Source organism: Arthrobacter sp. SAFR-044, from assembly GCF_059414985.1.
Window position 1 is genome coordinate 1 of sequence record NZ_JBPFDN010000007.1, and the last position, 115,343, is coordinate 115,343.

The following is a 115,343-nucleotide window of genomic DNA, read 5'->3' on the forward strand; positions in this document are numbered from 1 at the left end:
CGGCAAGGACCACGCCGGCGGCGGGGACCAGGTCTTCTTCCAGGGCCACGCCTCCCCCGGCATGTACGCCCGGGCGTTCATGGAAGGCCGCCTCTCCGAGGAGGACCTGGACGGGTTCCGGCAGGAAAAGTCCCGCGAAGGCCACGCCCTGTCCTCCTACCCGCACCCGCGCCTGATGCCGAAGTTCTGGGAATTCCCCACCGTGTCCATGGGCATCGGACCGATGAACGCGATCTACCAGGCCCAGAACAACCGCTACCTGCACAACCGGGGCCTGAAAGACACCTCCGACCAGCAGGTCTGGGCGTTCCTGGGCGACGGCGAAATGGACGAGCCCGAATCCCGCGGCCTGCTGCAGCTGGCAGCGAACGAGAACCTGGACAACCTGAACTTCGTGATCAACTGCAACCTCCAGCGCCTGGACGGGCCGGTGCGCGGCAACGGCAAGATCATGCAGGAACTCGAAGCGTTCTTCCGCGGCGCGGGCTGGAACGTGATCAAGGTCGTCTGGGGCCGGGAATGGGATGACCTGCTCACCCGCGACACCGACGGGTCCCTGGTGAAGATCATGAACGAAACCGTTGACGGGGACTACCAGACCTACAAGGCCGAGTCCGGCGGGTTCGTCCGCGAACACTTCTTCGGCAAGACCCCGCAGACCAAGGACCTCGTCGCGGACCTCACCGATGACCAGATCTGGAACCTCAAGCGCGGCGGCCACGACTACCGCAAGGTCTACGCCGCCTACAAGGCCGCCACCGAATTCAAGGGCAAACCCACCGTCATCCTCGCCCACACCGTCAAAGGCTACGGCCTGGGCCCGCACTTCGAGGGCCGCAACGCGACCCACCAGATGAAGAAGCTCACCCTCGATGACCTGAAGAAGTTCCGCGACCACCTGCGGATCCCGGTCACCGACGAGCAGCTGGAGAAGGACTCCTACCGGCCGCCGTACTACCACCCCGGTAACGACGCCCCGGAAATCAAATACATGATGGAGCGCCGGGCGGCCCTGGGCGGATCCGTCCCGGAGCGCCGCGACACCCACGCGGAGATCGTGCTGCCGGAGGCCAAGTCCTACGAGGTGGCCAAGCGCGGTTCGGGCAAGCAGCAGGCGGCAACCACCATGGCGTTCGTCAGGCTCCTGAAGGACCTGATGCGGGACAAGAGCTTCGGCAAGCACATTGCCCCGATCATTCCGGACGAAGCCCGCACCTTTGGTATGGATGCGTTCTTCCCGACGGCGAAGATCTACAACCCCAAGGGCCAGAACTACCTGTCGGTGGACCGGGACCTGGTCCTGGCCTACAAGGAATCCCCCGCCGGGCAGCTGATCCACCCGGGCATCAACGAAGCCGGCGCCGTGGCAGCATTCACCGCCGCCGGAACCTCCTACGCCACCCACGGCGTCCCCCTGGTCCCGGTCTACGTGTTCTACTCCATGTTCGGCTTCCAGCGCACCGGCGACGCGTTCTGGGCCGCCGGGGACCAGATGACCCGCGGGTTCATCATCGGCGCCACCGCAGGACGGACCACCCTCACCGGCGAGGGCCTCCAGCACGCCGACGGACACTCACCCCTGCTGGCCTCCACCAACCCGGCCGTCCTCACCTACGACCCCGCCTACGGCTACGAAATCGGACACATCGTCCGCTCAGGCCTGGAACGGATGTACGGTGCAGATTCGACGGATAAGAACGTCATGTACTACCTCACCGTGTACAACGAACCGATCATCCAGCCCGCAGAACCCGAGAACCTCGACGTCGAAGGCGTCATCAAGGGCATCTACCTGGTCGCCCCGGCAAAGATCGACGGTCCCCGCACCCAGATCCTCGCCTCCGGCGTCTCCGTGCCTTGGGCCATCGAAGCCCAGCGCGTGCTGGCCGATGACTGGAACGTCTCCGCTGACGTCTGGTCCGTGACCTCCTGGAACGAACTGCGCCGCGACGGCCTGGCCGCCGAAGAGGAAGCCTTCCTCAACCCCGGCCAGCCCGCCCGCGTCCCGTTCGTGACCCAGCAACTCGAAGGAGCCACCGGCCCCATCGTCGCCGTCTCCGACTACATGAAGGCCGTCCCGGACCAGATCCGGCAATTCGTCCCCAACGAATTCGCCACCCTCGGCGCCGACGGCTTCGGCTTCTCCGACACCCGCGCAGCAGCCCGCCGCTTCTTCAAGAACGACACCCACTCCATCGTGGTCCGTACCCTTGAAATGCTGGCGCGCCGCGGTGAGGTGGATGTTGACGCCCCGGTGAAGGCGATTGAGAAGTACAAGCTGCTCAACGTCAACGCCGGCACCACCGGCAACGCCGGAGGCGAAGCCTAGCCTTCCGGTTGGACAGTGGAACCAGCAGCGCTGGACGACGGCGGCCCTCACCCCACAAGGTGAGGGCCGCCGTCGTGCTGTCCCCGGTGAAGCTCGCCGGGACGCACCGGCCGCTGTGACGCAGGGCAATGCGGGTTGTAGCCTTCGCACAAATGGAGCTTGCGCGGCGGTGGCCGTATGCTCAAAGAATGCCAGCACCAGCCAGCCAGTCCCCGAAGCGGAAACCATCCCCGCCGAAGGTCACGCCGGAGAAGTCCGAGACCCTCAAGCAGCTCCGCGCCAACGTAGGCCAGCTCTCCACCACCACCATGCGCAAGCTCGAGCAGTCGCTGCCCTGGTACAGCCGGCTCAGCGCTGACGAGCGCTCGGCGCTGGGGATGGTGGCGCAAAACGGCATCGCGGCGTTCGTCACCTGGTACGAGCGGCCCAGTTCGCCTTCCTGGATCCTCACCGACGTTTTTGGGACGGCCCCTACGGAGCTGACGCGTTCCATCAGCCTCCAGAAGGCGTTGCAGCTGATCAGGATCGTGGTGGAGGTGGTGGAGGACCAGGTTCCGGTCATAGCACCCGAGGCGGACCAGCCCTCCCTGCGGGAGGCTGTGCTGCGGTATTCACGGGAAGTCGCTTTCGCCGCCGCCGACGTCTACGCCCGCGCCGCGGAGTCCCGCGGCTCCTGGGACACCCGCCTCGAGGCGCTGATTGTGGATGCGATCCTTCGCGGCGAAAACACGGACGCCCTGCGGTCCAGGATTGCGGCGCTGGGCTGGAAGGCGCAGGAGCGCTTCACGGTGATGGTCGGCAATTCGCCGTCTGAGCCGAGCGCCAGCTATGTCAGCGAACTGCGGCGGATGGCCGGGCGTTACGCCGAGGATGCGCTGGTGGGCATCCAGGGCGACCGGCTGATCCTCATCCTTGGCGGGGTTCAAGACCGTGAAACGGCCTACGTGAAGTTGAGTGACATGTTCGCCCCCGGGCCTGTGGTCTATGGACCCGAGGCCAGTTCGCTGCTGGAAGCCAGTAGCTCTGCCCAGTCCGCGTTCGCGGGATTGACGGCAGCCAGGGCGTGGCCATCGGCACCGCGCCCTGTGGCCGCGGACGACCTGCTGCCGGAGCGGGTGATTTCCGGAGATGACGCAGCGCGGCGCTCACTCGTGAAGAACATCTACCGGCCGCTCCTGGCTGCCTCCAACGGCCTGGTGGAAACCCTGGGAACGTACCTGGAGCTGGGCCACTCGCTGGAGGCCACGGCCCGGGAACTCTTCGTCCACGCCAACACGGTGCGTTACCGGTTGAAGCGGGTCTGTGACGTCACAGGGTGGGACCCGCTGCTGCCGCGTGAGGCATTCGTGCTGCAGGCTGCGCTGGTGGTGGGCCGTCTTTCAGCCCCGCCTAAGGCCGCCACGGAGCGCCAGGCGTCCCGGAACCAGGCGTGAGGCATTGTAGACTTCCTACAACCTGACCCCGTGAGCTTGGTGCGGAGAAACACCGCTGGATCACACAGTAATTTGGAAAGCTGGTTACGTGCTTGCAATAGTCTGCCCTGGACAGGGCTCACAGACCCCGGGTTTTCTTGCCCCCTGGCTGGAACTTCCCTCGGTGGCAGGCCAGCTGGCCTCCCTGAGTGACATCGCAGGCATCGACCTGATAGCCCATGGCACCACCTCTGATGAGGAAACCATCAAGGACACTGCCGTGGCGCAGCCCCTGATCGTTGCTGCCGGGCTTGTCACCGCGGCCTCCCTCTTCGATGTCGAGCTTAACTCCCTCCCGGTGCTCCTTGCCGGCCATTCGGTGGGTGAGATCACTGCTGCAGCCCTGGCCGGGGTGCTGACCGAAGAGGAAGCTATGACGTTCGTCCGCGAGCGGGCCAACAGCATGGCTGCCGCGGCGGCTGTCACCCCCACCGGCATGAGCGCCGTCGTCGGCGGTGACCCCGCCGAGGTGCTGGCCGCCATTGAAGCCGCCGGCGCTGCCCCCGCCAACGTCAACGGGGCCGGCCAGACGGTCGCCGCAGGAACCTTCGAGCAGCTGAAGGCCCTTGCGGACAATCCGCCCGCCAAGGCCCGGGTCATCCCGCTCAAGGTGGCCGGCGCGTTCCACACCAGCCACATGTCGCCCGCCGTCGACGCACTGAAGGCGCTGGAGCCGCAGTTGAACCCGGTCGCCCCCAAGGTCCCGCTTCTGTCGAATTTCGACGGCGGCGAAGTCACCGACGGCGGTGCCGCCGTCGCAAGCCTGATCGCCCAGGTGTCCCGCCCGGTCCGCTGGGACCTGTGCATGGAAACGATGGTGAAGCGGGGCGTTACCGGCGTGATCGAACTCGCACCTGCCGGCACGCTGGCCGGCCTGGCCAAGCGCGGCATGCCTGGTGTCAAAACCGTTGCTGTCAAAACCCCCGATGACCTGTCCGCCGCACTGGCGCTCTTCGCAGAACTGGAGGGCAACGCATGAGCGTTCCCACGCTGAAACAGGCTCCCATCCAGGAGCACACCCGCATCCTCGGCCTCGGTGCATACCGTCCGGACGTCATTGTCACCAACGAAGACGTCTGCCAGTGGATCGATTCCTCCGACGAATGGATCCGCCAGCGCACGGGCATCGTGACCCGCCACCGGGCTGCAGCAGACGTCAGCGTGATCGATATGGCCGAGGGCGCTGCCCGGGAAGCCATGGCGAAGGCGGGCATTGAAGCCTCGGAACTCGGTGCCGTCATAGTTTCCACCGTGACCCACCCCTATGCCACTCCTTCCGCCGCGGCCAGCCTGGCCGACCGCATCGGCGCCACGCCGGCACCTGCCTTCGATATCTCCGCCGCGTGCGCCGGCTACTGCTACGGCATTGCCCAGGCCGACGCCCTGGTCCGGTCCGGCACGGCAAAGTATGTCCTCGTGGTCGGTGCGGAGAAGCTCTCCGACGTCATCGACAACCGGGAGCGCACCATTTCCTTCCTCCTTGGTGACGGCGCCGGCGCCGTCATCGTTGGCCCTTCCGACACGCCGGGCATCGCCCCGTCCGTCTGGGGCTCGGATGGCAGCAGGTGGGATGCCATCGGCATGACCCGCTCCATGCTTGACGTCCGTGACCTGGGCCTCGCCGCCCGGCAGTCGGACTCCACTGGCGACCTTGCGCTGCTCGAAGAAGCACAGGAGCTGTACCCCACCCTCCGCCAGGACGGCCAGACGGTGTTCCGCTGGGCAGTGTGGGAAATGGCGAAGGTGGCCCAGCAGGCACTCGATGCCGCCGGTATCCAGGCTGAAGACCTGGTTGCCTTCATCCCGCACCAGGCCAACATGCGCATCATCGACGAGATGGTGAAGAAGCTGAAGCTGCCCGAGACGGTTACAGTGGCACGGGACATTGCCGAGGCCGGCAACACGTCCGCTGCTTCCATCCCGCTCGCAACCCACCGGCTCCTGCAGGAGAACCCCGGACTGAGCGGCGGGCTGGCCCTGCAGATCGGTTTCGGTGCCGGACTGGTCTTCGGCGCACAGGTAGTTGTCCTTCCCTAGATACGCCCAAGGGTCGCAACCGCGGCCCGGACCGTTTCCGGCAGCCCCTGCCGGCAATACAAGAAAAGGAGCCACCAATGGCTAGCAACGAAGAGATCCTGGCCGGCTTGGCTGAAATCGTCAACGAAGAAACCGGCCTGGCCCCAGAGGCCGTCGAGCTGGACAAGTCCTTCACCGAGGACCTGGACATCGACTCCATCTCCATGATGACCATCGTGGTCAATGCCGAGGAGAAGTTCGGTGTGCGCATCCCGGACGAAGAGGTCAAGAACCTCAAGACCGTTGGCGACGCTGTCAGCTTCATCGCCGGAGCACAGGCCTAGTAAGAGGCTTCCCCCCGCCTCACGGCTTGGCAGGGCTGCCGGTCCGGACTGACCGGACCGGCAGCCCGCCGCTTTTATCCGGCACAGGACCCCGACCGGGACTGGCCGATCATCAATATGTGCGGGACCCTGCGACTGGCGCAGGCGGACTCCCCACCGACGAAAGAGTGATCCCATGACACGCAAAGTAGTCATTACCGGTCTGGGTGCCACCACGCCCATCGGCGGCGATGTACCCACGATGTGGAACAACGCCCTCAAAGGGGTCTCCGGTGCCCGCACCCTGGAGGACGACTGGGTAGCCAAGTACGAGCTCCCGGTCCACTTCGCCGCCCGCTGCAGCACGCCCGCCCTGGACGTCCTCAGCCGTGTTGAAGCCAAGCGGATGGACCCATCCACCCAGTTCGGCGTCATCGCTGCCCGCGAGGCCTGGGCCGATTCCGGCATCACCGAAGTTGACCAGGACCGCCTGGCCGTGGCCTTCGCCACCGGCATCGGTGGTGTGTGGACGCTGCTGGATGCCTGGGACACCCTGAAGGAAAAGGGCCCCCGCCGGGTCCTGCCCATGACTGTTCCCATGCTCATGCCCAACGGTGTGGCCGCGGCCGTCAGCCTGGACCTCGGTGCCCGCGCCGGCGCCCACACCCCCGTTTCGGCCTGCGCCTCCGGCACGGAAGCCATGCACCTGGGCTTGGAACTCATCCGGTCCGGCAAGGCTGACGTGGTGATGTGCGGTGGGGCCGAAGCGGCCATCCACCCCATGCCGCTGGCAGCCTTCGCCTCCATGCAGGCACTGTCCCGCCGGAACGACGACCCCCAAGGGGCCTCCCGCCCGTACGACACCGGACGTGATGGCTTTGTCATGGGTGAAGGCGCCGGTGCCCTGGTCCTCGAAGCCGAGGAGCACGCCCTGGCCCGCGGCGCCCGCATCTACGCCGAGCTCGCCGGCACGTCCGTCACGGCCGATGCCTATCACATCACCGCTCCCGACCCCGAAGGCCTCGGCGCCACCCGTGCACTGAAGGCTGCCATGTTCGATGGGCGCATCCAGGCTGAAGACGTGGTGCATGTCAATGCGCACGCCACCTCCACTCCTGTGGGCGACAAGCCGGAGTACACGGCCCTGCGTGCTGCCCTGGGCAGTCATGTGGACAACGTGGCCGTCTCCGCAACCAAGTCGCAGATGGGCCACCTCCTGGGTGCGTCCGGCGCAGTGGAAGCTGTCCTCACCGTGCTGGCCGTCCACGAGCGCAAGGCGCCGGTCACCATCAACCTTGAGAATCAGGACCCGGAAATCCCGCTCGACGTTGTCACCTCCGCCCGTGACCTGCCGGCCGGCAACATCGTAGCGCTGAGCAACTCGTTCGGTTTCGGCGGCCACAACGCCGTCGTGGCCATCCGCAGCGTCTAAGGCCTTGCCGGGGAAAGCGCCCCGGAAGCCAAAGGGAGGCCCCGCCAACTGGCGGGGCCTCCCTTTGTGCTATGGAAGTGTTGCAGTAGTCAGGTCACCGCGGGGACGGACGACGGCGGTCAGCCCACCTGGTGGAGCCAGCGCACCGGGGCGCCTTCGGCAGCATGGCGGAAGGGCTCAAGTTCCTCGTCCCAGGCTTCTCCGAGGGCGAGCGACAGTTCGTGGTACACGGCAGCGGGGTCACCCGCGCCGGACTCGTAGGCGTAACGGATCCGGTCCTCGGAGACCATGATGTTGCCGTGGACGTCCGTCACGGCATGGAAAATTCCCAGTTCGGGGGTGTGCGACCAGCGGCCGCCGTCCACGCCCTGGCTGGGTTCCTCCGTTACCTCATAGCGGAGATGCGCCCAGCCGCGGAGGCAGGACGCGAGTTTGGCTCCTGTGCCGGGGGCCCCGGCCCAGGACAGCTCGGCCCGGAACATGCCGGGCGCGGCAGGCTGCGGGGTCCACTCAAGATCCGTCCGCTTGTCCACCACAGCGCCGACCGCCCACTCAACGTGGGGGCACAGCGCCGTAGGGGCCGAGTGAACGAACAGCACACCGCGGGTCATTGCAACAGACATTCCATCCTCCATAGCTCTAGGTACGTCTTCCCCAACGACCTCTGCCTGGATGGAACTGCCGTGCCCTGCTGTGCGGCGGTGGTTCCCTGCGTGTATTCAGATGTATCACATGTAGCTGCGTCCGGACTTGCCGCGCCGCGCAAAGCTCAGCGAGCTTCAAGCGACACTTGAAAGTTGCCGGACGTGACTCTTATTGTGCCGTACCCCGTGGAATTACGCCAGTGCGATTTGCCACACCGGTCAGGCTCTTGGATGTGCCTGCTGATAGCTCTTCCGAAGGCGGTCGACCGAGACGTGGGTGTAGATCTGGGTGGTTGCCAGGCTGCTGTGGCCCAGTATCTCCTGCACTGCTCGCAGGTCCGCGCCCCCATCGAGCAGATGGGTGGCGGCCGAGTGCCGCAGGGCGTGGGGCCCGGACGCGGAGGTGTCACCCAGTGCCTCGAACAGCGTGTTGACCAGGGCACGGACCTGGCGCTGGTCAATGCGCCGGCCGCGGACTCCGAGAAAGAGAGCGGGTCCGCTGTGGTCCTTGGCCAGGGCCGGGCGCCCGCGCCGGAGCCAGTCGTCGACGGCGACGGCGGCGGGTACTCCGAACGGGACTGTGCGTTCCTTGTTGCCCTTGCCGATTACCTGCAGCGTGCGGCGGTCGGGGTCCAGGTCGTCGACGTCGAGCCCGGCCAGTTCGCCTACCCGGACGCCTGTGGCGTACAGAAGTTCCACGATGGCGCGGTTCCGCACGGCCAGCGGCTCGCCTTCGGTGGCCGACGTTTCCAGGCCGTCCAGTAGGCGCGTGAGCTGCGCCGCCTGAAGCACCCCGGGCAGGGATCCTTCGCGTTTGGGTGCCCTCAGGCGAAGGGCGGGATCAGTGTCGATGAGCTCTTCACGGAGGGCCCAGGCCGTGAACACCCTCGCTGTGGCGGACCGGCGGGCAAGGGTTGCCCGCGAGGCGCCTTCGGAGCTTTGGCGTCCCAGCCACCGGCGGAAGGTTCCCAGTTCCAGGTCCTTCAGTCCTGCCACGCCTTCCGATGCCGCGTGGCCCAGGAGGCTGAGCAGGTCGCCCAGATAGGCCCTCCTGGTGTGGGCCGAGACGGCGCGCTCCCCCGACAGGTAGCCGGCGAACGCGTCCAATGCCTTGCCAAGTTCCGCGGGCAGTTCTTCATGTTCCACTCCTCTACTTTCCCAGTTGCCTGGCCTGTACCGCTCGCGGACACGGTCAACCTTTGCCGCGTTTCCACCCTCCCCGCTCGGACACGGCCAGCCCCAGCAACCCGAGCCTGCCAAGTCCCGCCCGCACTGATTCCTGTCCCAGGCCAGCCACGGCGGAGAGCTTTTCCACGGAGGTGGTGGAGCGAAGCGGCAGTGCGTCCAGCAGGATCAAGTCCTCCAGGGTCAGGCCGTCCTGGACCGCCGCTTCAGTGGCCCGTTGGTCAGGCAGTGCCGTTCCGCTGGGCGAGGCCAGTTCAGCCACCTCCGCCGCATCGGTAACGCAGACCGCTCCTCCGTCCCGGAGAAGACGATGGCAGCCGGCAGAGTTGGCGCTGTGGACCGATCCGGGAACGGCACCCACCGCTCGGCCCAGCGTCTCAGCGTGGTGGGCCGTATTGAGTGCCCCCGAACGCCAGCGCGCCTCCACCACCACTGTCACCGCGGAGAGGGCAGCAATCAGGCGGTTCCGCTGCAGGAAGCGGTAGCGGGTTGGGGCTGAGCCCGGTGGCACCTCTGCCAGGACGGCTCCCTGGTTGGCCACGGCGCGCAGCAGGTCCTCATTGCCTGAAGGATAGAACCTGTCCACTCCCCCGGCCATGACGGCGATGGTGGGGACAGCCGTGGATGCGCCCGCCAGGGCTGCCCGGTGAGCATGGGCGTCGATACCGTAGGCCCCGCCGGAGACAACCGTGAAGCCCCGCTGTGCCAGCGAGTAGGCGAAGTCTCCCGTTACCGCGGCTCCGTAGCTGGTGCTGTCCCGGGACCCCACCAGGGCGATGCACTTCTCCACCGCGGGCAGCGGCTGCTCCTGTCCCCGCCACCAAAGGCAAATAGGCTCTTGGATGCCCAGGTCCGCGAGCTGTGCCGGCCACAGGTCGTCGCCGGGAATGATCAGGCGGCCGCCGAGCCGGGCCATGGTGGCAAGGTCGCGTTCGGGCGCGAGGTCCGGGATCCGGGGCTGCCAGCGCTTCAGGGCGGCGGACAGTCCCGCCCAGCCTCCCGCAGCCCCACTGTCGGCCAGCAGCGCGGCGATGCCCCGCTCCAGGTCCGGCCCGGCCGCCACCTGGCCGGTGGCGATGCGCAGGGCGTCGGTCGCCCCTGCAATCTGGACGAGGGCAAGGCCGGCCGCGTCCTGTGGTTCCATCAGCCGTGAGAGGGCAGCCCGCGCCAGCCGTTCCGGATTCATGCCCCGCGCCTTGTCCACGACCCGCTCCTTCTCCACCAGCAGTTCCTTTGGTTCGTTGCGTTCCTGGAGGTTTGTCATGCCGCTGCCGCCGCAGCCTGCCGCAGGCCCAATGCCTGTCCAATGTCGTTGGTGTCCGGCGTGTCCCGGCACCCCAGGTCCGCCAGGGTCCAAGCCAGCCGAAGGACGCGGTCGTACCCGCGGGCGGTCAGGATGCCGCGTTCCAGGGACTGGTCCAGGATCCGGGTGGCGGCCGGCGCGAGCCTCAACTCACCGCGCAGGATGCGTCCCGGCACCTGCGAGTTCGTCTCAAGGCCGAAGCACTGAAGGCGATCCTCCTGCCGGGCGCGCGCGTCCCGCACCCGGTCCGCCACGGAAGCAGTGTCCTCTTCGGCCCCGGCCTGGCCGAAGTCAGCCAGGGAAACCCGCTCCACCTGCAACTGGATGTCCACCCGGTCCAGCAGGGGGCCTGACATCCTGGCGAGGTACCGGCGGCGCATCATCGGAGTGCAGGTGCAGTCAAGTCCTTTGCCGGAGGCTTTGCCGCACGGGCAGGGGTTGGCTGCAAGCACCAGCTGAAAGCGGGCCGGGTAGGCTGCAGTCCCGGCCGAGCGGTGTATCACGAGTTCCCCGCTCTCCAGTGGCTGGCGCAGCGCGTCCAGGACGCGGCGTTCGTATTCCGGCGCCTCGTCAAGGAAGAGCACGCCCCGGTGGGCGCGGGAGGCCGCTCCCGGCCTGGGCAGGCCGGAACCGCCGCCGATGATGGCGGCGGCTGTGGCTGAGTGGTGCGGGTTTTCAAAGGGCGGCCGGCGCAGGAGCTGCACAGTGGACGACGGCAGCCCACACAGCGAATGGATCGCCGTGACCTCCATGGACTCGTGGTCGCCAAGGTCGGGCAAGAGACCGGGCAGGCGTTCGGCCAGCATGGTCTTGCCGGCTCCCGGCGGCCCGGTGAGCAGCAGATGGTGGGCGCCCGCGGCGGCCACCTCGAGGGCCCTGCGGGCGTCGCCCTGGCCGGAGACATCTGCCATGTCAGGACACGGGCCGGGAAGGGCGGAACACTCGCCGGATTCATCCGCGCCGTCAGGTTCGAAGTCCAGGGCGAGTTCCTGCGGATCCGCCCCGAAGTCGAGGGCCAGCCTGGCAAGCGTGCGGTATCCACGCACGGTGGCGCCGGGGACGAGGGAGGCCTCGGCGAGATTGGCCTGGGCCACCACCACCTCAGGGTAGCCGGCCTGCACGGACGCCATGACGGCAGGCAGGATTCCCCGCACGGGCCGAAGCCTGCCGTCAAGCCCCAGCTCCGCGATGAAGACGGTGCGCCCCGTGGGTTTGATGTCGTTCGCGGCCCGGAGTGCGGCCATGGTGACGGCGAGATCGAAGCCGGAGCCGCGCTTGGGCAGCGAGGCGGGAATGAGGTTGGCAGTGATCTTCCGGCGGCTGAGCGGGATCCCGGAGTTCTTTGCCGCTGAGCGGATCCGCTCCTTTGCTTCATTGAGGGAAGCATCCGGCAGCCCGAGGATGATGAAAGCCGGGAGCGTCTGGCCGATGTCGGCCTCGACCTCAACCATGTAGCCGTTCAGCCCGACGAGGGCGACAGAGTACGTCCGGCCCAGTGCCATCACCCCACCCCCTTGAGGTGTTCCACCAGGGGTTCCCCGCCGCCGTCGTCCACGACGGCGACCACATCCACGCGGCGCAGCGGCATCCGCAGCTCGCGGTCGCGGCACCACGCGGCGCCCAACCGGTGCAGCCGCGCCAGTTTTTCCGGGCCCACCGCCTCAAACGGGTGGCCGTAATCCAGGGAGCGGCGGGTTTTGACTTCAGCGATGACCAGCGCATCACCGTCCAGGGCAACGATGTCGATCTCGCCTTCCGCGCACCTCCAGTTGCGCTCCACCACCAGCATGCCCAGCGCTTCAAGATAGCCCGCGGCGAGGTCTTCGCCGCGCCTGCCCAACACGTCTTTCGATTTCATTTCTACCTCCGCAACCAGCCTGGCGGCGGAGGCAGGCGGAGCAACAGAAGGCCCCTGTCCTATGTGGACAGGGGCCGGTGTGGAGGGGAAGTGGGGCTTTCCGGGGTTCCTAGTTCCCCAGGTCCACGTCCTTGGGCAATGCCAGCTCCTCGTTGCGCGGCAGCTCCTCGACGTTGACGTCCTTGAAAGTCAGGACCCGGACGCTCTTGACGAAGCGGGCGGAACGGTAAACATCCCAGACCCAGGCGTCCTGGAGGGTCAGGTCGAAGTAGACCTCGCCGTCGGCGCTGCGGGCCTGGAGGTCCACGTGGTTGGCCAGGTAGAAGCGCCGCTCGGTCTCGACAACGTAGCTGAACAGGCCGACGACGTCGCGGTATTCACGGTAGAGCTGAAGCTCCATGTCGGTTTCATAGTTCTCAAGATCCTCAGCACTCATGCTTCCATCTTGCACCATGTCCGGCACGGCTGGCGCCGGGCGGCCGGAGTCAGTCTTCGACCAGCCCGTCCCGATCGGGAACCGCTGTGCCCTGCAGTTCCCCGCCGAGCAGGCGCCAGCTGACCCGGTGGTAGGGGGTGGGCCCGGCAGCGCGGAGCACGTCACGATGGGCCGCGGTGGCGTACCCCTTGTTGATGTCCCAGCCGTAGTCCGGATACTCGGTGTGCAGTTCGCGCATCATCCGGTCCCGCTCCACTTTGGCGATGACGCTTGCGGCGGCGACGCTGAGGCACTGCATGTCGGCCTTGACCTTGGTGTGGACCGGGGCCTCGCACGCAGCCTCCAGTACGGGCTGGTCGAACAGGGACAGCTGCTCCGCCGGGGAAAGCCAGTTGTGGCTTCCATCCAGCAGGACGGCTTCCGGAAGAACGCCTGCCGCGAGGATGCTGCCCCAGGCCCGTGTTCCGGCCAGCCGCAGGGCAGCAATGATGCCGACCGAATCGATTTCGCCTGCAGTGGCGTGTCCTACCGCGGATGCCACGCTCCAGCGCCGCACCAGTGGATCCAGCCGTTCCCGCTCGGCAGGGCTCAGGAGTTTGCTGTCCCGTACGCCTGCCAGCGGCTTCTGCCGCTCCAGGTCCACGACGGCGATTCCTACGCTTACGGGTCCGGCCAGCGCGCCGCGGCCCACCTCATCGACGCCGGCCAGGAACCGTATCCCCTGGGCCTTGAAGGTACGCTCATGCCGCAGCGTCGGTGCCTTGGCTCCGCGCGCAGCAGGCTTGACGGCGGGACGGGCTGTGGCGGCCGGGGAAGCCTGCAGTGCGGAGGACATGGTCAGCGGGCCGCCGGAACGTTCTTGAAGACGTCCGGGTAGTTGTCCAGTGTCTTGACCCGGTTCAGCGGCCAGGCAATGACGGCGGCCTTGCCTTCGAGGTCCTTGAGGTCGACGAATCCGCCGTCGGTCTCCATGTGCGCGCGGGAATCGGCAGAGTGGTTCCGGTTATCACCCATCACCCACACCTTGCCCTCCGGGACGGTGACGTCAAAGTTGCGGACCTGCGGCACTTCGGCGGGGTTGATGTACGTCTCGTCGACGGCGGTCCCATTAATGGTCAGTTTACCGCCCGCGTCACAGCAGACCACGTGGTCGCCCGGCAGTCCGATGACCCGCTTGACCAGGTGCTGCTCTGAATTGTCCGGCAGGAGGCCAACGAACGTCAGGCCGTCCTGGACCCAGGTGAATGGACCCTCTACCTTGGCCGGGGCCGGCGGCAGCCAGCCCTTGGTGTCGCGGAACACCACGACGTCGCCGCGGCTCAGCGCGAAGGGCTCGGGCACCAGGAGGTTGACGAAGATCCGGTCATCCACGTCCAGGGTGTTCACCATGGATTCGGACGGAATGAAGAAGGCCCGGAACAGGAAGGTCTTGATGAGGAACGACAGCACCACGGCGATGACCACCACGGTGGCAATCTCCTTCAGCCATCCCAGCAAGGGATTGCCGGCGGGCTTGCCGGCGCCCTTGGAGGCCTGCCGGCTCCGCCTGCGGGCCGGCGCTTCCACTTCATCGGGCGCGGTGGACGCTGGAACGGCCGGTGTCTCTGGAGCGCCGTCGTGGCGCGGTTCAGGTTTCCGCGCGTGGTTCTCGGGCATTTACCGTCCGTTCTGTGTTATTGGCGCCGGTGCGGGCCGTGCTACTGGGGCAAATCTATCAAGCGGCCAGAGGATCTGGACCGGCCTGCCGATGACCCGGTCCAGCGGTACGAGTCCACCGCCCGGGGCGCCGAGAAGGCTCCGTGAATCGGCCGAGACGGACCGGTGGTCCCCCATCAGCCACAGCCTGCCCTCGGGAACCACCGTGTTGAACTTCTGCGTACTCGGCGCATCCCCAGGGAAGACGTAGGGCTCATCCAGGGCACTCCCGTTGACGGTGACGGTCCCGCCGGCATCGCAGCAGACCACTGTGTCCCCGGGGAGGCCGATTACCCGCTTCACGTAGGTTGTGTCGCTGCCGGCCAGCCCAAGCCATTGCATCGCGGACGCGGCGCCGTCCACCAGGGGGCCCTTGCCGCTGCCCAGGGGAGCAAAGCTGCCGCGCCCGTCGAAGACTACTACGTCGCCGTGCCGGATGGGGTCGGCCCGGAAGTCGGTCCGCGAGACCAGGATGCGGTCGCCGCCTTCGAGGAGCGGCTCCATCGACTCCGAGGGAATGAAGTAGACATCAAGCCACAGGGAACGCACCAGCCCGCTGATGGCGACGGCAAGGAGCAGGGCGAGAAAGACAAAACGCCAGCCCATTTTGCGGGGCTGGCGTTTTGTCTGGTGCATGGTCCGTATCCTGGCGCTGGTGCATTGCTCCGGCGCTTGCCGGCTACGGCCGCGCTCCAACCTGGCGGTAACTCCGGTAAGGACTTACTTGGCGGAGCTGAAGTCGCGCTTTTCCTTGATCTTGGCAGCCTTGCCGCGCAGTGCACGCATGTAGTACAGCTTGGCGCGGCGGACGTCACCCTTGGTGACAACCTCGATCTTTTCGATGATCGGGGAGTGCACCGGGAAGGTACGCTCCACGCCGACGCCGAAGGAGACCTTGCGGACGGTGAAGGTTTCGCGCACGCCGTCGCCCTGGCGGCCAAGGACGAAGCCCTGGAAGACCTGGACACGGGTGTTCTTGCCTTCGATGATGTTCACGTGCACCTTGAGGGTGTCACCCGCGCGGAATTCGGGAACATCGCTGCGCAGCGAGGCTGCGTCGAGGGAATCGAGAATATGCATGATTGCACTCCTGGTGAACGCCACAGGTCATTCACTTTGGGTCACGGCAGGCAAGTCCGCCCGCTCAAAAGCAGGCAGGGCATCGCCACCGAAGTAAAGTGTCCGGCCGTTTCAAGGGTTGATGGGGCCGGTTGTCCGGCTGTTGGCCGCGCTACCCCCTGTGGCAGGTGCGGACCCAGCAGACACAAAGCTTAATTTTGCCACAGCGGCAGGGTTACGCCAATTCCGCCGGCGCTAGTCCTGCGGTTCGGCTTCCGCCCCAGGCCGGCGGGCAAGCCTGCCATCCACGACGTCGTAGCCCAGGTTGTGCAGTTCGGTGCGGTCGGCACGCGGGAGGCTGCCGGCGTCGAAACCTTGCAGCAGGTCCGGACGGCGCTCCGCGGTCCGCCGGTACTGTTCGTGGCGGCGCCACTGCGCGATCTTCCCGTGGTTGCCGCTGAGGAGCACCGGGGGCACTTCGCGGTCCCGCCACACGGAGGGTTTGGTGTAGACCGGGTACTCCAGGAGTCCATCGGAGTGGGATTCCTCCACCAGCGACTCGGGGTTGCCCACCACCCCGGGCAGCAGGCGGCCGATGGCCTCCACCATGGCCAGGACGGCCACTTCCCCGCCGTTGAGGACGTAGTCCCCAAGGCTGACGGGCAGGACCGTGAAGTGCTCCTGCGCCCATTCGATGACCCTCTCATCGATGCCTTCGTACCGTCCGCACGCAAACGCGAGGTGCTGCTCCTCGGCCAGTTCATAGGCGAGGGCCTGGGTGAACCGCTCGCCTGCCGGTGAGGGGACGATCAGCACGGGCCTGCGGTCCGGGTCCGGGCGCCCTTCAGCAACCGCCGACAGGGCCTGGGCCCAGGGTTCGGGCTTCATGACCATGCCCGCGCCGCCGCCGTAAGGCGTGTCATCGACGGAGCGGTGCTTGTCCGTGGTGAAGCTGCGCAGGTCGTGGACGTGCAGGTCCAGGATGCCGTCCTGGCGGGCCTTGCCGATCAGTGAGAGTTCAAGCGGGGCGAGGTATTCGGGGAAGATGCTGACGACGTCGATCCGCACCTAGTCCCTGCCTTCGGCTTCCGGGGCGGCGGCTTCGTCGGAGTTGATGTCGAAGAGGCCGTCAGGCGGGGTGAGGAGGATGAAGCCTTCCTCGATATTCACTTCGGGGACGATCTGCTCCACGAACGGGATGAGGATCTCGTCGCCGCCCGGGGTGGTGACCACCAGCAGGTCCTGGACCGGCATCGTGTTCAGCGCACTCACCTTGCCCACCACCTGCGACCCGACCCGGGCTTCCAGGCCGACCAATTCGTGCTCGTACCAGCCCTCGTCGTCGTCCTCGTCCAGCTCTTCGGTTTCAACGAAGAGCCTGGCTCCGCGGAGGGTCTCGGCCTGGTTCCGGTCCACCACTTCCTCGAACCCGAGCAGCAGGATGTCCTTGTTCCAGCGCGCGCTGCTCACGGTCAGTGGACCGGACGCGGCAGGTTCCACCACGAACTCCGTTCCGGGGACAAACCTGTCCTCCGGGGCGTCGGTCAGCACCTGGACGGTGACTTCCCCGCGAATGCCGTGCGGCTTGCCAATCCGTGCCACCTGAAGCTGCATCTGTTCCTCTGTTCCGGGTTGTGGTGTTTCTTACTGAAGCACTCTGCTGTGAAAGAACTCCGGCCCCTCCACCTGGTGGTGGAGGGGCCGGAGCAAAAACTGAATGTTGCCGAGCGCTCAGCGGCGGCGGTCGGTATCGACGACGTCGACCCGTACCGGTTCGCCGCCGGCCAGTGCTGCCACCACGGTGCGCAGTGCGCGTGCCGTGCGGCCCTGGCGGCCGATCACCCGTCCGAGGTCGTCTTGGTGAACGCGCACCTCGAGGGTGTCCCCGCGGCGGTTGCTCTTGGAACTGACCTTGACGTCATCCGGGGAATCAACGATTCCCCGGACCAGGTGCTCCAGCGCTTCTGCCAGCAATCTACTCAGCCTCGGTGGTCTCAGCTTCGGCGTCGGCCGGGGCCTCGGCAGCGTCAGACTTGGAAGCCTTCTTGGTGATGGCTTCCGGGATGATGACCGAGCCCTTCTCCGGAGCAACGAAAGCTTCCTTCGCGACCTTGGTCTTGAGGGTGCCTTCCTGGCCCGGCAGGCCCTTGAACTTCTGCCAGTCACCGGTGATCTTCAGGATCGCGGCAACCTGCTCGGACGGCTGGGCGCCGACGGAGAGCCAGTACTGGGCACGCTCGGAGTTGACCTCGATGAACGAGGGCTCTTCGGTGGGGTGGTACTTGCCGATTTCCTCGATGGCGCGGCCATCACGCTTGGTGCGTGAGTCCGCAACGACGATGCGGTAGTACGGGGCGCGCATCTTGCCGAAGCGCTTAAGGCGAATCTTTACGGCCACTTTTGTGGTCACTCCTGTTTCAGAAAAGGGGTGAACCCGGCGTTCTGCACCCGTGGGGCGGGCCATACTTGCGGGCTCGAAGGACAGGATCCGGACGCGGAGAGAGGGGCCACGCAGATCGAGTACCTGTTCATTGTGCCAGATCAGCGCTGTTATTTCGACTTGGCGGGTCAGGCTGACCAGACGTACAGTCCGGTCCGCTCCGAATCGTCGACTCCGGCGGCAAGCTCCGCCAGCTGCTGCACGTAGGTCCGCGCCTGGGCGGCGCCAAACGGCATGTCCTCCTGGCCCGCCCACTGTTCCGAAACGTCGTCAAGGACGTTGCCCTCACCTTCGGTTTCGTAGGTGAGCAGGTCCGCGAGGGCACGGACCATGGCCGGCGGAACGGCAAGGAGGGAATCGCTGGCGACGTCCACCAGGGTCAGCTCATAGTCGGCTCCGCCGGCGTGAACGGCCGTCCCCGCCAGGTCGCCGAGCTGCTCCACTTCAAAGTCGCTGATTCCCTCGATCCGCACTGCCTGGCCGGCAGGTGCGCCTTCCGCGGAGGAGCTGCTTCCTTCATCAAGGATGCCGGCGCGTTTCAGCGCGGCGTCATGGGTGGCGACAAAGATCTCGGTGAAGCCCATTGCTGGTGCCCTTCTTCCGTTGGCGGAGCTGCGCGCCGGGCGCCGCCCGGCCGTACGGAATCAGCCTAGTAGTTGCACGCCTCCCGGCGCACGCCTGAACGGCTTGCCGCGGAGCGCCGCAGGACGCGGCACCAATCAGCGGACGGCCACGCGGATCCGGTTGCGCCACGGATCCTCGAACCGAAGCTCCGAACCGGTGTGGTGGGCAGGCACCCCGGCAACCCTGAGGCGGTCCGTCAGCGCCCCGACGTCGTCCCCGGAAGGAACCTCGATGAGCACCTCGCCCAGCCCAAGGGTGTCCTTGCGCGGGCCCGCGCCGCGGCTGTTCCAGACGTTCATGGCCATGTGGTGGTGGTAGCGGCCTGCGGAGACGAACAGCGCCTGCCCGTGCCAACCCGCGGTCTTTTCGAACCCGAGTGTCCCCACGTAGAAGTCGCGGGCGGTCTGCACGTCGCCAACCTGGAGGTGGACGTGGCCCACGCCGGCCGCCGTCTGCCGCTGGCCTTCCAGGGACTCCTCGGTGAGGTACTGCTCAAGGTAGCGCTGCGGCGGGAGCGCCAGGCTGTCCATGACCACGTCGGTCCCATTCCAGGACCAGTTGCTGCGGGGGCGGTCCCAGTACAGCTCGATGCCGTTGCCCTCGGGGTCGGTGAAGTAGAAGGCTTCGCTCACCAGGTGGTCGGCGCTGCCCGTGAAGGCCCGGGGCTCGTACTGGGCAGCAGTGGCGACGGTGGCGGCCAGGGAGGCCTGGTCCTCAAAGAGCAGCGCGGTGTGGAACAGGCCCGCTTCTCCCCTGCCGGGAAGGTGCAGCCCGGGGGCCGGGGCAAGGTGGACCAACGGCCTGCCGAGCCTGCCGAGGTAGAGCCCGCCGTCCTGCTCGGCCACCACCTCGAGGCCCAGCGCACGCTGGTAGTAGTCGGTCATGACCTTCATGTCGCCCACCTTGAGCATCACGGTGCCCATGGCGAGTTCGGCAGGAAGAAGATCCTGGCTGCTGGCTGATGCGGTCATTGAAGGCTCCTTGCATTGGCGGCCGTCCCATTGGCGGCCTGTCACCTATTAAAATTACTTGAAGGTTCAATTTATTCCAAGTCCCCGCGAACCGTTCGTCAGCGAATGATCCGCCCGCCCAGCACCACGTGCTCCAGCGCCGCAATGGTCTTCGGCACTGCCCGCGGGTCTTCCCGGCATACCACGACGTCGGCGCGCGCCCCCTCCTCCAGTCCGTCCGCTCCCAGCCACGCGCGGGCTGCCCAGCAGGCGGCATCCAGGGCCGACTCCATGGGCAGGCCCGCGCTGTGCAGGGCGAGGATTTCGTCTGCGATCCTGCCATGCGGGATCACGCTGCCGGCGTCGGTGCCGGCGAAGATGCGCACACCCGCGGCGTGTGCTTCCGCCACCCGTTCCAGCCTGCGTTCCCACAGGGCCCGCATGTGGGCGGCATAGCGCGGGAACTTGGGGTCGGCCTGCGCTGCAATGTCGGGGAAGGTGGCGATGTTGACGAGGGTGGGCACGATCGGAACCCCTTGTTCGGCGAACCGGGGCAGGTGGCGGGGCAGGAGCCCCGTGGCATGCTCGACGCAGTCAATGCCGGCGTCCAGCACCTGGTCCAGGGTGTCTTCGGCGAAGCAGTGCGCCGTCACCCGGGCACCTTCGTCATGGGCCGCCTGGACAGCGTCACGTACGACGGCGGCAGGAAACGACGGCGCCAGGTCACCGGCGCTTCGGTCAATCCAGTCCCCCACCAGCTTGACCCAGCCGTCGCCGGCGCGCGCCTGCTTGCGGACGGCCTCCACGAGGCCCTCCGGCTCCACCTCCTCTGCGAAGCCCCGCAGGTAACGCCGCGTCCGGGCGATATGGCGCCCGGCCCGGATCAACACCGGAAAGTCCCTGCCGCCCTGCATCCAGCGGGTATCTGCCGGCGAACCGGCATCGCGGACCAGCAGGGTTCCGGCGTTGAGGTCCGCCAGTGCCTGGTCCCTGGCGGCTGGAGGTTCGACAGGGCCTGCGGGGCCCAGCCCGATGTGGCAATGGGCGTCCGCGAAGCCCGGCAGCACCCAGCCGTCGAGCACCCGGTTGGGGGGAGCGGCCGGCTTGTTGAACGTGAGCCTGCCGTCAACGGACCAGAGCCCGCGCCGTACCCGGTCCGGTGCGGCCAGGACGGGGCCGCGGAAGTGGATGATGCCTGTCATAGGGCTCCTTTCGATGCCCGGTCAGGCTAGCACCGCGTTTATGACAAGGCCGCTCCAGGAGCCTGTGGTAGCTTCGTTCCTGACCACACGGGTGCCCTTGCAGGGGCTGAGATCGGGCTGACGCGGCCTGCGACCGTTGAACCTGTCCGGGTAATGCCGGCGAAGGAAGTGAGTATTCCCTTGAGTACGCAAAACACCCAGTTGAACCCTGCCCTCCTGCCGTCCGCCGGGGAGCCGGGCGGCCCGTCCGAACCGCAGGTGACCCAATCCCTGAAGTCCCATTCGCTCGCCTACCTCGCGGACGAAACATCCGGAATCCGGGTACCTGTGACGGAAATTGCCCTTGAATCGTCCCCCAACGGCCAGCCAAACGCCCCCTTCCGGACCTACCGGACCGCGGGCCCCGGCAGCGACCCCGTCCGCGGCCTGCAGCCTTTCCGGGCGCGGTGGATCGCGGAGCGGGAAGACACCGAGGCCTACGGCGGCAGGGAGCGCAACCTGCTCGACGACGGCCGCTCAGCCGTGCGCCGCGGCGCCGCCTCCGCGGAGTGGAAGGGCGGGCAGCCGGTGCCCCGCCGCGCCGTCGACGGCCGGACGGTGACGCAGATGCACTATGCCCGCCAGGGAATCATTACGCAGGAAATGCGCTTCGTGGCGCTGCGCGAAAACTGCGACGTAGAACTGGTCCGCAGCGAGGTGGCGGCCGGCAGGGCCATCATCCCGAACAACATCAACCACCCCGAATCCGAGCCGATGATCATCGGCAAGGCCTTCCTGGTAAAAATCAACGCGAACATCGGCAACTCTGCCGTGACGAGCTCCATCGCGGAGGAGGTGGACAAGCTGCAGTGGGCCACGCAGTGGGGCGCCGACACCGTCATGGACCTGTCCACCGGCGACGACATCCACACCACACGGGAGTGGATCATCCGCAACTCCCCCGTCCCCATCGGGACCGTGCCCATTTACCAGGCCCTGGAAAAGGTCAACGGCGAGGCCAACGCCCTTACCTGGGAAATCTTCCGGGACACCGTTATTGAACAGTGCGAGCAGGGCGTGGACTATATGACCATCCACGCGGGCGTGCTGCTCCGATATGTCCCGCTCACCGCCAACCGGGTGACCGGCATTGTCTCGCGCGGCGGCTCCATCATGGCGGGCTGGTGCCTGGCCCACCACCAGGAGAACTTCCTGTACACGCACTTCGATGAGCTGTGTGAAATCTTCGCCAATTACGACGTCGCCTTCTCCCTGGGTGACGGCCTCCGCCCCGGCTCCACCGCGGACGCCAACGACGCCGCCCAGTTCGCGGAGCTGGACACGCTCGCCGAGCTGACGCAGCGTGCCTGGGAGTACGACGTGCAGGTGATGGTGGAGGGCCCCGGCCACGTTCCGTTCCACCTGGTCCGCGAGAACGTTGAACGGCAGCAGGAGCTGTGCAAGGGTGCGCCGTTCTACACCCTGGGCCCGTTGGTGACCGATATCGCCCCCGGCTATGACCACATCACCTCGGCAATCGGGGCAACGGAAATCGCCCGCTACGGCACCGCCATGCTCTGCTACGTCACCCCCAAGGAACACCTGGGCCTGCCCAACAAGGACGACGTGAAGACCGGCGTGATCACCTACAAGATCGCCGCGCACGCCGCCGACCTCGCCAAGGGCCACCCGGGGGCGCACGAACGCGATGACGCCCTGTCCAAGGCGCGGTTCGAATTCCGCTGGCGGGACCAGTTCGCGCTGTCCCTGGACCCGGTGACGGCTGAGGCGTTCCACGACGAAACCCTTCCCGCAGAACCGGCCAAGACGGCGCACTTCTGCTCCATGTGCGGGCCGAAGTTCTGCTCCATGCGGATCAGCCAGGACATCCGGGATGAGTACGGGTCCGCGGAGGCGCAGGCAGCGCTGGCCGGGGTGGCATCGGGGATGCGGGAAAAGAGCGAGGAGTTCCTGGCGGCCGGCGGCAGGGTATACCTGCCGGAGCTGCGGGTTCCCGCGGAAGGCTAGGACGCCCGGGCGGACTGGCTCCGGCTGACCCCGCTGATGAACTGCCGGATGGCACGGTCCCCGTCCGGCGAGTCATGGGGCCGGTGCCCGCCCGCGGCAACGCGGTGCAGGGCGCCGGTCTCCCGGAGGTATCCGGCAATTTCCTCGTACAGCGGTTCCCACCCGCCGGTGAGGACCAGCGTGGGAACCCCCGGGACGATGTGCAGGGGAGCTTCCCAGGACGGTGCCTGGAGGCGCAGCCTGCGGGCAGACCGCTTCTCCTCCGTGGTGGCCGGCTGCTGGAGGTCGGTTGCATAGACACGCCGGACGAACTCGCGCTGGAAGTCGTCGTCGCTGAGCTGGTGGCGGACATCGAAGAGGGGCTGCATCAGGCTGATGTGCGCCGCCGTGGCTGGCAGCTCCGCCGTCAGGGAGAGGCAGGCAGGTTCCACGAGCGTCAACGAAAAGACCAGGTCCGGACGTTCGACGGCGGCCATCATGGCCGCGACGGCCCCTTGGGAGTGTGCCACCACGTGTCCCCCGGCAGCGCCTCGTCCGTCGTCGGCCAGCGACCGCAGGATGATCGCGGTGTCTTCCGCGAACGATGACTCCAGCGGCTCCGCGGCGGCGTCGTAACCGTGGCGGCGGAGGAACAGTGCGTCATAGGACAGTGCCATGCCGTGCTGGCGGGGCCATGCGGCGGCGCCGAAAGTTCCGGCGCCGTGCACGAACACTACCCTTTGCTTGAACATGTCCCAACCCTATTCCACGGCGCCGACATCCCAACGAAGAAGCGCCAGGTGTCGCCTTGGGCAATCGAGACGGACACCCGGCGCTGCCTGTTGTCGGAAGCGTTACTTACCCAGGAACTTGTCGAAGCCCTTGGGCAGGTTCAGCTGGGACGGATCGAAGTCGCCGTCCTGCTGGCCGAAGGCTGCGCCGGTGGGCAGCGCTTTGGCAGCGTTGGCGCGGCGGGCCTCCGCCTCCTTGCGCTCCTGGGCTGCCTTGGCCGGGTTGCCGGATTTTGGCTTTTTCTTGGGCGCGTTCTTGGCGTTCTTCCGCGCACCGCCGCCGGCTCCGGGGAGGCCGGGCATCCCGGGCATTCCCGGCATGCCGCCCTGGGCCATTTTCTTCATCATCTTCTGGGCCTGGGCGAAACGCTCCAGCAGGCCGTTGACCTCGGACACGTGGACGCCGGAGCCACGGGCGATGCGGGCACGCCGCGAGCCGTTGATGATCTTGGGCGCCAGGCGCTCGTGCGGGGTCATGGACCGGACGATCGCCTCGACGCGGTCGATCTCCCGCTCGTCGAACTGTTCCAGCTGCTGCCGGATGTTCTGCGCGCCCGGCATCATCATGAGCATCTTTTTCATGGAGCCCATGTTGCGGATCTGCTGCATCTGGGCCAGGAAGTCTTCGAGGGTGAAGTCTTCCTGGTCGGCGAACTTCTTCGCCATCCGGGCAGCTTCATCCTTGTCCCAGGCCTTTTCGGCCTGTTCGATGAGCGTGAGGATGTCGCCCATGTCCAGGATGCGCGAGGCCATCCGGTCAGGGTGGAAGAGTTCGAAGTCGTCCAGGCCTTCGCCCGTGGACGCGAACATGACCGGCTTGCCGGTGACCGACGCGACCGACAGCGCGGCACCGCCGCGGGCGTCGCCGTCGAGCTTGGACAGCACGATGCCGGTGAAGTTCACGCCTTCATCGAACGCGAGCGCCGTGTTGACGGCGTCCTGGCCGATCATCGAGTCGATCACGAACAGCACTTCGTTCGGGACAATGGCGCGGCGGATCTGGCGGGCCTGCTCCATCATGCCGGCGTCCACGCCAAGGCGGCCGGCGGTGTCGACGATCACGACGTCGTGCAGCTTCTGGCGTGCTTCCTCCACACCGGCGCGCGCGACGGCGACCGGGTCACCGGCGGGCTGGTCCAGCTCCGTGGACGTGGCTCCCGGATGCGGGGCGAAGACCGGCACGTTGGCGCGCTGGCCCACCACCTGGAGCTGCGTGACCGCGTTGGGGCGCTGGAGGTCGCAGGCCACCAGCATGGGGCTGTGGCCCTGGGCCTTCAGCCACTTGGACAGCTTGCCGGCCAGGGTGGTCTTGCCCGCGCCCTGGAGGCCCGCAAGCATGATGACGGTGGGGCCGTTCTTAGCCAGCCGGATGCGCCGGGTTTCACCGCCGAGGATCTCCACGAGTTCCTCGTTGACGATCTTGACGATCTGCTGGCTGGGGTTCAGCGCGCCTGAGACTTCGGCGCCCAGTGCGCGTTCGCGGACGCGCCCAGTGAATTCGCGGACCACCGGAACGGCGACGTCAGCGTCCAAAAGGGCACGGCGGATCTCGCGGACGGTGGCATCAACATCGGCCTCCGTAAGGCGGCCCTTGCCGCGGAGATTCTTGAAGGTTGCTGTCAACCGGTCAGAGAGTGAATTGAACACGCGCCGTGAACTTCTTTCAGGAGATGATCGGGACTCGACTATCTAGGGTATCAAGTCGGGTGCGGTAGATGGCATGCTGGCAAAATGACGAGCCAAACAACTGTCAAGACACTGCTCATCCTCGGCGCCTCGGGCGACCTCACCGGCCGGCTCCTCCTGCCGGGCCTTGCCCGCCTTGTTGCGGCAGGGCGTGCCGAAGGCCTCAGCCTTGTCGGGGCCGGCTCGGATCCGTGGACACCGGAACAGTGGCGGGAGCGTGTGGAGTCGTCGTTCGCCGCGGCAGCAGGCGGAGCCGATGAGCCGGGGAAGGACGCCTTGGAGTCCCTGCAGAAAGAGACGGCCTACCACCAGGTGGACGTCACCGCCAAGGGAGCCCTTGCCGGCCTGCTCGGCGGGCTGCAAGGCCCGGTGGCTGTCTACTTTGCCCTTCCGCCCCGGATCAGCCAGCAGGCATGCGAGACGCTCCAGCCTGCCGAGGTTCCGGAAGGCACCCGCCTGGTGATGGAGAAGCCCTTCGGCTTCAGCGAGGAGTCCGCCCGTTCCCTCAACCGGACGCTCAGCCGCCTGGTCCCGGAGGACCACATCCACCGGGTGGACCACTTCCTGGGCAAGGCCACCGTTTTGAACATCCTGGGCCTGCGGTTCGCCAACAACTTCCTGGAGCCCGTCTGGAACCGGCAGCACGTGGAAAAGGTGGAGATCTTCTTCGACGAGGACCTGGCGCTGGAAGGCCGTGCCCGCTACTACGACGGTGCCGGCGCGCTCCGCGACATGATCCAGAGCCACCTCCTGCAGGTCATGGCAATCATGGCGATCGAACCTCCGGCCACCATCGGCGAGCGCGACCTGCGCGATGCCGTCTCCGCCGTCCTTCGTGCCAGCAGCGTCAAGGCCCCCTTCACCGGCTCAACCCGCCGGGCGCGTTACACGGCGGGTTCCGTGGGGGGCAAGGAGGTGCCCGACTACGCCAAGGAGGACGGGGTGGATGCCGCGAGGGGCACGGAAACCCTCGCTGAGATCCAGGTGGCGATCGACAACTGGCGCTGGCGGGCCGTGCCGTTCATCCTGCGCTCGGGCAAGGCCCTGGGCGACAAGCGCAAGGAAGCGGTGGTCACCTTCCTCCCGGTGCCCCACCTCCCCCAGGGCTTCACCGGGGTGGACTCCCCCAACCAGCTGCGGATCGGTTTCGGTCCGGACACGCTGGAGTTCGACGTCGACGTCAACGGGCCCGGGAACATCTTCAGCCTGGGCCGGGTCACCCTTGAGGCGGAGCTGAGCGCCTCGGACCTCCTGCCCTACGGCGAAGTACTGGAGGGTGTCCTGGCCGGCGACCCGCTGCTGTCCGTCCGGAGCGACACGGCCGAGGACTGCTGGCGGATCGTGGAGCCTGTGCTGAAGGCCTGGGAGCGGGGGGACGTCCCGTTGGAGGAGTACGACGCCGGGTCGGCCGGCCCTGCGTCATGGCCCACCAACCGGCACCAGGACTGAGCCTTAGCGACAGACAGGACGGGCGGGACCTTTCGGTTCCCGCCCGTCCTGCGTCAATCTTCAGTTGTTGCCCCGCAGGGACCGTGGCGTCCCGCCCTTAGATGGCGGCCACTCCCCGTTCCCCGGTCCGGACCCGCACTGCTTCATGGACGTCCATGGTCCAGACCTTGCCGTCCCCGGCCCTGCCGGTGTTGGAGCTGGCGATAATGACGTCCAGGATGTCGTCGGCCTGTTCGTCCGTGGCCAGGACTTCCACCCGGATCTTGGGCAGGAGGTCCACGTTGTATTCCGCTCCGCGGTAGACCTCGGTGTAGCCGCGCTGCCGGCCGTACCCGCTGGCGGCGCTGACGGTAAGCCCCTGGACGCCGTAGGCTTCCAGCCCTTCCCTGATGGCTTCGAGCTTTTCCGGCCTGACGATTGCAGTGATCAGTTTCATGCCCCCACGCTTTCCTTACCTGTTGCTGACTGTGCCTTCTGCGCCCCGGATGAAGGCTGGGCCGGCTCGCCGTGGCCCTTGCCGGTGATCAGGTCATGCAGCGGCTGGAAGCTTCCGCCGTGGCCGCTGACGCCGAATTCGTAGGCAGTCTCGGCGTGCAGGCTAAGGTCCACACCCACCGTTTCCTGTTCCTGCGAGACGCGGAAGCCCATGGTCTTGTGGATGGCCAGGGCGATGATGGTGGTCAGGATGGCCGAGTAGGCGATCGCAATGCCGGCCGCCGCGAGCTGCGCCCACAGCTGGGTGAGCCCGCCGCCGTAGAAGAGGCCGCCGCCAACACCGTCGGCGGGCAGTGCGATGAAGCCCAGCGAAACGGTGCCGATGATGCCGGAGACGAGGTGGACGCCGACGACGTCCAGCGAGTCATCGAAGCCCCAGCGGAACTTCAGGCCGACGGCGAGGGCGGAGGCCACACCGGCCACGACGCCGAGGCCAAGGGCACCTACCGGGCTGACGTTGGCGCAGGCGGGGGTGATAGCTACAAGGCCTGCCACCACGCCGGAGGCGGCACCGAGCGATGTGGGGTGTCCGTCGCGGATGCGCTCCGTGACGAGCCAGCCGAGCATGGCTGCTGCCGGGGCCGCGAGGGTGTTGATCCAGATCAGGCCGCCCTGTTCGGCGGTGGTTGCTGCACCGCCGTTGAAGCCGAACCAGCCGAACCAGAGGATGGCTGCACCGAGCATGACGAACGGGATGTTGTGCGGGCGGTGGTTGGGGTCCTTGCCGAAGCCCCTGCGGTTGCCGATGATCAGGACCAGGATCAGTGCCGCCACACCCGCGTTGATGTGGACTACGGTGCCGCCGGCGAAGTCGATGGCCGGGCCCAGGGCCTTGCCAATGGCGCCTTCGGGGCCGAAGAGGCCGCCGCCCCACACCATGTACGCCAGCGGGCAGTACACCAGCGTGACCCAGACGGGCACGAAGACGGACCAGGCGCCGAACTTGGCGCGGTCGGCGATGGCACCGCTGATCAGTGCCACGGTGATGATGGCGAAGGTGGCGGCATAGCCCACCTTGATCAGGCCGTCGGGAGTGGTGATCCCCTCAAGGCCGAAGGTGGCGAACGGGTTGCCCACGATCTCCATGAACCCTTCCCCCGAGCTCATGGAGGCGCCCCACAGGACCCAGACGACGCCGACCATGCCGATGGAGATGAAGCTCATCATCATCATGTTCAGGGCTGCCTTGGCGCGGGTCATGCCGCCGTAGAAAAATGCCAGACCGGGTGTCATGAACAGCACGAGAGCTGCCGCTACCATGACCCAAACGTGACCTGCGGTAAGTTCCATGGTGCACGTCCTCTCTCATCGAATCTTGCGGAGTACTCCGCCTGCCAACGCCTTTTTGCGTCCTGTAATGAGTTTGTGGGTGGCGTGTTTCACCTGCGGAGGATTTAGATTGCCGGCCTGTTACAACAACCTCTAGGAAGTAAATGGTGCATATCCGCCTTGTTACGGTTATGTTTCCGCACCCGCGCAGCCACCCGGCTCCCTTTCCAGCAAGGACTCCTGCACCATGACGGCACCACCCCGCGCACGCGGCGCCACTTCAAGGTTTTTCGCCCGGCTGAGGCCGCACCGGGAGAAACTCCCCCGCGACATCAAGGTGATGCTGGCCGCGGCGTTCCTCATCGCGCTCGGCTTCGGGCTTGTTGCGCCGGTATTGCCGCAGTTCGCTACAACCTTCGGGGTGGGGAACACCGAGGCCGCCGTCATCGTGGCGATCTTTGCCTTCATGCGCCTGGCTTTCGCCCCTGCCGGCGGCGCCCTGATCGGCAGGCGCGGTGAACGTCCCATCTATGTGGCCGGGCTGCTGATTGTGGCGCTGTCCACTGCGGCGTGCGCCTTTGCCCAGGACTACTGGCAGCTGCTGCTGTTCCGCGGACTCGGCGGGGCCGGGTCTGTGATGTTCACGGTGGCTTCGATGGCCCTGGTGGTCCGGCTGGCGCCGCCCAAGAGCAGGGGCAGGGTTTCGGGGGCCTATGCGTCGGCATTCCTGATCGGCAATGTGTGCGGTCCGATCGTGGGTGGCCTGCTGGCGGGGCTGGGCCTGCGGGTCCCGTTCCTTGCCTACGCCGCTGCGCTGCTTGTGGCCGCGTTCGTGGTCCAGACCCAGCTGAGCCACCAGCGCCGGGGAGGCGGCGAGGTACAGAACCGGGCGCCGGACATGCGGTTTGGCGAGGCGCTGGCTGCCGGAACCTACCGGTCCGCCCTCATCTCCAGCTTTGCCAACGGGTGGGCCACCTTTGGCGTCCGGATGGCAACGGTGCCGCTGTTCGCCGCGGCGGCGTTCGGGGCCGGTCCGCAGGCAGCGGGCCTTGCACTGGCAGTGTTCGCTGCCGGCAACGCCGCCGCCCTGACATTCTCGGGGCGCCTGGCGGACTCGGTGGGACGCAAGCCGATGATGATCTCCGGCCTCCTGGTGGCGGCCCTGTCCACGGCAGCCATCGGCATCACCTCGGACCTGCCTTGGTTCCTGGCGGCGTCGACGCTCGCCGGCGTCGGGTCAGGGCTTTTCGGTCCCGCCCAGCAGGCCGCCGTCGCCGATGTCATTGGCAACGCGCGCTCAGGGGGCAAGGTGCTGGCCGTGTACCAGATGACGTCCGACGTCGGGGCGATCGTTGGGCCGCTCGTGGCGGGGATGCTTGCCGACGGGCTGGGCTTCGGCTGGGCTTTCGGCGTTACCGGCGGAATCATGCTCCTGGCTGCAGCAGGCTGGCTGCCCACCCGCGAGACGCTGCGCGCGGCCGGCTCCTAAGCGCCCCTGTCAGTTCAGCAGGGCGTCAACGAAGCCTTCGGTATCGAAGGGGGCGAGGTCGTCCGCGCCTTCACCCAGTCCAATGAGCTTGACCGGCACGCCCAGGGATTTCTGGATGGCCACGACGATGCCGCCCTTGGCGGTTCCATCCAGCTTGGTCAGGACGATGCCGGTGATGTTGACCACCTCCGAGAACACCCGCGCCTGGTTCAGGCCGTTCTGGCCGGTGGTGGCATCGAGCACCAGCAGGACCTCGTCCACCTCGGCCAGCTTCTCCACAACGCGCTTGACCTTGCCCAGCTCGTCCATCAGGCCCACCTTGTTCTGCAGGCGCCCGGCGGTATCGATCATGACCACATCGACTTCCTGCTCGATGCCGGCCTTCACGGCCTCGTAGGCAACGGAGGCGGGGTCTGCGCCGTCGATATCGGACTTCACGGTGGGGACGCCCACGCGCTGGCCCCACGTGGCCAACTGCTCCGCGGCAGCGGCCCGGAAGGTGTCCGCGGCACCCAGCAGGACGTCCTTGTCCTCGGCCACCAGCACCCGTGCCAGCTTGCCCACTGTGGTGGTCTTGCCCACGCCGTTGACGCCCACCACCATCATCACGGCGGGCTTGTCGGCGTGCCGCTGTACGTTGAGGGTCCGGTCCATGGTGGGGTCCACCAGCTTGATAAGTTCCTCGCGGAGCATCGTCTTGACGTGTTCGGGTGTCCGCGTTCCCAGTACCTTGACGCGCTCCCGAAGGGCGTCAACCAGCTGCATGGTGGGTTCGGTTCCCAGGTCCGCGAGCAGGAGGGTTTCCTCCACCTCATCCCAGACGCTCTCGTCGATCCGGTCGCTGGACAGCAGCGCCAGCAGGCCCTTGCCCATGACGTTGTTGGAGCGGGCCAGCCGCTCCCGCAGGCGGGCCAGGCGGCCGGCGACGGGCAGCGGGGTTTCGACGGGAATGGTTTCCAGCCCGGCCGCATTGTCCGGAACGGTGGTGGTGTCCAGCCCTTCAAGGTCCGCACCCTCCGGCGCCGTGCCCCCGATTGTTCCGTCGCGGTCCGCCACCGCCGTGCTTCCACCGGAGCGGATTTCGGGGTCGTTGGCATCCCTGGTTCCGGGGTACCGGGTGATGTTCCTCCGCGTCTTGAGCAGGACCGGAATCAGGCCGCCGATGACCACCAGCGCAGCAAGGATGGACAGGACAATGGGAAGGATGTCATTCACTCCCCTAGCTTCTCACAAACGGCTTGCCCGGTTCGGGCGTCGATCAGGCAGCTGACCTGCCCCTTTGGGCTGCCGCTGTGCGTGGATGCCGCTGCTAAACCTCGGCCCCCAACCGCTGGCTGATGACAGTGGAGACGCCGTCGCCCCTCATAGTGACGCCATACAGTGCGTCTGCCACTTCCATGGTCCGCTTCTGGTGCGTGATGACGATGAGCTGGCTGGACTCCCTGAGCTCCTCGAAGATGGTGATGAGCCGGCCGAGGTTGGTGTCATCCAGTGCCGCTTCCACCTCGTCCATGACGTAGAAGGGCGACGGCCGGGCCTTGAAGATGGCCACCAGCAGCGCCACCGCGGTCAGGGAGCGTTCGCCGCCGGAGAGAAGTGACAGCCGCTTGATCTTCTTGCCGGCGGGACGGGCTTCCACTTCGATGCCGGTGGTGAGCATGTCTGCAGGGTCGGTCAGGACCAGGCGGCCCTCGCCGCCGGGAAAGAGCCGCCCGAAGACCCGGACGAACTGGGCCTGGGTGTCCTCGAACGCCTCGGCGAAGACCCGCTGGACCCTGTCGTCCACTTCCTTGATGATGTCCAGCAGGTCCCGCCGGCTGGCCTTCAGGTCCTCGAGCTGGGTGCTGAGGAACTGGTGCCGCTCCTCCAGCGCCGCGAATTCCTCCAGGGCCAGGGGGTTGACCTTGCCCAGGCTGGCGAGGTCCCGCTCGGCCTTCCGCAGCCGCTTCTCCTGTTCCTGCCGGACGTAGGGCTTGCCTTCCCTGATTTCTTCGCCGTCCGCGTCAACGGGGGCCCGCAAGGCTGCCCATTTGTCGGCGGATTCCTCCGCCGGAACGGGCACCGGGACCTGCGGCCCGAACTCGGTGACCAGCGCTTCGGGGGTGATGCCCAGCTCGTCCACGGCGCGGGTTTCCACCGCCTCGATCCTGGCGCGCTGCTGGGCCCGGGCGAGTTCGTCCCGGTGCACGTTGTCGGTGAGTTGGGCCAGTTCCCGGGCCAGGGCATCATTTGCTTCCCGGATCTCCCGCAGCCCGCGGTCACGCAGCTCGCGGTTTTCCTCGGCCAGGTCCCGTTCGTGACGGGCAAGGTCCACGGAGACGTCCACATAGCCAAGGGCCAGCTCCACCCCTGCGGAAACGGCCGCAGCACGCCTGGCCTGGATGCGGCGGCGGCGGGCCCGCTCTGCCGCCTCCTCACGGGCGCGGCGCTCGGTGGCGGCGGCGCGTTCCAGGGACGCCGCCCTGTTTCGGGTTGCCGCGTGCTGCTCTTCGGCACTGCGCAGGGACAACCGGGCCTCCACCTCGGCTGCGCGGGCGGTGGACGCAGCAAGGGCCAGGGCGTCGCGCTGTTCGGTGGAGGGTTCATCTTCCACGGGGGCTTCCTGCGCCGCGGCCAACCGGGCGGTGACAGCGGCGAGCGCTTCCTCCTCCGCCGCGACGTTGCTTTCGGCCCTTGCCAGGGATGCCGCCAGCCGTTCACTCTCGCCAACGGCGCTGCGCAGGACAGAGTTCAGGTGGCCCAGGCGTTCGGCTACCGCGGCGAGTCGGGCGTCGGATTCGTGCAGCTTGTCCAGCGCGGCGTCCGCTTCCTCCTGTGCCCCCTTGCGCCGGGCCTCGGCGGCGGCCAGGGCGAACCTGTTCCGCTCCAGGTCTGCCTTGACCTCGGAAAGCCCGCGGCCGGCGTCGTCCACTGCTGCCTGCACCTCGAGGAGGGACGGTGCCTTGGCAGAGCCACCCGTGGCAGAGACGGCGGTGAAGACGTCCCCCTCGCGGGTGACGGCTGTCAGGTCCGGCAATGCGGCAACCAGGGCGGCCGCGGCGTCGATGCCGGTGACGACGGCGGTCCGGGACAGCAGGTGCCGGACCAGGGAGACGTGCGCCGCAGGTCCATCGACCAGGCCGGCAGCCCACTGCGCTCCGTCAGGCAGCGGCACGTCCCCACCGTCTCCCCGGTGGAGTGCCGCGGCCGATGCAAGGAGCAGCGACGCCCGCCCGCCGTCGTCGTCCTTGAGCCGTCCCAGCACAGCAGCCGCTGCATCCCCGTCCTGGACGAGCACTGCCTCGGACGTTTCCCCCAGGGCAGCGGCGATAGCGGGCTCGAACCCGACCTGGACCGTAATTCCGGCGGCGAGGCTTTCCTGCACACCGGGGAGCCCGGACTCCAGCACGTGCCTTGCGCCGTCCTTTCGGTCAAGGCCAAGTTTCAGGGCATCGAGGCGCGCGGCGAGGGCGTCCCGCTTGCGGACCCCCTCGTTGACGGCGGCTTTGAGGTCCGCGATCTCCTGCAGGACCGCGTCCAGCACGTCGCTGGCGGCCTCATAATCGGCGTCGAGGGATTCCTCGCCCTCCTCCACCCCGGCCACCTGGTTTTCCAGCGCCGTGAACTCGGCCTGGGCACGGGCCCGGCGTTCGGTTCCAGCGGCAAGGGAATCGCGCAGCCGTCCCAGTTCCGCCTGCGCTGACTCTACCCGGGACCTGGCCGCCGCTACCTGGCCGGCCAGCCGCGCCAGGCCCTCCCGCCGGTCGGCTGCGGCACGGAGCTGCGCGGTGAGCCGCTGGTCCTCGACCTGGGCGGCACGCTCCGCTTCCGCCTTGGCCGCGCCGGCCCGATCCAGGGTGCCCTGCCTTGCCTGGATGTCCTGTTCGAGTTCCATCAGTTCCTGCCGCACCCTGGCTGCCTGGCGCTCCAGCTGTTCAGGGTCCCGGTTGGAGGACGGCGCCGCATCGTCGGAACCCAGCAGGCGGCTCCGTTCGGTGGCAAGCGTCCCGAGCGACCGCAGCCGCTCACGTGACGTGGACAGCCGGTACCAGGTGTCCCGGGCGGCATTGAGCCGCGGCGTGGCCTCGGCGGCGAGCTGCTCCAGCGCTGCCTGCTGCCTGCGCCCGGCTTCGAGTTCCTGTTCGACGGCGGTCCGGCGCGTCTTGAGCGCGGCTTCGTCTGCCACGTCCTGCTCCAGTGCCTGCTGCAGCTGGACGAGGTCATCGGCGAGCAGGCGGGCGCGGGCGTCCCGGACGTCGAACTGGACCCGCTGGGCGCGGCGGGCCACCTCAGCCTGCTTCCCAAGGGGGGTGAGCTGCCGGCGGATCTCCCCCGTGAGGTCGGTGAGGCGCTGGAGGTTGGCCTGCATGGCCTCGAGCTTCCGTACCGTCCGTTCCTTGCGGCGCCGGTGCTTGAGGATCCCGGCCGCCTCCTCGATGAAGCCGCGGCGGTCCTCGGGGGTGGCGTGCAGGACGCGGTCCAGCTGGCCCTGGCCCACGATAACGTGCATTTCCCGGCCCAGCCCGGAATCGGAGAGCAGTTCCTGGATGTCCAGCAGGCGGCAGCCTGCGCCGTTGATGGCATATTCGGAGCCGCCCGTACGGAACAGCGTCCGGGAAATCGTCACTTCGCTGTACTCGATGGGAAGTGCGCCATCGGTGTTGTCGATGGTGAGCGAAACGTGCGCGCGGCCCAGCGGCGGACGCCCGGACGTCCCGGCGAAAATGACGTCCTCCATCTTGCCGCCGCGGAGGGTTTTGGCGCCCTGCTCGCCCATGACCCATGCCAGGGCGTCCACGACGTTGGACTTGCCGGACCCGTTGGGACCCACGACGGCGGTGACGCCGGGTTCGAAGTCGAAGGTGGTGGCGGACGCAAAGGACTTGAACCCCCGGACGGTGAGGCTTTTGAGGTGCAAGGCTTTTCTGGTCTCCTGGAGCGGGTAGGTCTTTTTGCTGGAACCGGGTCACTACAATCTACTGCGCAGGACGGACATTTCCCGGCAGCAGCACCCGGGAACGGGCGCCGACGCCGCCGCCGGATATGCATGTTCCGGCACTGCAAAGGCATAGTTAAGCTCTTGAGCCTGCGCATATGTGGGTACAGTCACCGCAGGAATGCGGGACGAAAACGAAGAGGGGCTTGAATTGGCAGGTAATGCAACCTTCCGCCACAGCAACACCGCGCTGCTCTCGGTGAGCAGCGTCGAGGCTCCCAGGATTGTGAGCTCAACGGACTTTGACCGGCGGCTGGCGTCAACCCTGCAGCGACTCAGGTTTCCGCCGCGGCTGCTTGAGCGCGTGGCAGGCATCACGCACCGCCGGTGGTGGGCTGCCGGTACGTCGTTTGACGATGCTGCGGTGGAAGCCGGCGCCAAGGCGCTGGCCGAGGCCGGCATCGAAGCCTCCGACGTCGGCCTGCTGATCAACACGTCGGTGACCCGCCGCAACCTTGAGCCCTCCGTTGCGGTGAAGATCCACCACAGCCTCAGCCTGCCGTCGTCGGCCATGAACTTCGACCTTGCCAACGCGTGCCTGGGATTCGTGAACGCCCTGACCCTGGCAGCCAACATGATCGACTCGGGACAGATACGGTATGCCGTCATTGTTAACGGCGAGGACGCCCAGCTGACGCAGGAGGCCACCCTGGCCCGGCTGCAGCGGCCCGAGACAACGCGGGATGACTTCAACCGGGAGTTTGCCACTCTGACGCTGGGATCGGGGGCGGCCGCGGCCGTCCTGGGGCCCGCGGATAAGCACCCGGGAGCGCACCGGGTGGTGGGCGGCGTGATGCGCGCCGGCACCGAGCACCACGAGTTGTGCGTGGGCGGCATCGACGGCATGAACACCGACACGAAGGGACTGCTCGACGGCGGCCTGCGGCTCGTCGTCGACGCGTGGCAGGAGGCCCAGCCCGAGTGGGACTGGGCCGCGATGGACCGCTACGTCACGCACCAGGTCAGCAACGCCTACACGCAGGCCATCATCGATGCCATCGATCTTGACCCGGACAAGGTGCCCATCACGTTTCCACACTGGGGCAACGTGGGACCGGCGTCGCTGCCCATGACGCTCGCCGCCGAGGCGCAGTCGCTGGGAAGCGGCGACCGGGTGCTGTGCATGGGCGTCGGGTCCGGCCTGAACACCGCCATGCTGGAAATCGTTTGGTGATCGCGGACTGGCCGGGCGTCAAGGCCGAGTGGTCGCGCCACATCGATGTCCCCTCCACATCGGGGGCTGACGCGGCCGGCACGGTGCGCCGCTGGCACCTGCTGGACAATGGCGGGGAACTGGAACGCCACGGCCTGGCTCCGCTGGGAACGCTGTTGTGCGTGCACGGCAACCCCACCTGGTCCTACTTGTGGCGGAGCCTGCTGGCCGCGGGGTCCGATCCCGCGCATCCGTGGCGCGTGGTGGCCGTTGACCAGCTGGACATGGGCTTTTCTGAGCGGACGGGAACCTTCCGGCGCCTGGCGGACAGGATCAATGACCTGGCCGATCTGACCGAGGCACTGGCCCTGGAGGGACCGGTGGTTTCCGTGGGCCACGACTGGGGCGGGGTGGTCAGCCTCGGCTGGGCGCTGGCCCACACCGACCAACTGGCCGGCGTGGTCCTGACCAACACCGCCGTCCACCAGCCTGCCGGCTCCCCCATCCCGTCGGCGCTGCGGTTTGCCCTGCACCCGGCCGTGCACCAGTGGGGAACCACCACCACGGACGCTTTCCTTCGGGTGACGCATTCGCTGGCACACCCCCCGCTGCCCGCTGACGTGCGGAAGGCCTTCATGGCCCCCTACCGCGGCGCCTCGCGCCGGGCGGGCGTGGGCAACTTCGTCGCGGATATTCCCGTTGACGCGTCGCACCCCAGCTTCGCTGCCCTCAACGGCGTGGCGGAGGGCGTGCGGGACCTTGAGGTGCCGGTCCTGATGCTGTGGGGCCCACGGGACCCCATCTTCTCCGACCGCTATCTGAAGGACCTGCTCACCCGCCTCCCCCACGCGGACGTGCACCGCTACGAGGGTGCTGGACACCTGGTGGCAGAGGACCGGAACATCGCGCCGGCGGTCTTCGACTGGCTTGCCGGCCGCGTCACGCACGGCGGGGACAGTGTTGCTGAAGCCGGCGCAGTTGCTGAAGCCGACATGGTCACTGGAGCCGCCGCCCCGGCTAACGGCAATGGCTTCACGCCCTTGTGGAAGCTTCTTGGGGAGCTCGCCGCCCGCCCGTCCGCAGACGGGAGGGCCGTCGTCGAAATGGCACCGGACGGCACGGTGGCCCGTTCGCTCACCTGGAGGCAGCTGGAAGAAAGCGTTGGGCGCCTGGCCGCGGGCCTGCAGGAGGCGGGAGTAGGGCCGGGCAGCCGCGTCAGCCTGATGGTTCCGCCCGGCGTGGACCTGACCGTGGCCCTGTACGCCTGCCTGCGGCTGGGAGCGGTTGTGGTGGTCGCCGACGCCGGCCTGGGCACCAAGGGGCTGAGCCGGGCGGTCAAGGGAGCGACCCCCGATGTCCTGATCGGGATCGACAAGGCCCTTGCCGCTGCCCGGGCACTCGGATGGTCCGCCAGGCGCATCAGTGTGCGGGACCTGCCGGCAGGTCCGCGACGGCTCCTCGGAGTGGAGACCTCCCTCGCCTCCCTCGCCAGGGCAGGCGCAGGGCGTGCCGCTGCCGGCGTCGCTCCCGCCTCCAGCCCGGACGCGGACTCCCCGGCCGCCGTGCTTTTCACGTCCGGCTCCACCGGTCCCGCCAAGGGGGTGCTGTACACCCACCGGCAGCTTGCCGCCATGCGGGACACCGTGGCTGAAACCTTCGGCATCGAGCCGGGCCACAGGCTGGTGGCAGGCTTCGCGCCGTTCGCCCTGCTGGGGCCCGCGCTGGGAACCGTGTCCGTGACGCCGGCCATGGATGTCACCGCGCCCCGCACCCTGACCGCCCGCGCCCTGGCCGATGCTGCAGCGGCGATCGACGCCACGGTGGTCTTCGCGTCCCCTGCCGCCCTGCGGAACGTCGCCGCCACCCGGGACGGCCTCACCCCGGAGGGCACTGCGGCACTCGGCCGCGTTGAACTGCTGCTCTCAGCCGGCGCGCCGGTACCGGAACCTCTCCTTGCAGACGTGCAGCGGCTGCTGCCCGCCGCCTCGCTCCATACCCCCTACGGCATGACAGAGGCCCTGCCTGTCTCCGACATCAGCCTCGAACAGATCCGGGCCGCCGCGGCCGCCGCTGAAGCCGGGACAATGCCGGGAGCCGGTAACGGCGTCTGCGTAGGGCGTCCCGTGCACGGCGCCCGCATAGCCGTGATCCCGTTGGCAGCGGACGGTACCGCCCCCGGGACTGTACCGTTGACCGAAGCGGGGGTAACGGGGGAGATCCTGGTCAGCGCGCCGCATGTGAAGGACGGCTACGACAGGCTGTGGCTGACGGACCAGGCGAGCGCCGGGCCAGCCGGGTGGCACCGCACCGGTGATGTGGGCCATTTCGATGCCGGCGGCCGCCTGTGGGTGGAAGGGCGCCTTGCCCACGTCATCACGGCCCCCGCTGGAGTGGTCACTCCGGTCGGCGCCGAACGAGCCATCGAACGGCTGGACGGTGTCCGGATGGCAGCCGTCGTGGGCGTGGGGCCGGCCGGCACCCAGGCCATCGCCGCCGTCGTCGAAACCGTCCCGCCCGCCCGCAAGGCCGGCCCGGCAGGTCCCGAACTGGCCCGGAAGGTACGGAGCGCCGCCCAGGGGGCAGGCGTGTCCGTGGCGGCAGTCCTGGTTGTCCCCGCGCAGCCAACCGACATCCGCCACAACGCAAAGATCGACAGGTCGAGGCTGTCCCATTGGGCCTCGTCAGTGCTGGCCGGCGGCCGCCCGGGGACACCATGAAAGTCCTGGTCACCGGGGCAAGTGGCCTGCTGGGGCGGAAAGTGGCAGGGCTGCTGGTGCGCAGGGGCCACGACGTGACCACCTTCCAGCGGCGTCCCTCAAAGGTCGACGGCGCGGCGGACCATTGCGGTTCCCTCATCGACGACGCCGCGGTCAGGGCTGCCGTCAGGGAGGCCGAGGCAATCATCCACCTCGCGGCCAAAGTATCCTTCACCGGCCGGGCGGACGAGTTTGACCAGGTGAATGTGCAGGGAACCCGTCACCTGCTCCTGGCGGCGCGCGAGGCCGGAGTCCGGGACTTCGTCTTCGTGTCCTCCCCATCGGCGGCCAACTCCGGCGCCGCCATTGCAGGACTAGGCGCAGAACCGGCGGATCCGGAGCGTGCCCATGGCGACTACGCCCGCACCAAGGCGCAGGCGGAGCTTCTGGCCCTTGCCGCGGACTCCCCGGACTTCCGCGTCGCCGCCGTGCGGCCGCACGTGGTCTGGGGGCCCGGAGACACGCAGCTGGTGGAACGGGTACTGGCACGGGCGGCACGGAACCGCCTGCCGCTGCTCGATGCGGGAGCTGCGCTTATCGACACCACCTATGTGGACAATGCGGCAGCAGCGATTGTTGCTGCCCTGGACCGCATCAGTCACGTCCACGGAAGGGCGCTGGTTGTCACCAATGGCGAACCGCGGCCGGTGGGCGAACTGATTGCCGGCATCTGCGCCGCCGGGGGCGTGCCTGCGCCGTCGTGGTCAGTACCGGGACAGCTTGCCCGGATTGCGGGATCGGTGGTGGAAAAAGCGTGGCTCAGGCTGGGCAAACAGGACGAGCCGCCCATGACCAGGTTCCTTGCAGAACAGCTGTCCACGGCCCACTGGTTTGACCAGCGGGAGACCCAAAAGCTCCTTGCCTGGACTCCCGCCGTCTCGATCGATGAAGGCCTTGGACGGCTGGCGGACTACTACCGCCCCCGCTCCCCGGGAGGCACGTGGGGGCGCTGACGCCCACGGAGGCAGCCGCTCAACGGACGACGGCGGGAGACCACGCGTGTTCGATGAAGAGTTGCGGCGCGGCGCCGGGTTCAAGGGACAGGGACCAGATGTCGCTGTCCGGGCCGGTATCCTCCCTCGGCATTCCATACAAGATGGTGCTGTTATCCAGCCACTCGATCTGGTCATCAAGATCGCGTTGGTCACCCAGGATTTCGACGTTCCCGGTCTCGAGTTCCAAAACGGCGGGCTGCCGGGTTCCTGCGAGTGTCCCCGAGGTGCTCTTCTTGAAAGCGATCCTTTGTCCATCAGGCGAGATGGAGGGGCATTCGACGCCGGATGCCGTGATGGTCAGCGTCTGGGCCGCTATATCCCCATGGACCAGCCAGACATTGCCCTGGGATGAGGCCGTGGCATAGAAGTCGTTGGGCTTTCCCGGGCTGAAAGTCACGCCCCAGATGTTTCTGTCGGAGGCCTTGATCCTCGCACCGTCGTGTATCAGCGCATAGTCTTCCAAGTTCGTGTGCAGGCTTCCGTCCGCCGAGCTGATGATCGTTTGCGTGGAAAAACCTGACGAGGCATAGGAGTGGCCGGAAACGAAAACGGTCGTGGCCACCAGGGATCCATCCGGGCTGACCCGCGTCCTGTTGGGGATTCCGCCCAACGCCCACGTTCCCTGCTGTTGAAGCGCGGCGCCATAGGTTGACGTCTCGAAGGTGGTGGGAATGCCGTTCCTGGTCGTAAGGCAGCTGACCAGGTTCCGGGCCGCGTAGACGCGGTCGCAGGCCATGCCGAGTAGCGCGCGCTGGCCGTTCGGCTCCGATAGGCTTGCCGTGGCCGCCTGCCCAAATCCCTCGCCTGCCGCGGTGTTCCTGAACATCACGTACGGCCCTTCGGGCAAGACGTCCACAGAGGTGACCCGCACCTCCGGTGCTGCCTGTTGGCTGGCGTTTGACTGCTGGAAGACCATAAACACCTGGGCACCGGCCGCGGCACATGTGGCCACAACAACAGCGAGCAGCAGGAGCAGCCGCTTCCTCACGGGGCCGCCACCTTGGGTGTGGCGCCGCGGAGCAGCAGGGTGGCTGCTGCAAGGGCCAGCACCAGCAGCACAGCGACGACAACAATGGCGGTCCCGGGACCTGCCGAGTACCAGAGAACGCCGAATCCGGCGGCGGCTCCCATCCGGCTGACAGCCACCACTGTTTGTGACGTGCCCAGGGCGGTTCCGAGCCTCTTCGGAGGGGACAGCTGACTGACAAGCGCGGAGAGAACGCCGTCAGTAGCGGCGTAAAAGAGCCCGAGGAGCAGCAAGCAGCCTATCGTCACAGCAATGCCTGCAGCGGGCAGCCCGGCAAGCAGGTAGCAGGCCAGCAAGGCGACGTGGCCGGCAAGGAACACCGGTACCCGGCCCCAGCGGTCCGCAAGTCTCCCTATGGGGACGGCGAACAGGAGGAACGCGGCGTTGGTTCCGACGAACAACAACGGGAACCACTGGACTGCCAGGGACTCACGGTGCTGCAGGAGCAGGTAGATGAAGCCGTCCCCGATGGTGAAGATGCCCAGCAAACCAGCGGCGATTATGAGCCGGGCGAGGCCCTGCTCCCTCAAATGCGACCACCGCAGCTGGCTCCACCTTAAGGCCGGCCGGGGCTGGTTGCGGCCGGGCCGTACCCGCCGGAGCCGATCCGGAACTACAAGGAGCAGTACTGCGACGCCGATCACGGCGAAGGCCAAGGAGACCACAAGAACCGCGCTGAATCCGTTAGGGATCAACGTCAGGATCAGGAAGGCGATGAGCGGGCCGGCGGCTGCACCGACGTTGTCCAGCATCCGGTGGACGCCGAAGGAACGGGCCAAGTATTCCGGCTGCGCCTCTGCGGAAATCATCGCGTCGCGGGGCGCCGTGCGGATTCCCTTACCGATCCGGTCACCCGTGACGACACCGGCTATGACCCAGAACCCACCGGCCGCCAAGAACCCCACCCGGGCAACCATGGACAGCCCGTAACCAGCCGCGGCAACGTACTTCGGGTGGCCGGTGCGGTCTGAAACCACCCCGGCGCCAATCCGGATAATGGCACTGGCCCCTTGGTTGATCCCGTCGATGACCCCAAAGGCGATAGTGGAGAGTCCCAGGTACCCGGTGACGTATAACGGGAGGACGGCCGCAACTGACTCGGATGAAATGTCCGTCATCATGCTGACCACGCCGAGCCATATGATCACTGGCGACAGCCGAAAGGCAGGGTGGACGGTGGAGGGACCTGCCGTGGACAGGTCCCGTTGGCCGCCTTTGCGGTCCGAGATCGAAATGTACAAGGGCTGCCTGTCCTGCTCGGGGCGGGAGCCGACCCGCGTTGCGGACCACTCCCCCGACGTTCTGGTGCAAGACAGTTTCGCAGCGGGCACACTTCCGGCGGTAGCGAAAAATCCGCAGACTTGTTGTGGGAACCTACCAGCGTCCGTTGCGGGGCCGTGGCTGGCAGACCGGGCAGGTATGGGATGACCGGTTCATGAACTGGTCCCGGCGGATGGTCGAATGGATTCCCGCTTCCGCGCACCGTTTGCACGGCTCGCCTTGCCGGCCGTAGGCGTTGAGGGACCGGTCGAAGTAGCCTGAGGCGCCGTTGACGTTGACGTACAGCGAGTCAAAGCTGGTTCCTCCTGCTGCCAGGGCATCGAGCATGACCTCCCGGGCGCTGTCCAGGACGCGCCTGGCCTCGCTGCGGCGAAGGGTGTCGGTGGGCCGGGCGAAATGCAGGCGGGCGCGCCACAGAGCTTCGTCGGCGTAGATGTTTCCGATCCCGGACACCAGCCCCTGATCCAGCAGCGCCCGCTTCAGCCCGGTCCTGCGCTTGCGGAGGCGCTGGTAGAAAAGGTCGAAGGAGAAGGACGGGTCCAGGGGGTCGCGCGCGATGTGGGCTGCTTCCGCGGCAATCAGCGGAAGGGGGGACTCGGCCAAGCCGCCGGGGCCGCCGTCGTCCGTGGGTACTAAAGCCGTGACGAAGAGGCCGCCAAAGATCCGCTGGTCCACGAAGCGCAGCTGGTCCGGCATGCCCTCGCGGGGACTGAGGCGGAGGCGGACCTTGAGGTGCTTTTCATCGGGGACGTCCGGATCCTGCATCAGGAGCTGCCCGCTCATCCCCAGATGGGCCATGAGTGCCACTTGCGGCACCGCTGCGGTTTCCCCGTGGCCGGGTACCGCCACGCTGTCCGTCAGCGGCATCCAGAGGAATTTTCCGCGGCGCACGACGTCGGCCACGGTGGCACCCTGGAGGTTGCCGATAAAGTCTCCGACTCCAAGGGCATGGCGCCGGATGGAGCGCGCGTCCAGGACATCGACAGCGCTGATGGTCCTGCCGCGGACCCAGTTCACCAGGCCGCGGCGCACCACTTCGACCTCGGGCAGTTCAGGCACGGAACACTACTTGGCGGCGACGGAGCCCGAGGAGGTGCCGGCGGCATTCCGGGTCTCGGCGCCCGAAAGTACACGCCAGGCGTCGGCCGCGGCTTCCTGCTCCGCTTCCTTCTTGGAGTGCCCGGAGCCCTTGCCGTAGGCCGTTCCACCGATGTTCAGCACAGCAATGAAGGTGCGTGCATGGTCCGGGCCGGAGCCATCCACTGCATAGTGGATGCTGCCCAGCTGCCGGCTGGCCGCGAGTTCCTGGATGCTGGTCTTCCAGTCGGTGCCGGCGCCCAGGACGGCGGCATCCTTCAGCAGCGGCCCGATCAGCCGCATGACCAGTTGGCGCGCAGTCTCAATGTCGTTGGAGACGTAGGTTGCCCCGATCAGGGCCTCCATGGTGTCAGCGAGGATGGACGCTTTGTTTTTACCGTGCGTAAGCTTTTCGCCTTGGCCAAGGTAGATAAACTCGCCGATGCCAAGGCTGCGGCCGATGCCTGCCAGCGCCCGGGTACTGACGACGGCGGACCGCCGCTTTGCGAGTTCGCCTTCGGGCAGGTCCGGGTTGTCCCGGTACAGGGCATCGGTCACGGAGAATCCCAGGATGGAGTCACCCAGGAATTCGAGCCGCTCGTTGGTGGGGATGCCGCCGTTCTCGTACGCGTACGAGCGGTGGGTAAGCGCAAGACGAAGCGTCCCGGCGTCAATAGTGACACCGAGACGCTTCAGAAGCTCTTCAGTTGAAGACATCAGTCAGCCTGTTGGGGCCGATTAGACGTCAGCGACCTTGCGGCCCTTGTACTCAAGGAACAGCGCGGTGCCAGCAGAGTCGGTAACGACCTTTGCCTGGTGCGGCAGGCTGTAGGTGACCTGGCCGTTCTCAACGGTCTTCACCAGGTGGGGGGCGGTCGCCTTCCACTGCGAGCGGCGGGCGCGGGTATTCGAGCGAGACATTTTCCGCTTGGGAACAGCCACGGCTAACTCATTTCTCTCTAGACAAACACGTACAAATCAATTTTGCCGGTCAGGCTTAGCCATATCAGCTAGGGCAGCCCAGCGAGGATCCAGGACCTCGTGGTGGTGCCCCGGCTCGTCTTCCAGGCGAACTCCGCATTCGGAGCAAAGGCCCTGGCAGTCTTCCCGGCACACCGGCTGGAACGGCAGATTGGTGACAACCGCGTCCCGCAACACCGGTTCAAGATCGATTACATCGTGCTCGACTCGACGTTGCTCTTCATCTTCTTCTCCGTCGGAAAGCTCAGTGCCCTCGTAGAAGAAAAGTTCTTGCACATTGACCTCAAGGTCATACGCAAGGGGATCCAGGCATCGGCCGCACTCGCCGGTTACTTCGGCGATAACGGTTCCTGATACCAGAATTCCTTCGTGTACGGCCTCCAGCCTCAGGTCGAGCTCGACATCCGAGCCTTCCTGAACACCAATGAGCGCCACACCAAGATCACCCGGTGCGGGTACATGTTCCGTCAGTGTCCGCATGCTTCCCGGGCTGCGCCCGAGGTCCTTGACGTCAAACGCCAGGGGCGAACCAGCATCTCTGTTAATGAGAACTCCTGTAGAACATATGACCGACGTACCATCTTAGCCTGAAGAGCCATGGTGACTCAAACCGGCTGCGGGCAGCGCCGAAGTACCGATCCAGCCTACCGCCTTGGCTGCTGATCCGGCGAAGGCTCGCCGCCGATCATGCGCCGGTGCACCGACCTGGGCACGTAGTCCGAGACGCTGCCGCCCAGGACCGCCACCTCCTTGATCAGCGTGGAGGACAGGTGGACATAGCTGGCCTCGGCAGGGAGGAACACCGTCTCCACCCCGCTCAGCTGCCGGTTCATGGTGGCCATGGGAAGCTCGTAGTCAAAGTCCGACGACGACCGGAGCCCCTTGACGATGGCGGAGACGCCCCGCTGGCGGCAATACTCCGCCAGGAGCCCCTCGCCCACCGGCTCCACCACGATGCCCTTGAGCGACGCCAAGGTCTCGCGCGCCATCTCCAGCCGGTCCTCCAGGCTGAACATGTACTTCTTGGCGTAATTAGTGGAGATGGCCACAATGACCTCGTCGAAAAGACCGGCAGCCCTTGCAATGACTTCGAGATGGCCGTTGTGGATGGGGTCGAAGGATCCGGGGCACACAGCGCGTCTCATGCTCCGAACCTACCTTATGGAAAGGCCGGGATACCATGACTGGATGCATCCAGCACGGGACCTTTCCACACCCCTGGCACCTGCTCCCTGGCAGCGCACCGCGCTCGGAGCGAACCTGCTGGCGCCGGACGGCGGCCTGGGCGTCACCATCTTCGAAGAGATGACCACCCTGGCCGTCCAGACGGGTGCCATTAACCTGGGGCAGGGCTTCCCCGATGAGGACGGGCCGGCTGAAATCCGCGAAGCTGCGCGCGCCGCCATCGCTGCCGGCGCCAATCAGTACGCGCCGGGCAAGGGCCTTCCGGAACTCCGGGAGGCGGTGGCTGCACACCAGGAGCGCTTTTACGGGCTGGCGCCGGACCCGGCAACGGAAGTCATCATCACCACCGGGGCCACCGAAGGCATCGCCGCCTCCTTGCTGGCTTTCGCCGGGCCGGGCGATGAAGTCCTCACATTCGAACCGTTTTACGACTCCTACGGAGCGGTGATTGGACTCTCCGGGGCCACCCACACCACCGTCCCCCTGGCAGCCCCGGACTTCATGCCGGACCTGGCGGCATTGGAGGCAGCCTTCAGTGAACGGACGCGGGTGGTGCTGCTGAACAACCCGCACAATCCCACGGGCGCCGTCTTTCCACCCGCCGTCCTGCAGCGCGTGGTGGATCTTGCGGAGAAGCACGGCAGCATCATCATCACGGATGAGGTGTACGAACACCTCACCTTCGGCGTGCGGCATACTCCCGTGGCCACCCTTCCAGGCGCCGCGGCCCGGACCATCACCATTTCCTCCGCGGGCAAGACGTTTTCCCTCACCGGCTGGAAGGTCGGCTGGCTGAGCGGACCCGAAGAATTAGTTGCCGCCGTCCGCACGGTAAAGCAGTTCCTCACCTACAGCTCGGGCACGCCATTCCAGGCAGCGATCGCAACAGGGCTGGCCCTGCCGGACAGTTTCTACACCGGCATCGCCTCTGCTTTGGAGCAGAAAAGGGACATTCTCAGTGCCGGGCTCCAGGCGGCGGGCTTTGATGTCTTCACTCCGCAGGGAACCTACTTCGTCAACGTGGATACGGCCCCGCTTGGCATCACGGATGCCCTGGACCTGGCCCGGAAACTGCCGGCGCTCGTGGGCGTCGCCGCCATCCCCGTTCCGGTGTTCTGCCATCCGGAAGGCGCGGAACGGACCCGAGGCCTGCTCCGCTTTGCCTTCTGCAAGAAGACGGAAGTCCTCGAGGAGGCTGCCTCGCGGCTGGCAACCCTGCGCGGGAGGCTGTGATGTCCGGCCGCAGCGGCGGCGCCGTCAGCCGCTTCCTGCGGACCACCGGCCAGCACGCCACGATCGAGCCCGATGCGTTTACCGACGGCGGCTACGTCCTCAGCATCGGCGGCGCCGAACAGTCACACGTCAACCTTGACCGGCCCGACGACATCTTCTACGAGTACCCCCGCAGGATCGGACACCTGGTGGATCTCGCCGCGCCGCCAGGTGAACCTATCAAGGCGCTCCACCTGGGAGCAGGGGCCTTGACGCTGGCGCGGTACATCCAGGCCACCCGTCCGGGCTCAGTCCAGTACGCGGTTGAGCTGGAACGCGAACTGCTGGACTTTGTCCTGCAGCACCTGCCGATGCCCGAAGGAACAAACCTGACCACCGTCATTGGGGATGCCCGGGAAGCACTCGGCGCGCTGGACCCCGGCCTTCAGTTCGACGTCGTGATCCTGGACATCTTCTCCGGACCCGAGGCACCGGCCCACATCGCCGACCCCGGTTTCTACCGCGAGGCCAGGGAGCGCCTGGGCCGGGACGGGCTCCTGATCGTCAACGTGGGCGATGAAGCGGCGCTGACCCTGCTTCGAAGCCAAGTGGCGGCGATGCGGGAAGCCGTGGGCGATGTGGCCGCATTCGCGGAAGCGGGCATGTTTGAGGGCCGCTATCCGGGCAACATCATCCTGGTGGGCACGCAGGGCCGCTGGCCGGAATCATGGACAGCAGCGCTCGCTGCCCGGGGCCCCCACCCCGCAACGGTCCTGGCCGGAGTGGATCTGGATCCCTTCTCGGGCTAAGCGCCCGGGGCAACAGGCCGTTCGGTATCGGCGCCTGCCTCCGCAGCTTCCGCCAGGTCCTCAGCGGCGATGGCGTCGGGAACGAACGGCTCGGCGAACCACAGCCGGGTCTCCCCGTATTTCTTCTCGGCAAACCTCGTCATCCCGTCCGGCCATCCCGGTTCCGGGGACCGCGAGGAGCGTTCCACCACCACGACGGCGCCGGGTCCCAGGTGGGCCGCAAGCTTCTGCAGGACGGCGGACAGTCCGGCTTCCTCCAGCGGATACGGCGGGTCCAGGAACACCAGGTCCCAGGCCGCGTTCTCTTCGGCGCGGTCCAGGAAGGGCTCAACCCTGGAGCGGTGGACAGTCACGGCTTTGCGGCCCAGCACCCCGTTGATGAGGTCAGCGTTGCGCTGGCACACGCCGCTTGCCTTGGCGTCCGACTCGACCAAGTCCACCGACAGCGCTCCCCTGCTGCCGCTTTCCACCCCCAGGGCGCCGGAACCGGCATAAAGGTCCAGCACCCGGGCGTCGGCAATCACGTTAAAGGCGTCGAGGCGCGAGAACAGCGCTTCCTTGACCCGGTCCGTGGTGGGCCGGGTCAACGAACCCGGCACCGCAGCCAGGGATGTCCCGCCGGCCGCCCCGGCGATGATCCGCGTCACGCCGCCCACCGCGATCCGGCGGTGCCCGTCGCGCTTTCGTTGCTAACCGCGTTCAAGGAACGCCTCCTTCTCGGGGTTGAGGTATTTCTCGATGGCATCGGCAAGTTCGGGATGGCCCGCCAGCAGCGGGTCCCCGCCAACGATTGCCTGGGCGTCGTCCCTGGCCCGGGCTATCACGTCTTCGTGCTCCAGCACCCGCAGCAGCTTGAGGGTAGACCGCCCGCCGGACTGGGAAGCACCAAGGATATCGCCCTCGCGCCGAAGCTTGAGGTCTTCCTGGGAAAGGACGAAACCATCCGTGGTTGAAGCCACGGCTTCCAGCCGCCGCCGGCTGGGGTGGCCGGGTTCGAGGGCGGTGACCAGCAGGCAGGTGCCCGGGAGGCCGCCGCGGCCCACGCGGCCGCGAAGCTGATGCAGCTGCGAGATCCCGAACCTGTCAGCGTCCAGGATGACCATCAAGGTGGCGTTATGCACGTCCACCCCCACCTCGATCACCGTGGTGGAGACGAGCAGCTTGATGCGGTTGGCGGTGAACCCTGCCATGGTGTCCGTCTTCAGCTCCGGGTCCTGGCGCCCGTGGAGGGGAGCCAGCGGCACCCCCGCCAGCGAGGGCTCGCCCAGCAAGTGGTCCACGACGGCGGTGACGGACGCCAGTTCCCGGGCTTCCTCCGTCTCCACGCCCGGTGGTGCCGCCTCCCCCGGGCTGAAGTCGCCGTCGTCGTCCGTGCCAATCTTGGGACAAACGACATACACCTGGTGGCCGGCGTCGATCTCCTCCCGGGCTCGTGCCCAGATCCGTGCCGCCCAGGCAGGATTTTCCGCGAGGCCCACGAGGTGGGTGGCGATGGGCGCCCGCCCCTTGGGCAGTTCATCGAGGGTGGACGTTTCAAGGTCACCAAAGACTGTCATTGCCACGGTGCGGGGAATGGGCGTTGCGGTCATGACCAGCAGGTGCGGCGGTTTCCGGGCCTTGGCCCGCAGGGCATCACGCTGCTCCACGCCGAAGCGGTGCTGTTCATCCACCACGATCAGGCCCAGGTCATAGAACGAGACGTTATCGCTGAGCAGCGCATGCGTGCCGATGATGATTCCTGCCGTCCCGGCGGCGGCATCCAGCATGGCTTGCTTCCGTGCCGCGGTGGGCATGGACCCGGTCAGCAGCGTGACCTGGACGGACGGCCCGGCGCCCCCGGCCAAGCCGCCCAGGAGCCCGTCAGTGGAGAGCGGACCCAGGGTGCGGCGGATGGAGTCATAGTGCTGGGCGGCGAGCACTTCGGTGGGGGCAAGGAGCGCGGCCTGGCCGCCTGCGTCCACCACCTGGAGCATGGCCCGCAATGCCACGACGGTTTTCCCGGAGCCCACTTCGCCCTGCAGCAGCCGGTTCATCGGCGTGTCCTGTGCGAGTTCCGCGGCGAGGGTCTTACCGACGGCGGCCTGGCCGGCCGTGAGCGTGAACGGCAGGGCTTGGTCGAAGGCGGCCAGGATGCCGTCGCTGACAGGGCGCCGGGCCGTGGCTTCCTCTGCGGCGAGCTGGGCCCGGCGCCTGGCCAGCGCCGACTGCAGTACCAGGGCCTCCTGGTAGCGGAGCCGGTGGCGGGCACGCTGCCAGTCGGTAGCAGTTTCGGGCATGTGGATGAGGCGGTATGCGTCCGCCACCGGCAGGAAGCCTTCCCTGGCTGCCACCGCCTGGGGAACAGGGTCCGGCACCGAGCCAAGGTCCGAGGTCTCGAGCAGTGTGGCGACCACCTTCTGGATCTTCCAGCTGGGCAGCTTGGCCGTGGCCGGGTACACCGGAATGGGCATGGCCGCGAGTTTCTCGGGGTCCTGGCCGCCGTCACTGAAGGGATCTTCGTCGAGGAGCTGGAAATCGGGGTTGGTGAGGCCCAGCTTCCCTTTGAAACTGGTCACCCTCCCGGAAAACAAGGCACGGCGTCCCTGCAGGAGTTCATTTTTGGCCTTGAACCCGTTGAAGAAGCTGATTTTGAGGGTGCCCGGAACTTTCCCCGTGTAATCCCGGCCGCCCACCAGCCGCAGCCCTTGCTGCCCGTCGTCGTCGGAAACGATGACGTCGGTGATGGTCCCGCGCCGTGCCTGCATCTGCCGGGTGCTGTTGGACAGAACCCGGGCAATAAGGGTGACCTCCTCATCCAGCGGAAGCTCCGTGATGGGCGTTAACTCGCCGCGGCTCATGTAGCGGCGCGGGTAGTAGTTGAGGAGGCCTTCGACGGTGGTGATGCCAAGATGTTTCTCGATGACCGCCGCGGAACGTTTCCCGATCCGCCGCTCCAGGGCCAGTTCCAGCTCAGCGTTCATGCCCGCCAGTGTTCACCGCGTCCGCATCCGGGTCCCGGGGCAGGGCCAGTTCGCTGATGCTGATCTGGGACGGTTCGCCCAAGGACCGGATGATATCGACTGCCGGTGCGGCGTCCGGGACATGCACGTGCACCCGCCACCGGTAGTTGCCGTCGGCGTCCGGACCGTTGCCCACCTGGCTCATGATCACCGACTCGCCGATTTCGTCGAGCCGCTGCCGGAGGGTCGCAGCGTTCAACGGCGAAAGGCTGATGGTGCACATGACTTCCACGCCGTCGTCGTCCGGCATGGAGGTGTGGATGTGGGGATCGGAGACGTCGTAGCCGTGGAGGCCATCGAGAAGCTCCTCCTGCAGTTCCTCCCCAAGGACAGCGGAGCGGAGGCAGTCAAGGATCAGCAGCATTCCCACGCCGCCCGCATCCACCACATGGGCAGTCTGGAGCGCGTCGAGCTGTTCCTCGGTGTGGATCACAGCCGCCAGGGCTCCCTCCACCGCGGCGTCCAGCGCGAGGCCCAGGGCTTGGTTGCTGTCATCGCCGTCCTGGCCGGCGTCGACCGCCGCAGCCGCACGCGCTGCCGCCTCCATGACCGAAAGCATGGTCCCCGGAACGGGATCGCTCAGCGCAGACCAGGCGCGGATCTGGGCACGGTTCAGGGCTGCGGACAGGAGCGTGGATGTCAGCCGGGTGTGTCCGGCCAGCGGCTCGGCCGCAGCGCACAGGAAGACCGAAAACAGGGTTCCGGAATTTCCCCTGGCCTCTTCCATGGCTGCCTGGCCCGCGATGGAAAGGACTTCCCCGACATCGACCGGGGCCGGCTGGTCCGCCTCCAGCACCAGTGCACGGGCGGCAGCGCGGACCGTCAGATAGAGGTTTGTACCGGTATCGCCGTCAGCCACCGGAAAGATGTTGATGGCGTTGAGCCGGTCGCTGTGGTTTCCCAGGGCAGTTTCAGCCTTGCCCAGCCACCTCTTCATCGCCAGCGCGTTGGCGGCAACCTTAGTGTGCAAAGTGATCCCATCCCCCGGTGTCCGCGGCCCGGCCAGCTATCAGGACACCCGGGCCTTCATCGGTACCGAGTGCATGTATCGAGCCTATCGCAGTGAATCCGGGCGGCAGCTGAACGCCGGCAGGGAATGTGGCCAACAGTCCGTGGTCCTCCCCGCCGCCCAACACCCACGCCGCGGCATCCGCTCCCAGCCGCGCCGCGGCCGGCCCCAGCAGTTCAGCCAATTGGGTAAGCCGTGCTGGATCGAGGGAGACGGCAACATGGCTTGCGGCGGCAAGCCGTTGCCCGTCGCGCAGGAGCCCATCCGATATATCCAGCATTGCTGTGGCACCCGCAGCCCGGGCTGCGGGCCCCGCTTCCAGCGGCGGCCGCGGGCGGCACTGCAGGTCAACGAACGCCTGCTCGGCGGGGGTGAGGGGATCCAGGGCGACGCCGGATTCGAGCAGGGCAAGGCCCGCCGCTGCATGGCCGACTGTTCCGGCCAGCGCGAGGGTGTCCCCCGGCCGGGCACCGGACCGGAGGACGGGCCGCCCGCCGTCGAGGGTTCCCAGGACCGCTGCGGTCACGGAAATCTCCCGGCCCCGGCCCAAGTCGCCGCCTGCCACGGAACAGCGGACAGCCCCGAGTTCCTGGATTCCGGCCGTCAACCCGTCCGCGAGGTCCTCGACCCAACCGACCGGCGTGTCAACGGGGAGCGTGAGGCTGACCACCATGGACGTGGCATGCGCACCCATCGCGTTGATGTCGCTGAGGTTCTGGGCGGCTGCTTTCCACCCGACGTCATAGCCGGTGGTGCGGTAGCCGTTGGGCCATAGGAGCCGGAAGTCCTGGTCCTGGACCTGGGTGTCGATGCTGATGACCGTCCTCCCGTCCGGGGCCGCAACGATGGCGGCGTCATCCCCGGGCCCCAGCAGCGTGCTTGTGGTGTGTCCGGCCTCCATCCGGAGGCGCGGAAAGATCCGGGCCAGCAGGTCGGCTTCGGAAAGGCCGGCCACGGTGGGCTGGTGGTCGATACGGTTACGGAGGTCTTCAGGCACGCCACTACGCTACCGCGCCCGGCCGACATTGTGTCCGGGCGGGGACGGCGGCGGCGATAGGCTGGAAGCATGCACCATCCCCAGCTGCCCCTGTCCGCCCGCGCCGCCAGGATGGCGATGATTGGGGCAATTGCCGCCCTTTCCTTGACTGCATGCTCCCCCGCAGTGGATGTCACCGCCGCCAAGGACGCGGCCAACCCGGCGTGCGCGCCGATGATGGTTGCCCTGCCCGATGCCATTGGCGATTCAAAACTGCGGAAGACCAACAGCCAGGCCACCGCGGCCTGGGGCGATCCCTCCCTTGTCATCCTTCGCTGCGGCGTCAACGTGCCGGGGCCGACGACGGACCGCTGCGTCACCGTGAACGGCATCGACTGGGTAATCAAGGAAGGCGACCCGGCGTGGACGCTGACCACCTACGGCAGGGAACCAGCCACGGAAATCGTGATGGACCCGGACAAGATCAGCTCCGCGACAGTGCTGGCGGACCTGGCCGCAGCGGCCGGCAAGGTTCCGTCGTCACGGAACTGCGTGGGCCAGGAGGATCTGCAGAACCTGCCCAAGAGCCAGTAGGCGGACGCGCACTCTGCAGATACCACCAGGGTGCCGGTGGCGGGCCCACGCCGGCAGGGTTCCCTGGCCGGCGTGGCGGGGTTAGGGTGCCGGGAGGGGCTCAGCGGAGGCCAGTGTTGCGGTTCAGTGCCAGGTAGATCAGCTCGTCGATCAGGTCGGCGTAGTCCAGGCCTGATGCCGCCCACATCTGGGGGTACATACTCTTGGGCGTGAAGCCGGGCATCGTGTTGATCTCGTTGATGATCAATTCGCCTTCAGGCGTGTAGAAGAAGTCCACGCGGCTCAGTCCCTCGGCCCCCACGGCGTCGAACGCGGCGGCAGCCAGTTCACGCACGCGGGAGATGGCTTCCGCAGGCATGTCGGCGGGGCAGCTGAGGGCCGCGGCATCATCCTCGACGTACTTGGCATTGAAGTCGTAGAACTCGTGCGTTCCTCCGGCTACGGAGATTTCACCCGGCATTGATGTCCGTGGCGCATCAGTGCCGCGGCCTTCCAGGACCGCACACTCGATTTCGCGGCCAACAATGCCGGCTTCGATCACGAGCTTAAGGTCGTGGCGGCGGGCTTCCTCGATGGCGGCGTCCAGCCCCTCGAGGGAGTCGACCTTCGAGATGCCCATGGAGGAACCTGCCCGGGCCGGCTTGACGAACACGGGGAAACCCAGCCGGTCCACCTGTTTCCGCACCGCTTCGGGGTCCTTGCGCCACTGCCTGTCCGTCACGGCCACGTACGGCCCCACGTGCAGCCCGGCGGCCCCGAAGACCACCTTCATGTAGTGCTTGTCCATGCCGACGGCGGAGGCCAGGACACCGGCACCGACGTAGCGCGTGTCCGACAGCTCGAGAAGCCCCTGGATGGTGCCGTCCTCGCCGAAGGGCCCGTGCAGCAGCGGAAAGACGACGTCGACGGCGCCCAGCTCCTGCGGAACCTGGTTTGGCGAGGCCACGATCAGCTGGTGTTCCCCGCCGATCTCGGCCAGGGTCACGGTCTCCGGGGACGGCACGACTTCAGGAAGGGACGATGCCGCCAGGGACCATTGCGCGGTCTCGGCGGCGGCAAGAACCCATTGGCCGGTCTTGGCGATCCCGATGGGAATGACCTCGTACTTGTCCTTGTTGATGGCACCCAGCACACCTGCCGCCGTTACGCAGCTCACTGAGTGCTCGCTGGAACGGCCCCCGAAGAGCACGGCTACGCGGGGCTTCCGGGGGGTGGCCGCCTGGCCCGTGGTGGGTTTGTCTTGGGACATGGTCAGTAATCGCCTTCAGGTTTCAATTCCCGGGACAGCAGAACCGGCCCCAGTTGGTCAACGGACAGCTTGCCTGCCAGCACGGCCACGACGGCGGCCGTGATGGGCATTTCGACGCCGAGCTTGCCGGCAAGTTCATGGACGGCCTGGCCGGACTTGATGCCTTCGGCGGTCTGGGTCATCTTCCGGCCCACCTCCTCCAGCGTCAGGCCCTGGCCCAGCAGCCGGCCGGCAGTGTGGTTCCGGGACAGCGCGGAGGAACACGTTGCCACTAGGTCGCCAAGCCCGGCAAGTCCCGCCATGGTTTTCGCTTCGCCGCCCAGCGCCAGCGCGAGGCGTGATGTTTCGGCCAGTCCCCGGGTAATCACCGAGGCCTTGGTGTTGTCCCCCATCTGCTTGCCCTCGCAAATGCCGACGGCCAGCGCGATCACGTTCTTGACGATGCCGCCGATTTCGACGCCGACGACGTCTGCCGTGGTGTAGGGCCGGAAGTAGGGGGCGGTGCAGGTCCTGGCAAGCCAGCCCGCCGTCGCGGAATCCGTGCACGCCACAACGGACGCGGTGGGCTCCTCACGCGCGATTTCCATGGCCAGGTTGGGGCCGGAGACAACGGCGATGCGTTCCTGCGGCAGGTCCAGTTCCTGGCTGATGACTTCGCTCATGCGGGCATCCGTCCCCAGCTCCAGGCCTTTCATGAGGGAGACGACGACGGCCCCGGGGGCGATCATCTCCTTCCACTCCCGCAGCTGCGGACGCAGCGACTGGGCCGGAACGGCCACCACCACAAGCTCCGCTCCTGCCAGGACCCCGCGGACGTCGGTTGACGCCGTGATGCTCTCCGGCAGGACGATGTCCTTGAGGTAGTCGCTGTTGCGGTGGCTGGTGTTGATCTCGTCCACCACTTCGGCACGCCTGCCCCACAGCTTGATGGCGCGCGGCGTACCCGCGGCGATGGCGGCGTCCGCCAGGACCTTCGCGAACGTTGTTCCCCATGATCCTGCACCGAGGACGGCCACCGTGCGGGCCGCTCCCGGCTTTCCGTCAGCGGTCACTGCGCTTCCGTTCCTGCACCCGGCTGCTGACCGCGTTCCACGAAGCGCCCGTGCTTGGCCTGCTGCTGCTTGGCCGGATCCCAGCGCTCGGCTGGTGGCTGCTCTCCGCGCAGGCCCGCGAGGAGAGCCGTGATGGCGTCCATAATCAGTTCGGTGGCCTCCGCCAGTGTGGCCTTGTCCAGGGGACGGCCACTGAAGGCACTCAGGTCAACGGGATCGCCGACGACGACGCGGGAGCGCTTCCGCGGGAACAGGTGGAACCGCTTGCCGTACCTGGGGAACACCTCGTGCGCACCCCAGTGGGCGATGGGCACAACCGGGATCCCGCCTTCGAGGGCCAGCCGGGCCGCGCCGGTGTGCCCCTTCATCGGCCAAAGCCCCGGGTCACGGGTCAGCGTACCCTCGGGATAGATGATGATTGCGCCGCCCTCAGCCACGATCTCCTGGGCCACCTGGAGCGACCGGTTCGCTCCCGCCGTCGAACGCTCCACCGGCACCTGCTTGGTGGCGCGCAGGAGCGGGCCCAGCCCGGGAACCTTGAACAGCCCGGCTTTGGCCAGGAAGTGGGGCGCCCGCTTCTGGTTGTAGAGCATGTGCCCCACCACCAGGGGGTCGATTTCGGTGCAGTGGTTGGGCGCGGCAATGAAGCCGCCAGCGGGGAGTTTCTCCGTGCCTTCCCACGTTTTGGACATCATGAGGTTCATCAGCGGCCGGACGACGCCGGCGATGAACACAAATGTGGCCCTGCTCTTGGCAGATTCCTTCACAGTCCCGCTCTACTTCGTGGTGGTGATGTCGAAATCGGCACCGAGGCCGGCGAGCTTCTCGGTGAAGCGCTCGTAGCCGCGGTTGATGATATCGATCCCGGTGACCCGTGAGGTTCCCGTGGCGGCCAGGGCGGCAATGAGGTGGCTGAAGCCGCCGCGCAGGTCCGGGACATCGATGTCCGTTCCCTTAAGCTGGGTGGGGCCGGAAATGACAGCCGAGTGCAGGAAGTTCCGCTGGCCGAACCGGCACGGAACGCTGCCCAGGCACTCCCGGTGCACCTGGATGCTGGCGCCCATTCGGATGAGGGCGTCGGTGAAGCCGAAACGGTTCTCGTACACCGTCTCGTGGACGATCGAAACGCCTTCGGCCTGGGTGAGCGCCACCACCAGCGGCTGCTGCCAGTCGGTCATGAATCCGGGGTGGACGTCCGTTTCGAGGACCAGCGGGTTCAGCTTTCCACCTTTGTGGTAGAAGCGGATGCCGTCCTCGCCGATGTCCATTCCGCCGCCCACTTTGCGGTAGGTGTTCAGGAAAGTCATCATGTCGCGCTGGGAGGCGCCCTCCACGAAGATGTCACCGCGGGTCACCAGCGCCGCCGACGCCCAGGACGCCGACTCATTGCGGTCCGAGAGGGCGCGGTGGTTGTAACCGCCCAGGTCGCGGACGCCTTCGATGCGGATGGTGCGGTCGGTCTGGACGCTGATGATGGCGCCCATCTTCTGCAGCACGGCGATGAGGTCGATGATCTCCGGTTCGGTGGCGGCACCGGAAAGTTCCGTAATGCCTTCCGCGCGCGTCGCAGTCAGCAGGACCTGCTCCGTGGCCCCGACTGACGGATACGGCAGCGAGATCTTGGCCCCGTGAAGCCCCCTGGGCGCGGAGATATGGATGCCGCCGGGACGCTTCTCCACCACGGCACCGAACTGCCGCAGGACGTCCAGGTGGTAGTCAATGGGCCGGTCGCCGATTTTGCAGCCACCCAGGTCCGGGATGAAGGCTTCACCGATCGCGTGGATCAGCGGCCCGCAGAGCAGGATGGGAATGCGGGAGTCGCCGGCGTGGGCGTCAATGGCGGTGCTCGGCGCCGTCTTGGCAGCCTTGGGGTCGAGGGTGAGGTCACCGTTGACCGGGTCTTTCTCCACGGTCACGCCATGCAGCTGCAGCAGGGAGGTGACGACCTCCACGTCCTTGATTTCCGGCACGTTCCGCAACACCGAGGGTTCGTTGCCCAGCAACGCCGCCACCATTGCCTTGGGAACAAGATTCTTGGCCCCACGGACGCTGACGCGGCCTGTAAGCGGGACACCGCCGCGGATTGTCAGAACACTACTCATATACCGGTTTCCTCACGATCACTAGCCCCCAAAACCTTGCAAAGGCTCCAACCAAGCATAGGAGGTCGCGTTACCGAACCGAAATAACGGGGCACCGGCGGCGGGGCGTGGCGGGACCGGGCGCCCGCCGCCGGATGCATACCTGGGCTAGGAAAGCTTGGCCGGCAGGGTCTTGGGCTTGAACGCCGGGCGGGTGGCCTCGTAGGCGGTGATGTCGGACTCGTGCTGGAGGGTCAGCCCGATGTCGTCCAGGCCTTCCAGGAGCCGCCAGCGGGTGTAGTCGTCGATCTCAAAGGGAGCCACAATGTTGCCGCAGACGACCGTCTTGGACTCAAGGTCCACCGTGACCTGGGTCCCCGGGGCGTTCTCGAGTTCCTTCCAGATGAGCTCGATGTCGTCCTGGGCCACCTGCGCGGCCAACAGCCCCTGCTTGCCGGAGTTGCCGCGGAAGATATCGGCGAACCGGGAAGAAAGCACAGCCTTGAAGCCGTAGTCCTTCAGTGCCCAGACGGCGTGTTCGCGGGAGGAGCCGGTACCGAAGTCCGGGCCGGCCACCAGCACCGAACCGGTGTTGTACGGCTCCTGGTTCAGGATGAAGGAGGGGTCCTTGCGCCAGGCGGAGAACAAGGCATCCTCGAACCCGGTCCGGGTGATGCGCTTGAGGTAGACAGCGGGGATGATTTGGTCGGTGTCGACGTTGCTCTGGCGCAGCGGGACGCCGATGCCGGTGTGCTTGGTGAATTTTTCCATGGTGTTGTCCTAGGCTGCGTCGATGTGGATGGCTGCGGGTTCGGGAGCCGGTTCAAGGTCCGACGGCGAGCTGAGCGTGCCGCGCACGGCCGTGGCTGCCGCCACCACCGGGGACACCAGGTGCGTGCGGCCGCCCTTGCCCTGGCGCCCTTCGAAGTTGCGGTTGGAGGTTGAGGCGCAGCGCTCCCCCGGCTCCAGCTGGTCCGGGTTCATGCCCAGGCACATGGAGCAGCCGGCGAACCGCCATTCCGCACCGAAGTCCTTGAACACGCGGTCCAGGCCCTCAGCTTCCGCTTCGAGCCGGACCCGGGCCGAGCCGGGCACCACCAGCATGCGGACCTGCGGATCCTTTTCGCGGCCGCGGATGATGTCCGCGGCGGCGCGCAGGTCCTCGATCCGGGAGTTGGTGCAGGAACCGAGGAAGACGGTGTCCACCCGGATGTCCTTCATCGGCGTGCCGGCTTCGAGCCCCATGTACTGCAGGGCACGCACCGCGGCGGCCTTGGCGTTCTCGTCGCCGAAGTCCTCGGGGGACGGAACGGACTGGGACAGGGACACGCCCTGGCCGGGGTTGGTGCCCCAGGTGACGAACGGCTCCAGCGTGTCGGCGTCCAGGTCCACCTCGACGTCGAAGGTGGCGTCGTCGTCGGTCCTCAGTGTGTTCCAGTACTCGACGGCGGCGTCCCAGTCAGCGCCCTCCGGCGCGTGCGGGCGGCCCAGCATGTAGTCGTACGTGGTCTGGTCGGGTGCCACCATGCCGGCCCTGGCGCCTGCCTCGATGGACATGTTGCAGATGGTCATCCGCGCTTCCATGGACAACGCCCGGATGGCCGAGCCACGGTATTCCAGCACATAGCCCTGGCCGCCGCCGGTGCCGATTTTTGCGATCACGGCGAGGATAATGTCCTTGGCGGTAACGCCCGGCCGCAGTGTGCCCTCCACGTTGATGGCCATGGTCTTGAACGGCTTCAGCGACAGGGTCTGGGTGGCCATGACGTGCTCCACCTCGGACGTGCCGATGCCCATGGCGAGCGCCCCGAAGGCGCCGTGCGTGGAGGTGTGCGAGTCTCCGCAGACCACCGTCATGCCGGGCTGCGTGAGGCCCAGCTGGGGACCCACGACGTGGACAATGCCCTGTTCGGCGTCGCCCAGGCTGTGCAGCCGGACCCCGAACTCCGCGCAGTTGTTGCGCAGGGTCTGGATCTGGGTGCGGCTGGTGAGATCGGCAATGGGCTTGTCGATGTCCAGGGTGGGGGTGTTGTGGTCTTCGGTGGCGATGGTCAGGTCCGGCCGGCGCAGCTTGCGCCCTGCCAGCCGCAGGCCTTCAAATGCCTGCGGGGACGTGACTTCGTGGACCAGGTGGAGGTCGATGAACAGAAGGTCGGGCTGGGCGTTGGCACCATCGCCGTCACCTTTGCGCACCACGTGTGCGTCCCAGACTTTCTCGGCCAATGTCTTTCCCATGGCCATCTCCCTTCACTGCTGTTTGGCTGAATAGTCCAACTGAATCAGGAGGCCTCCGCGGCGCGCCACCCGAAAGATTTGCATCTCAGATAATGAGACGGCAATATCATTACATGGACAATTCTAGTGGAGTCGGTGTCATTGATAAAGCGGCCCAGGTGCTCGATGCCCTCGAGGCAGGACCCACCACGCTGGCGCAGCTCGTGGCCGCCACCGGCCTGGCCCGGCCCACTGTCCACCGCCTCGCCTTGGCGCTGGTGCACCACCGGCTGGTGAGCCGTGACATCCAGGGCCGGTTCGTCCTTGGCAGCCGGCTCGTTGAGCTCGCTTCCGCCGCCGGCGAGGACCGCCTGATCGCCTCGGCCGGCCCCGTGCTGATGCAATTGCGCGACGCCACTGGAGAAAGCGCCCAGATCTTCCGGCGGCAGGGCGACTGGCGCGTGTGCGTCGCCTCCGCGGAACGCCCCATCGGCCTGCGCGACACCATCCCGGTAGGCACCCAGCTGTCGATGAAAGCCGGTTCCGCCGCCCAGGTCCTGCTGGCGTGGGAAGACCACGACCGGCTCCTGGAGGGCCTCCAGTCGGCCCGCTTCACACCCACCGTGCTGGCAGGAGTACGACGACGGGGCTGGGGGCAGAGCCTGGGCGAACGCGAGCCTGGGGTTGCGTCAGTCTCGGCACCTGTGCGGGGACCGTCCGGCAGGGTGATCGCCGCCGTCTCCATTTCGGGCCCGATCGAACGGCTGACCCGCCAGCCGGGACGCCTTCACGCTGAAGTGGTCTGCAACGCTGGACGCATCCTGACCGAGGCGTTGCGAAAGAACAACGACTAGGACCTTCCCGTCCCCCAGGCGTCCACGCCGCTAGGCTGTGCCCATGGGCAGCTATGCAGTGTTCCTCCGTGGGATCAACGTTGGCGGAATCAATATCAAGATGGCGGACCTCAGGGACGCACTGAAGAACTGTGGTTTCACCGACGCAAAGACCCTTCTGGCGAGCGGCAACGTGGTGCTGTCCAGCAGCCTGGACGCCGCAGCCGTGAAGCGCGAGTGCGAAAAGTGCCTCCGCGCGGCCTTTGGCTACGAAGCGTGGGTGGTGGTCCTGGACGCCGGGAGGGTGGCTGAACTCGTGGACGCCTGCCCCTATCCCGAGGACGACAAGGCCACCCATACCTACATCACCATTTCTTCGGACCCTGCCGTACTGGACGAACTGGAGGCGGCCGGCTCAGCCCTGGAAAGCCAGGACCAGCAGCGGCTTGCGCCGGAGGCGCTTGCCTGGCTGGCCCCTGTGGGCGGGACCCTGGACAGCCCCTTCAGCAAGATCAGCGCCAAGGCGAAATTCAAGGCCGCAACCACCACCCGGAACCTGCGCACCCTGATCAAGGTCCGTGACGCCGCACGGGCCCTTTCAGCAGGGTAACCAGGAGCCCTTAAGCCTGCCGGGCTTCCTTCAATGCCTTGTTGAAGGAAGCCAGCCGGCCGATCTCCGCCTCCACCGACTCCACCACCAGCTCCTGTGCCGCCGCGGCAACGGCACTGTTGAGCCGTCGTCGTGCCCTGGCAGCCCTGGCCCGGGCAGCTCCCGCTGCAATGAAACGCCCGGTGACGGCAAGGAAGATTCCCAACACCACGCCGAAGGCGATCATCAGGGTGGGTATCGGCCAGCCCTCCACGCGCGGCACCTCCGGCACCGGCAGCTGGAGGTAGGCAAGCCCGGCCAGGACTCCCAGCCAGCCCAGGCCGCCCAACGCGGTCAGGAGCGCCAACCACTGCACCACGTTGAACGCACCCCACCACCACGCCTTGCGGTTGGCACCAAGGTCGGTCCCGGCGATGGCCTGGTCCAGCGCATCGGGCAGGCGCTCCCGGCCGGTCCTGGCAGCCCCCCGGATCGCTGCCCGCCACGGGCCAGGTGCTCCGGCGCCGGCCGAGTCCGCGAACTCCCTGACCGCCGCATCGGTGCGGGCCCGCTCCGGCGCTCCGGCCGGCGGCAACGACGTCCGGTTCAGGCCGGCGGGAGCACTGCTGCGGAGGTTGAGGCGCCGCAGCGGGTCAACGCGGAACCGGGAGAGCCAGCGGGTTACCGGCCAACCGGTACGTCGCACGGATTCGAGGCGGTAGGACTGCCCTACGGCGCGCACCACGGCAGGCACGTTTGCTGCGATGGCCAGTTCGTCAGCGAGCTGCGTCTTGGCAGCAGAACGGATCCCTGCAGCGTCACCGTCACCGGAAGCACGCCGCAGGTCCTCCGCCGCTTTGGTGACATCGGCCTCCAGCCGCCGGGACTGGGCCTGCCGCTGTACGGCCACCTTTCGGATCGCTGCACGCACCTCCGCGATCCCTGCCCCCGTCAGGGCGGATGAGGCGAGTACCCGCACCTGTCCCAGCCCTTCACCGGCAAGGATCGCGTGGAGCGAGTCAAGCACCGGCTGCAGATCATGCGCGGGCAGCCGGTCCACCTGGTTCAGGACCACAAGCGTGACGGCCCCGTGGGACGCCAGCGGTGCAAGGAATCCGTTATGGACGGCCGCGTCGGCGTACTTCTGCGGATCGAGGACCCAGACCAGGACGTCCACCATGCCCACCATGCGCTCCACAATTTCGCGGTTGGCGGCACGGGTGGAGTCGAAGTCAGGGAGATCCAACAGGATCAAACCGGTCCGTTCGTCGGCGAAGCCCTCCACGGGCGCGGCGTGGTGCCGGTTCCCCACCTCCAGCCAATCGAGGAGCGCCTCGGAGCCTGCCGCTCCCCAGACACCTGCCAACGGTTCCGAGGTGGTGGGACGGCGCGCGGCGGCCGTCGCGATTTCCGCGCCGCTGACGGCGTTGAAAAGTGACGACTTGCCGCTTCCCGTTGCCCCGAAGAAACCCACCACTGTGTGGTCACCGGACAGGGAGCGGCGGGAACTTGCCCGCTCCAGGACCTCGAATGCTTCCTGCAGCGCCTGGTCCGGCAGCACCCCCTCCCCCAGTTCGCGGGCGTCCTGGAGGGCCTGGAGCCGGGCGTCCAGCCGCGAGGACTCCCGCGCACGGCCGTGGCGGCTCACGCGCGCTCCGCCAGCCGCGCCAGCTCTCCGGCCTGCGCGGCAAGCGCCTGCGCCTGGGCGGGGTTGTCCGCCGGCAACCGCTGCAGGAACCTCTGCTGTTCATCCATCAGCAGTTGCTGGCAGCGGGCGGCCAGGTCCTCACGGGCTTTGTCGGCCATCCGGCGCACGGCATCCTCACCAAACACTGCCTCCAGCAGGCGCTGGCCCACGACGGCGGTGCCACCGGCCACGCCGATCTCCAGTCCCGTAAGTCCCGCCGTCATGGAAAACACCACGATCATCAGCGCGGCGCCGAGGCCATTGATGCCGAACGACAGCCAGCGCGCCTGGGTACGCCTGCCCTGGCCTTCGGTGCGGATCAGCTCCATCAAGGCTTCCTGCCAGGCCCGGATCTCGGCAGCCGCCCGGTCGGGGAAGCCTGGCCCTGTGCCGGACAGGTTGTCCGGCCCCAGTAGCTGCCGGCCCGCCGGGTCCGAGCGCCACCGCTGATCGGTGTCTTCGGCGGCGTTGGCTGCCTCGTCGACGATGACTGCCTGCAGGCCGGTCTCGATGGCCGCTTCCACCCGCACCGCCGGGGCCGGTTCACCACGGAAGAACGCACCCACACGGTCCCTGAAGCGTCCCACGTTCTGCTCAAGCGTGCGGAAAAATTCGCCGGTGCCCACGAAGTCCTGCCAGCGGGCCAGTACCTCGCCCCTCAGCAGGGCTCCGTCGCGGGTGGCGTCGAGGATCCGGGTGGCCGCGTTTTCGTAAGCCGCCACGGCGTCGGATTCGAGCCGGGCGGCGGCCCGTTCCTGTTCACGCAGCGATTCGGCGAGGTCCGTGATCCGCTGGGCCAGTGCGCGGACTGTTCCGTTCAGGGTTCGGCGGGCTACGTCGCTGCGGCCCGCGGCATCAGAAGCCAGCGACGCCAGCCACTCCCGCAACTCATCCACGGCGCCCGCGGGCAGCATGCCGTGAGGATCCAGGACTGTTTCGGCGATGATGAACAGGCGGCTTCCGGCCAGGCCTTCGCGGTCCAGCAGGCCCCGGAGGTCCTGGCTCACCTCCGTTTCGGCTCCTTGCGGCACCCGGTCCAGCACCACCGCAACGGTGATGTCCCGGGACGCGGCGTCCAGGAGGAGCTTCCAGGGGACGGCGTCGGCATACCGGTTTGCCGTGGTGACGAAGACCCAGAGGTCGGCGGCGGCCAGCAGCTGTCCGGCGAGCAGGCGGTTCTGGTCCGAGATGGAGTCGACGTCGGGAGCGTCGAGGAGGGCGATGCCGGCAGGTACTGCCGGATCGGCCAGCAGGACCAGCGAATCGATGGCAGCAGCCGGCTCCCCTTGGTGGCCCGTGGGAACCGGACTGGCGGCCAGGGTTCCCCGGATGCGGCTTAGCCCCGGCAGGACGCGCTGGCCTTCGAACCAGGCAGCTTCAGCGGGATTGTGCAGCAGGATGGGCTGGCGGGTGGTGGGGCGGATCGCGCCGGCGCGGGTTACGGGATGCCCCACGAGGCCGTTCACGAGGGTGGATTTGCCCGCGCCCGTGGAACCGCCGACGACGGCAAGCAAGGGGGCGTCCAGGCTGCGGTACCGCGGAAGGATGTAGTCGTCCAACTGGGCTCTCGCGGCTGCGGTGTCACGGCGCGCCTGGTCTGCGCCCGGCAGGGCCAGCGGGAGCGTGACATCATCCAGCCCGCTGCGGATTTCCTCCAGCAACGTCACCGCCGCCATGGAGGGCGATGGCGGCTGGGACGGGCGGCCCTGCTCGTTGTGGGAGGTCACAGCAACATCATGCCAGTTCAGTGTGGGTCGCGAGCCGTCACGGCGCGTCGGTCCAGCAGGATACTCCCCCGCTGAAGGACAACTCCCCGCGGAACGATAAGGGGTTCTGTCCGTTTGGCGGGGAAGGTCCAGGACGCTCAGACTGCAAACAAAAATGGCCCCGGGCTGATGCCCGGGACCATTTTCCATGGTGACCCCAGCGGGATTCGAACCCGCGTTACCGCCGTGAGAGGGCAGCGTACTAGGCCGCTATACGATGGGGCCGCGTACTTCCGGCAGCGTTTCCGCTGCTCAAGCTCAGTGAGTATTTCACACACTTTGCCGTGGTTTCAAATCGGCGAACCGAATGGAAACCTCCTGTTTTGGCGCTGAAATCAGCAGTCAAACCAGAGCTGGGATACCAGGACTCGAACCTAGAATGACGGTACCAGAAACCGTAGTGTTGCCAATTACACCATATCCCAATGGCACTTTCGGGCCGGTTTTCAGGGCGTTTTCCCTGCTCCGTGCGCCTCAGCACGAGAAATTACTTTACCCGAGACTTCCGGCTCGCACAAATCGAGAGCTGCCCGGGCTCGTGACCACTCCGTGGACCGATCAGACGAAACCCTTGCCCACCCTCCGGTCCTGTGGTTACCCTCGAGTAAGTTACCGATCAGTAACAAAATCCCTGCCCCGCATGTTGGGTCACCCACGAGGAAAACGGGAACGCCTTACAAGCCACGGTTTTCGCCCCCGGGCAGCGTCGTCCGGCGGAAAGTTAGGAAGTGTCAGCGTTGACAACCCGCACAGCAACCATTGCCGCAGCAAAGCCCAGACCCAGGTCTCAGTCCATCGCGATCATCGCGTTGTCGCTGTTGCTCGTCCTTTTCCTTGCGTTCTACACCTACCTCACCGGCCAGATTTCCAATGGTGCCGCCCAGCTGATGGACGGCGCCGAGCAGGCCGCAGCGGGAGCGTCCCAGCTCAAGGACGGCTCAGGCCAGCTGGCCGCAGGGGCCGGCGCTGCGAATAAGGGCGCCGTCCAGTTGAAGGACGGATCGGTCAAAGTCAAGGACGGAAGCACTGAACTGAATATCGGCGCTGCTGCCCTGCAGGCGGGCGCGGGAAAGATCTTTTCCGGAGTCCGCGACCAGCTCGCACCTGGGGTGGATAAGCTGCATGCCGGCACCACGAAGCTGCAAAACGATGTCCTGCACAAACTTGTTCCGGGTGTCTACCAGGTGGATGACGGTGCCCGGAAGCTCCAGGCAGGCGCCGTGGCCCTTTCAGCGGCACTTACTCCCACGGCCGCCGGAAACGCGCCGAACAACCTTGCGGACGGCGCGGGGCAGCTGGCGGCGGGCACGGGCCGGCTCGCGGGCGGCGCCGGCCAGCTCGATGCAGGTGCCACCAGCATGAGCGCGGGGACTGCTGCGTTGAAGAACGGAACAGCCCAGTTGAAGGGTTACCCCGGCGCGGGCAACGACCCCACCAAGGGCGACGGGCTCGCCGCGCTCAGCCAGGGGCTGGACCAGCTTGAAGCGGCGGCAAACGGGCCCCAGGGCCTGGTGCCCCTTGCAGTGATCAAGGACCAGATTGCCAAGCTGGCCGACGGCGGCCGCCGTGCCTATGCGGGAGCAGGCCAGCTTGATGCGGGGGCAGCAAAGCTTAATGACGGTGCAGGGCAGCTAAAGGCCGGAACCGGCAGCCTGGCCGCCGGGGCAGGCCAGTTGAACGACGGCGCGGGCCGGTTGAAGGCTGGCTTCGCCACTCTGGCGGAAAAGCTCAATGCAACTGACCCGCAAAACCCTGGCGTGGTACTGGGCACGTCCATGCTGGCGGAGGGCACGGCGAAGATCAGGGTGGGAATGGACGGTGTCCCCGGCAACCCGGACAGCCCGGGCCTGATTTACGCGGCGAACAACCTGCAGGACGGCACCACGAAACTCAGCGCGGGGATCAACGGCGGCGGCGACCCGGAGAACCCGGGCCTGCTGGCCGGAACCGAGGCGCTGTCGGACGGCACCGTTGCGCTGAGCCGCGGTACAGGGCAGCTGCAGGCGGGGTCAGCCCAGCTCGCTGACGGAACCGGGCAGCTGGCCGACGGCAACGGCAAGCTTGATGACGGCTCGGGCAAACTGGCGGATGGCGCGGGCAAGCTGGCCGACGGCAACTCGAGGATCGCGGCCGGCACGCAGGAGCTGCACTCCAAGGTGGCCGCCGTCTCGCCGTCGTCGTGGCTGGACAACCCGGCAGTCGCGCTGCTGCTCGTGGCACTGCTGGTGGCTGCCGCCGCCGGGGCGTATCTGGTCCTTCGCAGGCGTTCCCTGCGGGCCGCCGCAGCGGCCTGACAGCGGACCCCGTCGTCACCCCGCAATGACCGCGGTCCTGAAGCAGTGCCGCGGTCATTGCACGCCAGGGCTACTGCAGCAGCTGGTCCAGTGACGCGACCATGCCGCCGTCGAAATCCTCAACAACCTCGCCCACACGGTTGAGCCACACGCCCACCAGGCCCGCCGCCGTCGAGCCTTCCGCATCAAGCAGCCGGTTGTCGCCCACATACAGCGTTTCGGCAGGGGCTGTGCCCAGGAGCCTGACACCTTCAAGGTAGATGGCTGCATCCGGCTTGGCGACGCCCAGCGTGTCTGTGCCCACCAGGTGGGTGATCCGCTCCAGCCCGGCGCCGTCCAGCTTGGCGCGCTGGTAATCGTGGACGTTGTTGCTCACGGCTCCGTAAGGGATGCCCGCACCGTCCAAAACGTCCAGCAGTGGCAGCACATCGGGAAACGGCTTGACGTAGGCAGGTTGTTTTTCCATGTAGGCGTTCAGCCACCGGTGCGATTCCTCGCCGTCGGCAAGTTCCACGCCGAAGTGCCCCAGGGCGGCCCGCCCCCGGAGCAGGCGCTGCTCGTTGAACGTGAGTTCGCCGGCAAGGTAGCGGTCGTAGTAATGCGTCGTTTCGTGCGTGAAGATGCGCCCGAACCGCTCCCACCCGGACTGGTCCAGGCCGGGCAGGAGGTGTTCGCTGACTTCGCGCAGGGCGGTGGTCATTGAATATTCGAGGTCCACCAGGGTGTCGTCAATGTCGAACAGGACGCCCCGGACGACGCCGAAAGCTGTCTTCAGTACGCCGGCGGGTGCATGGCTCGGGGCGGCCATCAGCCGCGGAAGGCTTGGAGCCGGCGCAGGGACGACTCTTTGCCCAGGATCACCATGGACTCAAACAGCGGCGGCGACACGCGGCGGCCGGAGACCGCGGTGCGGACCGGGCCGAAGGCAAGGCGCGGCTTGATGCCCATGTCCTCCACGAGGGCCTGCTTGAGGGCAGCCTGGATGTTCTCCGCCGTCCAGTCCTCCACCGGTTCCAGGGCGGCGATCGCGGCGTCCAGCACCTCGGCGAGGTTGGCGGGAAGGCCCTTGCGGGCGTCATCGGCAACATCGACGGCGTCGTCCGCCTTGAACAGGAAAGCCAGCATCTCCGGTGCTTCCCCCAGCAGCGTGATGCGCTCCTGGATCAGGGGTGCCGCCTCGGTGAGGATCTCCTCCCCGCGGTCGGTGAGGATCTCCCCCACCAGGCCGGCTTCGCGCAGGTAGTGTGCCACCCGGTCCCGGAAGTCCTTGGGTTCAAGCATCCGGACGTGCGTGCCGTTGATGGCTTCGGCCTTCTTCAGGTCAAAGCGGGCAGGATTGCCCAGGACGTCATGGATGTCGAAGTGCTCAACGAGCTGCTCCACCGTGAAGATGTCCTCGTCCGCGCTGAGGGACCAGCCCAACAGGGACAGGTAGTTCAGCAGCCCTTCCGGAATGAAGCCCCTCTCGCGGTGCAGGAACAGGCTGGACTCGGGGTCGCGCTTGGAGAGCTTCTTGTTGCCCTGGCCCATGACGTAGGGCAGGTGTCCGAATTCCGGCATGTACTCCGCAACACCGATGGCGTACAGCGCGCGGTACAAGGCAACCTGACGGGGCGTGGAGCTGAGGAGGTCCTCGCCGCGGAGCACGTGCGTGATGCCCATCAATGCGTCATCCACGGGATTGACCAGGGTATACAGCGGTGCACCGTTGGCACGGACCACGGCGAAGTCGGGCACAGATCCGGCCTTGAAAGTGATATCGCCCCGGACCAGGTCGGTGAAGGTGATGTCCTCGTCCGGCATCCGCAGGCGGAGCACAGCCTGGCGGCCCTCCGCCCGGTACTGCCCCAGCTGCTCCTCCGTCAGGTGGCGGTCAAAGCCGTCGTAGCCAAGCTTGGGATCGCGGCCGGCTGCACGGTGGCGTGCCTCGATCTCTTCCGGGGTGGAGAAGGACTCATAGATGAACCCGCCCTCGTGCAGCCGCTTGATGACGTCCTGGTAGATGTCGCCGCGCTGGGACTGCCGGTACGGCTCATGCGGGCCGCCCACCTCCACGCCCTCGTCCCAGTCGATGCCCAGCCACTTCAGCGCGTCCAGCAGCTGGTGGTAGCTTTCCTCGCTGTCACGGGCGGCATCAGTGTCCTCGATCCGGAAGACCAGCGTGCCCTTGGTGTGGCGCGCGTAGGCCCAGTTGAACAGGGCCGTCCGGACCAGTCCCACGTGCGGGGTGCCCGTGGGCGAGGGGCAGAAACGGACCCGTACGGGCGTTTCGGCGGTGACGGGGGGAATGGAGGCGGCAGGTGACGAAGAAGCGATACTCATAGTGGCTTCAACTTTACCCGCCCGCCCGGGTGCGGCCTCCCGCCCTGCGGGACAGTGCTAGCGGCGGACGATGGGGTTGGACAGCCGCCCGATGCCCTCGATTTCCACCTCGAAGCGGTCCCCCTCCGTGACCAGTCCCACGCCGGCAGGCGTACCGGTCATGATGACGTCGCCGGGCAGCAGGGTGAACGCCTGGGACACCACGGACACCAGTTCGCGCACGCCGCGGATCATCTGGCTGGTGCTGCCGTCCTGGCGCACCTCGCCGTTGAGCCGGCCCGTGATCTGCAGGTCTTCCGTGTCCAGGTCGGTTTCGATCCAGGGCCCCAGCGGCGCGGAGGTGTCGAAGCCCTTGGCGCGGGTCCACTGCAGGTCGGTCTTCTGGACATCGCGGGCCGTGAGGTCGTTCCCGCAGGTATACCCGAAAATGACGTCGTCCACGCGCTCTTCCGGCACGTCCTTGCAGATGCGGCCGATGACCACGCACAGCTCGGCTTCGAAAGAGACCTCCTCGGAGAATTCCGGCAGTACCACGGGGTCATTGGGGCCCACGACGGCGGTGTTGGGCTTCAGGAACAGCAGCGGCTGGGCGGGCACCTCGTTGCCCAGTTCCTTGGCGTGCTCCACGAAGTTCCGGCCGACACCGATGACCTTGCTCCGGGGAATGATCGGCGCCAACAGCCGGACGTCCTCCAGCTTGTGGCGCACCGAGGTGCGCTCCACTCCGTTAAAGAAGGGGTCGCCGTGGATGACAGTGATTTCCTCACTGCCTGGCTCACCTTCCACAACGCCGTACAGGGGATCAGAATCGACGACAAACCTGGCAATACGCATGGCTCCTACCCTACCGTTCCCGCCGTCGCCGCTTGTCCGCCGCCATCGCCGCGCAGGTAGGAAAGCTGCGCCGCGACCGACAGTTCGGCAGCGCGCCGGACGGAAGGGCCGACGTCGGCATAGACGGCGTCAGCCACCTCCACTACTGACGCGTCCCGGCCCAGCCGGTCCAGCACGGCTCGGATCTGCGCCAGCCGTTCCTCCCGGTGCGCCCGGTAATCCCGTGCGACGGCCGCAAGGGACGGCAGCACCGGGCCGTGGGCCGGCAGGACCGTGGCAGGACCCAGGGCCTCCAGCCGGTCCAGCGATGCGAGGTAACCGCCCAGCGTCCCGTCCGGATAGTCCAGCACGGTGGTCCCCCGGCCAAGGATGGTGTCTCCCGTCAGCACCGATCCGTTCGGCCCATCCGCCGGCAGATGGAAGCAGACGGAGTCGGAGGTGTGCCCCGGCGCGGCCACCACTGTAATCTCAAGCCCTGCCGCCCGGATAACTTCCCCGTGGGCCAGGGGCTCTCCCCCGCCGTGGCAGTGGTTCGGATCGGCCGCACGGACCGGCGCGCCCGTCAGGTCATGCAGGCGTGCTGAACCGGCGGTGTGGTCCGCGTGGCGGTGGGTCACCAGGATCAGTTCGACGGCGCCTGCCCGCGCCAGCGCGGTGAGGTGGCGTTCATCCAAGGGGCCCGGGTCCACCACAACCGCCGCAGATTGCCCCGGGGCGCGCAGGACATAGGAGTTGGTGCCGTCCAGGCTCATGGGGCCCGGATTGGGGGCAAGGATGAACGTGGTCAGCTGTGAGCTGCGCTGCAGTGCGGAGCCGGAATCTGAAGTCACCCACCCATCCTTGCATCCGCGGCTGCCCCTCCCCAGCCGGCCCCGGCACTGGGCGGCCTCCACGGCCTGGCGGAATAGAACAACGCAGGCCGGGGGTTGGCAAGGAGTAACAACCCCACGATCTCCACCAGGAAGCCGGACACCGCCCATGAGCACAGCATCACTCGCAGACCTTCTCGCCCAGGCTGACGCCGACGGCCACGACCACTCGGCCACCGAAAAAGCCACCGGCCTGCTGCACATCCACAACCATGCGACGGGCAGCATCATCTGGTTCCCCATGTGGAAGAAGTTCCGCGAAACCGCTGACTGGACGGCCGCCGTCGGCAGTATCAGCGCCGAACTGGAGGCTGCCCCCGCCCCTGCGGACCAGGCCGGCGCCGCGCTGGTGGCGTCGGACCTGGAAGCACTGCTGGAACAGGCCGCCCGCTCCGGCGACGCCAACGTCTTCGTGCAGGAGAACCTGGCCCGCCACCTGACGCGGACCTGGGCAGTTGGCGATGCCGTCGCGCAGGCCAACGGGAAGGACCTGTTCGTCGCCGGCCCCACCCCCTCCGTCTTCGCCGGCTACCCCTATGACGTCTACGCGCAGGACGGCGGCGTCTTTGCCACCACCCTCTGGAACGACATCATCGACGCCCGCCGCAACCGGGCCCTGGCGGAGGAAGCGGCCCGCAAGGCACTCAAGCCGGTCTCCCGCAAAGCCATGAAGAACGCGGCCCGGAAGGCAGCACGCCGCTGACCAACCCGCGGTCGGTTGGAACGCAGAACGGCGCCTGCCGGACCAAAGTCCGGCAGGCGCCGTCGTGCGTTGAAGCCTGAAACTATGCCAGGCGGGTCAGCCAGCCGTGGGTGTCCGGCTCGGCGCCCGTCTGGATGCCCAGGAGCCTTTCACGGATGGCCATGGTGACCTCGCCGGCCTTGGCGTCCTCGGAACCGATGAACTCGGTGGCGTCCTTCAGGACCCCGATGGGGGTGATGACGGCTGCTGTGCCGCAGGCGAACACCTCGGTGATCTCGCCGGAGGCCACACCGTCGCGCCATTCATCAAGGGTGATCTTGCGCTCGGCCACCTCGCGGCCCATGTCCTTGGCCACCTGGATCACGGACATCCGGGTGACGCCTTCCAGGATGGTGCCGGTCAGCGCAGGCGTGGCCAGCGAGCCGTCCTTCATGACGAAGAAGACGTTCATGCCGCCCAGCTCTTCCACGGCGTTGTCATTGGCCTGGTCCAGGAACAGTACCTGCTTGCATCCGTTGGCCTCCGCCTCCTGCTGGGCGATCAGCGAGGCTGCGTAGTTGCCGCCGCACTTGGCGTCGCCGGTGCCGCCGCGGCCGGCCCGGGCGTACTGGCGCGAGATCCAGATGGAGACGGGCTTGAGCTCGCCGCCGAAGTAGTTGCCGGCGGGCGAAGCAATCACGCGGAAGGAGACTTCACGGGCGGCACGGACCCCCAGGAAGGCCTCGGTGGCGATCATGAAGGGCCGAAGGTAGAGAGCCTCGCCGTCACCGGAGGGCACCCATTCCTTGTCCACGGCCACCAGTTCGCGGATGGCGCTGAGGAAGTATTCGGCCGGCAGTTCGGGCAGGGCAAGCCGGCGGGCGGACTTGTTCAGCCGCGCGGCATTGGCTTCGGGGCGGAAGGTCCAGACGGAGCCGTCCGCGTGCCGGTAGGCCTTGAGCCCTTCGAAGATTTCCTGCCCGTAGTGGAATACAGCTGCGGAAGGATCGAGCACGATCGGACCGTAGGGTTCGATCCGGGCGTCGTGCCAGCCGCCGTTGCCGTCCGCGTCCACGCTGTAGTCGACGATGGCGGTGTGGTCGGTGAAGTAGTTGCCGAATCCCGGGTTTGCCAGGATGGCTGCACGCTCTTCGGCGGACTTCGGGTTCTCCGAGGGCTGCCGGGTGAATTCGACGCCATGGGCGGTCTGAGTCATGGTTCCTCCACGATCGGCCGCCCCGGGGTTCAGCGCTGAACGGGAGGGCGGCATTTGGTGATTCGAGTAAAGCTTACGCCCGATGCCGGCGGCCCCGGCCCGGGCTACAGGCCGGCGGCGATGGCGTCACCCACGGCGCTGGTGCTGCGGGCGCTGCCGTCGCGCTTTTCGACGTCGGCAACCACTGCGGCTTCGATCCGGCGGGCGGCTTGGGTGTAGCCCAGGTGGTCCAGCAGGAGGGCCGCGGAGAGGATGGCCGCGGTGGGGTCTGCCTTGCCCTGGCCGGCGATGTCCGGCGCGGACCCGTGGACCGGCTCGAACATCGACGGCGCGGTGCGGTCCATGTTGATGTTGCCGGAAGCTGCCAGGCCGATGCCGCCGGTAATGGCCGCGGCGAGGTCGGTGAGGATGTCGCCGAACAGGTTGTCGGTGACGATGACGTCGAAACGGGACGGGTCCGTGACCATGAAAATGGTGGCGGCGTCCACGTGCAGGTAGTCATGGGTGACCTCGGGGAATTCCTGGGCCACGGCTTCGACGGTGCGCTTCCACAGGTGCCCGGCATAGACCAGGACGTTGTGCTTGTGGACCAGGGTGACGTGCTTGCGCTCGCGCAGGCTGGCGCGGCGGAACGCGTCCCGGACCACGCGCTCCACGCCGTGGGCGGTGTTCAGGGACACTTCGGTGGCAACCTCATGCGGGGTTCCCGCCCGCAGCGTGCCGCCGTTCCCCACGTACGGGCCTTCGGTTCCTTCGCGGACCACAATGAAGTCGATGGTGCCGGGGTTGGCCAGCGGGCTGCCGACGGTTCCGTAGAGCCGGGAGGGCCGCAGGTTGACGTAGTGGTCCAGGCTGAAGCGGAGCTTAAGGAGCATCTCGCGTTCGATGATGCCGGACGGGATGCGGGTGTCGCCGGGTGCTGCGCCCACAGCGCCGAACAGGATGGCATCGCGGGTCCGCAGGTCAGCGAGGACCTCGTCCGGCAGCGTCTCTCCGGTGGCAAGCCAGTGCTCGGCACCGAGCTTGTAATGGGTCTGGTTGAGCTCCACGCCCTCTGCCGCCACAGCCTTTTCCAGCACTTTGACTGCCTCGGCAATGACTTCGGGGCCAATGCCGTCACCGGGGATTACTGCGAGGTTGATGGAGGATGCGCTCATGTTTTCAGGGTAGCCAAGATATCCATATGGTGGTCAAAACGTCTCAGCTTTTGGACATAAGCGCATCCGCGCATCAAGGGCGGGCGGCGGCGCTACTCGGCGGGTTCCTCGAACTTGGGGAAAACAGGAGTGGGCGCGGGAAGTGCGGTGGCCGGCACGATCGGCGTCGCGGTCGCGGCGAACTGCCGGGCGTCGCCCTCGGGCTGGCCGAGCGCGTCCAGGAGCTTGGCCGATGCGCCGGGCATGACAGGCTGGGCCAGGATGGCCACGATCCGCAGGACCTCGAGCGTCACGTAGAGCACGGTGTTCATGCGTTCAACGTCGGTCTTCCGCAACACCCAGGGCGCCTGCTCGGCGAAGTAGGCGTTGGTGTGGTGCAGCACGCCCCAGATGGCCTCCAGGGCGCGGCTGAACTCCTGCTTTTCGAAGGCGGCGCGGGCGGTCTCCAGCAAACCGTTCGCCTGGGCGAGGATGGCGTCGTCTTCGGCCGTGAAGGCCCCGGGGGTGGGCACCGCGGCGTCACAGTTCTTCGCCACCATGGACAGGGAGCGCTGGGCCAGGTTGCCGAAGTTGTTCGCGAGGTCCGCGTTCATCCGGCCCACGATGGCCTCGTGGTTGTAGCTGCCGTCCGCGCCGAAGGGAACTTCGCGCAGGAAGAAGAACCGCACCTGGTCCAGGCCGTAGCGGGCAACGAAGTCCGCCGGCGCCACCACGTTGCCCAGGGACTTGGACATCTTGACCCCGTTGTTGTGCAGGAAGCCGTGGATCATGACGCGCTTTGGCAGTTCCAGCCCGGCGCTCATCAGGAAGGCGGGCCAGTAAATGGCGTGGAACCGGGAGATGTCCTTGCCGATGATGTGGACGTCGGCGGGCCAGTACTTCCGGAACTTCTCTGAGTTCTCGTCCGGGTAGCCGACGCCGGTGAGGTAATTGGTCAGCGCGTCCACCCAGACGTACATGACGTGCTTGTCATTGCCCGGGACGGGAACGCCCCAGTCGAAGGTGGTGCGGCTGATGGACAGGTCCTCCAGGCCGCGCTTGACGAAGCTGATGACCTCGTTGAAGCGGTACTGCGGGGCACCGAACTCGGGGTGGGCTTCGTAGAGGGCCAGCAGCTTGTCCTGGTAGGCGGAGAGCCGGAAGAAGTAGCTCTCCTCCGCTGTCCACGTCACCTCGGTGTCCGTCTCTTTCGAGTAGCGCACGCCGTCGTCCTTCACCACCGTCTCGTCCTCGGCGTAGAAGGCCTCGTCCCTGACCGAGTACCAGCCCTCGTACTTGTCGAGGTAGATGTCGCCGTTGGCCTCCATCTTTTTCCAGATGGCCTGCGAAGCCGCGTAATGGTCGGCGTCCGTGGTGCGGATGAACCGGTCGTAGCTGATGGCCAAAGCGGAGTGCGCCGCCTTGTAGACCTCAACGTTCCGGTCCACCAGTTCCTTGGGCGTGATGCCTTCCTTCTCCGCGGTCTGGGCAATCTTCATGCCGTGCTCGTCGGTGCCGGTCAGGAACATCACGTCATAGCCGTCAAGCCGCTTGAAGCGCGCCATGGCGTCGGTCGCTATGTACTCGTAGGCGTGGCCGATGTGCGGCACGCCGTTGGGGTAGGTGATGGCCGTGGTGATGTAGAACGGCGTTTTCTCTGAAGCAGTCACGGTGCGGACGGTTACCTTCGGTGCGGAGGAGTGGGCTAAATCAGTTCTGTCAGGGTATCGCTGAGCCGGACCAGTTCGTGGTCGTGCGAGGCCACCAGCACGGCGATGCCGTCGGAGGTGGTGTCCTTCAGGATGCTGATGATGCGGTTTGCGGAGGCGCGGTCCAGGGAGGCGGTGGGCTCATCCACCACCAGCACCCTGGTGCCCAGGATCAGCGCGCGGGCGATGGCCACGCGCTGCCGTTCACCTCCGGACAGCTGGGCGGGGCGGTGCCGCATGCGGCGGCCCAGGCCCACCAGGTCCAGCAGGTCCTTGGCCATGTCCCGCCGCTGCTCCACTTCGCCGTCCGGAACGGCGGGCAGGAGGACGTTCTCCAGGGCGCTCATGCCGTCGATCAGGGCACCGCCCTGGTCCACGTAACCGATCAGGGCACGACGGCGGTCGGCGATTTCGTCGTCACCCATGCTTTCGAGGGAATCGCCTTCCCAGAACACGCGGCCCGACGTCGGCAGGGTAAGTCCGGCGCCGACGGTCAGGATGCTGGTCTTGCCGGAGCCGCTTCGGCCGGCGACGCAGTGCATCTCGCCGGCGTGCAGGGTCAGGTCGAATCCTTCCACCACGCTCACGGCCTCGGCGCCGCCCTTTCCGCCGCCGTAGCGGATGGTGATGTCGCGCATTTCCAGCGGGGTGGCGTGGTCAGCCGACTTGACGATGGTGCTGGCCCGGGTCTGCAGGGGGACCTCGTTGGAGCCGCTCCTGCGGCTGCGCTGGACGTTCGTCGGGTTTGTCATTGGACCACTTTCGTTGCAATCGGTATCCAGCAAATTACAGCCACCAGCCCGGCCACCGCAGCCCAGATGGCTGCATAGGGGGCCAGCAGCAGGCCGATGCCCAGGGCGCCCAGCACGCCCAGCGGCAGGGCCACGGTTCCCACCAGTGCGTTTTCGAACAGCCGGACCTGGCCGAGCATGTCCGGGTTCCAGCCCATGGCTTGGAGGATGCCAAGGTACTGCCGCTTGGCGTTGAGCTCGAAACGTCCCGTCACAAGGGTCAGCACCAGCCCCACGGCCACGCCCGCAAGCGCCAGCAGGATGCTGGGCAGCGTCACGCTGGCTGCGGCCAGGCCGCTCAGGGCGCTTGCGCCGGCTGCGCGCGGAATGTCGATCAGCAGGGCGATCAGGCCGCCAACGGCGGCACCGAAGACACCGACAGCGACGGCCAGCGACAAGGTGTTGAACTTGTTCGTGCTCAGCTGCCGGTTGGCGAAGGTCAACGGCGAATCGACCGGGATGAGCCGTTCGTCGTGCTGCGGCTCCTGGTCAATCACGTCGCGGTGCCGGAGCTGCCGGGCGGCAAACAGTGCAGCCCCGCAATACAGCACCAGGACGGCGACGCACACCAGCGCTGTGGCAGGGCTCCAGCTCAGCAGGCTCAGCACGATGCCTGCCACTGCAAGCAGCACGGCCCCGACGCCGAATTCCTCCAGCACCCAGCTGCGGATTCGCCGCTGGGTCCAGCCCATTGCCCGGAGGGTTCCGGCCTCGCTGCGGCGTTTGCGGATGTAGCTCACGGTTGATGCGCCGGTCAGGAGGGCAGCTCCGCACAGCGTCAGGAAAAGCAGGGTGATGTTGGTTCCGGAAAGCGCTCCGGCCACGGCTTCGGCGGCATTCTGCCGGACCCAGGACTGCTGCACCGTACCGAGCGCCGATTCCTTGCCGGCTCCGTCCTTGGAGTAGCCGGGAACAAAGATGCTGGTGTCCTCACGGGCCGAACCGGCCACCACAGTGGCGTCCAGGCCCATGGCCCGGATCTCCGTGGCGAGCTTCTCCACCTCGGGCTGGGCGTCCTTCCAGCTGCCCGGCGCCTTGGCGCGGACGCGGACGGCGTCGATAACGGAGGCGTTCTGCTTGTAGCCGCGGGCGGCAGCGAGTCCGTAGTAGTCAGTGATGGCACCGGCGGACTGGCTGGCCAGTCCCGTGGCGCTGAGCGACGGCTTCAGGTCTGCGGCCGAGACGTCCTTGCCTGACGCGTCCTTGGTCAGGGTGAACGGCGTGGGGTCGTACCCGCCCAGCGGAAGCTTGTTGACGTCGCCGGAGGCTGCCTCCACTGCCGCGGGGTCGAACGTACCGTAGACCATGGGCAGCGGCGTGGCGGCCTGCTGCTGGCCGGTGGGCAGGTTGTCCCGGTACGACCGCTCGTCTACGGGGTTGCGCTGCGTCTGGTCGACGGGGGCGCCGTTGGCAGCCTTGTCCGGGAGCCGGTTGACGGTGACCCATTCGCCGGGCACGGCGGTCTTGTCCACGGCCCCGTTGGCGGCGGGGTCACCGTCCGTGTACTTGGGGGCGCCGGCGAAGTTGGTGCTCCACTTGGCGGGCGTGTAAAGGCCGGGGTTGAAGTTGCCGTTGCTGCCCAGCAGCGACGAGTGGTCGGTGGAGCCCGGCCAGGACAAAACGAAGGGGTCCTTGGAAACGAAGGGCAGGTAATCCTTGCCCAGGGACTTCGAAACGGTACCGACGTCCTTGACCACCTTGCCGGCGTCGTCAATTTCCTCGATCTTGACGTTGTACTTCAGGTCCAGCGACGTGCCGGAGCGGACGATCAGCGGAACTGCCTGCGAACCGCTGGTCAGCTGGCCGGTGCGCTTGGCCTGCTGGTACTGGGTCATCAAAGGGGCCCAGTACTTGAGCTTGACGCCCAGGAAGTCCGGCCCTTCCTTCAGCTGGTCCATGCTGATGCCGTTGGTGAAGAGACCTTCCAGGTAGCGGCCCACGGCGCCCGCGTCACGCGCATCAGCGGGCGGCGCCTTCTCCAAGGGAGCCAGGAAGTCGCCGGCCGAACCGAGCAGGGCCCGTTCGGCGGCAGGGTCGACTGCCACCACGGATTCGGTGACCTCAGGGGCGAGCGGCAGTGCCACGGAGAGGTTGAAGAGGTTGTGCTCGGAGCCTCCGGCGGGGGCGGGGAACTTGATGCCGGTCTCCCCTGCCGGCGGGGCGATGCGGATGCTGCTGCCGCCCTGTGCCTTCTCCTCCACGAGCCGGGCCTTGCCCAGCGTGCCCTCCGCCGTGGTCTTGAAGAGCGTTTGCTCGGAGTTTCCATCGGAGCTCACGGCGCTGGCGGTCAGGCGGTACTTCTTGGCAGCATCGGTCAGCACGGATTCAGCTGCAGGCCACTTGTCCGGGGCGGTGGCGCCGGCGGCCTGGTCCGCCGTGGCGGTGCCGGCCAGTCCGGCGTTGTAGCCGAGGTAGTCCATGGCATCCAGGCGCGGCGTCTCCAGGTTCTGGGTGACCCGCGAGACCAGGCTGATGGGGGCGGCCACGGACGTGCCGGAGAGCTTCCGGATGGAGTCCAGCTGGTCGAACCCGATGCCGCCTGCGCCGTTGGCGATTTCGGGCTGCAGCAGGGCCCCGGAGGGCGCTTTGGCCTGGACCAGGATGTCGTAGAGCCCCCTCGAGTTCTCATCAACCGTCCGGTTGAGCGCAGCCTGTGACTGACTTTGGACGAGGACCGACAAGCACATGGCTGCGATCAAGATGGCCGCGGTCAACAGCAGCACTCTGCTTCTGATGAACCTCTGGACGGCGTTCATGGAACTCCCTGAAACCTGGATTGCGTGCGCGCACATCCAACCGCCGGCAGACGTGGGCAATGGCGGACGGATGTGCAAAAGGTATTGGCCGGTCTGCCGGCTGTGGTCCTGAATCAGGACCTAGCCATTGTAAGCAGACCGGCCAATCATACGTGGCTCCGAGGGGACGGACCCCTGCGGAGGAGCGGCTTTCGGCGTTTCGGCCGGTGTGTCGCGCTAGTCTTCCAGGTCCACTTCCCGGACCATCTCGGCGCCGATGCCGGCCTTGATGGCGTCCAGCACCTGCTGGGGAACGGAGCTGTCGATGGTCAGCAGGGCCAGGACCTGGCCACCCTCGTTGGAGCGGGCCACCTGCATGCCGGCGATGTTGATGTTGTTCATGCCCAGGATGTGGCCGATGGTTCCAATGACGCCGGGACGGTCAGTGTAGGCGACCACCACCAGGTGCTCGCTGATGGGGATCTCAACCTCGAAGCCGTTGATGCCCACGAGCTTCTCGATCTGCTTGGGGCCGGTCAGGGTGCCTGCCACGGAGATCTGGCTGCCGTCGCTGAGGGCGCCGCGCAGGGTCAGGACGTTGCGGTAGGACTCGGTCTCGGGAGTGGTGATGAGGCGGACGTTGATGCCGCGCTGTTCGGCGATGACCGGGGCGTTGACGTAGGAGACCTGCTCGGTCACGACGTCGGCGAAGATGCCCTTCAGTGCCGCAAGCTCCAGGACCTTGACGTCGAGGGAGGAGATTTCGCCGGCCACTTCGACGTCGAACTGGGTCAGGGATGCGTGGGTCAGCGCGGTAAAGATGCGGCCCAGCTTTTCGATCAGCGGGATGCCCGGACGGACGTCGGGGGCAATCACGCCGCCGGCGACGTTGACGGCATCCGGGACCAGCTCTCCCGCGAGGGCAAGGCGGACGGACTTGGCCACGGAGACGCCGGCCTTTTCCTGGGCTTCGTCCGTGGAGGCGCCAAGGTGGGGGGTGACCACCACGTTGTCGAGCTTGAAGAACGGCAGGTCGGTGCTGGGTTCCTTGGCGAAGACGTCCACGCCGGCGCCGGCGATTTCGCCGTCCTGGAGGGCGGTGAAGAGGGCTTCCTCGTCCACGAGGCCGCCGCGGGCCACGTTGACCACGTAGGCGGTGGACTTCATCTTCTTGAAGGCATCAGCGCCGAGCATGCCGACCGTCTCGGGCGTCTTCGGCATGTGGATGGTGATGAAGTCGGACTGGGCCAGGAGCTCGTCCAAGGTGACCAGCTGCACGCCGAGCTGCGCTGCGCGGGCCGAGGTGATGTAGGGATCGTAGGCCAGGATCTTGGTGTCGAAGCCCTTGAGGCGGGCTGCCACCAGGGCGCCGATGCGGCCCAGGCCAATGATGCCGATCTTTTTTTCGAACAGTTCGATGCCGGTGTACTTGGAGCGCTTCCATTCGCCGTCCTTGAGGGCGGCGCTGGCCTGCGGGATGTGCCGGGCAAGGCTGAGGATGTGGCCCACGGTGAGTTCCGCGGCGGACACGATGTTGGACGTGGGGGCGTTGACCACCATCACGCCGGCCTGGGTGGCGGCCTTGATGTCCACGTTGTCCAGGCCCACGCCGGCGCGGGCGATGACCTTCAGGTTCTTGGCCGCGGCGATTGCTTCTGCGTCCACCTGGGTGGCGGAACGGACCAGGATGGCGTCTACGTCGCTGATCGCCGAGAGCAGCTGGGAACGGTCGGCGCCGTCGGTCTGTCGGATTTCAAAGTCCGGGCCAAGGGCCTCGACGGTGGCGGGGGAAAGTTCTTCGGCGAGCAGTACTACGGGTTTTGACACGGCTGATCCTCTGCGTTGCAGTCCTGGGGATGGAACAAGTCTAGGCCGACGGAAAGGCCGGGCTCACATTGTTAAGTGTGAACCCGGCCTCACCATTGGGGTCTATGCGGTTGCGCGGGCAGCCTTAGCGGGCTGCGGAGCCTTCCACGTAGTCAGCATCCTGCTGCTGCCAGGAGAACAGGGCGCGCAGTTCGCGGCCGACTTCCTCGATGGGGTGCTGCTCGGCCTTGGCGCGGAGCTCCTTGAACTCGACGCCGCCGTTGTCCTGATCCTCGATGAAGCGCTTGGCGAAGGCACCGGACTGGATGTCGGCCAGGACGGCCTTCATGTTTTCCTTGACCTCGGGGGTGATGACGCGCGGGCCGGACACGTAGTCGCCGTATTCTGCGGTGTCGGAGACGCTCCAGCGCTGCTTGGCGATGCCACCTTCCCACATGAGGTCGACGATGAGCTTGAGCTCATGCAGCACCTCGAAGTAGGCGATCTGCGGCTGGTAGCCGGCTTCGGTCAGGGTTTCGAAGCCGTACTGGATGAGCTGGGACACGCCGCCGCAGAGGACTGACTGCTCGCCGAAGAGGTCAGTTTCGGTCTCTTCGGTGAAGGTGGTCTTGATGACGCCGGCGCGGGTGCCGCCGATGGCCTTGGCGTAGGACTTGGCCAGCTCCCAGGCGTTGCCTGTTGCGTCCTGTTCCACGGCGATGATGTCCGGGATGCCGCGGCCGGCTTCGAACTCGCGGCGCACGGTGTGGCCCGGAGCCTTCGGGGCAACCAGGATGACGTCAACGCCCTCCGGTGCCTGGATGTAGCCGAAGCGGATGTTGAAGCCGTGCGCGAAGGCGAGGGCCTTGCCGGGGGTCAGCTTGTCCTTGATGGACTCGTTGTAGATCGCGCGCTGGTGCTGGTCCGGCGCCAGGATCATGATGACGTCAGCCCATTCGGCAGCGTCGGCAACGTTCTTGACCGTGAAGCCGGCGTCCTCAGCCTTGGCGATCGACTTCGAGCCTTCCTTCAGCGCGATGACAACCTCGACGCCGGAATCGCGCAGGTTCTGCGCGTGGGCGTGGCCCTGCGAGCCGTAGCCAACAATGGCAACTTTGCGGCCCTGGATGATGGACAGGTCGGCGTCGTCGTCGTAGAACATTTCAGTCACTTGCGTAACTCCTCTTGAGTGGTTGTAGATAGTGGTCTTGCGGTGCTGCGGTTACGGGCGCGTGGTCCCGCCTGGACGCGATGCCTAGGCGGAGCGGAGCGCCCGGTCACTCATGGAGCGGGATCCCCGTCCAACGGCCAGGGTGCCGGACTGCACGATTTCGCGGATGCCAAAGGGCTCCAGCACTGAGAGCAGGGCTGTGAGCTTTTCCGGGTGGCCGGTGGCCTCAATGACGACGGAGTCGGTGGACACGTCGACCACTGAGGCGCGGAACAGGTCTGCGGCCTGGGTTACCTGCAGGCGTGTTGCGGCATCCGCACGTACCTTGACCAGGATGTGGTCGCGCTGTACGGAAGATTCTGGGGTGAGCTCAACGATCTTGATGACGTTGACCAGCTTGTTGAGCTGTTTGGTGACCTGCTCGATGAGGTCGCCGTCGGCGTCGACCACCACGGTCATGCGGGAAACACCCGGCACTTCGGTGGGGCCAACAGCCAGGGAGTTGATGTTGAAGGCGCGGCGGGCGAAGAGGCTGGCCACGCGGGTCAGGACGCCGGGCTTGTCCTCAACCAGGACGGAAAGTGTGTGGCGGCTCATGCTCAGTCTTCCTCTTCCCATTCCGGGGTCATGTTGCGGGCAACCTGGATCTGGTCGTTGCTCACGCCGGCGGGCACCATCGGCCACACCATGGAGTTGGGGCTCACCACGAAGTCGATGACCACGGGGCGGTCGTTGATTTCGAGGGCCTTCTGGATGGTGGCGTCGATGTCCTCTTCGCGCTCCACGCGGAACGAAGCGCAGCCGTAGGCCTCCCCCAGCTTGACGAAGTCCGGGATGCGGACCGTGTCATGGCCGGTGTTGAGGTCGGTGTTGGAGTAGCGGCCTTCATAGAAGAGGGTCTGCCACTGCCGCACCATGCCCAGCGAGGAGTTGTTGATGACAGCAACCTTGATGGGAATCTTGTTGATGGCGCAGGTGGCCAGCTCCTGGTTGGTCATCTGGAAGCAGCCGTCACCGTCGATGGCCCAGACCACGCGGTCCGGCTCGCCCACCTTGGCACCCATGGCGGCCGGAACGGCATAGCCCATGGTGCCGGCGCCGCCGGAGTTCAGCCAGGCGTGCGGACGCTCGTACTTGATGAACTGCGCGGCCCACATCTGGTGCTGGCCCACGCCCGCCACGTAAACGCCCTCGGGGCCCGTGAGCTCGCCGATCCGCTTGATGACCTTCTGCGGGGCAATCAGGCCGTCATCCGGTTCCGTCCAGCCCAGCGGGTAGGTTTCCTTGAGGTTGTTCAGGAACGCCCACCAGGTGGTGAGGTCCGGGGTGCCCGAGGCTTCGAACTGGCTGCGCACGGCCTCGGTCAGTTCCGGGATGATCTCCTTGACGGACCCGACGATGGGCACGTCCGCGGTGCGGTTCTTGGAAATCTCCGCAGGATCGATATCGGCGTGGATGACCTTGGCGTTGGGTGCGAAGGTCTTCAGCACGCCCGTGACGCGGTCATCGAAGCGGGCGCCGAGCGTGATCAGCAGGTCCGACTGCTGCAGGGCCGTGACGGCGGAAACGCTGCCGTGCATGCCGGGCATCCCCACATGCTGGGGGTGTGAGTCGGGGAAAGCGCCCTTGGCCATGAGGGTTGTCACCACCGGCGCCCCGGTCGCTTCGGCGAGGGCGAGCAGTTCGGCCGAGGCATGCGCCTTGACCACACCGCCGCCCACGTACAGGACAGGCTTGGTGGAAGCGGCGATGAGCTTGGCGGCCTCGCGCACCTGCTTGTTGTGGCCGCGGGTCACCGGACGGTAGCCCGGCAGGTCGATCTTCGGCGGCCAGAAGAAGGTCATCTGGCCCACCTGGGCGTCCTTGGCAACGTCCACGAGCACCGGGCCCGGACGGCCGGTGGAGGCCAGGTGGAAGGCCTCGGCCATGACGTGCGGGATGTCGTTGGGGTCGGTCACCAGGAACGAGTGCTTGGTGATGGGCATGGTGATGCCCACGATGTCGGCTTCCTGGAATGCATCGGTGCCGATGACGCCGCTGGATACCTGGCCGGTGATGGCCACCAGGGGAACGGAGTCCATGTGGGCATCCATGATGGCGGTAACGAGGTTGGTGGCGCCGGGGCCCGAGGTGGCGATGCAGACGCCCACCCGCCCGGTGACCATGGCGTAGCCTTGCGCGGCGTGGCCGGCTCCCTGTTCGTGACGGACCAGCACGTGATTCATGGTGGAGGCCATCAGGGGGTCGTAGGTGGGCAGGATCGCGCCACCAGGCAAACCGAAAATGTCGTCGACGCCGAGTTCTTCGAGCGAGCGGACGATTGCTTGCGAGCCGGTCATCACCGTCGGGGGTACGACGTTGTTCGGCCCAAGGACAGGAGAGACGGCAGCAAGGTCGGCGACGACGGCGGCATGGTCAGCCGTCCGGTCGGCGCGTTCCGGAGCCTTGGGGGCTCCAGCGGACTTGGTGGCCATCAGCGAGGGGCTGATGGGCGATCCTTTGCTCATCGGACTCTTCCTTGTGGATCTTCTCTGGTTCTGGAATTGCTTTGAAACGGTGGGAAATAAAAAAACCCCTCGGCCTGGCGGCTTCTTGAGGGGTTTGCGCGTGACTTTTCGTTACCAGGGGCTAAGGTGCCACGCGCTTGGTAAGGACGACGACGACGGTGCCGGCGGTAACGAAAGTCATGCGTTCAGTTTTCCCTCTTGGCGAGATAGGTGTCAACGAGCGACAACCCAATCTCACCATGTGGACTCCATTGTCCACGGAATGACCCTACCCCAAACTTCCGGCGCGAGCGCCGTCAGCCTGGGCCCCTTGGTCATCCCTTATTAAGCCCTGCCGCCTCTGGCGGGGCAGTCCCGGGAGGTGTCCCCGGGAACTCAAATCAGCCGGTGTAGGCGCCCTGGCTGGCGCTGTGGACCAGCTTGGCGTACTTGGCGAGCACTCCCTTGGTGTACCTGGCGGGCAGCGGCTCCCAGCCCACCTTGCGGGCTTCGAGTTCCGCTTCGTCCACCAGCAGGTCGAAGGTGCGCGCAGCAATGTCCACCCGGATCCTGTCACCGTCCTGCACGAAGGCGATGGGGCCGCCGTCGACCGCTTCCGGTGCCACGTGGCCGATACACAGCCCTGTGGTGCCGCCGGAGAACCGGCCGTCGGTGAGGAGCAGGACGTCCTTGCCCAGGCCCGCGCCCTTGATGGCGCCGGTGATGGCGAGCATTTCGCGCATGCCCGGGCCGCCCTTGGGGCCTTCGTAGCGGATAACGACGACGTCGCCGGCCTTGATCTTGCCGTTGTCCAGCGCATCCAGGGCTCCCTGTTCGCGCTCGAAGACGCGGGCGGTGCCTTCGAAGACGTCTGCGTCGAAGCCGGCGCTTTTAACAACCGCGCCTTCGGGGGCCATGGAGCCATGCAGGATGGTGATGCCGCCGGTCTTGTGGATCGGGTTGTCCAGCGCGCGCAGGATCTTGCCGTCAACGTCCGGCGGGTTGATGGCCTCGAGGTTCTCCGCGACGGTCTTGCCCGTGACGGTCAGGCAGTCGCCGTGCAGCAGGCCGGCGTCGAGCAGTGCCTTCATGATGACGGGCACGCCGCCGATCCTGTCCACGTCGGTCATGACGTAGCGGCCGAACGGCTTGAGGTCGCCCAGGTGCGGGATCCTGTCGCCGATGCGGTTGAAGTCATCCAGGGTCAGTTCCACCTCTGCCTCGCGGGCAATCGCCAGCAGGTGCAGGACGGCGTTGGTGGAGCCGCCGAAGGCCATGGTGACGGCAATGGCATTCTCGAAGGCCTCCCGGGTCATGATGTCCCGGGCCGTGATGCCCAGGCGCAGCAGGTTGACCACCGCTTCGCCGGACTTGCGCGCGAACTCATCACGACGGCGGTCTGCCGAGGGCGGTGCGGCGGATCCGGGGAGGGACATGCCCAGCGCCTCGCCGATGCAGGCCATGGTGTTGGCCGTGTACATGCCGCCGCAGGCGCCTTCGCCCGGGCAGATGGCCTTCTCGATGCGGGTCAAGTCCTCCATGCTCATCTTGCCGGCAGCGCACGCACCCACGGCTTCGAAGGCGTCGATCAGGGTGACTTCCTTTTCGGAGCCGTCCTCGAGCTTGACCCAGCCGGGCATGATGGACCCCGCGTAGAGGAAGACGCTGGCAAGGTCCAGCCGGGCCGCCGCCATGAGCATGCCGGGCAGGGACTTGTCGCAGCCGGCCAGCAGGACCGAGCCGTCGATCCGCTCGGCCTGCATGACGGTCTCCACGGAGTCGGCGATGACCTCACGGGAGACCAGGGAGAAGTGCATGCCTTCATGGCCCATGGAGATGCCGTCGGACACTGAAATGGTGCCGAACTGCATGGGGAAACCGCCGCCGGCGTGGACGCCCTCTTTGGCGCCCTGTGCCAGCCGGTTCAGGGAGAGGTTACAGGGGGTGATTTCGTTCCAGGAACTTGCCACGCCCACCTGGGGCTTCGCGAAGTCGTCGTCGCCCATCCCGACGGCCCGGAACATGCCGCGGGCGGGGGCCGCGTGGATGCCGTCGGTGACGACGCGGCTGCGGGGCTTGATGTCCGGCTTGGTTCCGGTTGTGGTCTGGGCGTCACTCATAGGGGAAAGTCTAGGGCTCGAACGGTCCGTGAAACGACGGTCGACGGCGGGAAACGGGAAAAGTCTTGGAAGTTCAGCCAGATAGTGGACTTGCATCTCATATATTGAGACGTTGATAGTGCTGAGCTGCAGTCACATGTCCCGGGCGCCCTTCCAACCGGGCCTTCCCCCGCGCGCCGCGGCATCTCTGGACAGCAGTGGTGACCCGACGTAGCGTCGGGGACAGGACACCCGCCACCTGTACAGAAGGGCCTGCCATGGACTTTGTTTTCTGGATCATCCTCATAGTCGTCATCGCCGTCATCATTTGGTGGCTCGTCAGCCGCAACAAGTCCGCCAATGCGCCCGAGGGGTCATCGCCGGCGGCGAAGACCGAGCGGGCCCGTGCCGACGGGGCCCTTGAAGGGGGCAGCGCGGCAGCTTCGGCCGCGGCTGCGGGGACCACCGGCATTCCAACAGCAGCGGGATTCGGGAAAGCCGCCGAACCGGCCGCACCCGCCACGGCGGAAGAGCCGGCCGACTCGTCCGCCGCTTCCGCGCCGGCGGCGCGCACTTCCACTCCCCTGTCCACCGAGAAGGCCACTGAGGCGGCCAACGTAGCCGGCCCCGCCGCTTCCGGCACGGAGACGCCCGGCAGTGGCACCGGGCACGAAGAACACCGGCCCCAGGGCCAGGCTGCACAGCAAAACGAAGACCAGGCCGAATGGGAAACCCAGTGGTCCGAGGCCGGAGCCGCGCCCCGGTCCGGCTCCTCGGCTGCCGGGACGGCCGCAGCTACCCCCGCGGAGGCGCACCAACCCGGCTCCAGCGCTGAAGCCTCCTCCGGGCAGGCCGCCCCCGCGGCATCCAGTCCCGTTCACCATGACGAATACACAGCGCCCCACGCCCCCACGCTTCCGGGTGCCGAAACGGCCGCAGTGGAGAGCATGGACGACGGCGGCACAACCGGCGGCGGGCCGGCCGGAAGCCAGGCGCCCCAGCACCGGGCGGACAGCTCCGAAGCGGCCCCGCAGCACGAGCCGGCGGTGCCCTTCGGCGGCGTGACGGATGCTGGAGCAGCCGAAACCATGGACCGCGCCCAGTCATCCGCGCTGGTGGAAAACGCGGCGGACCACCAGCCGTCCGGGCAGGGACAGGACGAAGCCCAGGGGTTCGGGCAGGGCTTCGTCCCGGGCCAGGTCACAATTGCCGCCGAGCCTGCCGGGCACCTGGCGGCCGACGAGCCTTACGGCCAAGGATCAGCCGCACCCGGCCCCGACGGCAGCGGACCTGCGGACTACACGGTCAAGGGCGACGCCGCCGAAATGGTGTACTACGAAGAAGGACATCCGGATTATGAGCAGACCCGGGCGGAAGTCTGGTTTGAATCTGCCGCGCATGCGGAGGCCGCCGGTTTCCGCGCCCCACGGCGTAAACGGCTCTAACAGGACGAAGGCCCGCCGCATTGCGGCGGGCCTTACCTGTCTGGCCGCGTGCCTGGTGCTGGCCGCCTGCACGGGCGCACCAGGGCCGCCAGGCACAAGCCCTGCCGTCGCCGGCACGTCGCCGGGAGCCGCCGTCGGAAACCCTGCCGTTACCGCACCTGCGGTACCTGCGCCCACCGTGCAGGAGCGGTTGGAGCTTCAACTGGACACGCCCTGGGCAGCGGTATTCCTTCCGGACGGCACCGCCATCATCTCGGAGCGCGGGACCGCACTGCTGAAGGCTGTTCGGGACGGCAAGGCCACAACCCTCGGGGAAGTGCCCGACGTGGTGCCCGGCGGAGAGGGAGGCCTCCTGGGACTGGCGCTTTCCCCGCATTTCGACGCCGACCGCGTCCTCTATGCCTATATGACCACGCAGGAGGACAACCGGGTGGTCATGATTACTGTCGGAAGCAGCGCGGACGGTTCGCTGACGCTGGGCCAGCCCCAAACCGTGTTCTCCGGAATACCCAAAGCCGGCACGCACAACGGAGGCAGGATCCGGTTTGGCCCCGACGGTTTCCTGTACGTGGGCACGGGCGACGCCCAACGCCGGGAGCAGCCGCAGGACCCCGGGGCCTTGGGCGGCAAGATCCTTCGGCTCAGTCCGGACGGCTCTCCCGCGCCTGGAAACCCGTTCGGGAACGCTGTCTACAGCCTGGGCCACCGGAATGTCCAGGGCCTGGCGTGGGACGAATCCGGACGGCTCTGGGCCAGCGAGTTCGGCCCCGACGTGGACGATGAATTGAACCTGATCCTGCCGGGCGCCAACTACGGCTGGCCGGACGTCACCGGGGCGCCGCACCGCGCAGGCTTCCAGGACGCGAAAGTCGTGTGGCCCTCCACGCGCGAATCCTCCCCCAGCGGGCTGGAAATCCTCGGCGGAATTGCCTACCTCGGTGCACTCCGGGGCGAAAGGTTGTGGGCAGTACCGCTGCATGGAACAGAAGCAGGGTCCCCTGTGGCCTATTTCACAGGGGAATACGGTCGGATCCGGGACGTCATTCGGACCCCGAACGGAGGTTTGTGGCTGCTGACGAACAACCAAAACCCTGATTTCGCGCTGGTTTTGCGGCCCTCCCCCTGATTCGGGCACCTCCGCCGGAGCCGATTTCACTTGCACCAAAAGTTCGTGTAGAGTTTCATGTCGTTGCGGAGATCAACGGGAAAGAAAAAGCCCGGAGATGGAAGCAAATAAGATGCACCTCTAGCTCAATTGGCAGAGCAATTGACTCTTAATCAATGGGTTCCGGGTTCAAGTCCCGGGGGGTGCACGATTGGGAAAACAGCCTCCGGCTTGTGGAAACACAAGCGGGGGGCTGTTTTGTTTTCCCGGCCCACGTCCATCCATTGCTGAGTACTTGTCGTTTTCACGGCCCAGAACGACAAGTACGGAGCAATCGATGGGGGTGACGTGGGGAGGTACGACGGCGGGCGGCGGCCGGGCACAAAAAAGCGCGGCCCCGGTTCTTCCGAACCAGGGCCGCGCTTTACGTATGGTGTCCGCAGCGCCAGCGGCTACTTTGCCACGTTGTCCATGAGGGCTCCGGCGTTGCTGGGCGTGGTGGAGAACTGGCTGGCCAGTTCCCTGACCACGGCCTTGAGTTCCTGGCGCAGCAGCTCGGGGTCGATCGACGCGGACGCCAGGACCGAGCGCTCCATCTCCACGGCCTGGGCAACAGCTTCCTTGCCCTGCTCGGTCAGCGATACCACGTGGCTCCTGCGGTCCGAGGTGCTGCGCACCCGCGCTATGTGGCCGTGGGACTCAAGCCGGCTGAGGGTCTTGCCCATGGTCTGGGCCTGCACGCGGACGTACTGGGCAAGCTGGGCCTGGGTCATGGGCCCCTGCGCTGCAAGGACTTCGATGGCGATAACACCGGCATGGGTGAGGCCGATGGCGCCGAGTTTTTCGTTCCAGGAGTGCTCAACGAGTCGGGCAGCAGTGGACAGAAGGCGCCCTGTGGGCCAGTGATCCATATCAGGCATAGCAGCAAGTATAGCCAAATGCCGATTAGCACTCGTTCCACCTGCTTACTAGGCTGTTGTGTCCCGCCCGCGACAAGGAGAAAAACAATGGCTGAAAGACTGGTTACCGGCGATAAGGCACCCGCGTTCACCCTCCAGGATTCCACCGGCAAGGACGTCAGCCTGGCTGCCCGGCCCGGCCGCTCCACCATCGTCTACTTCTACCCCGCTGCCGCCACTCCCGGCTGCACCAAGGAAGCCTGCGATTTCCGGGACAGCCTGGCCTCCCTGCAGGCCGCCGGCTACGACGTCCTGGGGATCTCCCCCGACCCCGTCGAGAAACTGGCAAAGTTTGCTGACAAGGAGTCCTTGACGTTCCCGCTGCTTTCCGACGCGGACCACGCCGTGGCCGACGCCTACGGCGCCTGGGGCGAAAAGAAGAACTACGGCAAGACCTATGAGGGCCTGATCCGCTCCACCATCGTGGTGGACCCCGACGGCAAGGTGGCGCTGGCCCAGTACAACGTGCGGGCCACCGGCCACGTGGCCAAACTGCGCAGGGACCTCAACCTCGACGCCTGACCGGCCCGCAACTTCCCGGGCAACCACCCTGGCAACGCTACAATGGACACTGGCATCCGCCGTCGAGCATTTTCGGTTCACGGCAGGAAGCTGAGCGCGAGTGGTGAAATTGGCAGACACGCAGGATTTAGGTTCCTGTGCCTTCGGGCGTGGGGGTTCAAGTCCCCCCTTGCGCACACCGAATCCCCCGGCCCCGGCCGGGGGATTCCTGCGTTAAGCACCGGCAATCCGGTCGCCAATTTCTGCCCCGAATAGAAAAACTCCGAAGATCCACCCATCCGCCGATGCCCACCCGGCGAATAGCCATTGAGACACCAGCCAAGGGCAGGTGCCCACCCAAAGGCAGGCCGCACGCCACGAAACCAAATGTCCGACGGCGGCAGGCAAACGATCCAAGGAGAACCCAAATGCAGACCTTCAAGCGCACCACTTTCACCGTCGCAGGCGTTGCAGCAGCCGCTCTGCTCAGCCTCACGGCATGTGGCGGTTCCGGCAGCACCTCCGGGTCCTCGGCGTCGTCGGCGCCGATGTCATCCGCCCCCAGCTCCAGCATGGCATCCCCGTCCAGCACCAGCATGGCATCACCGTCCGCAAGCTCCTCGGCGGCAAGCATGGATCCGGCCGCCAACCTGGTTGGCCCCGGTTGCGCCGCCTACGCCAAGCAGGTGCCCACCGGCGCAGGCTCCGTTGAAGGCATGGCCCTTGACCCGGTCGCCGTCGCAGCCTCCAACAACCCCATCCTCACCACGCTCACCGCGGCAGTGTCCGGCAAGCTGAACCCCAAAGTGGATCTGGTTGACACGCTCAACGGCGGCGAGTTCACGGTCTTCGCTCCCGTGGACGATGCCTTCAAGAAGATCGACCCCGCCACCATCGAAACGCTGAAGACCGACGATGCGCTGCTGAGCAAGATCCTCACCTACCACGTAGTGCCCGGCCAGATCACCCCGGACAAGATCGCCGGCACGCACGCCACCGTCGAAGGCGGCTCGGTCACGGTGACCGGCAGCGGCGACAACCTCAAAGTGGACAACGCCAACGTGATCTGCGGCGGCGTCAAGACCAAAAACGCTACGGTCTACCTGATCGACTCCGTGCTCATGCCCAAGTAAGCCTTCTTCCACCCCCAGCACAGGGCCGGGTCCGTCTGAAACCCGGCGGAGCCGGCCCTGTCGCGCGTCACGTGCTTGCCTGAAGCTGCCCGCAAGCCCGGTCCTCTAGACTGGTCCCGGCCCGCAAGCGGCGGAGCCGGCAGCATCCAGAGGTGATAAACGAGTGCCCAGCAGTACATCGCGGCGGACGGTCATCAAAGCAGGCGCCGTCCTCATGGCGCTGGGCGTGACGTCGTGCACGGGTGTGCCGTCTCCCTCGCCCACATCCGGTCCGCCCAGTTCCGCCCCGGCGGAGCCCGAGGCCACCTTCAATTTCGGCACCGCTGCCCAGCCCCTGGGACTGGACCCGGCCCTGTCCAACGACGTGGAGTCCCAGCGCATCACCCGGCAGATCCTGGAGGGCCTGGTGGGTGTGGACCAAACCACCGGAAAACCCACACCGCTGCTGGCAACGGAATGGAACGAGTCCAACGAAGGCCGTACCTATACCTTCAAGCTCCGCACGGGCGTCACCTTCCAGGACGGCACTCCGTTCAACGCCGACGCAGTATGCACGAACTTCAACCGCTGGTTCGCTTTCTCCGCCGACCTGCGGAAGCAGGCACCGGGCACCTCCTTCAAGGACGTGTTCAAGGCACATTCGGACGAGCCCGGGCTGTCGATCTTCAAGGGCTGCACCGCATTAGACCCCGACACGGTACAGATCGACCTCACCCAGCGCTTCACCGCATTCCTCCAGGCACTGACCCTCCCGGCGTTCGCCATCGCATCCCCTGCAGCCCTCGCCTCGGGCAAAGCGGACGTCCTGGACCAGAACCGGGGCGGCCAGGCAATGTCAGCCTTCGCCACGAATCCGGTCGGCACCGGCCCCTTCACCCTTGCCGCCTGGGGCACCGACAACGTCACCCTCGCCAGCAACAAGACCTACTGGGGCGACCGCGGCCAGATCGGCACCATCAACTTCCTGGCCTACAACCATCCCCAGACCCGCCTCCAGGCACTGCTGGACGGCACGATCGACGGCTATGACGCCGTCACCGTGGGGAATTTCGACCAGCTGGTCAAGCGCGGCAAGCAGATCGTGCAGCGCGACCCGTTCTCCGTGATGTACGTGGGCATGAACCAGGACATCCCGATCCTCCAGAACCAGAAGATCCGGCAGGCGGTGGAGCTTGCCATCGACAAGGAGACGTTGATCCGGAAGTTCTTCATCGACAACACCGCCAAGGCCACGCAGTTCGTTCCGCCCAAGATCAGCGGTTTCAACAATGACGCGCCGGCGCTCGGACACGATCCGGCCAAGGCCAAGGACTACCTGAAAGAGGGCGGCTACGCGGGCGAGGAACTGAAGTTCTACTACCCCATGAACGTCACCCGCCCGTACCTGCCCACCCCTGAAAAGGTCTACGCCGAGCTCAGCCGCCAGCTCACCGCCGTCGGCTTCAACATCCGGCCCGTGCCCGTTGACTGGTCGGACGGCTACCTGCAGAAGGTCCAGTCCGCCGGCGACCATGCCCTCCACATCCTTGGGTGGAACGGCTCGTACTCGGACGCCGACAACTTCGTCGGCCCCCTCTTCGGGCAGAAAAACGGCGAGTTCGGATACCAGGATCCGCAGGTCTTTTCCAAGATCAACCGGGCGCGGGGACTGCCTGACGGGAAGGAACGGGATGAGCTTTATCACACCATCAACGCCCAGATCGCCGCGACGGTCCCGGCGGTTCCCATTGCCTTCCCCATCTCCGCACTGGCCCTGTCCGACCGGGTGCTGAACTACCCCGCGTCACCGGTCTTAAATGAAGTTTTCACCAAGGTCCAGCTAAAGCCTTGACGGGCCCGGCCAATTTCAGTATGCGGGCTGCGCGGGGATATTCTGTGACAGCCAGAGCCGCTGCAATCGGAGACTGATCGTGACCTTCATTTCCAAGACCCCACACGCCGACGTTGTCCTGATAGGCGGCGGCATCATGAGCGCCACGCTGGGGGCATTCCTCAAGCAGCTGGAGCCGGACTGGACCATCTCCCTGTTCGAACGGCTGGACCAGCCGGGACTCGAAAGCTCAGACCCCTGGAACAACGCAGGAACGGGCCACGCCGCCCTCTGCGAACTGAACTACTCCCCCGCAGCCAAAGACGGCTCGGTCAACCCCGCCAAGGCACTGCTCATCAACGAACAGTTCCAGCTGTCCCGCCAGTTCTGGTCCCACCTGGTGGACAACAGCCTGATCGGTTCGCCCAAGGGCTTCATCAACACCGTTCCGCACATGAGCTTCGTGATCGGCGAAGACCACGCGCGGTTCCTGAAGACCCGCTACGAGGCCCTCAAGCCCCACACCCTGTTCCGGAGCATGGAGTACTCCGAGGACCACGCGCAGATCGCCAAGTGGGCGCCGCTGATCGTCAAGGGCCGCGACCCCCAGCAGCGTATTGCCGCCACCCGGGCCGCCGAGGGCACCGACGTGGACTTCGGCGCACTGACCCGCGAGCTGACCACCTACCTTGGGAACACCGGCGTCGAAATCAACTACGGCCACGACGTCACCGGGATCTCCCGCGCGTCCGACGGCGGCTGGGACCTGACGCTGAAGCACCCCAAGTCCGGAGAACGCGGCAAGATCCACGCCAAGTTCGTCTTCGTCGGCGCCGGCGGCGGCGCCCTGCACCTGCTCCAGGCGTCCGGAATCCCGGAAAGCAAGGGCTACGGCGGCTTCCCGGTCTCCGGCCAGTTCTTCCGCTGCACGGACGAGGCCATCGCCGCCCAGCACAGCGCCAAGGTCTACGGCCAGGCCTCCGTGGGTGCACCGCCCATGTCCGTTCCCCACCTGGATACCCGCTACGTCAACGGGAAGCGTTCGCTCCTGTTCGGCCCGTACGCAGGCTTCTCCACCAACTTCCTGAAGAACGGCTCCTACCTGGACCTGCCCCTGTCCATCCGCCCCGGCAACATCATCCCGATGCTGGCGGTGGCCAAGGACAACATGGACCTCACCGCCTACCTGGTCAAGGAAGTGGTCAAGCGCCAAGACCAGAAAGTGGAGGCGCTGCGAGAGTACTACCCCGAGGCAAAGGGCGGGGACTGGGAACTCATCACCGCCGGCCAGCGTGTACAGATCATCAAGAAAGACCCGCAAAAGGGCGGCGTCCTTCAGTTCGGCACTGAAGTGATCGCCGGCCGCGACGGCTCCATCGGCGCGCTCCTGGGCGCTTCGCCGGGGGCGTCCACCGCTGTCCCCATCATGATCGAACTGCTCCAGAAGACGTTCCCCAAGAACTTCAAGGGCTGGCAGTCCAAGCTCAAGGACATGATGCCCGGCTACGGGGTGAAGCTGGATGAGAATCCGGACCTCGCCGCGGAGCTGGAACGGGCCACGGCCAAGTCCCTCCAGCTGGAAAGTGTTTCCGCCAGCCACTGACCCTGCCGGGGCCAGCGGCTGGCACCCCCAGGGCTTGTACCAGTCACTTAGACCCCCAGGAGACCACCCATGTTCCGGTTGGCGCACCTTTCCCTGGCGAACCGGGCCCTGATCGCGCTGATCACCGTCTTCGCCTCGGTCTTCGGCGTGATCACCATGTCATCGCTGAAGCAGGAGCTCATTCCTTCCATTGAGTTCCCGCAGATCACCGTGCTCAGCTCCATGCCGGGTGCCTCACCCGAGGTAGTTGACAAGCAGGTCAGCGGTCCGCTGGAAAAGGCGCTGAACGGCGTGGAGGGGCTGGAATCCACCTCCTCCACGTCCCGGACGGGTGTCTCCCAGATCACCATGGTGTTCACCTACGGATCGAACCTGGACCGGGCCCGGAACCAGATCGACCGGGCCATCTCCAATGCCAAGCGGACGCTGCCCAGCGACGTCCAGCCGCAGGCCATCGCCGGGAGCATCAGCGACTTCCCCATCGTTTTCCTCGCCGTTTCTTCGGACAAACCGCTCAGTGAACTGAACGCGGACCTGCAGCGCCTGAGTGTCCCCCGGCTGCAGAAGATCGACGGCGTCCGCAGCGCCGACGTCACAGGGGGCGCCACCCAGCACATCGAGATCCTCCCCCGCACCGACGCCATGGCGGCGGCGGGGGTAGGCGTCACAGCCATCCGCGACGCCCTGTCCAACAACGGCGCGCTGATCCCTGCCGGAACACTCCAGGACCAGGGCAGGACCCTCTCGCTGCAGATCGGCAGTCCGGTCGATTCCCTCGACGCCATCAAGGCCCTCCCCCTGTCCGGCACGAAGAACGCGGCGACCATCGGGTCGGTAGCAGATGTTTCGCTCAAGGATGACGAACGCACCTCCATTACCCGGACCAACGGCGCCGAGACGCTTGCCGTCTCCGTGACCAAGAAACCCGAGGGTGACACGGTGGCCATCTCACACGCGGTGCGGGACTCCCTTAATGATCTGGAAGCCGAGCTGGGCTCGAACGCCAAGTTCACACCCGTGTTCGACCAGGCGCCGTTCATCGAAAAGTCCATTAAGGACCTCACCACGGAGGGCCTGCTGGGGCTGGGCTTCGCCGTCGCCGTCATCCTGCTCTTCCTGATGTCTGCCCGGTCCACGCTGGTCACGGCCGTGTCCATCCCGCTGTCCCTCCTGATCACGTTCATCGGCCTGTCAGCCACAGGCTACTCGCTGAACATCCTGACCCTCGGCGCGCTCACCATCGCCATCGGCCGAGTGGTGGATGACTCCATCGTGGTCATTGAGAACATCAAGCGGCACCTCAGCTACGGCGAGGAAAAGTCGACGGCGATCCTCACCGCCATCCGGGAGGTGGCCGGCGCCATCACCGCGTCCACGCTCACCACGGTGGCGGTATTCCTGCCCATCGCGTTTGTCGGTGAACTGGCCGGTGAACTGTTCCGGCCCTTCGCCCTGACCGTCACCATGGCGCTGCTGGCATCGCTGCTGGTGTCCCTGACCATCGTTCCGGTGCTTGCCTACTGGTTCCTGCGGAACCCCAAGGGCGGGAGCGCCGGTGCCGCTGCCGGCTCCCGCGAGGCCCGGCGCATTGCCGACGAGGCCAAGGCGAGGGCCCACGACGCCGAACAGCGCAGCCGCCTGCAGCGCGGCTACCTACCCATCCTTCGCTCCACCCAGAAGCACCCCGTCATCACCCTGGTGGCAGCGGTCCTGGTGCTCGGTGCCACCGGCGCCATGACGCCGCTGCTGGCCACCAACCTCCTGGGAAACTCGGGGCAGAACAGCCTGACCGTGCGCCAGGTACTGCCGGCGGGGACCAGCCTGGCCGATACCAGCGCCGCCGCCATCCGGCTCGAAGGGGTCCTGCGCGGCGTCGACGGCATCAAGGACGTCCAGGTGACGTCCGGGAACGCCCAGGCCGGCTTCGCCGCCCTCACCTCCACCGGATCCTCCAACTCAACGTTCACCGTAGTCACGGACGAAAAGGCGAACCAGGAGCAGCTCCAGGAGACCGTGCGCTCGGAGCTCGCGAAGGTTCCCGATTCCGGAAAGATCTCCGTAGGCACGCAGCAGGGCGGCTTTGGCACCTCGTCCACCGTTGACATCACGCTGAAAGCGGCCACCAGCGCCGACCTGCAGTCGGCCAGCGACACCATGGTGGCGGCCATGACGGGCGTGCCCGGCACCAGCGAGGTGGCGAGCAACCTCGCCGCCAGCAACCCGGTGGTGCAGGTCAAGGTGGACCGGGCCAAAGCCGCCGCCGCCGGGCTGAACGAGGAACAGGTGGCCGGCGTCCTGGCCTCCACCATCAGCCCCATCCCCGCCGGTACGGTCCGGATCGACACCAACGACTTCCCCGTCCGGATCGGCCAGGGCACCAAGTTCACCAGCATCGATGCCGTCCGGAACATCCCGCTCCCTGCGGGCGGGCGGCCAGTGACGCTGGGAAGCATCGCCTCCGTCGAACAAGTGGACGTCCCGGTCTCCATCACCGCCAGCAATGGGGAGCGCACCGCCAAGGTGTCCATCACGCCGTCGGGCTCCAACCTGGGCGCCGTGAACACCGAAGTCCAGAAGCGCCTGGCTGATGTCCAGCTGCCGCCGGGCGTTACCGCCACCATCGGCGGTGCCACCACCCAGCAGGCGGAGTCCTTCCGGCAACTGGGCCTGGCCCTGCTGGCAGCCATCGCCATCGTGTACGTGATCATGGTGGCCACCTTCAGGTCCCTCGTGCAGCCGCTGATCCTGTTGGTCTCGGTTCCGTTCGCGGCCACCGGCGCCGTGGCCCTGCTGCTGCTCACCGGGGTTCCGCTGGGCCTGCCCTCGCTGATTGGCATGCTGATGCTGGTGGGCATCGTGGTCACCAACGCCATCGTGCTGATCGACCTCATCAACCAATACCGGCAGCCTCACGACGGGCGGCCGGGCATGAACGTGGCGGACGCGATCACCAACGGCGCCCGGCAGCGGCTCCGGCCCATCCTCATGACGGCACTGGCCACCGTGTTTGCCCTGACCCCCATGGCCCTGGGCCTCACGGGCGGCGGGGGGTTCATTTCGCAGCCGCTGGCGGTGGTGGTGATCGGTGGCCTGGTGTCCTCCACCGCGCTTACCCTGATCCTGGTCCCCGTCCTCTACCGGCTGGTGGAGGGACGGCGCGAGAAGAAGGCGCTGCTGCGGGACCTGCAGGACCGGCCGGAGGTCGGCCCCGGTTCTGACATCGACGCTGAGTTCCGCGACTGGACCACTGGGCAGGTCCCCAAAATCAGCGGCCGCCGCGCCGCCCCCGGGGCCGAGTAAGGCCCACCATGCCCGCGATGCCCGCGCCAACTCCTGGTGCGGGCATCGCTGCGTTGCGGGCCTTTCCCTGGCACCAGCACTCGGGAATAATCCCCGCGCCCTGCTGTTACAGATGGCGATAGATGCAAATGCATCTAAATTGGTCTACACTGGAACCAAGCCAGCAAGTCCAGGAACGGAAAGGCACGTCATGCAGATCGGTGTATTCAGCGTCAGCGACATCACCACGGACCCCACCACGGGCCGCACCCCCACCGAACACGAGCGCATCAAGGCGTCGGTGGCCATTGCCAAAAAGGTCGAGGAAATCGGCATGGACGTCTACGCCATCGGTGAGCACCACAACCGGCCTTTCTTCTCCTCTTCCCCTACCACCACGCTGGCCTACATCGCGGCCCAGACCGAACGCATCATCCTTTCCACGGCCACCACGCTGATCACCACCAATGACCCGGTGAAGATCGCCGAAGACTTCGCCATGCTCCAGCACCTGGCCGACGGCCGCGTCGACCTGGTCCTGGGCCGCGGCAACACGGCCCCGGTGTACCCGTGGTTCGGCAAGAACATCCAGGACGGCGTGGAGCTGGCCATCGAGAACTACAGCCTCCTGCGCAAGCTCTGGGACGAGGACACCGTGAACTGGTCCGGCAAGTTCCGCACCCCGCTGCAGAACTTCACCTCCACGCCCCGCCCGCTGGACGGCGTTGCCCCGTTCGTATGGCACGGTTCAATCCGCACCCCGCAGATCGCCGAGGTGGCCGCGTACTTTGGTGACGGCTTCTTCGCCAACAACATCTTCTGGCCGAAGGAGCACTACCAGCAGCTGATCGGCCTCTACCGCGAGCGGTACGAGCACTACGGACACGGCAAGGCGGACCAGGCGATCGTTGGGCTGGGCGGACAGTTCTTCATGCGGAAGAACTCACAGGATGCCGTGAAGGAATTCCGACCCTACTTTGACAGCGCGCCGGTCTACGGCCATGGTCCGTCCCTGGAGGACTTCACCTCTCAGACCCCGTTGACCGTAGGCAGCCCGCAGGAAGTCATCGAAAAGACCCTGACGTTCCGCGAGTACTTTGGTGACTACCAGCGCCAGCTGTTCCTGATCGACCATGCAGGCCTGCCGCTGAAGACCGTCCTGGAGCAACTGGACTTGTTCGGGGAGGAAGTGCTGCCGGTCCTCCGCAAGGAGTACGCAGCCCTCAAGCCCGCGCACGTCCCCGAGCCGCCCACCCACGCGGGCCGCGTGGCCGCCCTTCTGGCATCCCAGGACGCCGGCAACTCCGCCCCGGTGGCCTGATGGCTGCGGGAGGATCGGAATCGCCCGTGCGGCTGGCGGCGGAAACCTGGGAATCGCTGTTCCGGGCGCAGGTCGCTGTCATGCGGAAGCTGCAGTCCGGACCCGCGTTCCGGAAGCTTGCGCTGAACGAATACGACGTCCTGTTCACGCTCTCCCGCTGCCCGTCCGGCTGGCTGCGGCTCAACGAGCTCAACGACAACGTCCTGTTGAGCCAGTCCAGTCTCAGCCGGCTGGTGGAACGGCTCGAAAAGCGGGGACTCGTGGCCCGAATGCCGGCACCGGAGGACGGCCGCGGCGTGCTGCTCAAGCTTACGGACGAGGGCCGGGAACTGCAGAAGGAGATTGGCCGCGAGCACGTCCGGGACATCTCGGCCCTGGTGGCGCCGGCTCTGACGCCCGCAGAACAGAAGGAGCTCATGCGGCTGACCGACAAGCTCCGTAACTCGCTGGGGAAGCGCTAGCCCAGCTGCAGCAGCCGGGCGGGATCCTCGGCCGGCAGGTCCCCGTCCACCACCGCGGTCACGCGCAGCTGGTTCAATACCAGGCTTCCGCCCACGGTGGAAAGGAAGGCTGTGTCGGACGAGTCCCGGCCCGCAGTAATGCGCAGCATCGACTCCCGGGGGGCCAGCCCCGTGGGGTCGATGACGTGCCAGGCGCCCTGCACGTAGGCTTCCGCGACGGCATGGAAATCCATGGGGTTCAGGCCAGGGGCGTAGACAGCGGCGAGGCGGGCAGGGATGTCCTTGGAGCGGAGCAGGGCGATGGCCAGGTGCGCGAAGTCACGGCAGACGCCCCGCCTGCTGAGGAGGGTCTCCACCGCACCGTCCGTGCCGCGGGAGGAGCCGCTGATGTACCGCAGTTCGCCATTGACCCACTCGCGGACCGCATGCACCAGGTCGGCCCCGTGGACCCCGCCGAATTCCGCGTAGGCCGTCGGCAGCAGCCGGTCCGACTCGGCATACCGGCTGGGACGCACGTAGCGGATGCGGTCGGCCAGGCACGCCTCCTCGGGCACGGCACGGCCGGTCACCGTGGCCGCGTATTCCACCGTGACTTCGGCAGGCTCGGCGAACTCCATGTAGTGGAACCGGCCCCCGTGGTGGTCCGAAACTTCCGTAAGGGGAACCGCCGCTCCACCGGCGGTCACGGACAGGGACTCTTCAAAGGATGCGTAGCCGCTGTTCCTCGCTACGGCGATGGCCATGGCCACCTTGGTGTTGGCGATGGTCCTGAAGGCCAGGCGTGCGGAAACAGAGCGTTCCATGTCTCTCCGGGGGTGTGGGGGGCGGAAGGCAAGTCGGGCGCCCCGGCACCGGTGGGCGCGGGCAGCGGGACTAGTTTTTGACCTTCAGCGACATTAGCATCCGCTGCACGTTGGCGAAGTCAGGGCTCTCGTTGACGTACTGGGCCGCCTGGCCCAGCGTATCGAAGGCCTTCGCCGGGGCAACCTTCTCATCCGGTGCGAAGGCTTTGAGGGACACCAGGTCACCGAACGAATAGTCCCCCTTCCCGGCCGGACCACGGACCACATTGCGCAGCTCGCACGCCTGACCGTCAGTTCCGCCGACCAGGTTGGTGATGCCATAGGACCCAAAGAAGCGGTAACCCTGGATCACCCGGTAGACCATGCGCGGCGGGATGGTTCCCTCCCCGCCCTGCGCGGCAACGTCGAACGGTACGCTGCTGATCACCGTGTACGGGCGCCGCGCGCTTTCCGGGCATTCAGCGGACGACGGCGGCAGTCCCGTCCGGAGCGCGGCCATGAAGGTTCCGTCGGGCTTCTTTACTTCAACCTTGAGTCCGCCGGGAAGGACGCCTTCCTCCGGCGCCACGGACTGGGCAATCCAGTCCGCCGGCAAATCGAAGCTGACCGCCTTTGCGGGATCGGAGAACGTCTTCCACGACGTTGCGGTGGGCACAGCCTGGGGTTCGCCGGAGGTCGTTGCTGATGCCGTTGCTGATGCTGCTGCGCTGCCGGCCGGCGCCGCAGACGTCGCAGTTCCGGTTGACGCAGTTCCGCTAGATACAGCTCCGGAAGATGCTGTTGCCGACGGTTCCGGTTGCGCCGTCCAGTCAGGGGCGGCCTGGGGGCCGGAGCACCCCGCCAGCAGAACCGCGGTGGCCGCCATGGCCATCCCGGAGAGAAAGTACATACCGGAGCGAACAGCCTTTGCTGGCGTGCCTGTCATGGGACCCAGCCTAGCCCGGCCCCCTCTCCTCCCTGCCGTTGCGGCGTTTCCTGCACCCTTCGGCGCGGCCCCCAGCCGGCCCACGAACCCGCCGCGGGCTGTGGCACCTGCCGCGCGTGTCGCCGTCGGACGTCTGTCACCCCGCCCTGGGACTAGGCTGGAGGCTATGTCGGAAGAGCAGCACGGCGCAGCCGAAGAGAACCCCGCGGACATTTCCGCCCTGGACATCGCCGACTGGCGGCTGCGGACCTTTGCGCTCTACGACAACGTCCGCCGGATCTCCGCCGACAGCCCGTCCGAGGCACACTCATACTGGCGCCACCAGCGGGACCTGATGTTCGCCACGCACCCGGCTTCCGCACTGACCGCAGCGGACAAGGCGCGCTTCTCCGGCCTCAAGACTGCCGACTACGATCCCATCTACCGGTTCCACGTCCCGCTCACCAAGGAAGGCGCGGGCCGCGAGCTGAGCATGGACACGGGAACCGACGGCGTGGTCCACTTTGTCCGCCTTGGCACCTTCGACCTGCCGGAAATGGGCCAGCTGGGCGTGTGGAAGATCCATGGTTACGGCGGCGGTATCTTTGTGCCGTTCCGCGACGCCACGGCAGGCCAGCCGGGCGGAAGCTATGGGGCCGGGCGCTACCTGCTGGACACCATCAAGGGCGCATTCCACGGGGTCCAGGGATCCGGGCCGGATGCCATGTTCGTCCTGGACTTCAACTTTGCCTACAACCCCTCCTGCGCCTACAACGAGGCGTGGGCGTGCCCCCTGCCCGGTCCGTCCAACCGGCTGGCCGTGGAAATTCCCGTGGGCGAGCTGTACTGATGCCTGCCGCCCCCGGTAACGCCGCGTGAGGGAAGGTGTGTCCGCGCCCACCGTTACGGAAACCACCACCCGGCGCTTACCCGCCACCAGGCACTACCGTGGCGTGCTGCGTTTTCCGGTCATCCGGCAGCTGCTGCGGTTTTCCGGCGTCGGGGTCATCTGTACTGCGGCGTCCCTGGGGCTCTACGCGCTGCTGCGGCCGTGGCTCGGCGCGCAGCTGGCCAACGCCGTGGCACTGGTCCTCACGTCGCTGCTGAACACGGCCCTTAACCGGCGGCTGACCTTCAAAATTGCCGGCGAGCAGCGGCGTACCCGTGACCACCTCAACGGCCTGGTGGTGATCGCCGTGGCGCTGGTGATCACCGGCAGCAGCCTGGGTGTGCTGCACTGGTTCAATCGGGATGCCACGGTTGGCGACGAACTGGTGGCCACCACGCTGTCCGGCTTCCTTGCCACCGCCGTGCGCTTCAGCATGCTGCGGCACTGGATTTTCCGCCGGGCGCGCCACCGCTAGGGTTCCGGCACCGCCAGGGTTCCGGCACCGCCAGGGTTCCGGCACCGCCAGGACAGGCGCCCGGCTACCGGCCCTGGCCCGCGCCCAGGTTCCGAACGCCGGCGACCGCCGCTTGGACGGCGGCCGCTGCCGTGTCCAGGTCCTCCCGGGTCACCGACGCGTCGAAACTGAAGCGTACCGCCGTCTGGGCCACCTCGGCCGGCAAACCCAGCGCCGTGAGCACGGGCGATGGCGCGTCTGAGCCGGCAGCGCACGCCGAGCCGCTGGAGCAGACCACGCCGCGGCGTTCCAACTCCAGGAGCACCGACTCGCCGCTGGTCCCGGGGAAACAGAAGGATGCCACCGACGGCAGCCGCTGAGAGGGGTGCCCGGTGAGCACGGCGTCCGGCACTCCAGCCAGCACCGCGGCAATGAAACGGTCCCGCAGGGAGGCCACCCGCACCTGATGCTCCGCCTGTCCGTCCCTGGCCAGCGTGAGGGCAGTGGCAAGACCCACGGCACCGGCCACGTTTTCCGTTCCGGAACGGCGGCCGCGTTCCTGGCCGCCGCCGTGGATGACCGGTTCCAGCCTGGTGCGGCTCCGGACGAACAGCATGCCGCAGCCTTTGGGTGCACCCAGTTTGTGTCCGGAGATGCTCATGGCGTCCACCCCCAGCGCGCGGGTGTCCAGCGGCAGCCAGCCAGCGGCCTGGACGGCGTCGGTATGGAACGGGATGCCTTGGGCGTGGGCCAGTTCCGCCAGGGCGGCGATGGGCTGGACGGTGCCTACCTCGTTGTTGGCGTACATGATGCTCACCAGCGCGGTTTCCGGGCGCAGCACGCCGGCCAGGGCAGCCGGCGTGACCAGGCCGGTTGCATCGACGGGGACGACGTCCACGGTGAAGCCATGGAAGCGTTCGAGGTACCGCGCGGATTCCTCCACAGCGGGGTGTTCGACGGCGCTGATCACCACCCTGTCCAGCAGTGGGTTTGCTGCCTGCCGGGCCAGGGCAATGCCTTTCACCGCAAGGTTGTCCGCTTCCGTTCCTCCTGACGTGAACACAATCTCGCCCTGCCGGCAGCCGAGGACATCCGCCACGGCCGACCGGGCCCCGGCCAATGCCGCAGCTGCGGATTCGCCGAGGGTGTGGTGGCTGGAGGGGTTCCCGAATCCGCCGGTGAGGTAAGGCCACATGGCGTCGAGTACCTCGCGGCGGACCGGGGTGGTGGCGGCAGCGTCCAGGAAGATCACGGCGTCCCCGCTACACGGTCAGTTCGACGTCGAGGCCCAGGTCCAGGGCGGCCACGGTGTGCGTGAGCGCACCCACGGAGATCACGTCCACGCCGGTGGCGGCAATGGCCGCGACGGTCTCGAGGTTCACATTGCCGCTGGCTTCCACGCGGGCCCGGCCGGCCACGAGGGCAACGCCTGCCTTGAGTTCCTCGATGCTGAAATTGTCCAGCATGATGGTGTCCACTCCGGCGGCCAGCACGGGTTCGATCTGGTCCATCCGGTCCACTTCCACTTCAAAGTGGGTGGTGTGGCCCAGCTGCGTCTTGGCGGCCAGCAGGAGCGCGGTGAGTTGTGCCGGGTCACCGCCGGTCATCACGGCCAGGTGGTTGTCCTTGGCAAGCACAGCGTCGGAGAGGCTGTACCGGTGGTTTGCGCCGCCGCCGCAACGCACCGCGAAGCGTTCAAGGATGCGCAGGCCGGGGGTGGTTTTCCGCGTATCGGTGATGCGGGCCCGGGTCCCCTCGGCAAGCCGCACGAATTCGGCGGTCTTCGTGGCGATGGCGGACATCCGCTGGACCAGGTTCAGTGCCACGCGTTCGGCCATCAGCACCGAGCGGGCGCTGCCGCTGACCCTCGCCAGGTGCGTGCCGGCGTCGAACGTCCCACCGTCCGCCAGGAGCAGGTCCACCTGCGTGGCGGGATCCACCAGCTGCATGGCGTCGCGGAACACGGTGGCGCCGCTGAGGACGCCGGGGACGCGCGCGTTGAGGACTGCGGTGGCGCTGGCACCGGCGGGGATGAGCAACTGCGAGGTGATGTCACCGGAAGGCGCATCCTCAGCGAAGGCCCGTTCCAGGATGTCCCTGACGGGGGCCGGCGGGAGGGTGAGGTCGAGTGCCGGGCGCAGGGACACAGCCTGGTCGATCACGGCGGGGTCAGTCATGGAGCAGGCTCGCTTTCGGGCGGAGGGACGACAGGTTGTCAGTTTCGACGGGTTCATCGCTGCGGTAATGCGCCCCCAGAGAGTCACGGCGGTCAAGGGCGGCAGCGACCAGCAGTTGGGCAGCCAACAGAAGGTTCCGGTCCTCGTGTGCCACTGGGTCGGCGGAGGAATTAACAGCATCAGGACGGACGACGCCGGCCCAAGAGTCAAGCGTCCGGCCAGCCTTGAGCAACAACTCCCCAGAGCGCAGCACTCCGGCATGGGAGGTCATGAGACGGCGAAGAGCCTCCCGGGAGAAGGGTTCTTCGGATTCCCCTCCCCCACCGAAGTTGGACGGCCAACTCCCGCCTGGCGCACCTGACCGATCCGCCGCGCCTTCTAAAGCAGCAGGGACAGCGACGTGAGCACTTGCGTTTCGCGGCAGGGGTGCGGAAGCGTGGGGCAGTTCCGGAGGTCCCGAAAGCGCCGTTGTCGCGTGAGCGTCCGCACCGGCCGCCGAGCTTGCGAGGCGGTCGCCGGTGCGAGGCGCGAGCGCAGGCGCCGAGGGACCTGCGGGGCTGCCCTCCAGGAAGGATTCGACAGCGCGGCGGCCGAATACGAGTCCCTCCAGGAGGGAGTTGCTGGCCAGCCGGTTTGCCCCTTGGACGCCGGTGCAGGCAACTTCGCCGGCGGCGTAGAGGCCGGGGACGGTGGTGCGGGCGGAGAGGTCGGTGCGTACCCCGCCCATCCAGTAATGCGCGGCGGGGGCGACCGGTACGAGTTCGCAGGTCCAGTCGATGCCGGCGTCGCGGGTTTTGCGGGTGAGGGTGGGGAACCTCTGTTGGAGGAAGCCCGCGCCCCTGGCCTGTTCGATGCCGCGGGCGTCGAGGTAGACGTGGCCGTTGGGGTCGCCGAGCTTGGCCAGGTGGAGGGCGATGCTGCGGGAGACGACGTCGCGGGGTGCCAGTTCGGCATCGGGGTGGTAGGCCTGCATGAAGCGGCGGCCGCCGGAGTCCAGCAGGATGGCCCCTTCGCCGCGGACGGCTTCGGAGATCAGCAGCGGTCCGTCCAGCCGGGCGGGATGCGCTGTGGCGGAGCTGACCAGGCAGGTGGGGTGGAACTGGAAGAACTCAAGGTCTGCCACTGCCGCACCGGCGCGGACGGCGAGCGCCAGTCCGTCGGCGGTGGCCACGGCCGGGTTGGTGGTTTGGGCGAACAGTTGACCCGATCCCCCGGTGGCGAGCAGGACCGCATCCGCGTCCAGGACCGCAGGCCGGCCGTCCTGGAGGTACTCGACTCCTGCCACGCGCCCGTCCCGGGTCACAAGGGCGGTGGCCTGGGCGTGCGTGAGGATGGTGAGCTTTCCGTCATCCTGCCGGGACAGGACAGCCCGGATCAGCGCACCGGCCACGCGGGCGCCAGTGGCGTCTCCTCCTGCGTGCAGGATCCGCGGGGCACTGTGGGCCGCTTCGAGCCCAAGGGCCGGACCGCCGTCGTGCATGGCCTCATTCCCCGCCGCAGCGTGGCCCGCATCGAACGCAACACCGTAGCGCTGGAGGCCTGCGATATCGCGCTCCGCCTCCGTACACATCAGCCGGACTGCGGCCTCGTCGCAGTGTCCCGCACCGGCGCGGAGTGTGTCGGCGATGTGTGCGGCGAGGGTGTCTCCCGGTGCGGGTTTGGCAAGGACGGCAGAGATGCCGCCCTGTGCGTACCAGGTGTTGCTGTTCTCCAGCGCGCCTTTGGTCAGCAGGACCACGTGCGCTCCTGCGTCGGTGGCGAGCAGCGCAGCGTAGAGGCCCGCGATGCCGCTTCCGACGATGGCCAGGCGGTGGTTCATCACGGCCTCGCGGCGAGCATGCGCTCGAGCGCCGTCCGGGCATTGGCCTGTACGTTGTCATCCACGGTGATGCGGTTGACCACGCGGCCGGCCACCAGTTCCTCCAGTACCCAGGCGAGGTAGCCGGGGTGGATCCGGTACATGGTGGAGCAGGGGCAGATCACCGGGTCCAGGCAGAAGATGGTGTGCTGCGGGTACTCGGCGGCAAGCCGGTTCACCATGTTGATTTCGGTGCCGATGGCGAATGTCGTGGGCTCGGTGGCGGCGGCGATGGCTTTCTTGATGAAGTCCGTGGAGCCGGCGGAATCCGCGGCGTCCACCACCTCCATGGGGCATTCGGGGTGCACGATGACCTGGACGCCGGGAAAGTCCGCCCGGGCCTTCTCGATTTGGGCCACGCTGAAACGCTTGTGCACCGAGCAGAACCCGTGCCAGAGGATCACGCGGGAGTCCAGGAGCGCCTGTTCGTCATTGCCGCCCAGGTCCTTGCGCGGGTTCCACATGGGCATCTGGTCCAGGGGCACCCCCAGGGCCTTGGCCGTGTTGCGGCCCAGGTGCTGGTCGGGGAAGAACAGGACCCGCTGGCCCCGCTGGAATGCCCACTCGAGGACGGTCTTTGCATTCGATGACGTGCAGACGATGCCGCCGTGTTCGCCGCAGAACGCCTTCAGGGCTGCGGAGGAATTCATGTAGGTGACGGGGATGACCGGGACCCGGCCCTCGGCGTCGGGCTCGGTCCCGAAGATCTCTTCGAGCTGTTCCCAGCACTCCTCCACGGAGTCCGCGTCCGCCATGTCCGCCATCGAGCAGCCGGCCGCCAGGTTGGGCAGGATGACGGCCTGTTCCGGCGTGGAGAGGATGTCCGCGGTTTCCGCCATGAAGTGGACGCCGCAGAAGACGATGGCCTCTGCCTCCGGTCTGGTCAGCGCGGCGTTCGCGAGCTGGAAGGAGTCACCCACGAAGTCGGCGTACTGGATCACCTCATCGCGCTGGTAGAAGTGGCCCAAAATGACGGCCCGGTCACCCAGGACCGCCTTGGCGGCCTGGATCCGTTCCCCGAGTTCGACGTCGCTGGCCACCTTGTACTCTTCGGGCAACTGGCCCTGGCGCGGGGTGTTGGCCGGAGCCGGGTCCGCGCTCGAGGCGCCCGGGCCGTAGGCGGGCACGCCGGCGAGCGCCTCGGCCAAATCGTAGTCCCACGGGCCTTTGGCCAGCGCCGGACTGCAGGTGCTGCGGTCAGCTGCTGCGCCCTTTTCGGCCTGTTCGCGCGTGATCAGCTGGATTGCCGTATTGACGCTGCTCATGGTGTGCTCCTGTTGTCTGGGTCAAGGCCTGGCCGGCCGGTGTAGCGGTAGAGGCGTGGCGGGCGGTGCTTGCCGCCCTGGAGGTATTCCCCGGTTTCTTCGATTTCGGGGGTGGATTTGAGCTGCCGGCGGAAGTTGGCCGGATCCAGCTGGCGGTCCAGGACGGCTTCATAGACTTCGCGGACCTGGGCCAGCGTGAAGTACTCGCCCAGCAGGTGGTAAGCCACCGAACCGTAGGCCAGCTTGTTCCGGAGGCGCCAGAGGGCGTAATCCACGATCGCGTTGTGGTCGAACGCCAGCTCACTCAGGCGGTCTGCCCGGAACCATCGAACGTTTTCAGACTCGTCAGCAAGCGCTGCTTCCGTTGGCTGGACCAGGGCCCAGTACACAATGGACACCACCCGCTGGGTGGGTGAACGGTGCAGGCCGCCGAAGGCATAGAGCTGCTCAAGGTAGCGGGGCGCAAGGCCGGTGGTCTCCTGCAGGTTCCGGGCGGCGGCGCCTTGGAGGGACTCCTCATGGCTGAGGGGTCCGCCCGGCAGGGCCCACAGGCCCTTGAAGGGCTCCCGGATCCGGCGCACCAGCGGAAGCCACAGGGTGGGCCGGCCCGAGGTCTCGCTCGGACGGAGGGCGAAGATCACAGTGGAGATGGCCAGCGACGGCGGCGCGGCCTGCCGCTCGGAAACGTTCGCCGAACTGTAGTACACCCGTTCCACCACCTTCTATCGCCCTTGACCGCCCCCGCGCGTTCATCCTTAGTTATGGTCAACTTGACCAAAACTGATTCTACGGCCGGCCGCACCCGAAAGGGAAATATTTCTTCCGGGCGGGCAGCCCGCCAGGCGCGCAGCAAACGGGGGCGCTCTTCCCCGCTTCCGGGCCCCCTCCCGGCCCTCCGTTTCCGGGCAGGTTCGGGAAGCGGTAAATTCAAGACGTCCCACGAGGACCCCGGCCCCGGAGGCCGGACCCATCACCAAGCCCCCAGAAGGTGCATTTCCCCATGACGACGAAGTCTGACCGGACCACGTCCGCCACATCATCACCCACGAAGACCCCTGCCAGCCACAGCATGAAGCCGCGCCAGCTCACCATGATGGGGCTGGGCAGCGCCATCGGGGCCGGATTGTTCCTGGGGTCCGGCGCCGGCGTCCAGGCGGCGGGGCCGGCGGTGCTGGTCTCCTACCTCGTGGCCGGAACCCTGATCATCCTGGTGATGTGGGCCCTTGGCGAGATGGCGGCAGCGAACCCGAACAGTGGAGCCTTTTCCGTGTACGCGGAGCGGGCACTGGGCCGGACGGCAGGGGCCACCATCGGGTGGCTGTGGTGGCTGCAGCTGGTAGTGGTGATTGCGGCCGAGGCCCTGGGCGCGGCCGGGCTGCTGTTCTCCGTCTGGCCGGTGGTGCCGGTCTGGGCGCTGGCGCTGTTGTTCATGGTGGTCTTTACCGGCATCAACCTGGCCGGTGTCCGGAACTTCGGTGAGTTCGAGTTCTGGTTTGCCATCCTCAAGGTGGCCGTGATCGTCCTGTTCCTCGTTGTCGGTGCCGCGCTGCTCCTGGGCCTGCTGCCCGGCGTCGGCTCCCCCGGCGCGGACAACCTCACGGGAAACTTCGCGCCCCAGGGCCTGGGCGGTGTTGCCGGGGCGCTGTTCGTTGTGATCTTCGCGTTCGGCGGGACGGAGATCGTCTCCGTGGCCGCAGCCGAAACCGAGGATCCCGAACGCAGCGTCGGCAAGGCCATCCGGACCGTGGTGTGGCGCATCCTGGTGTTCTACATCGGCTCCGTCTTCGTCATTGCCGCCGTCCTTCCCGCCACGTCCAAGAGCCTTGCCTCGCCCTTCGCCGGCGTGCTGGACGCTGCCAGAATCCCCGGCGCCTCCACCGCCATCACCCTCGTGGCCGTCGTCGCGCTCCTCTCGGCGCTGAACGCGAACCTCTACGGTGCATCGCGCATGGTGTATTCGCTCTCCCAGCGGAGCGAGGCGCCCCGGGTCCTCACCCGGCTGAACAATGCCGGCGTGCCCCTGCTCGCGGTGGCAGTATCGGTGGCCTTCGGCTTCGTCGCGACTGTCCTCGAGCTGTTGTTCCCGGAACGGATCCTGCCGGCGCTCTTCCAGCTGGTGGGATCCACGTGCCTGGTGGTGTGGGGCAGCGCCCTGGTCTCCCAGCTGATCCTGCGCCGGCGCGCGGACCGGGACGGGACCCCGCTTCCCCTCCGGATGAAAGGCTTCCCCGGCCTCACGGTCCTGGGCCTTGTCCTCCTGGGCCTCATCTTCGCCGTCGGCTTCAGTGCCGAGGGCAGCCGCATTCAGCTTTTCAGCACCTTTGCCCTGATCGCCGGCATTGCGCTGGCGTGTGCCGCCGGGGCCCGCCTGGCCAGCAGGACCCGGCCCGGCAACAGGTAGAGTGGAGCGTACCTTTCCAACGAAGACGCACCGACGCGCCGGGCCCGCCCAGGCGCCGTACCTGATTGGGGAACACACCATGAGCGGCAGGCACACCGGACAGCAGCACGGGCACACCGTTGAAGGGACCGACCCGCAGCTGTACGTGGCAGTCCATGAGCCCGCCACCGATGCGGGCCTCCGGCCGGTCCTGCTGCTGCACGGCTTTTCTTCCTCCTCCAAGCTCAACTGGGAGGACACCGGCTGGGTGTCCGCCCTGCTTGACGCCGGCCGACGGGTGATCACGGTGGACCTGCCGGGCCACGGCCGCAGTGGTGCGCCTGAGGATATGGATTCCTACTCGCCCAGCAGGATCCGGGCGGACCTGCTGCAGGCAGCGTTCGACGCCGGCGCGCGCCCCCTTCACGACGGAGACCCTGCCAGCGGGCTGGACGTCGTGGGCTATTCCCTGGGCTCCCGGCTCGCGTGGGAGTTCGCCGCAACCCAGCCCGAGCTGGTGCACCGGCTGGTGCTCGGCGGACCCAACGACTCCGACCCGCTGGCCGCATTCGACCTCAGGGCCGCCCAGGACTACCTGGCGGACGGCACGCCGATCAGCGACGAATCCACCGCGCAGCTTCTCAAAATGGCCCTGCTGCTGCCGAGCAACAACATTTTCGCGCTGCTGTCGCTGGTGGAGGCCATCAAGGCAGAACCGTACGACCCCGCCGAAGCTGTACCCCACGTTCCCATGCTGTTGGTGGTTGGCGACAAGGACGAGCGGGCCAAGACCCTGCCCAAGCTCGCCGAACTGGCCCGCGGTGCCGGCTCCATGGCAGAGCAACTGGTCCTCCCGGGCCGGAACCACACCAACGCCATCACCAGCAGGGCCTTCAAGCAGGCCGCCATTTCGTTCCTGGGCGTCTGACGTTCCAGGCCTGGCGGATGCCAGACAGCAACAGCCCGGACCCTGGGGTCCGGGCTGTTGCTGTCTTACTTCCCGCTTTGGGTGACGGTGGGTGGGGATCAGTGGTGGCCGCTGACGCCGAGCGGGCGTCCCTTGGTCTCCTTGGCGAGCACCACGCCCACGGCTGAGATGACGCAGAGTGCCATGATGTAGATGCCGATCGAACCGGTCCATTTGGTGGACTGCAGCAGGGTTTCGGCGATGGTTGCTGCGAAGGCGCCGCCCAGGATGGCGCCGAAGGCGTACCCGATGGAGATGCCGGAGTAGCGCACGCTGGCGGGGAACATCTCCGCGTACATGGCGGACATGGGTCCGTAGGACAGGCCCAGGCCGATGGTCAGGACGAACAGGGCGACGCCGTAGAGCACGATGTCCTTGGTGTCGATCAGGGCAAACATGGGGATCATCCAGGCAAAGACGATGGCGTACCCGATCAGGAAGGTCTTGACGCGGCCGATGCGGTCGGACAGCCATCCGCCCACCAGGGTGAAGATCAGCCAGCCGAAGGATGCCAGCGTGGTGGCCAGGAGGATCTGCGGGGTGGGCATCTTCAGGGTCTTGGTGGCGTAGGAGATGAAGAACGCAATCAGCAGGTAGCCTGCTGCGTTGTTGCCGATGAAGATCAGGGTGGAGTACAGGACGGGCAGCTTGTGGTTCCGGATCAGCTCACCCAGGGGTGCCTTGCTCTCCTTCTTCCGCAGGGCCATCTCTTGGAAGACCGGGCTCTCTGCGACGGCGCGGCGGATCAGGTAGCCCACCACGATCAGGACGATGGAGAGCAGGAACGGCACGCGCCATCCCCAGGCTGCGAAGTCTTCCTTGGACATGCTGGTGTTGAGGAAGAACAGCAGGCCGGTGGCCAGGATCATCCCCACGGGCACGCCGATCTGCGGGTAGGCACCGAAGAGGCCGCGCCGGTTGACGGGCGCGTGCTCGACGGCCATGAGGGCGGCACCGCCCCATTCACCGCCGGCGGAGAAGCCCTGGATAACGCGCAGCAGGATCAGCAGCACGGGGGCCCAGGCGCCGATCTGCGCGTAGGTGGGCAACATGCCAATGAGGGCGGTGGCCGCGCCCATCATCACCAGGGTGAAGACCAGCATTGCCTTCCGTCCCAGGCGGTCACCCAGGTGCCCGGCGATAACGGCGCCGAGGGGACGGAACAGGAAGCTGATGCCGATGAGGGCAAAGGACAGGATCTGCGCCAGGCCCGGGTTGGACTCGTTCAGCGGTGCCAGGAACAGCGGCGACAGCAGCGTTGCGGTCAGCTGGGCAAAGATGAAGAAGTCGTACCACTCGATGGTGGTGCCGACGAGGGTGCCGGCGAGGACCTTGCGCTCCTCCCGCCGGGTGCTGGGACCGGCGAGTGTATCCACCTTGGAAGGTGTGGTCATTGAAACTCCATTGTTTATTGGGCAGCAACGCCGCCCGTACGCCTTCAGGATTACCGACAGAACGGTCAGTTAGTTAGTAGGGTACTACGAAAGGTGTGATGCGGAACACGGGATGGTTGGAATTTGCGCCGAACGGTAGGGTGCGCAAGTTCCATATTGGAACTACAAGTTCGCATAAAGGACATTGCCGGGAGGCTGAGGTTGAGACAAGAGTCACGGCGCTGAAGGCCCGCCCGCCTAGGATGGACATTATGACTCCTCCAGCAGCCGCAGCCCCGGCGGGAGCGGCGACCCAGGCTTCGCCTTCCCAAACCCTTTCGCGTGGCATCCGCGCCCTCGAAATCCTGGCGGCGGCCCCCGGGCCGCTGACCATTGCGGAGCTTGCCGATGCCATGGGCGTCCACCGTTCGGTGGCCTACCGGATCCTGCGCACCCTGGAAGACCACTCACTCCTGGTTCGGGACGACGCCGGCCGGGTCCAGCCGGGCCCGGGGCTGGCGGTCCTGGCCCGCGGTGTATCGCGCAACCTGCAGAGCGCTGCGTTGCCGGAGCTGACCCAGCTGGCCAACTCACTGGACATGACCGCGTTCGTGGCGGTGTGGGACCATCACGACTGCATCACGCTGGTGACGGTGGAACCGCGGCATTCGGGGGCTACCGTTGCCCAGCACCCGGGCACACGGCACCCCATCAACGCGGGCGCGCCAGGGATTGCCATCCAGTCCGCCCTCTCGGAGGAAGAGTGGGACAGGCTGGCGACGGGCATGCCTTATCGCCCGGAGGCTGCGGAGGCACGGCGGAAGGGCTACTCGGCCAGCCATGACGAGGTGATCGCAGGAGTTTCCTCGCTGGCAGCACCCGTCCGGGTGCCCGGTGGGCGTCCGGCCGCACTGGCCGTCGTCTATATCCGTTCCGCCCATGACCCGGATTCCGTGGGCGCTGCCATCGCGGAAAGTGCGGCCAGGATCGAGCGCCAGCTGGCGTAACAGCACTGCCCGTCCCACCCGCGGCTAGGACCGGGGCCGCCCGCACGCAGGTGCCGCGTCAGGGCCGGCGGCGGAGGACGACGGCGGTTCCGGCACCGAGCAGAGCCAGCGCCGCCGCCGCGCAGACCGGAACGAGGAACGCGGCTGCGGCCCCGTGGAGCTGGGCCAGCTGTCCGCCAACCGAGGACCCGATGGCCGTGCCGGCGACAATGCCGCTGGCAAGCGCGGTCATCACGGTGCCAAGCCTGCCGGCAGGTGCCACGTTCCCGCCCACGGCGAAGACGGTGACCATGACCGGACCCACCGGGAGTCCCAGGACCAGCAGGACCACCGCCATCATGGGCAGCGACGAGGGCACCAGCAGCAGGACCGCCAGCCCTGCCATCAGGATTGCGCAGAGAACCCAGCGCAGCGCCAGGCCTGCGCGGCGCGGCCAGTAGGCGACCGAGAGTGCTGCTGCGGCGGAACTCAAACCCATGACGGCGTACAGCAGCCCCGCTATTTCCGCGCCGCCCAGCCCGGCAGAGAAGGCGCTGAGGGCAGCCTGGGTGGAACCAAAGAATGTCCCCATGCAGGCCATCGCAAGGACAGGCAGGGCTACAGACCATGGCAGCTTCACGGCACGTGCAGAACCCTTGCGCTTCCCGCCGGCCGGACGCCGGGTGGCCGGTACGGCCCGGTGGGTGGGGTGAACGGCGAAGGCCGGCACCAGCGTGATGGTCATGGCCGCTGCCAGGACCAGCGGAAGCCAGGGCGCCACGAGGCTGGCCAGAATCCCCACCAGGGCGGGTCCAAGGACAAACGTCACCTCGTCGGCCGTGCTCTCGTAGGAGAGGGCTGTGTCCAGGTCACGGGCAGAACCGCCG

99 protein-coding genes, 4 tRNA genes and 1 riboswitch (1 of these 104 running past the window's edge) are annotated in these 115,343 nt (G+C 67.0%); of the genes, 35 read left to right on the plus strand and 68 right to left on the minus strand.

Going from position 1 to position 115,343, the window contains the following annotated elements; translation table 11 throughout:
* The 6 genes from aceE to fabF all read left to right on the plus strand — a co-directional run.
* Positions 1-2,329: pyruvate dehydrogenase (acetyl-transferring), homodimeric type (gene aceE / locus ACR65J_RS12070; protein ID WP_440169113.1), on the plus strand; the 2,329-nt coding region annotated here is incomplete at its 5' end.
* 188 nt (positions 2,330-2,517) lie between these two features.
* The gene (locus tag ACR65J_RS12075) at positions 2,518-3,762 is read left to right on the plus strand and encodes a PucR family transcriptional regulator (protein ID WP_440169116.1); all 1,245 of its coding nucleotides are present in this window, start codon (positions 2,518-2,520) and stop codon (positions 3,760-3,762) included.
* Positions 3,763-3,850: 88 nt separating this feature from the next.
* A complete protein-coding gene (locus tag ACR65J_RS12080; protein WP_440169119.1) occupies positions 3,851-4,780 on the plus strand; it encodes an ACP S-malonyltransferase in 930 nt (309 codons plus the stop codon).
* Positions 4,777-5,838, plus strand: coding sequence for a beta-ketoacyl-ACP synthase III (locus ACR65J_RS12085; protein ID WP_440169123.1), 1,062 nt, complete (start codon positions 4,777-4,779; stop codon positions 5,836-5,838). The genes ACR65J_RS12080 and ACR65J_RS12085 overlap by 4 nt, the downstream gene beginning before the upstream one ends.
* Before the next feature lie 77 nt (positions 5,839-5,915).
* Positions 5,916-6,161 carry an acyl carrier protein gene (locus ACR65J_RS12090; RefSeq protein ID WP_009359314.1) on the plus strand — a complete coding sequence of 82 codons (246 nt, stop codon included), beginning with the start codon at positions 5,916-5,918 and terminating at the stop codon, positions 6,159-6,161.
* Between the two features lie 175 nt (positions 6,162-6,336).
* Complete coding sequence (gene fabF, locus ACR65J_RS12095) at positions 6,337-7,572, plus strand: beta-ketoacyl-ACP synthase II (protein WP_440169126.1); 1,236 nt, start codon at positions 6,337-6,339, stop codon at positions 7,570-7,572.
* A 119-nt stretch (positions 7,573-7,691) separates the two neighbouring features.
* Here the strand turns inward: fabF and ACR65J_RS12100 are convergent, their stop codons facing one another.
* From ACR65J_RS12100 to ACR65J_RS12180, 17 genes are all read right to left on the minus strand, one after another.
* Positions 7,692-8,195, minus strand: a complete 504-nt coding sequence (locus tag ACR65J_RS12100) for a DUF3145 domain-containing protein (protein WP_440169128.1) — start codon at positions 8,193-8,195, stop codon at positions 7,692-7,694.
* Positions 8,196-8,435: 240 nt separating this feature from the next.
* Positions 8,436-9,362, minus strand: coding sequence for a tyrosine recombinase XerC (locus tag ACR65J_RS12105; protein ID WP_440169131.1), 927 nt, complete (start codon positions 9,360-9,362; stop codon positions 8,436-8,438).
* Between the two features lie 46 nt (positions 9,363-9,408).
* Positions 9,409-10,587, minus strand: coding sequence for a DNA-processing protein DprA (gene dprA / locus ACR65J_RS12110; RefSeq protein ID WP_440169584.1), 1,179 nt, complete (start codon positions 10,585-10,587; stop codon positions 9,409-9,411).
* A gap of 74 nt (positions 10,588-10,661) precedes the next feature.
* Positions 10,662-12,206, minus strand: a complete 1,545-nt coding sequence (locus tag ACR65J_RS12115; RefSeq protein ID WP_440169134.1) for a YifB family Mg chelatase-like AAA ATPase — start codon at positions 12,204-12,206, stop codon at positions 10,662-10,664.
* The gene (locus ACR65J_RS12120; protein ID WP_440169136.1) at positions 12,206-12,562 is read right to left on the minus strand and encodes a YraN family protein; all 357 of its coding nucleotides are present in this window, start codon (positions 12,560-12,562) and stop codon (positions 12,206-12,208) included. The genes ACR65J_RS12115 and ACR65J_RS12120 overlap by 1 nt, the downstream gene beginning before the upstream one ends.
* A gap of 109 nt (positions 12,563-12,671) precedes the next feature.
* Positions 12,672-12,998, minus strand: coding sequence for a DUF2469 domain-containing protein (locus ACR65J_RS12125; RefSeq protein ID WP_056335405.1), 327 nt, complete (start codon positions 12,996-12,998; stop codon positions 12,672-12,674).
* 49 nt (positions 12,999-13,047) lie between these two features.
* Entirely contained in the window at positions 13,048-13,833 is a 786-nt protein-coding gene (gene rnhB, locus ACR65J_RS12130) for a ribonuclease HII (protein ID WP_440169139.1), read from the minus strand.
* Between the two features lie 2 nt (positions 13,834-13,835).
* Complete coding sequence (gene lepB / locus ACR65J_RS12135) at positions 13,836-14,654, minus strand: signal peptidase I (protein ID WP_440169141.1); 819 nt, start codon at positions 14,652-14,654, stop codon at positions 13,836-13,838.
* Positions 14,655-15,329: a signal peptidase I gene (lepB, locus tag ACR65J_RS12140; RefSeq protein ID WP_440169144.1), complete on the minus strand. Its 675-nt coding sequence runs from the start codon at positions 15,327-15,329 to the stop codon at positions 14,655-14,657. It lies immediately after the preceding gene.
* Positions 15,330-15,413: 84 nt separating this feature from the next.
* Positions 15,414-15,773 (minus strand): 50S ribosomal protein L19, encoded by a 360-nt coding sequence (gene rplS / locus ACR65J_RS12145; protein ID WP_440169146.1) that lies wholly within the window; start codon positions 15,771-15,773, stop codon positions 15,414-15,416.
* A 234-nt stretch (positions 15,774-16,007) separates the two neighbouring features.
* Positions 16,008-16,820 (minus strand): tRNA (guanosine(37)-N1)-methyltransferase TrmD, encoded by an 813-nt coding sequence (trmD, locus tag ACR65J_RS12150; protein ID WP_440169148.1) that lies wholly within the window; start codon positions 16,818-16,820, stop codon positions 16,008-16,010.
* Entirely contained in the window at positions 16,821-17,366 is a 546-nt protein-coding gene (gene rimM / locus ACR65J_RS12155; RefSeq protein WP_440169152.1) for a ribosome maturation factor RimM, read from the minus strand.
* 117 nt (positions 17,367-17,483) lie between these two features.
* A complete protein-coding gene (locus tag ACR65J_RS12160; protein WP_013601399.1) occupies positions 17,484-17,726 on the minus strand; it encodes an RNA-binding protein in 243 nt (80 codons plus the stop codon).
* 1 nt (position 17,727) lies between these two features.
* Positions 17,728-18,150: a 30S ribosomal protein S16 gene (rpsP, locus tag ACR65J_RS12165; RefSeq protein ID WP_018768286.1), complete on the minus strand. Its 423-nt coding sequence runs from the start codon at positions 18,148-18,150 to the stop codon at positions 17,728-17,730.
* A 170-nt stretch (positions 18,151-18,320) separates the two neighbouring features.
* Entirely contained in the window at positions 18,321-18,776 is a 456-nt protein-coding gene (locus ACR65J_RS12170) for a hypothetical protein (protein ID WP_440169156.1), read from the minus strand.
* A 135-nt stretch (positions 18,777-18,911) separates the two neighbouring features.
* Positions 18,912-19,787: a VOC family protein gene (locus ACR65J_RS12175; RefSeq protein WP_440169159.1), complete on the minus strand. Its 876-nt coding sequence runs from the start codon at positions 19,785-19,787 to the stop codon at positions 18,912-18,914.
* A gap of 98 nt (positions 19,788-19,885) precedes the next feature.
* A complete protein-coding gene (locus tag ACR65J_RS12180; protein ID WP_440169161.1) occupies positions 19,886-20,968 on the minus strand; it encodes an amidohydrolase family protein in 1,083 nt (360 codons plus the stop codon).
* A 77-nt stretch (positions 20,969-21,045) separates the two neighbouring features.
* Positions 21,046-21,153, plus strand: a riboswitch (TPP riboswitch).
* Here ACR65J_RS12180 and thiC point away from each other — a divergent pair.
* Positions 21,149-22,975: a phosphomethylpyrimidine synthase ThiC gene (gene thiC / locus ACR65J_RS12185; protein WP_440169164.1), complete on the plus strand. Its 1,827-nt coding sequence runs from the start codon at positions 21,149-21,151 to the stop codon at positions 22,973-22,975. Its footprint overlaps the riboswitch before it by 5 nt.
* Here thiC and ACR65J_RS12190 read toward each other — a convergent pair.
* Positions 22,972-23,706, minus strand: coding sequence for an alpha/beta fold hydrolase (locus ACR65J_RS12190; protein WP_440169166.1), 735 nt, complete (start codon positions 23,704-23,706; stop codon positions 22,972-22,974). The two genes, thiC and ACR65J_RS12190, sit on opposite strands and share 4 nt — an antisense overlap.
* A gap of 102 nt (positions 23,707-23,808) precedes the next feature.
* Positions 23,809-25,392: a signal recognition particle protein gene (ffh, locus tag ACR65J_RS12195; protein WP_440169168.1), complete on the minus strand. Its 1,584-nt coding sequence runs from the start codon at positions 25,390-25,392 to the stop codon at positions 23,809-23,811.
* Positions 25,393-25,476: 84 nt separating this feature from the next.
* On the opposite strand from ffh, the gene ACR65J_RS12200 reads away from it, so the two are divergent.
* Positions 25,477-26,880: a glucose-6-phosphate dehydrogenase gene (locus tag ACR65J_RS12200; RefSeq protein ID WP_440169171.1), complete on the plus strand. Its 1,404-nt coding sequence runs from the start codon at positions 25,477-25,479 to the stop codon at positions 26,878-26,880.
* 97 nt (positions 26,881-26,977) lie between these two features.
* Here the strand turns inward: ACR65J_RS12200 and ACR65J_RS12205 are convergent, their stop codons facing one another.
* Together ACR65J_RS12205 and ACR65J_RS12210 are read right to left on the minus strand one after the other, a co-directional pair.
* Positions 26,978-27,316 carry a P-II family nitrogen regulator gene (locus tag ACR65J_RS12205; protein WP_159631736.1) on the minus strand — a complete coding sequence of 113 codons (339 nt, stop codon included), beginning with the start codon at positions 27,314-27,316 and terminating at the stop codon, positions 26,978-26,980.
* Complete coding sequence (locus ACR65J_RS12210) at positions 27,313-28,665, minus strand: ammonium transporter (protein ID WP_440169175.1); 1,353 nt, start codon at positions 28,663-28,665, stop codon at positions 27,313-27,315. Before ACR65J_RS12210 ends, ACR65J_RS12205 begins: the two co-directional genes overlap by 4 nt.
* A gap of 226 nt (positions 28,666-28,891) precedes the next feature.
* Here ACR65J_RS12210 and ACR65J_RS12215 point away from each other — a divergent pair, with 226 nt between their 5' ends.
* Positions 28,892-30,133, plus strand: coding sequence for an MFS transporter (locus tag ACR65J_RS12215; protein WP_440169178.1), 1,242 nt, complete (start codon positions 28,892-28,894; stop codon positions 30,131-30,133).
* Positions 30,134-30,142: 9 nt separating this feature from the next.
* Here the strand turns inward: ACR65J_RS12215 and ftsY are convergent, their stop codons facing one another.
* Entirely contained in the window at positions 30,143-31,348 is a 1,206-nt protein-coding gene (gene ftsY, locus ACR65J_RS12220) for a signal recognition particle-docking protein FtsY (RefSeq protein ID WP_440169181.1), read from the minus strand.
* 94 nt (positions 31,349-31,442) lie between these two features.
* Positions 31,443-35,030 carry a chromosome segregation protein SMC gene (gene smc, locus ACR65J_RS12225; RefSeq protein WP_440169184.1) on the minus strand — a complete coding sequence of 1,196 codons (3,588 nt, stop codon included), beginning with the start codon at positions 35,028-35,030 and terminating at the stop codon, positions 31,443-31,445.
* 229 nt (positions 35,031-35,259) lie between these two features.
* On the opposite strand from smc, the gene ACR65J_RS12230 reads away from it, so the two are divergent.
* Genes ACR65J_RS12230 through ACR65J_RS12240 form a run of 3 tightly spaced genes read left to right on the plus strand, consistent with a single transcriptional unit; the run spans position 35,260 to position 39,970 of the window.
* The gene (locus ACR65J_RS12230; RefSeq protein WP_440169186.1) at positions 35,260-36,282 is read left to right on the plus strand and encodes a 3-oxoacyl-ACP synthase III; all 1,023 of its coding nucleotides are present in this window, start codon (positions 35,260-35,262) and stop codon (positions 36,280-36,282) included.
* Complete coding sequence (locus ACR65J_RS12235) at positions 36,276-38,978, plus strand: alpha/beta fold hydrolase (protein WP_440169189.1); 2,703 nt, start codon at positions 36,276-36,278, stop codon at positions 38,976-38,978. The genes ACR65J_RS12230 and ACR65J_RS12235 overlap by 7 nt, the downstream gene beginning before the upstream one ends.
* Entirely contained in the window at positions 38,975-39,970 is a 996-nt protein-coding gene (locus ACR65J_RS12240; protein ID WP_440169586.1) for an NAD-dependent epimerase/dehydratase family protein, read from the plus strand. The genes ACR65J_RS12235 and ACR65J_RS12240 overlap by 4 nt, the downstream gene beginning before the upstream one ends.
* A gap of 19 nt (positions 39,971-39,989) precedes the next feature.
* On the opposite strand, the gene ACR65J_RS12245 is transcribed toward ACR65J_RS12240, so the two are convergent.
* The 7 genes from ACR65J_RS12245 to coaD form a co-directional block, all read right to left on the minus strand.
* Complete coding sequence (locus ACR65J_RS12245; protein WP_440169191.1) at positions 39,990-41,000, minus strand: TolB family protein; 1,011 nt, start codon at positions 40,998-41,000, stop codon at positions 39,990-39,992.
* Positions 40,997-42,280 carry an MFS transporter gene (locus ACR65J_RS12250; protein ID WP_440169194.1) on the minus strand — a complete coding sequence of 428 codons (1,284 nt, stop codon included), beginning with the start codon at positions 42,278-42,280 and terminating at the stop codon, positions 40,997-40,999. Before ACR65J_RS12250 ends, ACR65J_RS12245 begins: the two co-directional genes overlap by 4 nt.
* A 133-nt stretch (positions 42,281-42,413) precedes the next feature.
* Positions 42,414-43,379 (minus strand): bifunctional DNA-formamidopyrimidine glycosylase/DNA-(apurinic or apyrimidinic site) lyase, encoded by a 966-nt coding sequence (gene mutM, locus ACR65J_RS12255; protein ID WP_440169197.1) that lies wholly within the window; start codon positions 43,377-43,379, stop codon positions 42,414-42,416.
* Positions 43,380-43,385: 6 nt separating this feature from the next.
* A complete protein-coding gene (rnc, locus tag ACR65J_RS12260; protein ID WP_440169199.1) occupies positions 43,386-44,114 on the minus strand; it encodes a ribonuclease III in 729 nt (242 codons plus the stop codon).
* Between the two features lie 21 nt (positions 44,115-44,135).
* The gene (rpmF, locus tag ACR65J_RS12265) at positions 44,136-44,339 is read right to left on the minus strand and encodes a 50S ribosomal protein L32 (protein ID WP_009356569.1); all 204 of its coding nucleotides are present in this window, start codon (positions 44,337-44,339) and stop codon (positions 44,136-44,138) included.
* Between the two features lie 36 nt (positions 44,340-44,375).
* A complete protein-coding gene (locus ACR65J_RS12270; RefSeq protein ID WP_440169588.1) occupies positions 44,376-44,900 on the minus strand; it encodes a YceD family protein in 525 nt (174 codons plus the stop codon).
* Between the two features lie 122 nt (positions 44,901-45,022).
* The gene (coaD, locus tag ACR65J_RS12275; protein ID WP_440169202.1) at positions 45,023-45,523 is read right to left on the minus strand and encodes a pantetheine-phosphate adenylyltransferase; all 501 of its coding nucleotides are present in this window, start codon (positions 45,521-45,523) and stop codon (positions 45,023-45,025) included.
* Positions 45,524-45,566: 43 nt separating this feature from the next.
* Here coaD and ACR65J_RS12280 point away from each other — a divergent pair, with 43 nt between their 5' ends.
* Both ACR65J_RS12280 and ACR65J_RS12285 read left to right on the plus strand, forming a co-directional pair.
* Positions 45,567-46,796 carry an aminotransferase class I/II-fold pyridoxal phosphate-dependent enzyme gene (locus tag ACR65J_RS12280; RefSeq protein ID WP_440169204.1) on the plus strand — a complete coding sequence of 410 codons (1,230 nt, stop codon included), beginning with the start codon at positions 45,567-45,569 and terminating at the stop codon, positions 46,794-46,796.
* A complete protein-coding gene (locus ACR65J_RS12285; RefSeq protein ID WP_440169207.1) occupies positions 46,796-47,584 on the plus strand; it encodes a spermidine synthase in 789 nt (262 codons plus the stop codon). Before ACR65J_RS12280 ends, ACR65J_RS12285 begins: the two co-directional genes overlap by 1 nt.
* Here ACR65J_RS12285 and rsmD read toward each other — a convergent pair.
* The 4 genes from rsmD to thiL are packed head-to-tail and all read right to left on the minus strand — an operon-like array spanning position 47,581 to position 52,589.
* Positions 47,581-48,231, minus strand: a complete 651-nt coding sequence (rsmD, locus tag ACR65J_RS12290) for a 16S rRNA (guanine(966)-N(2))-methyltransferase RsmD (protein WP_440169210.1) — start codon at positions 48,229-48,231, stop codon at positions 47,581-47,583. The two genes, ACR65J_RS12285 and rsmD, sit on opposite strands and share 4 nt — an antisense overlap.
* A 42-nt stretch (positions 48,232-48,273) precedes the next feature.
* Complete coding sequence (locus tag ACR65J_RS12295; RefSeq protein WP_440169213.1) at positions 48,274-50,544, minus strand: ATP-dependent DNA helicase RecG; 2,271 nt, start codon at positions 50,542-50,544, stop codon at positions 48,274-48,276.
* Positions 50,534-51,520 carry a DAK2 domain-containing protein gene (locus ACR65J_RS12300; protein ID WP_440169591.1) on the minus strand — a complete coding sequence of 329 codons (987 nt, stop codon included), beginning with the start codon at positions 51,518-51,520 and terminating at the stop codon, positions 50,534-50,536. The genes ACR65J_RS12295 and ACR65J_RS12300 overlap by 11 nt, the downstream gene beginning before the upstream one ends.
* 22 nt (positions 51,521-51,542) lie before the next feature.
* Positions 51,543-52,589, minus strand: a complete 1,047-nt coding sequence (thiL, locus tag ACR65J_RS12305; RefSeq protein ID WP_440169215.1) for a thiamine-phosphate kinase — start codon at positions 52,587-52,589, stop codon at positions 51,543-51,545.
* A 69-nt stretch (positions 52,590-52,658) separates the two neighbouring features.
* On the opposite strand from thiL, the gene ACR65J_RS12310 reads away from it, so the two are divergent.
* Positions 52,659-53,162, plus strand: coding sequence for a DUF3515 domain-containing protein (locus ACR65J_RS12310; protein WP_440169218.1), 504 nt, complete (start codon positions 52,659-52,661; stop codon positions 53,160-53,162).
* Between the two features lie 100 nt (positions 53,163-53,262).
* Here ACR65J_RS12310 and ACR65J_RS12315 read toward each other — a convergent pair whose 3' ends face one another.
* From ACR65J_RS12315 to leuC, 6 genes are all read right to left on the minus strand, one after another.
* Positions 53,263-54,411: a D-alanine--D-alanine ligase family protein gene (locus ACR65J_RS12315; RefSeq protein WP_440169220.1), complete on the minus strand. Its 1,149-nt coding sequence runs from the start codon at positions 54,409-54,411 to the stop codon at positions 53,263-53,265.
* A gap of 2 nt (positions 54,412-54,413) precedes the next feature.
* Entirely contained in the window at positions 54,414-55,463 is a 1,050-nt protein-coding gene (locus ACR65J_RS12320) for an NAD(P)H-dependent glycerol-3-phosphate dehydrogenase (RefSeq protein WP_440169222.1), read from the minus strand.
* Complete coding sequence (locus ACR65J_RS12325; RefSeq protein WP_440169224.1) at positions 55,460-56,230, minus strand: lysophospholipid acyltransferase family protein; 771 nt, start codon at positions 56,228-56,230, stop codon at positions 55,460-55,462. The genes ACR65J_RS12320 and ACR65J_RS12325 overlap by 4 nt, the downstream gene beginning before the upstream one ends.
* 9 nt (positions 56,231-56,239) lie before the next feature.
* Positions 56,240-57,565 (minus strand): UDP-N-acetylglucosamine 1-carboxyvinyltransferase, encoded by a 1,326-nt coding sequence (murA, locus tag ACR65J_RS12330; RefSeq protein WP_440169227.1) that lies wholly within the window; start codon positions 57,563-57,565, stop codon positions 56,240-56,242.
* A gap of 147 nt (positions 57,566-57,712) precedes the next feature.
* Positions 57,713-58,315, minus strand: coding sequence for a 3-isopropylmalate dehydratase small subunit (gene leuD / locus ACR65J_RS12335; RefSeq protein ID WP_440169230.1), 603 nt, complete (start codon positions 58,313-58,315; stop codon positions 57,713-57,715).
* Positions 58,316-58,324: 9 nt separating this feature from the next.
* Positions 58,325-59,779, minus strand: a complete 1,455-nt coding sequence (gene leuC / locus ACR65J_RS12340; protein ID WP_440169233.1) for a 3-isopropylmalate dehydratase large subunit — start codon at positions 59,777-59,779, stop codon at positions 58,325-58,327.
* A 113-nt stretch (positions 59,780-59,892) separates the two neighbouring features.
* Between leuC and ACR65J_RS12345 the strand changes: the two genes are divergently transcribed.
* A complete protein-coding gene (locus tag ACR65J_RS12345; RefSeq protein ID WP_009356552.1) occupies positions 59,893-60,612 on the plus strand; it encodes an IclR family transcriptional regulator in 720 nt (239 codons plus the stop codon).
* A gap of 43 nt (positions 60,613-60,655) precedes the next feature.
* Entirely contained in the window at positions 60,656-61,201 is a 546-nt protein-coding gene (locus ACR65J_RS12350) for a DUF1697 domain-containing protein (RefSeq protein ID WP_440169235.1), read from the plus strand.
* A 10-nt stretch (positions 61,202-61,211) separates the two neighbouring features.
* On the opposite strand, the gene ACR65J_RS12355 is transcribed toward ACR65J_RS12350, so the two are convergent.
* The 4 genes from ACR65J_RS12355 to ACR65J_RS12370 all read right to left on the minus strand — a co-directional run bounded on the left by ACR65J_RS12355 (position 61,212) and on the right by ACR65J_RS12370 (position 65,058).
* The gene (locus ACR65J_RS12355; RefSeq protein ID WP_440169237.1) at positions 61,212-62,828 is read right to left on the minus strand and encodes a GTPase; all 1,617 of its coding nucleotides are present in this window, start codon (positions 62,826-62,828) and stop codon (positions 61,212-61,214) included.
* Positions 62,825-64,594, minus strand: coding sequence for a dynamin family protein (locus ACR65J_RS12360; RefSeq protein WP_440169240.1), 1,770 nt, complete (start codon positions 64,592-64,594; stop codon positions 62,825-62,827). Before ACR65J_RS12360 ends, ACR65J_RS12355 begins: the two co-directional genes overlap by 4 nt.
* Before the next feature lie 188 nt (positions 64,595-64,782).
* Positions 64,783-64,858 (minus strand) — tRNA-Glu (locus ACR65J_RS12365).
* Positions 64,859-64,986: 128 nt separating this feature from the next.
* A tRNA-Gln gene (locus tag ACR65J_RS12370) sits at positions 64,987-65,058 on the minus strand.
* Positions 65,059-65,361: 303 nt separating this feature from the next.
* On the opposite strand from ACR65J_RS12370, the gene ACR65J_RS12375 reads away from it, so the two are divergent.
* Entirely contained in the window at positions 65,362-66,927 is a 1,566-nt protein-coding gene (locus ACR65J_RS12375; RefSeq protein WP_440169242.1) for a hypothetical protein, read from the plus strand.
* Positions 66,928-66,997: 70 nt separating this feature from the next.
* Here the strand turns inward: ACR65J_RS12375 and ACR65J_RS12380 are convergent, their stop codons facing one another.
* From ACR65J_RS12380 to ACR65J_RS12395, 4 genes are read right to left on the minus strand one after another with little or no spacing between them, the layout of a single operon-like run.
* On the minus strand, positions 66,998-67,735 hold the full coding sequence (locus ACR65J_RS12380) for an HAD family hydrolase (RefSeq protein WP_440169244.1): 738 nt from the start codon (positions 67,733-67,735) through the stop codon (positions 66,998-67,000).
* Positions 67,735-69,249 carry a glutamate--tRNA ligase gene (gltX, locus tag ACR65J_RS12385; protein WP_440169247.1) on the minus strand — a complete coding sequence of 505 codons (1,515 nt, stop codon included), beginning with the start codon at positions 69,247-69,249 and terminating at the stop codon, positions 67,735-67,737. Before gltX ends, ACR65J_RS12380 begins: the two co-directional genes overlap by 1 nt.
* Positions 69,250-69,306: 57 nt before the next feature.
* Positions 69,307-70,083, minus strand: a complete 777-nt coding sequence (locus ACR65J_RS12390) for a fumarylacetoacetate hydrolase family protein (RefSeq protein ID WP_440169250.1) — start codon at positions 70,081-70,083, stop codon at positions 69,307-69,309.
* A gap of 5 nt (positions 70,084-70,088) precedes the next feature.
* Positions 70,089-70,913 (minus strand): MBL fold metallo-hydrolase, encoded by an 825-nt coding sequence (locus ACR65J_RS12395; protein WP_440169253.1) that lies wholly within the window; start codon positions 70,911-70,913, stop codon positions 70,089-70,091.
* A 148-nt stretch (positions 70,914-71,061) separates the two neighbouring features.
* Between ACR65J_RS12395 and ACR65J_RS12400 the strand changes: the two genes are divergently transcribed.
* Positions 71,062-71,655 (plus strand): hypothetical protein, encoded by a 594-nt coding sequence (locus ACR65J_RS12400; RefSeq protein WP_440169256.1) that lies wholly within the window; start codon positions 71,062-71,064, stop codon positions 71,653-71,655.
* 82 nt (positions 71,656-71,737) lie between these two features.
* Here ACR65J_RS12400 and ACR65J_RS12405 read toward each other — a convergent pair whose 3' ends face one another.
* The 10 genes from ACR65J_RS12405 to ilvD form a co-directional block, all read right to left on the minus strand.
* Positions 71,738-72,850 carry a branched-chain amino acid aminotransferase gene (locus ACR65J_RS12405; RefSeq protein ID WP_440169258.1) on the minus strand — a complete coding sequence of 371 codons (1,113 nt, stop codon included), beginning with the start codon at positions 72,848-72,850 and terminating at the stop codon, positions 71,738-71,740.
* A gap of 104 nt (positions 72,851-72,954) precedes the next feature.
* Complete coding sequence (locus ACR65J_RS12410) at positions 72,955-74,007, minus strand: 3-isopropylmalate dehydrogenase (protein WP_440169260.1); 1,053 nt, start codon at positions 74,005-74,007, stop codon at positions 72,955-72,957.
* Between the two features lie 92 nt (positions 74,008-74,099).
* A complete protein-coding gene (gene metG / locus ACR65J_RS12415; RefSeq protein ID WP_440169263.1) occupies positions 74,100-75,656 on the minus strand; it encodes a methionine--tRNA ligase in 1,557 nt (518 codons plus the stop codon).
* A gap of 35 nt (positions 75,657-75,691) precedes the next feature.
* Complete coding sequence (locus ACR65J_RS12420; protein WP_387556566.1) at positions 75,692-76,447, minus strand: ABC transporter ATP-binding protein; 756 nt, start codon at positions 76,445-76,447, stop codon at positions 75,692-75,694.
* Complete coding sequence (locus ACR65J_RS12425) at positions 76,444-79,242, minus strand: FtsX-like permease family protein (RefSeq protein WP_440169267.1); 2,799 nt, start codon at positions 79,240-79,242, stop codon at positions 76,444-76,446. Before ACR65J_RS12425 ends, ACR65J_RS12420 begins: the two co-directional genes overlap by 4 nt.
* A gap of 216 nt (positions 79,243-79,458) precedes the next feature.
* Positions 79,459-81,048, minus strand: a complete 1,590-nt coding sequence (gene serA, locus ACR65J_RS12430) for a phosphoglycerate dehydrogenase (protein WP_018768338.1) — start codon at positions 81,046-81,048, stop codon at positions 79,459-79,461.
* Between the two features lie 124 nt (positions 81,049-81,172).
* The gene (ilvC, locus tag ACR65J_RS12435) at positions 81,173-82,198 is read right to left on the minus strand and encodes a ketol-acid reductoisomerase (RefSeq protein ID WP_440169270.1); all 1,026 of its coding nucleotides are present in this window, start codon (positions 82,196-82,198) and stop codon (positions 81,173-81,175) included.
* Between the two features lie 84 nt (positions 82,199-82,282).
* Positions 82,283-82,795 (minus strand): acetolactate synthase small subunit, encoded by a 513-nt coding sequence (ilvN, locus tag ACR65J_RS12440; protein WP_043453275.1) that lies wholly within the window; start codon positions 82,793-82,795, stop codon positions 82,283-82,285.
* A gap of 2 nt (positions 82,796-82,797) precedes the next feature.
* Positions 82,798-84,705 carry an acetolactate synthase large subunit gene (locus ACR65J_RS12445; protein WP_440169274.1) on the minus strand — a complete coding sequence of 636 codons (1,908 nt, stop codon included), beginning with the start codon at positions 84,703-84,705 and terminating at the stop codon, positions 82,798-82,800.
* A 380-nt stretch (positions 84,706-85,085) separates the two neighbouring features.
* The gene (gene ilvD, locus ACR65J_RS12450; protein ID WP_440169276.1) at positions 85,086-86,804 is read right to left on the minus strand and encodes a dihydroxy-acid dehydratase; all 1,719 of its coding nucleotides are present in this window, start codon (positions 86,802-86,804) and stop codon (positions 85,086-85,088) included.
* A 257-nt stretch (positions 86,805-87,061) separates the two neighbouring features.
* Here ilvD and ACR65J_RS12455 point away from each other — a divergent pair, with 257 nt between their 5' ends.
* From ACR65J_RS12455 to ACR65J_RS12465, 3 genes are all read left to right on the plus strand, one after another.
* Positions 87,062-88,228, plus strand: a complete 1,167-nt coding sequence (locus tag ACR65J_RS12455; protein ID WP_440169278.1) for a sunset domain-containing protein — start codon at positions 87,062-87,064, stop codon at positions 88,226-88,228.
* On the plus strand, positions 88,182-89,354 hold the full coding sequence (locus tag ACR65J_RS12460; RefSeq protein ID WP_440169281.1) for a PQQ-dependent sugar dehydrogenase: 1,173 nt from the start codon (positions 88,182-88,184) through the stop codon (positions 89,352-89,354). The genes ACR65J_RS12455 and ACR65J_RS12460 overlap by 47 nt, the downstream gene beginning before the upstream one ends.
* Before the next feature lie 114 nt (positions 89,355-89,468).
* Positions 89,469-89,541: transfer RNA gene (locus ACR65J_RS12465), tRNA-Lys, on the plus strand.
* A 244-nt stretch (positions 89,542-89,785) separates the two neighbouring features.
* Here ACR65J_RS12465 and ACR65J_RS12470 read toward each other — a convergent pair.
* On the minus strand, positions 89,786-90,244 hold the full coding sequence (locus tag ACR65J_RS12470) for a MarR family winged helix-turn-helix transcriptional regulator (RefSeq protein ID WP_159635391.1): 459 nt from the start codon (positions 90,242-90,244) through the stop codon (positions 89,786-89,788).
* Positions 90,245-90,340: 96 nt separating this feature from the next.
* Here ACR65J_RS12470 and bcp point away from each other — a divergent pair, with 96 nt between their 5' ends.
* From bcp to ACR65J_RS12510, 8 genes are all read left to right on the plus strand, one after another.
* On the plus strand, positions 90,341-90,814 hold the full coding sequence (bcp, locus tag ACR65J_RS12475) for a thioredoxin-dependent thiol peroxidase (RefSeq protein WP_440169283.1): 474 nt from the start codon (positions 90,341-90,343) through the stop codon (positions 90,812-90,814).
* Positions 90,815-90,908: 94 nt separating this feature from the next.
* A tRNA-Leu gene (locus ACR65J_RS12480) sits at positions 90,909-90,990 on the plus strand.
* A 231-nt stretch (positions 90,991-91,221) separates the two neighbouring features.
* Positions 91,222-91,926: a fasciclin domain-containing protein gene (locus ACR65J_RS12485; RefSeq protein ID WP_440169285.1), complete on the plus strand. Its 705-nt coding sequence runs from the start codon at positions 91,222-91,224 to the stop codon at positions 91,924-91,926.
* A 163-nt stretch (positions 91,927-92,089) separates the two neighbouring features.
* A complete protein-coding gene (locus ACR65J_RS12490; RefSeq protein WP_440169287.1) occupies positions 92,090-93,757 on the plus strand; it encodes an ABC transporter substrate-binding protein in 1,668 nt (555 codons plus the stop codon).
* A gap of 79 nt (positions 93,758-93,836) precedes the next feature.
* Complete coding sequence (locus ACR65J_RS12495; protein ID WP_440169289.1) at positions 93,837-95,339, plus strand: malate:quinone oxidoreductase; 1,503 nt, start codon at positions 93,837-93,839, stop codon at positions 95,337-95,339.
* 69 nt (positions 95,340-95,408) lie between these two features.
* On the plus strand, positions 95,409-98,639 hold the full coding sequence (locus ACR65J_RS12500; RefSeq protein ID WP_440169292.1) for an efflux RND transporter permease subunit: 3,231 nt from the start codon (positions 95,409-95,411) through the stop codon (positions 98,637-98,639).
* 190 nt (positions 98,640-98,829) lie between these two features.
* Positions 98,830-99,939, plus strand: coding sequence for an LLM class flavin-dependent oxidoreductase (locus tag ACR65J_RS12505; protein WP_440169294.1), 1,110 nt, complete (start codon positions 98,830-98,832; stop codon positions 99,937-99,939).
* Positions 99,939-100,400: a MarR family winged helix-turn-helix transcriptional regulator gene (locus tag ACR65J_RS12510; protein ID WP_440169296.1), complete on the plus strand. Its 462-nt coding sequence runs from the start codon at positions 99,939-99,941 to the stop codon at positions 100,398-100,400. The genes ACR65J_RS12505 and ACR65J_RS12510 overlap by 1 nt, the downstream gene beginning before the upstream one ends.
* Here the strand turns inward: ACR65J_RS12510 and ACR65J_RS12515 are convergent.
* Together ACR65J_RS12515 and ACR65J_RS12520 are read right to left on the minus strand one after the other, a co-directional pair.
* Positions 100,397-101,203 carry a transglutaminase-like domain-containing protein gene (locus ACR65J_RS12515; protein ID WP_440169298.1) on the minus strand — a complete coding sequence of 269 codons (807 nt, stop codon included), beginning with the start codon at positions 101,201-101,203 and terminating at the stop codon, positions 100,397-100,399. The two genes, ACR65J_RS12510 and ACR65J_RS12515, sit on opposite strands and share 4 nt — an antisense overlap.
* Before the next feature lie 70 nt (positions 101,204-101,273).
* Positions 101,274-102,074, minus strand: coding sequence for a hypothetical protein (locus tag ACR65J_RS12520; protein WP_440169594.1), 801 nt, complete (start codon positions 102,072-102,074; stop codon positions 101,274-101,276).
* Positions 102,075-102,294: 220 nt separating this feature from the next.
* Here ACR65J_RS12520 and ACR65J_RS12525 point away from each other — a divergent pair, with 220 nt between their 5' ends.
* Positions 102,295-102,957, plus strand: coding sequence for a DUF1684 domain-containing protein (locus ACR65J_RS12525; RefSeq protein ID WP_440169300.1), 663 nt, complete (start codon positions 102,295-102,297; stop codon positions 102,955-102,957).
* Positions 102,958-102,982: 25 nt separating this feature from the next.
* Entirely contained in the window at positions 102,983-103,471 is a 489-nt protein-coding gene (locus ACR65J_RS12530) for a GtrA family protein (RefSeq protein WP_440169302.1), read from the plus strand.
* 64 nt (positions 103,472-103,535) lie between these two features.
* On the opposite strand, the gene ACR65J_RS12535 is transcribed toward ACR65J_RS12530, so the two are convergent.
* From ACR65J_RS12535 to ACR65J_RS12555, 5 genes are read right to left on the minus strand one after another with little or no spacing between them, the layout of a single operon-like run.
* Positions 103,536-104,702, minus strand: coding sequence for a cysteine desulfurase family protein (locus ACR65J_RS12535; protein WP_440169304.1), 1,167 nt, complete (start codon positions 104,700-104,702; stop codon positions 103,536-103,538).
* Between the two features lie 10 nt (positions 104,703-104,712).
* Positions 104,713-105,627: a carboxylating nicotinate-nucleotide diphosphorylase gene (nadC, locus tag ACR65J_RS12540; protein WP_440169306.1), complete on the minus strand. Its 915-nt coding sequence runs from the start codon at positions 105,625-105,627 to the stop codon at positions 104,713-104,715.
* On the minus strand, positions 105,620-107,446 hold the full coding sequence (locus ACR65J_RS12545; protein ID WP_440169597.1) for an L-aspartate oxidase: 1,827 nt from the start codon (positions 107,444-107,446) through the stop codon (positions 105,620-105,622). Before ACR65J_RS12545 ends, nadC begins: the two co-directional genes overlap by 8 nt.
* Positions 107,446-108,750 (minus strand): quinolinate synthase NadA, encoded by a 1,305-nt coding sequence (gene nadA / locus ACR65J_RS12550; RefSeq protein WP_440169308.1) that lies wholly within the window; start codon positions 108,748-108,750, stop codon positions 107,446-107,448. The genes ACR65J_RS12545 and nadA overlap by 1 nt, the downstream gene beginning before the upstream one ends.
* Positions 108,747-109,457: an NUDIX hydrolase gene (locus ACR65J_RS12555; protein ID WP_440169310.1), complete on the minus strand. Its 711-nt coding sequence runs from the start codon at positions 109,455-109,457 to the stop codon at positions 108,747-108,749. The genes nadA and ACR65J_RS12555 overlap by 4 nt, the downstream gene beginning before the upstream one ends.
* 362 nt (positions 109,458-109,819) lie before the next feature.
* On the opposite strand from ACR65J_RS12555, the gene ACR65J_RS12560 reads away from it, so the two are divergent.
* Positions 109,820-111,151, plus strand: coding sequence for an amino acid permease (locus tag ACR65J_RS12560; protein WP_440169599.1), 1,332 nt, complete (start codon positions 109,820-109,822; stop codon positions 111,149-111,151).
* A 79-nt stretch (positions 111,152-111,230) separates the two neighbouring features.
* Positions 111,231-112,058, plus strand: coding sequence for an alpha/beta fold hydrolase (locus ACR65J_RS12565; RefSeq protein WP_440169312.1), 828 nt, complete (start codon positions 111,231-111,233; stop codon positions 112,056-112,058).
* A 98-nt stretch (positions 112,059-112,156) separates the two neighbouring features.
* Here ACR65J_RS12565 and ACR65J_RS12570 read toward each other — a convergent pair whose 3' ends face one another.
* Positions 112,157-113,491, minus strand: a complete 1,335-nt coding sequence (locus ACR65J_RS12570) for an MFS transporter (protein ID WP_440169315.1) — start codon at positions 113,489-113,491, stop codon at positions 112,157-112,159.
* Positions 113,492-113,742: 251 nt separating this feature from the next.
* On the opposite strand from ACR65J_RS12570, the gene ACR65J_RS12575 reads away from it, so the two are divergent.
* Positions 113,743-114,477 (plus strand): IclR family transcriptional regulator, encoded by a 735-nt coding sequence (locus ACR65J_RS12575; protein WP_440169317.1) that lies wholly within the window; start codon positions 113,743-113,745, stop codon positions 114,475-114,477.
* 58 nt (positions 114,478-114,535) lie between these two features.
* Here the strand turns inward: ACR65J_RS12575 and ACR65J_RS12580 are convergent, their stop codons facing one another.
* On the minus strand, positions 114,536-115,343 hold the 3' portion of the coding sequence (locus ACR65J_RS12580) for an MFS transporter (protein ID WP_440169320.1). Its footprint extends 563 nt past the window's final position; 808 of the gene's 1,371 nt are visible here — the last part of the coding sequence; its start codon lies beyond the right edge, outside the window — the gene reads right to left on this strand; it ends in the stop codon at positions 114,536-114,538.

Coding starts and splice junctions, on each gene's coding strand:
- ACR65J_RS12075 (WP_440169116.1), top strand. CDS start 2,518: ATGCCAGCACCAGCCAGCCAGTCCCCGAAGCGGAAACCATCCCCGCCG.
- ACR65J_RS12085 (WP_440169123.1), top strand. CDS start 4,777: ATGAGCGTTCCCACGCTGAAACAGGCTCCCATCCAGGAGCACACCCGC.
- ACR65J_RS12090 (WP_009359314.1), top strand. CDS start 5,916: ATGGCTAGCAACGAAGAGATCCTGGCCGGCTTGGCTGAAATCGTCAAC.
- fabF (WP_440169126.1), top strand. CDS start 6,337: ATGACACGCAAAGTAGTCATTACCGGTCTGGGTGCCACCACGCCCATC.
- ACR65J_RS12100 (WP_440169128.1), bottom strand. CDS start 8,195: ATGTCTGTTGCAATGACCCGCGGTGTGCTGTTCGTTCACTCGGCCCCT.
- dprA (WP_440169584.1), bottom strand. CDS start 10,587: ATGAATCCGGAACGGCTGGCGCGGGCTGCCCTCTCACGGCTGATGGAA.
- ACR65J_RS12115 (WP_440169134.1), bottom strand. CDS start 12,206: ATGGCACTGGGCCGGACGTACTCTGTCGCCCTCGTCGGGCTGAACGGC.
- ACR65J_RS12120 (WP_440169136.1), bottom strand. CDS start 12,562: ATGAAATCGAAAGACGTGTTGGGCAGGCGCGGCGAAGACCTCGCCGCG.
- ACR65J_RS12125 (WP_056335405.1), bottom strand. CDS start 12,998: ATGAGTGCTGAGGATCTTGAGAACTATGAAACCGACATGGAGCTTCAG.
- rnhB (WP_440169139.1), bottom strand. CDS start 13,833: ATGTCCTCCGCACTGCAGGCTTCCCCGGCCGCCACAGCCCGTCCCGCC.
- lepB (WP_440169141.1), bottom strand. CDS start 14,654: ATGCCCGAGAACCACGCGCGGAAACCTGAACCGCGCCACGACGGCGCT.
- lepB (WP_440169144.1), bottom strand. CDS start 15,329: ATGCACCAGACAAAACGCCAGCCCCGCAAAATGGGCTGGCGTTTTGTC.
- rplS (WP_440169146.1), bottom strand. CDS start 15,773: ATGCATATTCTCGATTCCCTCGACGCAGCCTCGCTGCGCAGCGATGTT.
- rimM (WP_440169152.1), bottom strand. CDS start 17,366: ATGCAGCTTCAGGTGGCACGGATTGGCAAGCCGCACGGCATTCGCGGG.
- ACR65J_RS12170 (WP_440169156.1), bottom strand. CDS start 18,776: ATGGGCTTCACCGAGATCTTTGTCGCCACCCATGACGCCGCGCTGAAA.
- ACR65J_RS12175 (WP_440169159.1), bottom strand. CDS start 19,787: ATGACCGCATCAGCCAGCAGCCAGGATCTTCTTCCTGCCGAACTCGCC.
- ACR65J_RS12180 (WP_440169161.1), bottom strand. CDS start 20,968: ATGACAGGCATCATCCACTTCCGCGGCCCCGTCCTGGCCGCACCGGAC.
- ACR65J_RS12190 (WP_440169166.1), bottom strand. CDS start 23,706: ATGTTCAAGCAAAGGGTAGTGTTCGTGCACGGCGCCGGAACTTTCGGC.
- ACR65J_RS12200 (WP_440169171.1), top strand. CDS start 25,477: ATGACGAGCCAAACAACTGTCAAGACACTGCTCATCCTCGGCGCCTCG.
- ACR65J_RS12205 (WP_159631736.1), bottom strand. CDS start 27,316: ATGAAACTGATCACTGCAATCGTCAGGCCGGAAAAGCTCGAAGCCATC.
- ACR65J_RS12210 (WP_440169175.1), bottom strand. CDS start 28,665: ATGGAACTTACCGCAGGTCACGTTTGGGTCATGGTAGCGGCAGCTCTC.
- ACR65J_RS12215 (WP_440169178.1), top strand. CDS start 28,892: ATGACGGCACCACCCCGCGCACGCGGCGCCACTTCAAGGTTTTTCGCC.
- ACR65J_RS12240 (WP_440169586.1), top strand. CDS start 38,975: ATGAAAGTCCTGGTCACCGGGGCAAGTGGCCTGCTGGGGCGGAAAGTG.
- rnc (WP_440169199.1), bottom strand. CDS start 44,114: ATGTCTTCAACTGAAGAGCTTCTGAAGCGTCTCGGTGTCACTATTGAC.
- coaD (WP_440169202.1), bottom strand. CDS start 45,523: ATGAGACGCGCTGTGTGCCCCGGATCCTTCGACCCCATCCACAACGGC.
- ACR65J_RS12280 (WP_440169204.1), top strand. CDS start 45,567: ATGCATCCAGCACGGGACCTTTCCACACCCCTGGCACCTGCTCCCTGG.
- ACR65J_RS12285 (WP_440169207.1), top strand. CDS start 46,796: ATGTCCGGCCGCAGCGGCGGCGCCGTCAGCCGCTTCCTGCGGACCACC.
- ACR65J_RS12295 (WP_440169213.1), bottom strand. CDS start 50,544: ATGAACGCTGAGCTGGAACTGGCCCTGGAGCGGCGGATCGGGAAACGT.
- ACR65J_RS12300 (WP_440169591.1), bottom strand. CDS start 51,520: ATGAAGAGGTGGCTGGGCAAGGCTGAAACTGCCCTGGGAAACCACAGC.
- ACR65J_RS12310 (WP_440169218.1), top strand. CDS start 52,659: ATGCACCATCCCCAGCTGCCCCTGTCCGCCCGCGCCGCCAGGATGGCG.
- ACR65J_RS12315 (WP_440169220.1), bottom strand. CDS start 54,411: ATGTCCCAAGACAAACCCACCACGGGCCAGGCGGCCACCCCCCGGAAG.
- murA (WP_440169227.1), bottom strand. CDS start 57,565: ATGAGTAGTGTTCTGACAATCCGCGGCGGTGTCCCGCTTACAGGCCGC.
- leuD (WP_440169230.1), bottom strand. CDS start 58,315: ATGGAAAAATTCACCAAGCACACCGGCATCGGCGTCCCGCTGCGCCAG.
- leuC (WP_440169233.1), bottom strand. CDS start 59,779: ATGGGAAAGACATTGGCCGAGAAAGTCTGGGACGCACACGTGGTGCGC.
- ACR65J_RS12345 (WP_009356552.1), top strand. CDS start 59,893: ATGGACAATTCTAGTGGAGTCGGTGTCATTGATAAAGCGGCCCAGGTG.
- ACR65J_RS12350 (WP_440169235.1), top strand. CDS start 60,656: ATGGGCAGCTATGCAGTGTTCCTCCGTGGGATCAACGTTGGCGGAATC.
- ACR65J_RS12380 (WP_440169244.1), bottom strand. CDS start 67,735: ATGGCCGCCCCGAGCCATGCACCCGCCGGCGTACTGAAGACAGCTTTC.
- gltX (WP_440169247.1), bottom strand. CDS start 69,249: ATGAGTATCGCTTCTTCGTCACCTGCCGCCTCCATTCCCCCCGTCACC.
- ACR65J_RS12390 (WP_440169250.1), bottom strand. CDS start 70,083: ATGCGTATTGCCAGGTTTGTCGTCGATTCTGATCCCCTGTACGGCGTT.
- ACR65J_RS12400 (WP_440169256.1), top strand. CDS start 71,062: ATGAGCACAGCATCACTCGCAGACCTTCTCGCCCAGGCTGACGCCGAC.
- ACR65J_RS12405 (WP_440169258.1), bottom strand. CDS start 72,850: ATGACTCAGACCGCCCATGGCGTCGAATTCACCCGGCAGCCCTCGGAG.
- ACR65J_RS12410 (WP_440169260.1), bottom strand. CDS start 74,007: ATGAGCGCATCCTCCATCAACCTCGCAGTAATCCCCGGTGACGGCATT.
- ACR65J_RS12420 (WP_387556566.1), bottom strand. CDS start 76,447: ATGACAAACCCGACGAACGTCCAGCGCAGCCGCAGGAGCGGCTCCAAC.
- ACR65J_RS12425 (WP_440169267.1), bottom strand. CDS start 79,242: ATGAACGCCGTCCAGAGGTTCATCAGAAGCAGAGTGCTGCTGTTGACC.
- ilvN (WP_043453275.1), bottom strand. CDS start 82,795: ATGAGCCGCCACACACTTTCCGTCCTGGTTGAGGACAAGCCCGGCGTC.
- ACR65J_RS12445 (WP_440169274.1), bottom strand. CDS start 84,705: ATGAGCAAAGGATCGCCCATCAGCCCCTCGCTGATGGCCACCAAGTCC.
- ilvD (WP_440169276.1), bottom strand. CDS start 86,804: ATGAGTGACGCCCAGACCACAACCGGAACCAAGCCGGACATCAAGCCC.
- ACR65J_RS12455 (WP_440169278.1), top strand. CDS start 87,062: ATGGACTTTGTTTTCTGGATCATCCTCATAGTCGTCATCGCCGTCATC.
- ACR65J_RS12460 (WP_440169281.1), top strand. CDS start 88,182: ATGCGGAGGCCGCCGGTTTCCGCGCCCCACGGCGTAAACGGCTCTAAC.
- ACR65J_RS12470 (WP_159635391.1), bottom strand. CDS start 90,244: ATGGATCACTGGCCCACAGGGCGCCTTCTGTCCACTGCTGCCCGACTC.
- bcp (WP_440169283.1), top strand. CDS start 90,341: ATGGCTGAAAGACTGGTTACCGGCGATAAGGCACCCGCGTTCACCCTC.
- ACR65J_RS12485 (WP_440169285.1), top strand. CDS start 91,222: ATGCAGACCTTCAAGCGCACCACTTTCACCGTCGCAGGCGTTGCAGCA.
- ACR65J_RS12500 (WP_440169292.1), top strand. CDS start 95,409: ATGTTCCGGTTGGCGCACCTTTCCCTGGCGAACCGGGCCCTGATCGCG.
- ACR65J_RS12505 (WP_440169294.1), top strand. CDS start 98,830: ATGCAGATCGGTGTATTCAGCGTCAGCGACATCACCACGGACCCCACC.
- ACR65J_RS12510 (WP_440169296.1), top strand. CDS start 99,939: ATGGCTGCGGGAGGATCGGAATCGCCCGTGCGGCTGGCGGCGGAAACC.
- ACR65J_RS12515 (WP_440169298.1), bottom strand. CDS start 101,203: ATGGAACGCTCTGTTTCCGCACGCCTGGCCTTCAGGACCATCGCCAAC.
- ACR65J_RS12520 (WP_440169594.1), bottom strand. CDS start 102,074: ATGGCCATGGCGGCCACCGCGGTTCTGCTGGCGGGGTGCTCCGGCCCC.
- ACR65J_RS12525 (WP_440169300.1), top strand. CDS start 102,295: ATGTCGGAAGAGCAGCACGGCGCAGCCGAAGAGAACCCCGCGGACATT.
- nadC (WP_440169306.1), bottom strand. CDS start 105,627: ATGACTGACCCCGCCGTGATCGACCAGGCTGTGTCCCTGCGCCCGGCA.
- ACR65J_RS12545 (WP_440169597.1), bottom strand. CDS start 107,446: ATGAACCACCGCCTGGCCATCGTCGGAAGCGGCATCGCGGGCCTCTAC.
- nadA (WP_440169308.1), bottom strand. CDS start 108,750: ATGAGCAGCGTCAATACGGCAATCCAGCTGATCACGCGCGAACAGGCC.
- ACR65J_RS12560 (WP_440169599.1), top strand. CDS start 109,820: ATGAAGCCGCGCCAGCTCACCATGATGGGGCTGGGCAGCGCCATCGGG.
- ACR65J_RS12565 (WP_440169312.1), top strand. CDS start 111,231: ATGAGCGGCAGGCACACCGGACAGCAGCACGGGCACACCGTTGAAGGG.
- ACR65J_RS12570 (WP_440169315.1), bottom strand. CDS start 113,491: ATGACCACACCTTCCAAGGTGGATACACTCGCCGGTCCCAGCACCCGG.
- ACR65J_RS12575 (WP_440169317.1), top strand. CDS start 113,743: ATGACTCCTCCAGCAGCCGCAGCCCCGGCGGGAGCGGCGACCCAGGCT.